99 protein-coding genes, 1 pseudogene and 1 riboswitch (1 of these 101 only partly in view) are annotated in these 115343 nt (G+C 72.9%); of the genes and pseudogenes, 65 read left to right on the top strand and 35 right to left on the bottom strand.

Features of this window, described 5'->3' with window-relative positions; all coding sequences use genetic code 11:
• The 13 genes in view from EIZ62_RS04700 to EIZ62_RS04640 are tightly spaced (at most 39 nt apart) and all read left to right on the top strand, a layout consistent with a single transcriptional unit that may run on beyond the window.
• Positions 1 to 800: the 3' portion of an MlaE family ABC transporter permease gene (locus tag EIZ62_RS04700; RefSeq protein WP_244375462.1), read on the top strand. It extends 73 nt beyond the left edge of the window; the window shows 800 of its 873 coding nt (coding positions 74–873); its start codon lies off the left edge, out of view; its stop codon occupies positions 798 to 800.
• A 2-nt stretch (positions 801 to 802) separates the two neighbouring features.
• Positions 803 to 1609, top strand: a complete 807-nt coding sequence (locus EIZ62_RS04695; protein WP_156691449.1) for an MlaE family ABC transporter permease — start codon at positions 803 to 805, stop codon at positions 1607 to 1609.
• On the top strand, positions 1606 to 2844 hold the full coding sequence (locus EIZ62_RS04690; protein WP_156691448.1) for an MCE family protein: 1239 nt from the start codon (positions 1606 to 1608) through the stop codon (positions 2842 to 2844). The genes EIZ62_RS04695 and EIZ62_RS04690 overlap by 4 nt, the downstream gene beginning before the upstream one ends.
• On the top strand, positions 2841 to 3872 hold the full coding sequence (locus tag EIZ62_RS04685; protein ID WP_156691447.1) for an MCE family protein: 1032 nt from the start codon (positions 2841 to 2843) through the stop codon (positions 3870 to 3872). The genes EIZ62_RS04690 and EIZ62_RS04685 overlap by 4 nt, the downstream gene beginning before the upstream one ends.
• Entirely contained in the window at positions 3869 to 4915 is a 1047-nt protein-coding gene (locus EIZ62_RS04680) for an MCE family protein (protein ID WP_156691446.1), read from the top strand. Before EIZ62_RS04685 ends, EIZ62_RS04680 begins: the two co-directional genes overlap by 4 nt.
• Complete coding sequence (locus EIZ62_RS04675) at positions 4912 to 6033, top strand: MCE family protein (protein WP_156691445.1); 1122 nt, start codon at positions 4912 to 4914, stop codon at positions 6031 to 6033. The genes EIZ62_RS04680 and EIZ62_RS04675 overlap by 4 nt, the downstream gene beginning before the upstream one ends.
• Positions 6030 to 7136, top strand: a complete 1107-nt coding sequence (locus EIZ62_RS04670) for an MCE family protein (RefSeq protein WP_156691444.1) — start codon at positions 6030 to 6032, stop codon at positions 7134 to 7136. The genes EIZ62_RS04675 and EIZ62_RS04670 overlap by 4 nt, the downstream gene beginning before the upstream one ends.
• Complete coding sequence (locus EIZ62_RS04665; RefSeq protein ID WP_156691443.1) at positions 7136 to 8332, top strand: MCE family protein; 1197 nt, start codon at positions 7136 to 7138, stop codon at positions 8330 to 8332. Before EIZ62_RS04670 ends, EIZ62_RS04665 begins: the two co-directional genes overlap by 1 nt.
• Positions 8329 to 8850, top strand: a complete 522-nt coding sequence (locus tag EIZ62_RS04660) for a hypothetical protein (RefSeq protein ID WP_156691442.1) — start codon at positions 8329 to 8331, stop codon at positions 8848 to 8850. The genes EIZ62_RS04665 and EIZ62_RS04660 overlap by 4 nt, the downstream gene beginning before the upstream one ends.
• A gap of 14 nt (positions 8851 to 8864) precedes the next feature.
• On the top strand, positions 8865 to 9440 hold the full coding sequence (locus EIZ62_RS04655; RefSeq protein ID WP_208827767.1) for a hypothetical protein: 576 nt from the start codon (positions 8865 to 8867) through the stop codon (positions 9438 to 9440).
• 15 nt (positions 9441 to 9455) lie between these two features.
• Positions 9456 to 10004, top strand: coding sequence for a hypothetical protein (locus EIZ62_RS04650; RefSeq protein WP_156691441.1), 549 nt, complete (start codon positions 9456 to 9458; stop codon positions 10002 to 10004).
• 39 nt (positions 10005 to 10043) lie between these two features.
• On the top strand, positions 10044 to 10754 hold the full coding sequence (locus EIZ62_RS04645; RefSeq protein WP_156691440.1) for a nuclear transport factor 2 family protein: 711 nt from the start codon (positions 10044 to 10046) through the stop codon (positions 10752 to 10754).
• The gene (locus tag EIZ62_RS04640; RefSeq protein ID WP_425281795.1) at positions 10751 to 12046 is read left to right on the top strand and encodes a lytic transglycosylase domain-containing protein; all 1296 of its coding nucleotides are present in this window, start codon (positions 10751 to 10753) and stop codon (positions 12044 to 12046) included. The genes EIZ62_RS04645 and EIZ62_RS04640 overlap by 4 nt, the downstream gene beginning before the upstream one ends.
• On the opposite strand, the gene EIZ62_RS04635 is transcribed toward EIZ62_RS04640, so the two are convergent.
• Positions 12023 to 13099 carry an ATP-dependent DNA ligase gene (locus tag EIZ62_RS04635; RefSeq protein WP_156691439.1) on the bottom strand — a complete coding sequence of 359 codons (1077 nt, stop codon included), beginning with the start codon at positions 13097 to 13099 and terminating at the stop codon, positions 12023 to 12025. The genes EIZ62_RS04640 and EIZ62_RS04635 overlap by 24 nt on opposite strands.
• A gap of 74 nt (positions 13100 to 13173) precedes the next feature.
• On the opposite strand from EIZ62_RS04635, the gene ligD reads away from it, so the two are divergent.
• Complete coding sequence (gene ligD / locus EIZ62_RS04630) at positions 13174 to 14184, top strand: non-homologous end-joining DNA ligase (RefSeq protein ID WP_208827765.1); 1011 nt, start codon at positions 13174 to 13176, stop codon at positions 14182 to 14184.
• A 220-nt stretch (positions 14185 to 14404) separates the two neighbouring features.
• Here the strand turns inward: ligD and EIZ62_RS04625 are convergent, their stop codons facing one another.
• Together EIZ62_RS04625 and EIZ62_RS04620 are read right to left on the bottom strand one after the other, a co-directional pair.
• Positions 14405 to 16612: an OmpL47-type beta-barrel domain-containing protein gene (locus EIZ62_RS04625; protein WP_156691438.1), complete on the bottom strand. Its 2208-nt coding sequence runs from the start codon at positions 16610 to 16612 to the stop codon at positions 14405 to 14407.
• A gap of 14 nt (positions 16613 to 16626) precedes the next feature.
• Positions 16627 to 19119, bottom strand: a complete 2493-nt coding sequence (locus EIZ62_RS04620; protein WP_156691437.1) for a ThuA domain-containing protein — start codon at positions 19117 to 19119, stop codon at positions 16627 to 16629.
• A gap of 195 nt (positions 19120 to 19314) precedes the next feature.
• Between EIZ62_RS04620 and EIZ62_RS04615 the strand changes: the two genes are divergently transcribed.
• Entirely contained in the window at positions 19315 to 20328 is a 1014-nt protein-coding gene (locus EIZ62_RS04615; RefSeq protein WP_156691436.1) for a multicopper oxidase domain-containing protein, read from the top strand.
• A 47-nt stretch (positions 20329 to 20375) separates the two neighbouring features.
• Here the strand turns inward: EIZ62_RS04615 and EIZ62_RS04610 are convergent, their stop codons facing one another.
• Entirely contained in the window at positions 20376 to 20786 is a 411-nt protein-coding gene (locus EIZ62_RS04610) for an Imm10 family immunity protein (protein WP_156691435.1), read from the bottom strand.
• Positions 20787 to 21012: 226 nt separating this feature from the next.
• Between EIZ62_RS04610 and EIZ62_RS04605 the strand changes: the two genes are divergently transcribed.
• The 3 genes from EIZ62_RS04605 (at position 21013) to EIZ62_RS04595 (ending at position 23650) form a co-directional block, all read left to right on the top strand.
• Positions 21013 to 21813, top strand: a complete 801-nt coding sequence (locus EIZ62_RS04605; protein WP_156691434.1) for a VOC family protein — start codon at positions 21013 to 21015, stop codon at positions 21811 to 21813.
• Positions 21814 to 21957: 144 nt separating this feature from the next.
• A complete protein-coding gene (locus tag EIZ62_RS04600; RefSeq protein WP_156691433.1) occupies positions 21958 to 22209 on the top strand; it encodes a WhiB family transcriptional regulator in 252 nt (83 codons plus the stop codon).
• Positions 22210 to 22306: 97 nt separating this feature from the next.
• Positions 22307 to 23650 carry an SDR family NAD(P)-dependent oxidoreductase gene (locus tag EIZ62_RS04595; RefSeq protein WP_156691432.1) on the top strand — a complete coding sequence of 448 codons (1344 nt, stop codon included), beginning with the start codon at positions 22307 to 22309 and terminating at the stop codon, positions 23648 to 23650.
• Here EIZ62_RS04595 and EIZ62_RS04590 read toward each other — a convergent pair.
• From EIZ62_RS04590 to ssgD, 6 genes are all read right to left on the bottom strand, one after another.
• On the bottom strand, positions 23622 to 24554 hold the full coding sequence (locus EIZ62_RS04590) for a chitosanase (protein WP_156696204.1): 933 nt from the start codon (positions 24552 to 24554) through the stop codon (positions 23622 to 23624). The two genes, EIZ62_RS04595 and EIZ62_RS04590, sit on opposite strands and share 29 nt — an antisense overlap.
• A gap of 156 nt (positions 24555 to 24710) precedes the next feature.
• A complete protein-coding gene (locus tag EIZ62_RS04585) occupies positions 24711 to 25682 on the bottom strand; it encodes an acyl-ACP desaturase (RefSeq protein ID WP_156691431.1) in 972 nt (323 codons plus the stop codon).
• A 117-nt stretch (positions 25683 to 25799) separates the two neighbouring features.
• A complete protein-coding gene (ddaH, locus tag EIZ62_RS04580; RefSeq protein ID WP_156691430.1) occupies positions 25800 to 26576 on the bottom strand; it encodes a dimethylargininase in 777 nt (258 codons plus the stop codon).
• Between the two features lie 78 nt (positions 26577 to 26654).
• On the bottom strand, positions 26655 to 28940 hold the full coding sequence (locus EIZ62_RS04575) for an ATP-binding cassette domain-containing protein (protein WP_156691429.1): 2286 nt from the start codon (positions 28938 to 28940) through the stop codon (positions 26655 to 26657).
• Positions 28941 to 29045: 105 nt separating this feature from the next.
• Positions 29046 to 30680, bottom strand: a complete 1635-nt coding sequence (locus EIZ62_RS04570) for an ABC-F family ATP-binding cassette domain-containing protein (RefSeq protein ID WP_156691428.1) — start codon at positions 30678 to 30680, stop codon at positions 29046 to 29048.
• A 228-nt stretch (positions 30681 to 30908) separates the two neighbouring features.
• Positions 30909 to 31325, bottom strand: a complete 417-nt coding sequence (gene ssgD, locus EIZ62_RS04565) for a spore wall synthesis regulator SsgD (RefSeq protein WP_156691427.1) — start codon at positions 31323 to 31325, stop codon at positions 30909 to 30911.
• Positions 31326 to 31475: 150 nt separating this feature from the next.
• On the opposite strand from ssgD, the gene EIZ62_RS04560 reads away from it, so the two are divergent.
• A complete protein-coding gene (locus tag EIZ62_RS04560; protein WP_208827763.1) occupies positions 31476 to 32711 on the top strand; it encodes a WD40/YVTN/BNR-like repeat-containing protein in 1236 nt (411 codons plus the stop codon).
• Between the two features lie 53 nt (positions 32712 to 32764).
• Here EIZ62_RS04560 and EIZ62_RS04555 read toward each other — a convergent pair whose 3' ends face one another.
• The gene (locus EIZ62_RS04555) at positions 32765 to 33073 is read right to left on the bottom strand and encodes a YciI family protein (RefSeq protein ID WP_156691426.1); all 309 of its coding nucleotides are present in this window, start codon (positions 33071 to 33073) and stop codon (positions 32765 to 32767) included.
• Between the two features lie 81 nt (positions 33074 to 33154).
• Here EIZ62_RS04555 and EIZ62_RS04550 point away from each other — a divergent pair, with 81 nt between their 5' ends.
• Positions 33155 to 33844 carry an endonuclease V gene (locus EIZ62_RS04550; RefSeq protein WP_156691425.1) on the top strand — a complete coding sequence of 230 codons (690 nt, stop codon included), beginning with the start codon at positions 33155 to 33157 and terminating at the stop codon, positions 33842 to 33844.
• Between the two features lie 45 nt (positions 33845 to 33889).
• Here the strand turns inward: EIZ62_RS04550 and EIZ62_RS04545 are convergent, their stop codons facing one another.
• Positions 33890 to 35080, bottom strand: a complete 1191-nt coding sequence (locus EIZ62_RS04545) for a saccharopine dehydrogenase family protein (protein WP_156691424.1) — start codon at positions 35078 to 35080, stop codon at positions 33890 to 33892.
• Positions 35081 to 35260: 180 nt separating this feature from the next.
• On the opposite strand from EIZ62_RS04545, the gene EIZ62_RS04540 reads away from it, so the two are divergent.
• Genes EIZ62_RS04540 through EIZ62_RS04525 form a run of 4 tightly spaced genes read left to right on the top strand, consistent with a single transcriptional unit; the run spans position 35261 to position 41037 of the window.
• On the top strand, positions 35261 to 36448 hold the full coding sequence (locus EIZ62_RS04540; RefSeq protein ID WP_208827761.1) for a CaiB/BaiF CoA transferase family protein: 1188 nt from the start codon (positions 35261 to 35263) through the stop codon (positions 36446 to 36448).
• Positions 36445 to 37587, top strand: coding sequence for an acyl-CoA dehydrogenase family protein (locus tag EIZ62_RS04535; RefSeq protein WP_156691423.1), 1143 nt, complete (start codon positions 36445 to 36447; stop codon positions 37585 to 37587). Before EIZ62_RS04540 ends, EIZ62_RS04535 begins: the two co-directional genes overlap by 4 nt.
• Before the next feature lie 22 nt (positions 37588 to 37609).
• Positions 37610 to 38824: an acetyl-CoA C-acetyltransferase gene (locus EIZ62_RS04530; protein ID WP_156691422.1), complete on the top strand. Its 1215-nt coding sequence runs from the start codon at positions 37610 to 37612 to the stop codon at positions 38822 to 38824.
• Between the two features lie 41 nt (positions 38825 to 38865).
• Positions 38866 to 41037 carry a 3-hydroxyacyl-CoA dehydrogenase NAD-binding domain-containing protein gene (locus tag EIZ62_RS04525; protein ID WP_156691421.1) on the top strand — a complete coding sequence of 724 codons (2172 nt, stop codon included), beginning with the start codon at positions 38866 to 38868 and terminating at the stop codon, positions 41035 to 41037.
• A gap of 367 nt (positions 41038 to 41404) precedes the next feature.
• On the opposite strand, the gene EIZ62_RS04520 is transcribed toward EIZ62_RS04525, so the two are convergent.
• The 3 genes from EIZ62_RS04520 to sph form a co-directional block, all read right to left on the bottom strand.
• Positions 41405 to 42157, bottom strand: coding sequence for a MerR family transcriptional regulator (locus EIZ62_RS04520; RefSeq protein ID WP_156691420.1), 753 nt, complete (start codon positions 42155 to 42157; stop codon positions 41405 to 41407).
• A 70-nt stretch (positions 42158 to 42227) separates the two neighbouring features.
• Positions 42228 to 43256, bottom strand: coding sequence for a cation diffusion facilitator family transporter (locus tag EIZ62_RS04515; protein WP_156691419.1), 1029 nt, complete (start codon positions 43254 to 43256; stop codon positions 42228 to 42230).
• 78 nt (positions 43257 to 43334) lie between these two features.
• Positions 43335 to 44312 carry a sphingomyelin phosphodiesterase gene (gene sph, locus EIZ62_RS04510; protein WP_156696201.1) on the bottom strand — a complete coding sequence of 326 codons (978 nt, stop codon included), beginning with the start codon at positions 44310 to 44312 and terminating at the stop codon, positions 43335 to 43337.
• 155 nt (positions 44313 to 44467) lie between these two features.
• Between sph and EIZ62_RS04505 the strand changes: the two genes are divergently transcribed.
• Positions 44468 to 45361, top strand: coding sequence for an oxygenase MpaB family protein (locus tag EIZ62_RS04505; protein ID WP_156691418.1), 894 nt, complete (start codon positions 44468 to 44470; stop codon positions 45359 to 45361).
• On the opposite strand, the gene EIZ62_RS04500 is transcribed toward EIZ62_RS04505, so the two are convergent.
• The 4 genes from EIZ62_RS04500 to EIZ62_RS04485 form a co-directional block, all read right to left on the bottom strand.
• Positions 45333 to 46703, bottom strand: coding sequence for a GH1 family beta-glucosidase (locus EIZ62_RS04500; protein WP_156691417.1), 1371 nt, complete (start codon positions 46701 to 46703; stop codon positions 45333 to 45335). The genes EIZ62_RS04505 and EIZ62_RS04500 overlap by 29 nt on opposite strands.
• 70 nt (positions 46704 to 46773) lie before the next feature.
• Positions 46774 to 47613, bottom strand: coding sequence for a carbohydrate ABC transporter permease (locus tag EIZ62_RS04495; RefSeq protein ID WP_156691416.1), 840 nt, complete (start codon positions 47611 to 47613; stop codon positions 46774 to 46776).
• Complete coding sequence (locus EIZ62_RS04490; RefSeq protein WP_156691415.1) at positions 47610 to 48575, bottom strand: carbohydrate ABC transporter permease; 966 nt, start codon at positions 48573 to 48575, stop codon at positions 47610 to 47612. The genes EIZ62_RS04495 and EIZ62_RS04490 overlap by 4 nt, the downstream gene beginning before the upstream one ends.
• A gap of 150 nt (positions 48576 to 48725) precedes the next feature.
• Positions 48726 to 50096 (bottom strand): ABC transporter substrate-binding protein, encoded by a 1371-nt coding sequence (locus EIZ62_RS04485; RefSeq protein ID WP_156691414.1) that lies wholly within the window; start codon positions 50094 to 50096, stop codon positions 48726 to 48728.
• Positions 50097 to 50336: 240 nt separating this feature from the next.
• Between EIZ62_RS04485 and EIZ62_RS04480 the strand changes: the two genes are divergently transcribed.
• On the top strand, positions 50337 to 53120 hold the full coding sequence (locus EIZ62_RS04480) for a glycosyl hydrolase (RefSeq protein ID WP_156691413.1): 2784 nt from the start codon (positions 50337 to 50339) through the stop codon (positions 53118 to 53120).
• 11 nt (positions 53121 to 53131) lie between these two features.
• Here the strand turns inward: EIZ62_RS04480 and EIZ62_RS04475 are convergent, their stop codons facing one another.
• Complete coding sequence (locus EIZ62_RS04475) at positions 53132 to 54199, bottom strand: LacI family DNA-binding transcriptional regulator (RefSeq protein ID WP_156691412.1); 1068 nt, start codon at positions 54197 to 54199, stop codon at positions 53132 to 53134.
• Positions 54200 to 54471: 272 nt separating this feature from the next.
• Here EIZ62_RS04475 and EIZ62_RS04470 point away from each other — a divergent pair, with 272 nt between their 5' ends.
• Positions 54472 to 54903: a DUF3995 domain-containing protein gene (locus tag EIZ62_RS04470; protein WP_156691411.1), complete on the top strand. Its 432-nt coding sequence runs from the start codon at positions 54472 to 54474 to the stop codon at positions 54901 to 54903.
• A 108-nt stretch (positions 54904 to 55011) separates the two neighbouring features.
• Here the strand turns inward: EIZ62_RS04470 and EIZ62_RS04465 are convergent, their stop codons facing one another.
• A complete protein-coding gene (locus EIZ62_RS04465) occupies positions 55012 to 56550 on the bottom strand; it encodes a M1 family metallopeptidase (RefSeq protein ID WP_156691410.1) in 1539 nt (512 codons plus the stop codon).
• A 203-nt stretch (positions 56551 to 56753) separates the two neighbouring features.
• Here EIZ62_RS04465 and EIZ62_RS04460 point away from each other — a divergent pair, with 203 nt between their 5' ends.
• The 3 genes from EIZ62_RS04460 (at position 56754) to EIZ62_RS04450 (ending at position 61928) form a co-directional block, all read left to right on the top strand.
• The gene (locus tag EIZ62_RS04460) at positions 56754 to 58736 is read left to right on the top strand and encodes a Xaa-Pro dipeptidyl-peptidase (RefSeq protein WP_156691409.1); all 1983 of its coding nucleotides are present in this window, start codon (positions 56754 to 56756) and stop codon (positions 58734 to 58736) included.
• Positions 58733 to 60070 carry a M14 family metallopeptidase gene (locus tag EIZ62_RS04455; protein WP_156691408.1) on the top strand — a complete coding sequence of 446 codons (1338 nt, stop codon included), beginning with the start codon at positions 58733 to 58735 and terminating at the stop codon, positions 60068 to 60070. Before EIZ62_RS04460 ends, EIZ62_RS04455 begins: the two co-directional genes overlap by 4 nt.
• Before the next feature lie 115 nt (positions 60071 to 60185).
• Complete coding sequence (locus EIZ62_RS04450) at positions 60186 to 61928, top strand: BCCT family transporter (protein WP_156696200.1); 1743 nt, start codon at positions 60186 to 60188, stop codon at positions 61926 to 61928.
• Positions 61929 to 61994: 66 nt separating this feature from the next.
• On the opposite strand, the gene EIZ62_RS04445 is transcribed toward EIZ62_RS04450, so the two are convergent.
• Positions 61995 to 62924 (bottom strand): FAD-dependent oxidoreductase, encoded by a 930-nt coding sequence (locus EIZ62_RS04445; protein WP_156691407.1) that lies wholly within the window; start codon positions 62922 to 62924, stop codon positions 61995 to 61997.
• A 138-nt stretch (positions 62925 to 63062) separates the two neighbouring features.
• Between EIZ62_RS04445 and EIZ62_RS04440 the strand changes: the two genes are divergently transcribed.
• The 7 genes from EIZ62_RS04440 to EIZ62_RS04410 all read left to right on the top strand — a co-directional run bounded on the left by EIZ62_RS04440 (position 63063) and on the right by EIZ62_RS04410 (position 69164).
• Positions 63063 to 63971 carry a helix-turn-helix domain-containing protein gene (locus EIZ62_RS04440; protein ID WP_156691406.1) on the top strand — a complete coding sequence of 303 codons (909 nt, stop codon included), beginning with the start codon at positions 63063 to 63065 and terminating at the stop codon, positions 63969 to 63971.
• Positions 63972 to 64040: 69 nt separating this feature from the next.
• A complete protein-coding gene (locus EIZ62_RS04435) occupies positions 64041 to 65102 on the top strand; it encodes a methyltransferase (RefSeq protein WP_156696199.1) in 1062 nt (353 codons plus the stop codon).
• A gap of 49 nt (positions 65103 to 65151) precedes the next feature.
• Complete coding sequence (locus EIZ62_RS04430; RefSeq protein WP_156691405.1) at positions 65152 to 65784, top strand: class I SAM-dependent methyltransferase; 633 nt, start codon at positions 65152 to 65154, stop codon at positions 65782 to 65784.
• A 280-nt stretch (positions 65785 to 66064) separates the two neighbouring features.
• Complete coding sequence (locus EIZ62_RS04425) at positions 66065 to 66274, top strand: hypothetical protein (protein WP_156691404.1); 210 nt, start codon at positions 66065 to 66067, stop codon at positions 66272 to 66274.
• Positions 66275 to 66282: 8 nt separating this feature from the next.
• Complete coding sequence (locus tag EIZ62_RS04420) at positions 66283 to 66978, top strand: restriction endonuclease (protein ID WP_156691403.1); 696 nt, start codon at positions 66283 to 66285, stop codon at positions 66976 to 66978.
• A 111-nt stretch (positions 66979 to 67089) separates the two neighbouring features.
• Complete coding sequence (locus EIZ62_RS04415; RefSeq protein WP_156691402.1) at positions 67090 to 68730, top strand: ABC-F family ATP-binding cassette domain-containing protein; 1641 nt, start codon at positions 67090 to 67092, stop codon at positions 68728 to 68730.
• Positions 68727 to 69164 carry a hypothetical protein gene (locus EIZ62_RS04410; protein WP_244375460.1) on the top strand — a complete coding sequence of 146 codons (438 nt, stop codon included), beginning with the start codon at positions 68727 to 68729 and terminating at the stop codon, positions 69162 to 69164. The genes EIZ62_RS04415 and EIZ62_RS04410 overlap by 4 nt, the downstream gene beginning before the upstream one ends.
• A 224-nt stretch (positions 69165 to 69388) precedes the next feature.
• Here EIZ62_RS04410 and EIZ62_RS04405 read toward each other — a convergent pair whose 3' ends face one another.
• The 3 genes from EIZ62_RS04405 to EIZ62_RS04400 all read right to left on the bottom strand — a co-directional run bounded on the left by EIZ62_RS04405 (position 69389) and on the right by EIZ62_RS04400 (position 72992).
• Positions 69389 to 71833: a Tex family protein gene (locus EIZ62_RS04405; RefSeq protein WP_156691401.1), complete on the bottom strand. Its 2445-nt coding sequence runs from the start codon at positions 71831 to 71833 to the stop codon at positions 69389 to 69391.
• Positions 71834 to 71918: 85 nt separating this feature from the next.
• On the bottom strand, positions 71919 to 72050 hold the full coding sequence (locus EIZ62_RS32720) for an LPFR motif small protein (RefSeq protein WP_280117729.1): 132 nt from the start codon (positions 72048 to 72050) through the stop codon (positions 71919 to 71921).
• An 81-nt stretch (positions 72051 to 72131) separates the two neighbouring features.
• Positions 72132 to 72992, bottom strand: a complete 861-nt coding sequence (locus EIZ62_RS04400; RefSeq protein WP_156691400.1) for an SCO6745 family protein — start codon at positions 72990 to 72992, stop codon at positions 72132 to 72134.
• A gap of 202 nt (positions 72993 to 73194) precedes the next feature.
• Here EIZ62_RS04400 and EIZ62_RS04395 point away from each other — a divergent pair, with 202 nt between their 5' ends.
• Both EIZ62_RS04395 and EIZ62_RS04390 read left to right on the top strand, forming a co-directional pair.
• A complete protein-coding gene (locus EIZ62_RS04395; protein ID WP_156691399.1) occupies positions 73195 to 74151 on the top strand; it encodes a GlxA family transcriptional regulator in 957 nt (318 codons plus the stop codon).
• A gap of 52 nt (positions 74152 to 74203) precedes the next feature.
• Positions 74204 to 74836: a DJ-1/PfpI family protein gene (locus EIZ62_RS04390; RefSeq protein ID WP_156691398.1), complete on the top strand. Its 633-nt coding sequence runs from the start codon at positions 74204 to 74206 to the stop codon at positions 74834 to 74836.
• 30 nt (positions 74837 to 74866) lie between these two features.
• Here EIZ62_RS04390 and EIZ62_RS04385 read toward each other — a convergent pair whose 3' ends face one another.
• Positions 74867 to 75613 carry an enoyl-CoA hydratase/isomerase family protein gene (locus EIZ62_RS04385; RefSeq protein ID WP_156691397.1) on the bottom strand — a complete coding sequence of 249 codons (747 nt, stop codon included), beginning with the start codon at positions 75611 to 75613 and terminating at the stop codon, positions 74867 to 74869.
• A 197-nt stretch (positions 75614 to 75810) separates the two neighbouring features.
• On the opposite strand from EIZ62_RS04385, the pseudogene EIZ62_RS04380 reads away from it, so the two are divergent.
• Positions 75811 to 76266 (top strand): annotated as a pseudogene (locus EIZ62_RS04380) (ATP-binding protein); the annotation flags it as partial.
• A 232-nt stretch (positions 76267 to 76498) separates the two neighbouring features.
• Here the strand turns inward: EIZ62_RS04380 and idi are convergent.
• The 4 genes from idi to galE form a co-directional block, all read right to left on the bottom strand.
• Entirely contained in the window at positions 76499 to 77092 is a 594-nt protein-coding gene (idi, locus tag EIZ62_RS04375) for an isopentenyl-diphosphate Delta-isomerase (protein ID WP_156691396.1), read from the bottom strand.
• Positions 77093 to 77193: 101 nt separating this feature from the next.
• Entirely contained in the window at positions 77194 to 78441 is a 1248-nt protein-coding gene (locus EIZ62_RS04370) for a bifunctional class I SAM-dependent methyltransferase/N-acetyltransferase (protein WP_156691395.1), read from the bottom strand.
• Between the two features lie 219 nt (positions 78442 to 78660).
• Positions 78661 to 79605: a cation diffusion facilitator family transporter gene (locus tag EIZ62_RS04365; RefSeq protein ID WP_156691394.1), complete on the bottom strand. Its 945-nt coding sequence runs from the start codon at positions 79603 to 79605 to the stop codon at positions 78661 to 78663.
• A 131-nt stretch (positions 79606 to 79736) separates the two neighbouring features.
• The gene (gene galE / locus EIZ62_RS04360; protein WP_156691393.1) at positions 79737 to 80756 is read right to left on the bottom strand and encodes a UDP-glucose 4-epimerase GalE; all 1020 of its coding nucleotides are present in this window, start codon (positions 80754 to 80756) and stop codon (positions 79737 to 79739) included.
• A 215-nt stretch (positions 80757 to 80971) separates the two neighbouring features.
• Between galE and EIZ62_RS04355 the strand changes: the two genes are divergently transcribed.
• From EIZ62_RS04355 to EIZ62_RS04270, 18 genes are all read left to right on the top strand, one after another.
• Positions 80972 to 82834: a DUF5941 domain-containing protein gene (locus EIZ62_RS04355; protein ID WP_156691392.1), complete on the top strand. Its 1863-nt coding sequence runs from the start codon at positions 80972 to 80974 to the stop codon at positions 82832 to 82834.
• Positions 82831 to 83580: a phosphocholine cytidylyltransferase family protein gene (locus EIZ62_RS04350; protein WP_156691391.1), complete on the top strand. Its 750-nt coding sequence runs from the start codon at positions 82831 to 82833 to the stop codon at positions 83578 to 83580. The genes EIZ62_RS04355 and EIZ62_RS04350 overlap by 4 nt, the downstream gene beginning before the upstream one ends.
• On the top strand, positions 83568 to 84629 hold the full coding sequence (locus EIZ62_RS04345) for an iron-containing alcohol dehydrogenase family protein (RefSeq protein WP_156691390.1): 1062 nt from the start codon (positions 83568 to 83570) through the stop codon (positions 84627 to 84629). Before EIZ62_RS04350 ends, EIZ62_RS04345 begins: the two co-directional genes overlap by 13 nt.
• The gene (locus EIZ62_RS04340) at positions 84607 to 85386 is read left to right on the top strand and encodes a CDP-alcohol phosphatidyltransferase family protein (protein WP_156691389.1); all 780 of its coding nucleotides are present in this window, start codon (positions 84607 to 84609) and stop codon (positions 85384 to 85386) included. The genes EIZ62_RS04345 and EIZ62_RS04340 overlap by 23 nt, the downstream gene beginning before the upstream one ends.
• Positions 85387 to 85405: 19 nt before the next feature.
• Positions 85406 to 86278 (top strand): glycosyltransferase family 2 protein, encoded by an 873-nt coding sequence (locus tag EIZ62_RS04335; protein WP_156696197.1) that lies wholly within the window; start codon positions 85406 to 85408, stop codon positions 86276 to 86278.
• A gap of 100 nt (positions 86279 to 86378) precedes the next feature.
• A complete protein-coding gene (locus EIZ62_RS04330) occupies positions 86379 to 87308 on the top strand; it encodes an ABC transporter permease (protein WP_156691388.1) in 930 nt (309 codons plus the stop codon).
• Positions 87301 to 88113, top strand: a complete 813-nt coding sequence (locus tag EIZ62_RS04325) for an ABC transporter ATP-binding protein (RefSeq protein ID WP_244375458.1) — start codon at positions 87301 to 87303, stop codon at positions 88111 to 88113. Before EIZ62_RS04330 ends, EIZ62_RS04325 begins: the two co-directional genes overlap by 8 nt.
• 418 nt (positions 88114 to 88531) lie before the next feature.
• The gene (hpnC, locus tag EIZ62_RS04320) at positions 88532 to 89437 is read left to right on the top strand and encodes a squalene synthase HpnC (protein WP_156691387.1); all 906 of its coding nucleotides are present in this window, start codon (positions 88532 to 88534) and stop codon (positions 89435 to 89437) included.
• Positions 89434 to 90384: a presqualene diphosphate synthase HpnD gene (gene hpnD / locus EIZ62_RS04315; RefSeq protein WP_167536335.1), complete on the top strand. Its 951-nt coding sequence runs from the start codon at positions 89434 to 89436 to the stop codon at positions 90382 to 90384. Before hpnC ends, hpnD begins: the two co-directional genes overlap by 4 nt.
• A 104-nt stretch (positions 90385 to 90488) precedes the next feature.
• Complete coding sequence (gene hpnE, locus EIZ62_RS04310; RefSeq protein WP_244375456.1) at positions 90489 to 91889, top strand: hydroxysqualene dehydroxylase HpnE; 1401 nt, start codon at positions 90489 to 90491, stop codon at positions 91887 to 91889.
• A gap of 38 nt (positions 91890 to 91927) precedes the next feature.
• Positions 91928 to 92986: a polyprenyl synthetase family protein gene (locus tag EIZ62_RS04305; RefSeq protein ID WP_425281869.1), complete on the top strand. Its 1059-nt coding sequence runs from the start codon at positions 91928 to 91930 to the stop codon at positions 92984 to 92986.
• A 122-nt stretch (positions 92987 to 93108) separates the two neighbouring features.
• Positions 93109 to 95103 (top strand): squalene--hopene cyclase, encoded by a 1995-nt coding sequence (gene shc, locus EIZ62_RS04300; protein WP_156691384.1) that lies wholly within the window; start codon positions 93109 to 93111, stop codon positions 95101 to 95103.
• A complete protein-coding gene (locus tag EIZ62_RS04295) occupies positions 95103 to 95798 on the top strand; it encodes a phosphorylase family protein (RefSeq protein WP_156691383.1) in 696 nt (231 codons plus the stop codon). Before shc ends, EIZ62_RS04295 begins: the two co-directional genes overlap by 1 nt.
• A gap of 5 nt (positions 95799 to 95803) precedes the next feature.
• A complete protein-coding gene (hpnH, locus tag EIZ62_RS04290; protein ID WP_208827759.1) occupies positions 95804 to 96826 on the top strand; it encodes an adenosyl-hopene transferase HpnH in 1023 nt (340 codons plus the stop codon).
• Positions 96827 to 96830: 4 nt separating this feature from the next.
• Positions 96831 to 97991 carry a flavodoxin-dependent (E)-4-hydroxy-3-methylbut-2-enyl-diphosphate synthase gene (gene ispG, locus EIZ62_RS04285; protein ID WP_156691381.1) on the top strand — a complete coding sequence of 387 codons (1161 nt, stop codon included), beginning with the start codon at positions 96831 to 96833 and terminating at the stop codon, positions 97989 to 97991.
• A gap of 23 nt (positions 97992 to 98014) precedes the next feature.
• A complete protein-coding gene (dxs, locus tag EIZ62_RS04280) occupies positions 98015 to 99898 on the top strand; it encodes a 1-deoxy-D-xylulose-5-phosphate synthase (protein WP_156691380.1) in 1884 nt (627 codons plus the stop codon).
• Positions 99895 to 101280 carry an aspartate aminotransferase family protein gene (locus EIZ62_RS04275; RefSeq protein WP_156691379.1) on the top strand — a complete coding sequence of 462 codons (1386 nt, stop codon included), beginning with the start codon at positions 99895 to 99897 and terminating at the stop codon, positions 101278 to 101280. The genes dxs and EIZ62_RS04275 overlap by 4 nt, the downstream gene beginning before the upstream one ends.
• An 87-nt stretch (positions 101281 to 101367) precedes the next feature.
• Positions 101368 to 102057, top strand: a complete 690-nt coding sequence (locus EIZ62_RS04270; protein ID WP_156691378.1) for an XRE family transcriptional regulator — start codon at positions 101368 to 101370, stop codon at positions 102055 to 102057.
• Between the two features lie 19 nt (positions 102058 to 102076).
• Here EIZ62_RS04270 and EIZ62_RS04265 read toward each other — a convergent pair whose 3' ends face one another.
• A complete protein-coding gene (locus tag EIZ62_RS04265; protein ID WP_156691377.1) occupies positions 102077 to 102889 on the bottom strand; it encodes a tyrosine-protein phosphatase in 813 nt (270 codons plus the stop codon).
• 595 nt (positions 102890 to 103484) lie between these two features.
• Positions 103485 to 103643, top strand: a riboswitch (cyclic di-AMP (ydaO/yuaA leader).
• Between the two features lie 2 nt (positions 103644 to 103645).
• Here EIZ62_RS04265 and EIZ62_RS04260 point away from each other — a divergent pair.
• Both EIZ62_RS04260 and EIZ62_RS04255 read left to right on the top strand, forming a co-directional pair.
• Complete coding sequence (locus tag EIZ62_RS04260) at positions 103646 to 104539, top strand: M23 family metallopeptidase (protein ID WP_156691376.1); 894 nt, start codon at positions 103646 to 103648, stop codon at positions 104537 to 104539.
• 152 nt (positions 104540 to 104691) lie between these two features.
• The gene (locus EIZ62_RS04255; RefSeq protein WP_156691375.1) at positions 104692 to 105486 is read left to right on the top strand and encodes an SGNH/GDSL hydrolase family protein; all 795 of its coding nucleotides are present in this window, start codon (positions 104692 to 104694) and stop codon (positions 105484 to 105486) included.
• Positions 105487 to 105615: 129 nt separating this feature from the next.
• On the opposite strand, the gene EIZ62_RS04250 is transcribed toward EIZ62_RS04255, so the two are convergent.
• Complete coding sequence (locus EIZ62_RS04250) at positions 105616 to 106236, bottom strand: TetR/AcrR family transcriptional regulator (protein WP_156691374.1); 621 nt, start codon at positions 106234 to 106236, stop codon at positions 105616 to 105618.
• Positions 106237 to 106525: 289 nt separating this feature from the next.
• Positions 106526 to 107077, bottom strand: coding sequence for a carboxymuconolactone decarboxylase family protein (locus EIZ62_RS04245; protein WP_156691373.1), 552 nt, complete (start codon positions 107075 to 107077; stop codon positions 106526 to 106528).
• A gap of 148 nt (positions 107078 to 107225) precedes the next feature.
• On the opposite strand from EIZ62_RS04245, the gene EIZ62_RS04240 reads away from it, so the two are divergent.
• On the top strand, positions 107226 to 108416 hold the full coding sequence (locus EIZ62_RS04240; RefSeq protein WP_156691372.1) for an MBL fold metallo-hydrolase: 1191 nt from the start codon (positions 107226 to 107228) through the stop codon (positions 108414 to 108416).
• Between the two features lie 120 nt (positions 108417 to 108536).
• On the opposite strand, the gene EIZ62_RS04235 is transcribed toward EIZ62_RS04240, so the two are convergent.
• Both EIZ62_RS04235 and EIZ62_RS04230 read right to left on the bottom strand, forming a co-directional pair.
• Positions 108537 to 109256, bottom strand: coding sequence for a response regulator (locus EIZ62_RS04235; protein WP_156691371.1), 720 nt, complete (start codon positions 109254 to 109256; stop codon positions 108537 to 108539).
• Positions 109253 to 110557 (bottom strand): sensor histidine kinase, encoded by a 1305-nt coding sequence (locus EIZ62_RS04230; protein WP_156696194.1) that lies wholly within the window; start codon positions 110555 to 110557, stop codon positions 109253 to 109255. Before EIZ62_RS04230 ends, EIZ62_RS04235 begins: the two co-directional genes overlap by 4 nt.
• Before the next feature lie 220 nt (positions 110558 to 110777).
• Here EIZ62_RS04230 and EIZ62_RS04225 point away from each other — a divergent pair, with 220 nt between their 5' ends.
• The 4 genes from EIZ62_RS04225 (at position 110778) to EIZ62_RS04210 (ending at position 115293) form a co-directional block, all read left to right on the top strand.
• A complete protein-coding gene (locus tag EIZ62_RS04225) occupies positions 110778 to 111485 on the top strand; it encodes an ABC transporter ATP-binding protein (RefSeq protein WP_156691370.1) in 708 nt (235 codons plus the stop codon).
• Entirely contained in the window at positions 111482 to 113833 is a 2352-nt protein-coding gene (locus tag EIZ62_RS04220) for an ABC transporter permease (protein WP_167536334.1), read from the top strand. The genes EIZ62_RS04225 and EIZ62_RS04220 overlap by 4 nt, the downstream gene beginning before the upstream one ends.
• A gap of 146 nt (positions 113834 to 113979) precedes the next feature.
• Entirely contained in the window at positions 113980 to 114912 is a 933-nt protein-coding gene (locus EIZ62_RS04215; RefSeq protein ID WP_156691369.1) for a MerR family transcriptional regulator, read from the top strand.
• Between the two features lie 24 nt (positions 114913 to 114936).
• Positions 114937 to 115293, top strand: a complete 357-nt coding sequence (locus tag EIZ62_RS04210; RefSeq protein ID WP_156691368.1) for a hypothetical protein — start codon at positions 114937 to 114939, stop codon at positions 115291 to 115293.
• Positions 115294 to 115343 lie beyond the last annotated feature (50 nt).

The following is a 115343-nucleotide window of genomic DNA, read 5'->3' as shown; positions in this document are numbered from 1 at the left end:
CCCGGAACGACACCTCCACCCGGAACGCCCCCACCCGCCTGCTCGCGCCACTGCGCGAGACCGGCCGGCTGTTCGCCCTCGCGGTCACCGTCGCCCGCGACATGTTCCGGCGCCCCTTCCAGTTCCGCGAGTTCGTCGAGCAGTTCTGGTTCGTCGCGAGCGTCACCATCCTGCCCGCCGCCCTGGTGTCGATCCCGTTCGGCGCGGTCATCGCCCTCCAGGTCGGCTCGCTCACCCAGCAACTCGGCGCCCAGTCGTTCACCGGCGGGGCGAGCGTCCTGGCCGTCATCCAGCAGGCCAGCCCGCTGATCGTCGCCCTGCTGATCTCGGGCGCGGGCGGCTCCGCCATCTGCGCCGACCTCGGCTCCCGCAAGATCCGGGAGGAACTCGACGCCATGGAGGTCATGGGCGTCTCGCCCGTCCAGCGCCTCGTCGTCCCGCGCGTCCTCGCCACCATGCTCGTCGCCGTCCTCCTCAACGGCATGGTGTCCGTCGTCGGTACGCTCGGCGGCTACTTCTTCAACGTGATCATGCAGGACGGCACCCCCGGCGCCTACCTCGCCAGCTTCTCCGCCCTCGCCCAGCTGCCCGACCTGTGGATCAGCGAGATCAAGGCGCTGATCTTCGGCTTCCTGGCCGGCATCGTCGCCGCGCACCGGGGACTCAACCCGCGCGGCGGACCGAAGGGCGTCGGCGACGCGGTCAACCAGTCCGTCGTCATCACCTTCCTGCTGCTCTTCTTCGTCAACATGGTCCTCACCGCGATCTACCTCCAGATCGTCCCCGCGAAGGGGGCCTGACGATGGCGTCCCCCCTCGCCTGGCTCGACCGCTCCGGCGACCACCTCGTCTTCTACGTCAAAGCCCTCCTCTGGATCCCGCGCACGCTGCGCCGGTACGCGCGGGAGGTGCAACGCCTGCTCGCCGAGGTCGCGTTCGGCAGCGGCGGCCTCGGCGTCATCGGCGGCACCATCGGCGTGATGATCGCCATGACGCTGTTCACCGGCACCGTCGTCGGCCTCCAGGGCCACGCCGCGCTCAACCAGATCGGCACGTCCGCCTTCACCGGGTTCATCTCCGCCTACTTCAACACCCGCGAGATCGCCCCGCTCGTCGCCGGACTCGCCCTCTCCGCCACCGTCGGCGCCGGCTTCACCGCCCAGCTCGGCGCCATGCGCATCAACGAGGAGGTCGACGCCCTCGAAGCGATGGGCGTGCGGTCCATGCCCTACCTCGTCACCACCCGCATCATCGCCGGTGTCGTCGCGATCATCCCGCTCTACGCGATCGGGCTCCTCTCCTCGTACGTGGCGTCCCGCACCGTCACCGTCCTGTTCAACGGCCAGTCGGCGGGCACGTACGACCATTACTTCAACCTCTTCCTCTCCCCGGACGACGTCCTGCTGTCCATCCTCAAGGTGCTGATCTTCAGCGTCATGGTGATCCTCGCCCACTGCTACTACGGCTTCCGCGCCGAAGGCGGCCCGGCGGGGGTCGGTGTCGCCGTCGGGCGCTCCGTACGCAACGCCATCGTGCTGATCAGCGTCACCGACTTCTTCCTCTCCCTCGCGATCTGGGGCGCGACGACGACCGTGAAGGTGGCCGGATGAACCCGCAGACGTTCCGCCGGCGCCTCGCCGGAGTCGCGTTCTTCCTCGTCCCCGTCCTCCTTGTCCGGCTGTCGGTGGCGGTGTACGACAAGGAGTTCAGCCGCGACGCCACGGTCACCGTCCTCACCGGCAGCGCCGGCAACGAGATGCACCGCGGCGCGGAGGTCAAACTGCGCGGGGTCGTCATCGGCGAGGTGCGCGACATCCGTTCCGAAGGCGCGGGCGCCCGCCTCACCCTCGCCGTCGACCCCGGCCACCTCGCCCGCGTGCCGGCCGACGTCACCGCCCGGATGCTGCCCACCACCCTGTTCGGCGAGCGGTTCGTCGCCCTCGTACCGCCCACCGTCAACCCGTCCCCGCGCACCCTCGCGGCCGGTGCCACCATCCCCCAGGACCGCTCCGCCAACGCCATCGAACTGGAACAGGTCCTCGACCGGCTGCTCCCGCTGCTCACCGCCGTCAAACCGGAGAAGCTGTCCGCCTCCCTCACCGCCGTCGCGCAGGCCCTCGAAGGGCGCGGCGAACAGCTCGGCCGCACCCTCGTCACCCTCGAAGCGCACCTGAAGCGGCTCAACCCCCACCTGCCCGCCCTCAACCGCGACATCGCCCACCTCGTCGAGGTCAGCCGGGTCTACGGCGACGCCGCCCCCGGCGTACTCGACGCCCTCACCGACTTCACCACCACCAGCGGCACCCTCGCCGCCCAACAGGCTCAGCTCGCCCGGCTGTACGGCACGACCACCACCTCCGCCCGGGACCTGACGGCGTTCCTCCGCGGCAACAGGGACACCATCATCCGGCTGTCCGCCGCCTCCCGCCCCACCCTGGAGCTCCTCGCCCGCCACTCCTCCTCGTTCCCCTGCACCCTGCGCACCCTCGCCGGCTTCGTCCCCGCCATGGACAAGGCGCTCGGCAAGGGCACCGGCGAGCCGGGCCTCCACGTCAACGTCCGCACCGTCCCCTCCCTCGGCCGTTACGTCCCCGGCAAGGACCGTCCCGTGTACGACGCGACCGGCGGCCCGCACTGCTACGCCGTCCCGTACACCGGCAGGCCCGCCCCCGCCGCCGCACAGGCGGGCGACCGCGGCCTCGGCCTGCCGAACTCTCCGCAGGAGAACCAGCTCGTCAACGAACTGATCGCCCCCGGCCTGAAGGCCGACCCCCAGTCCCTGCCCGACTGGAGCACCGTCCTGACCGGGCCCGTCTTCCGCGGAGCGGAGGTGACCCTCAAGTGAAGCGCCGCTCCCTCGCGGGACCGCTCGTCAAGTCGCTCGCGTTCATCGTGGTGACCGTCCTCGCCACCACCGTCCTGGCGTTCTCCGTCGCCAACAAGGGCGTCGGCGACACCGTCACCTACAAGGCCCGCTTCACCGACGCCACCGGCCTCGTCGAGGGCGACGGCGTCCGCATCGCCGGGGTGAAGGTCGGGCAGGTCGAGTCGATCAGGGTCGCCGACCGCCGGGTCGCCGAAGTCGCCTTCGCGGTCCGGAAGGGACGCGCCCTGCCCGCCTCGGCCACCGCGTCCATCAAGTACCTCAACATGGTCGGCCAGCGCTACATCGACCTCGACCGGGGCGCCGGCCCCGTCGGCCGGACCCTGCCCGCCGGCGCCGTCATCCCCCTGGAGCGCACCCACCCCGCGCTCGACCTCACCCAGCTCTTCAACGGCTTCCGGCCGCTCTTCCAGGGCCTGTCGCCCACCGAGGTCAACAGCCTGGCCGGGTCGATCGTGCAGGTCCTCCAGGGAGACGGCGGCACCGTCGACTCCCTCCTCCGGCACGTCGGCTCGCTCACCACGACCGTCGCCGCCAAGGACAAGGTCATCGGAGAAGTGATCAAGAACCTCACCACCGTGCTCAAAACGGTGAACGACCGCGAGGCGGGCTTCGACGACCTCGTCGTCACCCTCCAGCGGCTCGTCAGCGGCTTCGCGGCGGACCGCGAACCCCTCGGCGAGGCGATCGCCGCCATGGGCTCGCTCACCACCGTCACCGCCGGGCTGCTCCAGGACGGGCGCGCGCCGCTGAAGGACGACATCCGCCAACTCGGCCGCCTGTCCGGCCAACTGGCCGGCAGCACCGCGCAGATCGAGACCTTCCTGCGCACCACACCCGCCAAGATGGAGGCCGTCGGCCGCCTCGCCTCGTACGGATCCTGGCTCAACCTCTACCTGTGCGAGGCCAGGGTCACCGGCGTCACCACCGACGACGGCTCCCGGCCGCCGACCGGCATCGCGATCACCCAGCCGAGGTGCCGCGCATGAGACTCCCGCGCCCGCGTCTGCCGCGGCCCGTCCCCGTACGGGAACGCAACCCCGTCACCGTCGGCGTCGCCGGCCTGCTCCTCCTCGCGCTGATCGCCCTCGGCGCCTACCAGGCGGACGCCCTGGCCGGCGGGACGACCGCCTACACCGCCGACTTCACCGAGGCCGCCGGACTCGACGAGGGCGACGAGGTGCGCGTCGCCGGCGTCAAGGTCGGCGAGGTCACCGGCATCGGCCTCGACGGCGGCAAGGTCAGGGTCGGCTTCGAGGTCGACGAGGCCACCTGGATCGGCGACTCCAGCACCGCGGCCATCGCCATCAAGACCCTCCTCGGCGAGAAGTACCTGGCCGTCGACCCGCTCGGCACCCGCGCCCAGGACCCCGCCGACCGCATCCCCGCCACCCGCACCACCTCGCCCTACGACGTCACCCAGGCCCTCACCGGCCTCGGCGACACCATCGACGCCCTCGACACCCGGGCCCTCGCCAAGAGCTTCCAGGCCATCTCCGCCACCTTCGCCGACTCACCGCCCGACGTGCGCAGCGCCGCCACCGGCCTGTCCGCCCTCTCCCGCTCGGTCTCCTCGCGCGACGCGCAGCTCGCCGAACTCCTCAAGGGCAGCAGGCAGCTCACCCAGACCCTCGCGGGGAAGAAGAGCCACATCCAGACGCTCCTGGAGGACGGCGGGCTGCTCCTCGGTGAACTCCAGGCCCGCCGCGACGCCATCCACCAGCTCCTCACCGGCGCCAGGAACCTCGGCACCCAGCTCACCGGACTGGTCCAGGACAACGAGCGGCAGCTCGGCCCCACCCTGGCCGCGCTCAGCCGCGTCACCGGAGTCCTCGTGAAGAACCGCGACAGCCTCGACCGGACGCTCGCGCTCGCCGGACCGTACTACCGGCTCGTCGGCAACACCCTCGGCAACGGCCGCTGGTTCGACACCTACGTCTGCGGCCTCGTCCCCAGGAACTACCTGGCCCCCGGCACGCCCCCGGCCACCGGGTGCATGCCGCCCAAGCCCACAGGAGGCGGAGCCCGGTGAACCTCCGACGCGCCCTCGGCATCACCGCCGGGCTCGCCCTCGTGGCCATCGCCGCCACCTCCGGCGTCATGGCCCTCGACGAGTCCGGCACCACCCGCATCACCGCCCGCTTCGACCGCGCCACCGGCGTGTACGAGGGCTCCGACCTGCGGATCCTCGGAGTGAAGGTCGGCACCGTCGACACCGTGCGCCCCCGCGGCAAGGAGGTCGAGGTCACCCTCCTTGTCGACGAGGGCGTCCGCGTCCCCGCCGGTGCCCACGCCGTCATCGTCGCGCCCAGCGTCGTCGCCGACCGCTACGTCCAGCTCGCCCCCGCCTACACGGGCGGCCCCGAGATCCGGGACGGCGCCGTCCTGCCCGCCACGCGCAACGCCACACCCCTGGAGGTCGACCAGCTGTACGCCTCCATCACCGAGCTGAGCGAGGCCCTCGGCCCGGGCGGCGCCAACGCCGACGGCGCGCTCGCCGGGCTCATCGACACCGGCGCCGCCAACCTTCGAGGCAACGGCAAGGCCATCGGCGACTCCGTCGAGCAGTTCGGACAGGCCGCCAAGACCCTCGACCGCAGCAGCGGCGACCTCTTCGACACGCTCGCCCAGCTCCAGTCCTTCACCACCATGCTGAAGAACAACGACGGCGACGTCCGCACGGCCGAGCGGCGGCTCGCCACCGTCACGGGCTTCCTCGCCGAGGACAAGGAGAACCTGGGCGCCGCGCTCAAGGAGCTGGGCACCGCCCTCGCCCGGGTCAAGACCTTCATCGAGGACAACCGCGGCAGCCTGAAGAAGAACGTCGACCTCCTCGTCCCGCTGACCCGGACGCTCGTCGACCAGCGCGCCTCGCTCGCCGAACTCCTCGACACCGCGCCCCTGGCCGCCGGCAACGCCCTCAAGGCGTACGACCCGGTCCACCGCACCCTCAACGGCCGCGCCGACATCAACGAGCTGAGCCTCGGCACCGGACGCCCCGGCACCGCGATCCCTTCGGCTGCCGCGGGTGCCGGTACCCCCGGCGGCCTCGTCCCCGTCGATCCCGCCCGGCGCGCGGCCCTGCCCGCCCTGCCCCTGCCCGCCGTCGGCACCGTCTACGGAACGCCCCCGAAGGGAGGCGCCCGGTGAACCGGCCCTCCCGCACCACCACCGCCCTCGCCGCCGCCCTCGCCCTCGCCGCCGGCCTCTCGGCGACCGTCGCGAGCTGTGACGTCTCCGCGGACGGCCTGGAGCTGTCCGGGATCGAACAGCTGCCGCTGCCCGGGGGCGCCGACCTGGGCGACCACCCGTACGAGGTGACCGCCGAGTTCGCCGACGTCCTCAGCCTCGTCCCGCAGTCGGCGGTCAAGGTCAACGACGTCGCCGTCGGCCGCGTCACCCGCATCGACCTCGACCGCGACGACTGGTCCGCCACCGTCACCATGCGGGTCAACGGCGACGTCACGCTGCCCGCCAACGCCTACGCCCACCTCGAACAGTCCAGCCTGCTGGGCGAGAAGTACATCCAGCTCACCGCACCGCCCCAGGGCCACGGCACCCTCGGCGACGGCGCCCGCATCCCCCTCGGCCGCACCAACCGCAACCCCGAGGTCGAAGAGGTCTTCGGCGCCCTGTCCCTGCTCCTCAACGGCGGTGGCATCCAGCAGCTCCGCACCATCACCACCGAGCTGGGCACCGCCCTGCGCGGCAACGAGCCCGAAGTCCGGTCCCTGCTCACCCGGCTCAACACCCTCGTCACCAGCCTCGACAGCAACAAGGGCAACATCACCGCCGCTCTCGACGGCGTCAACCGCCTCTCCGCCACCCTCGCCACCCGCGAACAGGACGTGGCCAAGGTCCTCGACGGCCTCAGCCCCGGACTGAAGGTCCTGGAGAAGCAGCGGGCGTCCCTCCTCACCATGCTCCGCGCCCTCGACACCCTGTCCGGCGTCGCCGTCGACACCGTCAACCGGAGCAAGGCCGACCTGATCGCCGACCTCAAGGCCCTCGGCCCCACCCTCGAGGCGCTCGCCGACTCCGGCAAGGCCCTGCCCGACTCGCTCCAGGTGCTGCTCACCTACCCGTTCACCGACGAGGTGCTCCGCGGCGTCAAGGGCGACTACCTCAACGTCTACCTGGACGTCACCGCCGCGCCCGGCACCCGGATCGTCCCCGCGCTGACCCCGCCGGACGACACCCCGCCGCCCGCCGCCGGGCCGCCGCTGCCCCTGCCGCCCACCGGGAGGAACTGATGCTCACCCGCGCCACCCGGCTGAAGAACCTCGCCTTCCTCCTCATCGGCGTCCTCGTCCTCGGCTTCGTCGGCGTGCGGTACGCGGACCTCGGCCACCTCGCCGGCCTCCGCGACCACTACACCGTGCGCGTCCAGCTCGGCTCCACCGGCGGGCTGTTCACGCACTCCAACGTCACCTACCGCGGGGTCTCCGTCGGCCGGGTCGGGCCCATCCGGCTCACCGACGACGGCGTCGAGGCCGAACTGCGCATCGACGACTCGGCACCCGACATCCCCGCCGACCTCGAAGCCGTCGTCGCCGGCCTCTCCGCGGTCGGCGAGCAGTACATCGACCTCCGCCCCGTCTCCGACGGCGGCCCCCACCTGCGCGACGGATCCGTCGTCGCCCGGGCGGACACCCGCACCCCCGCGCCCGTCACCGACATGCTCACCGGGGTGAGTTCGCTGGCGTCCTCCGTGGACCTGGAGGCGCTGCGCACGGTCGTCGACGAACTCGGCACGGCCCTCAACGGCCGCGGTGACGACCTCCAGGCGCTCATGGACGGCGGCAACGACTTCGTCCTGGCCGCCGACAGGGCGCTGCCCGCCACCACCCGCCTGATCACCGACGGCGAGACGGTCCTGCGGACCCAGGCGGAGGAGGGCGAGGCGCTCACCTCGTTCGCCACCGGCGCCAAGGAGCTGGCGGCCCGGCTCAAGAGCTCCGACGCCGACCTGCGCGCGCTCATCGCCGCCACCCCCGACGCCGCCGGCCAGGTCAGCGCACTGCTGCGGGACCTCGACCCCGCCTTCGGCACCGTGCTGGCCAACCTGCTCACCACCTCGGAGGTGGCGGTGACCCGGCAGCGCGGCATCCAGGAGTTCCTGGTGACCATGCCCGCCCTCGTCGCCGCCGGGTCGACCGCCGTCACCGCCCAGGGCGTCAACCTCGGCATGTCGGTCACCTTCTTCGAGCCGCTGCCCTGCACGGCCGGGTACGGCGGGACGACCTACCGCAACGGCCTGGACCTCTCCGCCCCGCCCGCCCTCAACACCAAGGCCCGCTGCACCTCCCCGCCCTCCAGCGGCGTCAACGTCCGCGGCTCCGCCAACGCGCCCCGGGGCGGCCCGCTCCCGCCCCCGGCCACGGCACCCGGCGCGTCCCGGACCGCCACCGGGATGGGCGACCTGCTCGGGCTCGGGGACGACCGGTGAGCCGCCGGGCGGGACGGTGGGCCGCCGTCGCCCTGGCCGCGTTGCTGTGCGGCCTGTCCGCGTGGACGTACGCGCGGTCGGCGGGCGACGACACCCGGGCGTACGCCAGGGAGCGTGACGCGGCGCTGGACGCGGGGCGCGCCCATGTCGCCCGGCTCAGCAGCTGGGACGCCTCGCGGCCCGGCACGGTACGCGCCGGGTGGCTCGACGCCACCGCGGGCGACCTCCACGAGCGGCTGAGGAAGACCGGTCAGCGCGAGGACACGGCGACCGCGACCACCCGGGCCACCGTCACGGACGCCGCCCTCACCGCGCTGGACGACCGGGCCGGCACCGCCGGACTCATCGCGACCGTCCGGGTGGAGACCGCGCCCGGCGGCGGGAAGGCCGGCGGCGGGAAACCGGACGCCGGGCGGCCCGCGGACACGGACCGCAAGCGCCTGGAGGCCGCCCTGGTCCGCACCGGTGACGGCTGGAAGGTCACCGCCCTCACCGCCGTGCCCGTGGCGGGACCATGAAGGGAGCCCACCGGGTGAGGACCCTGATCCCCGCGCCCCGCTCGTCACCCGAGAACCACGACGCGCCCCCGCCCCCGCCCGAGGCGGGCCCACGCGCCCCCCGCCCCTGGGCGGCCCTCGTCCTCGTCCTGGCGCTGCTCGCCTGCGCGGCCGGATTCCTGGTGCGCGCACAGGTATTGACCGGCGACCCCGCCCTGCGCAACCGGGCGCTGTCCGACACCGCGGCCACCTCCCGGGTGGTGGCGGAGGTCGGCGGAGCGCTCACCCGGGTCTTCTCGTACGGCCACGGTGACACCGCCACGACCCGGCAGGCGGCCCGCGGGCTCCTCGCCGGGAAGGCGGCCAGGCAGTACGAGGCCCTGTTCGGCCAGGTCGAGCAGCGGGCGGCGGAGCAGAGGCTGACGCTCACCACCCATGTCGTGCGCGCCGGGGTGACCCGGCTCGGCGACCACGACGCACACCTCCTGGTCTTCCTCGACCAGGTCGCCCAGCGCGCCGGCAAACCGGCCACGACGGTCGCCGCCCAGCTCTCGGTGGTCGCGGAACTCCGCGACGGCCGCTGGCGGATCGTCGACATCCGATCGCGATAGGGGGCACCCGCACCGATGGCCCGCACCATGACCCGCACCCCGAGAGGCACTCCGCTCCTGCCGGCCGCCGCCGCCCTCGCCCTGCTCGCCGCCGGCGGCGCGGGCTGGGGCGGATGGTCCTGGTACGCGGCGGCGCACGACGAGTCCACCGCGTACGCCACGACCCGCGACGAGGTGCTCGCCGCCGGCGAGCAGGCCGTACAGAACATGAACACCCTCGACCACCGTGACCTGCGGCGCGGACTGGACACCTGGCAGGGTTCCGCCACCGGTGACCTGCTGGCCCAGCTGACCGAGGGGCGCCCGGAGTTCGAGCGCCGGATCCAGCAGGCGAAGACGGTGACCCACGCCAAGGTCCTGGCCGGCGCCGTGACCGAACTGGACACCAGGGCCGGGCGGGCCGGCGTGATGGTCGCGCTCCGGATCACGGTCACCCCGCCCAAGGGCACGCCCGCCGCGAAGGAGAGCCGGATGCTCGGCGAACTCACCCGCACCCCCGGGGGCTGGAAGCTCAGCGCCCTCGGCCAGGCACCGGTCGCCGGCACCGCGACCGCCGCCGACTGACCAGCCGACCGGCAGGACCCCGGAGAGGACCCGGCCCCCATGTCGACGACCCGTCACCTCATCAACCGGCAGCGCCGCCTGGCGACCGCGCAGGACTCCACGCGGACGGCGGCGCGGGCGGCCGCGCAGGCGCCCCCCGCGGCCGGCGCGGAACCGGCGCGCACCGCACGCCCCCGGCGCGCCCCGCGCAGCCCCCGCACCGAGCCGGACCCACCGCCCCGGGCCCGTCCGCGCCGCCGGCTGCCCGCCGCGCTGGGCGTCCTCACCGTCCTGCTGGGCGGTTTCGCCGCCTGGGCCGCGGGGGAGGCCGCCGCCCTGCGCGACACGCCCGCCGCCCGCAACGCCGCGCTCACCGACATCGCCCGGACCAGCGAGCTGAAGGGCCAGGTCACCAAGGCGGTGAACGAGCTGTTCTCCTACGACTACGCGACCCCGGCAGCGGCCGACAAGGCGGTGCGCGCCCACCTCACCGGCAAGGCGGTCGGGCAGCACCGAGCCCTGCTCGCACCGGTACGGGCGCAGGCGGCGCAGCAGAAGCTCGTCCTCACCACCACCGTCACCCACAGCGGGGTGGAGCTGATCGACGGCGACCGGGCACGGGTGCTGGTCTACGCCGACCAGAGCAACACCCGTACGGCGGCGAAGAAGGCCGAGACCGCGTACGGCGCCGCCATGTTCGCGGTTGAGGCGGTACGGAAGGACACCACCTGGCGCATCACCGCCATCGACACCCTGGGAGCGGGCCGATGAGGCACACCAGGCCCGTGCGGGCCCTGAGGACGATGAAATCACGGGCGGGGAGGGCGCGCCGGGGAGCGGCCGGGACGGCGGCGGCCGTCGCCGCGATGGCCGCGCTGACCGCGTCCCAGGCGCCCGGCTTCGCGAGCGGCTCCCTGCCGGCCGCCGGGACACCGACGGCGGACAGCCGGCCCGGGACCACCGCCCCGGCGCCACCCGATGACGGGGCGTACCACACGGAGCTCCCCCCGCTCCGGGTGCCGGAGCCCGCCCGGGCACCCCGGCCGGGCGGCGGCGCCCCCGCGGCCGCGCCCGCACCGGTCACGCTCCACGCGGGGATACCCGCCACCGTCCTGGCCGCCTACCGGCGCGCCGAGGCGGCCGTCGCCCGTACCGACCCGGGCTGCCGGCTGCCGTGGCAGCTGCTGGCCGCGATCGGCAGGGTCGAGTCGGGCCAGGCGCGCGGCGGCCGCGTGGACGCCCGCGGCACCACCCTGGAGCCGATCCTGGGGCCGGTGCTGGACGGCGCCGGGTTCGCCAGGATCACCGACACCGACGGCGGCGCGTACGACGGGAACACGGTTTTCGACCGGGCGGTCGGGCCCATGCAGTTCATCCCGTCGACCTGGGCCCGCTGGGGCGCGGACGGCAACGGCGACGGCCGCCGGGACCCGGGCAACGTGTACGACGCCGCCCTGGCCGCCGGGCGCTACCTGTGCGCCGGCGGGCGGACCCTCACGGTCACGGCCGACCTGCACGCGGCCGTCCTGGCGTACAACCACTCGGACGCCTATCTGCGGACCGTGCTGGCGTGGCTGGCCTTCTATCGCGACGGCGCGCATCCGGTGCCGGACACCACGGGGGTGCTCCCGGTGAGCCCCGGCGCGGGCCACCGGGAGGGCACCGGCGGCGGCAGGGGTACGAAGCCGGCCACGGCACCCGGTGCGGGCGCGGGCGCGGGTGGTGGCGGGATCGTGGTCGGCCCGCAGCCCTCCGCCGGCCCGTCCGCCGGTCCGCGTCCCACCGCGCCGCCGACCCGGCCGCCCTTCACCCCGCCCCCGTCGTCCACCCCGCCCCCGCCCACGACACCGGGCCCGTCCCCGTCGCCCTCCCCGTCCACGACCCCCTCCCCGTTGCCGTCGCCCTCCCCGTCCACCACGCCCACCCCGGGCCCGACGGAACCGTCCCCCGACCCCACCTGCCCCTCCACGCCTCCCGCCCCCACCGGTACGCCCAGCCCCAGCCCGTCCCCGGAGGCCGGCCCGGCCGGCGGCCCCTGCTCACCCCCCGCCGCCACCCCCTGACAGCACCTCACCGAGGTCGTACGAGACCGGCTCCTCCAACTGCCCGTACCCGCAGCTCTCCGGCGCACGGTCCGGCCGCCACCGGCGGAACTGGGCCGTGTGACGGAACCGGGTGCCCTCCATGTGGTCGTACCCGACCTCGCACACCAGCTCGGGCCGCAGCGCCACCCAGGACAGGTCCTTCTTGCCCGACCAGCGGCTCGGCGCGCCGGGCAGCCGGGCCGTCTCGTGCGCCGCCTCCTCCGTCCACGCGGCCCACGGGTGGCCCTCGGGCGGGTCCATGCGCAGCGGCTCCAGCTCCTCGATCAGCTCCGCGCGCCGCTTCGCGGTGAACGCGGCGCAGACGCCGACGTGCTGGAGGGCGCCGTGGTCGTCGTACAGGCCGAGCAGGAGCGAGCCCACGACCGGTCCGCTCTTGTGGAAGCGGTAGCCGGCCACGACGACGTCGGCGGTCCGCTCGTGCTTGATCTTGTACATGAGCCGTGCGTCGGGCCGGTAGAGCAGGTCCAGGGGCTTGGCGATCACCCCGTCGAGCCCGGCGCCCTCGTACTGGTCGAACCAGCCCCGCGCCACGTCGATGTCGGTGGTCGACGGGGCCAGGTGCACGGGGGCGTCGGCACCGTGCAGCGCCTCCTCCAGTGCCGCCCTGCGCGCGGTGAGCGGCGTGTCCATCAGCGACTCGTCGCCGAGCGCGAGCAGGTCGAAGGCGATGAACCGGGCGGGCGTGCGTTCGGAGAGCATCGTCACCCGGGAGGCGGCCGGGTGGATGCGCTCGGTGAGCCGGTCGAAGTCCAGCCGCCCCTCGTGGGCGATCACGATCTCGCCGTCGACGACACAGCGCTCCGGCAGCCGCGGCGGCAGCCCGCCGACCAGCTCGGGGAAGTACCGGGTGAGGGGTTTGCCGGTGCGGCTGCCGATCACCAGCTCGGGTCCGTCCCGGTGGACGATGGCCCGGAAGCCGTCCCACTTGGCCTCGTACTGCATACCGGGCGGGATGTTCTTCACGGACTTGGCCAGCATGGGCTTCACGGGGGGCATCACCGGCAGGTCCATGGCTCGATTCTGCCCGACCCGCAGGCGGTATGCCCGATATGCGAGGCCTGTCTGTGCGCCCTACTGTGGCGCCCATGGGAAACGCGGTGGAGCTGGAGGCCGGCGGGCGGACCGTACGCCTGTCCAACCCGGACAAGGTGTACTTCCCGGAGCGCGGCTTCACGAAGCTGGACGTGGCACGCTACTTCCTCGCCGTCGGCGAGGGCATCACCCGCGCCCTGCGCGACCGCCCGACGACCCTCGAACGGTTCGTCGACGGCGTCGAGGGCGAGTCCTTCTTCCAGAAACGCGCGCCCAAGAACCTCCCCGACTGGATTCCCACCGCCCACATCACCTTCCCCAGCGGCCGCTTCGCCGACGAGATCCGCCCCACCGAGATCGCCGCCGTCCTGTGGGCCGCCAACCTCGGCACCCTCACCTTCCACCCCTGGCCCGTACGGGGCGACCGCACCGACCACCCCGACGAACTGCGCATCGACCTGGACCCGCAGCCCGGCACCGCGTTCGCCGAAGCCGTCGCCGCCGCCCACGAACTGCACGCCCTGCTCGACGAGCACGGCCTGCGCGGCTGGCCCAAGACCTCCGGCGGACGCGGCGTCCACGTCTACGTACCGATCGAACCGCGCTGGGACTTCACCCGTGTCCGCCGCGCGGCCATCGCCGTCGGCCGCGAACTCGAACGCCGGATGCCCGGCCGGGTCACCACCGCCTGGTGGAAGGAGGAGCGCGGCGAGCGGATCTTCGTCGACTACAACCAGACCGCCCGCGACCGGACCATCGCCTCCGCCTACTCGATCCGCCCCAAGCCGCACGCCCCCGTCTCCGCCCCGCTGCACTGGGACGAACTGGACGACGTCGACCCCCGCGACTTCGACCTGGCGACCATGCCCGTGCGGTTCGCCGACCACGGCGACATCCACGCGGACATGGACGACCACGCCTTCTCGCTGGACAGCCTGCTGGAGCTGGCGGCCAGGGACGAGCGCGACCACGGCCTGGAGGACCTGCCGTACCCGCCGGACTACCCGAAGATGCCGGGGGAGCCCAAGCGGGTCCAGCCGAGCCGCGCCAAGAAGGCCGACTGACCTACCCGCAGTCGCGTACTGCGGCGAGACGGGCTGGTCCACCGACAGCCGCGGCCCGGCGTTCAACGTCTCCACGCCCAAGGGAGGACGACGACGCGGCGTGCGTCGTGAAGTTCAGACTGACGTACGGGTCCGTTCAGCCCGCCTGCCGCGAAACGGCCCTGCCCGCCCGCGGAGCGCCCTCCGCGGGCGGGCAGGTGCCGGGATGCCGTGAGACCGGTCAGAGCTCCTTGATCCGGATGTCGCGGTAGGAGATGACATCCGTCGTGCCGTGGACCTGGAGGCCGATGTAGCCGGTCGCGTACCGCCGGCCGTCCGTGCCCGGGTCGCCGGCGCGCGGCGGGGAGAAGTCCTGGCCGCCCGTGTTGTCGAACTCGTTGATCAGGACCCCGTTGCGGAAGACCGAGTAGTGCTGGCCCTCCACCCGGATCTCGTAGTCGTTCCAGGTGCCCTTCGGGGTGACGCCCGCGCCGCCCAGGCCCAAGCGGTCGAACCCGTAGACGGAACCCGTCTTGTACATGTCGCCGTCCGGCCGGTCCAGGACCTGCACCTCGTGCCCGTAGTTGATGGCGACCCACTCCGGCCGGGACTCCTCCGGGTGGTCGTGGACACCGGGGAAGCGGACGAAGACACCGGAGTTCGCGTTGCCCGTGCCCGGCGCGTCGTCACGCCACCGGAGCTTCAGCGAGAAGTCCCCGTACCGCCGCTGCGGGAACCACAGCATGCCCATGCCCGGGACCGTGGTGCCGCTGGTCATCGAGCCGTCCCCGTTGAGGCCGAACGAGCCGCCCCCCACGTGCTGCCACCTGGCGAAGGAGGCCGCCGAGCCGTCGAACAGCGGGCGGTAGCCGGTGTTCTGGCCCGGCTTGCCGATGCCGGACTGTCTGGCCGCCCGGTACACCGTCCGGTGCTCCCGGGCGTCGATCACCCCTTCCGCGAGCAGCCTGTCCAGCACGGTGTCCACGTGCTTGAGGAACAGCGCGTGCGACGACCAGTCCTTCTCGTCCTCGATCAGCTCGCCCACGGTGCACCGGCCGCGGGTCATCCGGTTCGGTACGCCGCTGTCGACGGTGCCGACGATGACCGTGAGCCGCTCGTCGTACTCGGGGCAGCCGGGTGCCGGGACCCCGCCGCCCTGGGCGACGTCGAAGCTCACCCGTCCGGCCGCCGAGGTGTTGCCCGCCTTGTCGGTGGCCCGGTGCAGCACCGTGTGGTGGCCCACCCGGTCCACGACGACCGGTGACCCGTACGCCAGGTAGGGCCCGCCGTCCAGGGAGTACTCGACCTTGTCCACGCCCGAGCCACCGGTGTCGGCCGCCGCGATCGTCACGGTGGCGCTGGTGACGAAGGCGCCGTCCGAGTTCTTGGCGCCCGTGACCGTGGCCGTGGTCTCCGGCGGGGTGGTGTCCTCGGCGGGCGGGACGACGACGGTGAACGTCACCGACTTCTCCGCCGCCGCGTTCCCCGCCCGGTCGGTGGCCCGGTAGCGGACCGTGTGGCTGCCCGCCCGGTGCACCATCACCGGGGCGGTGTAGGGCTGCCATGCGCCGGTCCCGAGCGCGTACTCGATGGTGTTGACGCCCGAGCCGGTGTCGGACGCGGTGACGGTGACCGTCGCCATGTCGATGTACTCACCCTGCTCGTTCTTCTCGCCGCTGACCGTGGCCGACGTCTCCGGCGGGGCCTTGTCGTCCGTCGGCGGGGCGACGACGGCGAAGTCCACGGCCTTCTCGGCGGAGGTGTTGCCCGCCTTGTCCGTGGCGCGGTGGCGGACCGTGTGGGTGCCCACCTGGTGGACCATCACCGGGCCGGTGTACGGCTGCCAGGCGCCGTCCGCCCCGAGTGCGTACTCGATCCGGTCCACACCGGAGCCACCCGTGTCGGTCGCCGACACCGTGACGTTGGCGTGGCCGATGTACGCGCCGTCCGCGTCACGCTCGCCCTCGACCTTCGCGGCGGTCTCGGGCGCCGTGGTGTCCTCGCCGCCGCCCCCTTCCGTGACCGTGAGGATGCCCTGCATCGCGCCGTGACCGGGGATGGTGCAGTGGAAGCGGTAGCGCCCGGGCGTCAGCGTCACCTGCGCGGTGTGCCTGCCGCCCTGGTCGTCGCCCGGATTGGCGAGGATGTTCAGCGGTACGTCGTTGTTGTACTCCGGGTCCGACACGTCGAACGTCAGCGTGTGCGGCATCCCGGTGGTGTTGCCGGTGGCCGCGCTGTTCTCGAAGACGATCGTCGTCGGGCCCGCCACCGCGGTCGCGGGGAAGGTGAGATAGCGGTCGATGGGGTCACCGGCGGTCCAGGTCAGCACCTGCTCCGCCGCGCCCTCGGGGCCGTTGTCGGGCCGGCCGTGGGCGGCGGTCGACGTCAGCCCGAGGACCATCAGCACGGACGCGAGCACGGCCGTCCACAGCCGGAAGCGGCGGCTCATCACGGTACGGTCCCTCACTGTCCGGCCGCCTTCCTCGCGAGAGCGCCGGCGGCCGGCGTCGGCTCACCGCCCTGGTAGGTCACGCGCCAGAGCGCGGACGCGGAGTCGGACGTGAAGAACCCGCGCCCGTAGTCCAGGACGTACAGCGAACCGTCCGGCGCGAACTTCCAGTCCATCAGGTTGCGGATGCCCTTCGCCCCCACCGGAATGATCTTCTTCAGGGACTCGGCGTGCACCGGCAGACCGCCCTTGCCGACCGTCCTCGGGTCGGTCAGCACCGCGTGCCGCGGCTGGTCCCCGTCGTAGAAGTCGCCGACGAACCACTTGCCGTCCCAGTACGCCGGCCACTTGACCGTGCTGTCCGACGCCGCGTCGAAGCGGTACACCGGCCCGTTCATGGTGGCCTGGCCGCCGCCCTTCAGCCACGGCAGCAGCAGCTTCTGCTCCGCCGGCCGGTAGCTGGGCACGCCGTTCGCGTCACGCGGGTAGTCCACCCCGCCGCCCTGCGGCGAGTACCAGATGGTGTTCGGCGTGACCGGAGGCAGGTTGACCAGACCGTCGTTGTTCGGCGACTCGTTCCTCGGGTGGGCGCAGTCGTACCAGCCCAGCGGCTTGCCCGGATCGGGCAGGTTCCGGTCGCGGTACGGCTGGTTGTTGCCCATGCAGTACGGCCAGCCGTGGTTGCCCGCCTTCGTGATCGCGGCGAACGTGTCGTACTTGGCCGGGCCCCACGTCGTGGACGGCTCGCCCGCGTCGGGGCCGACCCACCCCGCGTACAGGACGTCGGTCTGCTGGTCGACGAAGATCCGCGCCGGGTTGCGCACCCCCATCACATAGATCTCGCCCCGCGTCTTGCCGCCCCCCTCGTCCGGCTCCCGGCCGGTGAACAGATTGCCCTCGGGGATCGTGTACGTCCCGTCGTCCTCCGGGTGGATGCGGAGGATCTTGCCGTTGAGGTTGTTGGTGTTGCCCGAGGTGCGGCGGGCGTCGGCGAACGAGACGCCCTTGAAGTCGGGCTCCGGGTTGTTTCCCGAGTAGCCCGAGCTGAAGCCGCTGGAGTTGTTGTCACCGGTGGCGATGTACAGGTTCTCCTCGGAGTCCCAGGCCATGCCGCCGCCCGCGTGGCAGCAACTGTGGATCTGCACCGGCCACTTGAGCAGCACCTTCTCGCTCGCCATGTCCAGCCTGCCGGTGGCCGCGTCGAGGGTGAACCGGGACACGTACCGCTCGGCCGTGCGGGTGTCGCGGTTGATCCGCGCATGCGGGGTGTAGTGCAGGTACACCCAGCCGTTGGTCAGGAAACCGGGGTCGAGCTCGATGCCGAGGAGCCCCTCCTCGTTCTTCGTCAGCTCGTCCCCGCCGCCCTTGTTGCCGAAGACCGTGAGCGCGCCCGCGAGCCGCACCTGTTTCGTCCTCGGGTCGTACACGTGGACCTCGCCCCGGCCCTTGCCGACGTCCGGGTCGTTCCAGTCGGTCACCACCGGGCGGGAGGAGTCGGCGCCGCCGCGCCCGATGTAGAGGACGCGGCCGTCCGGGGCGGCCACCAGGCCGTGCGGCTCGCCGATCTGGTCGTTCTGGCCCGGCTGGTTGGGCCTGGTGACCCGTTCCGCCGTGTAGTTGGTGTCGATGGTGGCCTTGCAGTCCGCCCGGGAGAGCCGCGTCGTCCACAGCAGGGCGCCCCGCAGGTGGTCGCGGAAGTCGGTCTCGGCGAACGAGTCGGCCGTACCGCCCATGCCGGTGTAGAAGGAGCGGCCCCCGTCGTAGTCACGGCACCACGAGACCGGGTGGTCCCAGCCGTTGGCGCCGGGGCCCGGCTTGTAGGTGCTCTCCCTGACCCGGGCGACCGTGTGCACGGTGCCCGACGGGTTGACCGCCCAGTTGAGCCACCGGTCGGGGCGCTTCCAGGTGAGCGGGAGCTTCTCCGTGGCCGGATGCCGCCGGTCGCCGACCTCGACGGTGGCGCGCTGGACGGCGGGGGCCGCGCCCGGGGCCGGCCGGGCGCCGACGAGGCCGGTGAACCAGTCCGAATAGGGCTCGGTGCGGGCCGCGTCGTGGACGCCGAGGAACCCGCCGCCGGCCTCCATGTACGCCTCCAGGCCCGCCTCCTGCTCGGGGTCGAGCACGTCGCCGGCGCCGGTCAGGAAGACCACGGCGTTGTACCGGCCGAGCCTGCGGGCCTCTGTGAAGACGGCGGCGTCGTCCGTGGCCTCGGTGCGGAACCGCTGGGCGTCCGGGCCGGACCGGCCGATCGCCTCGATCGCGGCGATACCGGCGTCGACGGTCGGCGACTCGGGCGCCGCCGAGGCGTGGAAGACCAGCACCCGCACATCGGCACCACCCGGCGGTGAAGGGATCGACAACGTTGTCCGACTGCCGGGGCCCGGCTCGCCGGGGTTGGGTTCCGCGGTGGCCGCGGTGCCGCCGAGCAGGGAGGCCGCCAGGGCTCCGACGGCGAGCGCCGCCGCTCCGCGGCGGGATTTCGACCGGTGATGTGGTGCACGGTGCATGTGTTCACCCACCCCTCTGTGGTCACAGCAAACGACGACGAAGCTAGACCTCTTTCCGCAGCACGCCAATAGCCTGGCACCAATCCCGCGAACTTTGTCCAGGCTGTGGATAAACCGTCGGCCGCCCCGCTACGGTGTGGCCGTCCCCGGGGCGCCCTCGCCCCTCAGCATCCGTACCGCACAGGGGAGTTCGGCATGGACCGACGGAGCTTCAACCGGCGCCTGCTGGCCGGGGGAGCGGTTGCCGCGACCGGTGTGACATCGTTGTCGCTCGCCTCCGCGACCGACGCGGCATCGGCCGAGACGCCGCCGCCGACCGCTCCGGCCGGCGGACAGGTGCGCCATCTCAGGCTGTACGCGGAGAAGTTGCCGGACGGGCAGATGGGCTACGGCCTGGAGAAGGGGAAGGCCACCGTCCCCGGCCCGCTGATCGAACTCAACGAAGGGGACACCCTGCACATCGAGTTCGAGAACACCATGGACGTCCCGGCCAGCCTGCACGTCCACGGTGTCGACTACGACGTGGCCAGCGACGGCACGAGGGCGAACCGGAGCCACGTGGAGCCCGGCGCCACCCGCACCTACACCTGGCGCACCCACGCCCCGGGCCGCCGCAAGGACGGCACCTGGCGCGCCGGCAGCGCCGGTTACTGGCACTACCACGACCACGTCGTGGGCACCGACCACGGCACGGGCGGCATCCGCAAGGGGCTGTACGGGCCGGTCGTCGTGCGGCGCAAGGGGGACGTCCTGCCGGACAAACAGTTCACGATCGTCTTCAACGACATGACGATCAACAACCGGCCCGGACACCGGAGTCCCGACTTCCGGGCCACGGTGGGCGACCGGGTCGAGATCATCATGATCACGCACGGCGAGTACTACCACACTTTCCATATGCACGGACACCGGTGGGCCGACAACCGCACCGGCATACTCACCGGCCCCGACGACCCCAGCCAGGTCATCGACAACAAGATCACCGGCCCGGCCGACTCCTTCGGCTTCCAGATCATCGCCGGAGAGGGCGTGGGCGCCGGGGCCTGGATGTACCACTGCCACGTCCAGAGCCACTCCGACATGGGCATGGCCGGCCTCTTCCTGGTCGCCAAACCGGACGGCACGATCCCCGGCCACGACCCGCACCACACCGCGCCCCCACCGGGAGACCCGGCGGCACCACCCGGCGCCGGACACACGGCGCACTGAGCGCGGGCGCCGGCTCGTACCGCTGGCGCAGGTGCCCGGTGGGCAGGTCAGAGGCCCGAACGTGTGGGCACCGCGTCGGCGCGCCCGTATCCGAGCACCTGGGCGAGGACTTCACGGAACCGGCTCACGTCCGCGGCCGGCGCTTCGATGACGGCCTCGATCTCGTGCTCCGTCAGCCGCAGATCCTCCAGGGCCGCGGGGTCGAGCGAGACGCGGAGAACGTCGCCCTCCATGGCGGCTTCCCGCACACAGCCGTACGCGGTGCCCTGCCCGGGCGTGACCAGGCAGTGTGTGTCCATCCCCAGGGCGACCTCCTGATCATCGGGCTCCTCTTCCCCGGCCATGAACATCAAGTTGAAACCGCTTCCGTCCTCCCCTTCGGCGAGTGCGGCCTCGGTGAAGTACCCGTCGGGGTCGATCTCGGTGGTGGCGACGCGCGCGGTGAATCGGTAGGTCATGCCGGTGTTCTAGCAGGAGGACGCTCACGAGCCGGGGGCCGGGCGCGGCCGGGCACCGGGCTGAGGAGGCCGCGCGCGGGTTCTTGGCTCCCGAGCGTCGGCCAGCCGAGGGCCGGCCGGGCGTCCTGGCGTCGCTCGGCCGAAGACCGGTCGTCCCGGCGCGCCGGTCATTCGTGCGGGCGCCCTCTGGATGCGGGGGTGCGGCGGTCCCCGCAGACTCGGGCCTATGCTGACCACCCGTTACCTCACCGGCTCGCCGAACTGGCTCGACCTCGGCGTGCCGGACCTCCAGGAGGCCGAGTCGTTCTACGGCGCCCTGTTCGGCTGGCGGTTCCGGCCGGCCGGTGCCGAGGCGGGTGGGCACGGGGTGTTCCAGCTCGACGGGAGGACCGTCGCGGGCGGCACGGCCACCCCGCCGGGGGAGGGCCCGCCCGCCTGGACGGTGCACTTCCAGTCGCCCGACGCCGACGCGACCGCCACGGCCGTGCGCGACGGTGGCGGGACCGTGCTCGCGGGGCCGACGGACGTGGCGGGCCTCGGCCGTACGGCCGTCTTCGCCGACCCGGCGGGCGCCGGATTCGCCGTCCGGCAGCCCGGCGACGCCACGCGCGGACTGGACGTGGTCAACGACCCCAACTCGCTGTGCTGGCTGGAGCTGTACACGCGGGACACGGCCGCCGCGATGGCCTTCTACGGAGCGGTGCTCGGCATCGAGTCGTCGTCCGTCCCCTGGCCCGACGGCGTCGACTCGTACATCCTGCTCGCCCCGGCGGGCGGCGACGACGACGCCGCGTTCGGCGGGGTGGTCCCCCTCGGCACCGGTTCGGCCGGCTCGCCGGAGGGTGCGTACTGGACGCCCTGCTTCGAGGTGCTCGACACCGACGGGACGGCCGCGAAGGCGGAACGCCTGGGCGGCAGCGTCCGCCAGGCCCCGACCGAGATGGGCGGCGTGGGCCGGTTCGCCGCCCTCACCGACCCCCACGGCGCCCGCTTCGCGCTCATCACCAGCACGCCGCAGCAGCCATGACGCCCGGGACACCCCGCCGGAACTCCTTGCCGGGCACGTCCCCGGGGGCCCATGCTTGCGGAGCGACGGCGTACGGGGACGGGCCGGCCCGGCGTTGATCAGTCGTTGACGTCGCGTTTATCGGAACCGGGCAGCGTGTCCGTCATGCCGATCAACCGCACCGCTCCCACCGACGAAGAACTGGCCTGGCAGGAAACCGCCCTGTGCGCCCAGACGGGTCCCGATTTCTTCTTCCCGGATCCCGGGGCCTCCACCCGCGAGGCCAAGCGCCTGTGCGCCGCCTGCGAGGGCCGCGAGGCCTGCCTCGAGTACGCCCTCACCCACGACGAACGCTTCGGTGTCTGGGGCGGCCTGTCGGAGAAGGAGCGGTACGCGCTCCGGCGCCAGGAACGCTGACCGGCCCGGCCCATCCCGGCCCCTGGGCCCCGGCCCCGCCCGCCCGGGACTTAACCGGATGCCGGGACGATCCGCACTCGCCTAAGATCACATGCGCATGGAGCAGCAGCACAGCGCGGTGACGGACGACGAGTTGGCCGTGTTCGGCCGTACGGTGGGGCGGCTGCGCGCCCTGCCGCTGGACGACCCCCTGCGGATGCGCGGCGAGGAGCTCGCCGCCGGGTTCGCCCGCGAGAGCCGCAACAAGCGTCGCAAGGCCCGGCAGCAGGCGCGGTCCGCGGCCGACGCCCGGCTCAGCGCCGCCACCGCCACCGGAGCCCTCGACCGGCCCGAGGACGCGCCGCTGGCCACCCGCCGGGGCGAGGTGGGGGAGTTCCTCGCACCACGCCACTGCTATGTCTGCAAGGCGCTCTATCGACAGGCCGACGCCTTCTACCACCGCCTCTGCCCCGCCTGCGCCGAGGACAACGCCACGCGCCGCGCCCTGTCCACCGACCTGACCGGCCGCCGGGTGCTGCTCACCGGCGGGCGCGTGAAGATAGGGTTCCAGCTCGCGCTGATGATGCTCCGCGACGGCGCCGAACTCCTCGTCACCAGCCGTTTCCCGCAGGACACCCTGCGCCGCTTCCGCGCCGCCGAGGGCAGTGCGCGGTGGCTGGAGCGGCTCACCGTCGTCGCGATCGACCTGCGGGACCCCCGCCAGGTCCTGGGCCTGTGCGAGCGGCTCCTCGCCGACGGCCGCCCCCTCGACATCCTGGTCAACAACGCCGCCCAGACGATCCGGCGCCCGCCCGAGTCGTACGCCGCGCTCCACGCGGGCGAGCCGGGCGAGCCGCCCGCCGGGGTCATCGCGGCGCCCGGCTACGCCACCGCCCCGCCCGCGCCCGGCAGCGGCGCCCTCGCCCTCGTACTCGACGGTGTGGCGGACGAGGCGACCGGGCTGCTGCCCGACCCCGCGCCCCGCAACTCCTGGTCCGTGCGCCTCGGTGAGCTGGACCCCGCCGAGGTGCTGGAGACGCAGCTGGTCAACGCCCTGGCGCCCGCGCTGCTGTGCGACCGCCTGCTGCCGCTGCTGCTGGCGTCCCCGCACCCGCGCCGCTACGTGGTCAACGTCAGCGCGGTCGAGGGCCGGTTCGCGGTGCGCAACAAGACGGCCGGCCACCCGCACACCAACATGGCCAAGGCGGCGCTCAACATGCTCACCCGCACCAGTGCCGAGCACCTCGCCACGCAGGGCGTCCACATGTGCAGCGTCGACACCGGCTGGATCACCGACGAGAACCCCGCGCCCCGCAAGGCCCGCATAGCCGCGGCGGGCGTCCGGACCCCGCTGGACGTCGTGGACGGCGCCGCCCGCGTCTACGATCCGATCGTGCGCGGCGAGGCGGGGGCGCCGGTCTCCGGGGTCTTCCTCAAGGACTACCGGCAGGCTGCGTGGTGACCCGGTACGTCTCGCCGTACGTCTGCCACGTCAGCGGCACCTTCAGGTCCATGTTCCCGGCCTTGACGAACACGCGCTGGGCGGTGTCGATCCGGGACGTGTCCCGCTCCCGCTCGGTCTTCTGGGCCTGGATCACGGCGCGGCTCGCGTCCAGGAAGGCGTTGAGGTACGCCTTCTCGTCGCCGCCCTCCGCCGCGGTCTCGGCCTTCTTCATGGCCGCGGCGCGGATGCCGTAGAACGCCTCGGGCCCCACGCCGGGGCCGTGCAGCACCATCGCGTCGTAGTAGACGAACTGGCCGAGCGTCGACAGCCCGTCCATCTTCGCCAGCCGCACGGCCGGGTCGAAGTAGATGCGGTCCCGCATCTCGTCCTGCGCCTCGCGGAAGGCGGGGTCCTCGGCCGCCTTCTTCCAGGCGGCGGTGAAGCCGGGGTCGAGGCCCTCGTGCGAGTCCGTGCCGTCGACCGCGCGCAGCGCCGGGAGGTACTCGGCGAGCGGGTTGCCGGGGTGCTGGTCGGTGTAGTACTCGACGAGCTGGAGCATGTCGTTCGTGCCGGAGCAGAAGCCGATCACGCCGGCGGTGTAGCCGTTGCCGTCACCGATGTCCTCGATGTCGTCGTACTCGCCGCGCCAGTCGAGGGTCGAGTTGTCGGCGCTGGCCACCAGCTGCGCGGCCAGCTCCTTCTTGCCCGGCTCGGCCAGCCCGGGCGGCATCTTGGCGATGCGTGCCTCCAGCGCCTTCCGCTCGTCCTCGGTGCCCGCCTTGAACGGGTCCCCCGAGGGGGACGACTGCGGGACGGTGCTCTCGTCGGCAGCATCGGCAGGGCGCACGGAACCGTCGCCTCCGCCGAACACGACGGCGGCGGCGACGGCTATCGGGGCGCCGATCAGGAAAAAGCGGGTCACAGGCTTCACGCGCCACAGCGTACGACGCGCCGGCGCGCTCCCTGTGAGCGCCCTGTGCGCCGGGGCCCGCCGCCACAAACGGAACCCCCGCGTCTCCCCGCCCCGGCGTCTCCCCGCCCCGGCGGGCAGCGGCGCCCGCCGGGTCAGCGGCCTGAGTCAGCGGCCGCGCGCCGCCATGCGGGCCTTGCGGGCGGCGAGCTTCTCGTCGAACTTGCTCGCCTCCGAGTCCAGGCCGCCCATGTACAGGCCCAGCTCCTCCTGCGCCTTCAGGCCCTCCGGGCCCAGCCCGTCGATCTCCAGGACCTTCAGGAAGCGCAGCACCGGCTGGAGCACGTCGTCGTGGTGGATGCGCAGATTGTAGATCTCGCCGATCGCCATCTGCGCCGCGGCCCGCTCGAAGCCCGGCATGCCGTGCCCCGGCATGCGGAAGTTCACGACCACGTCCCGCACCGCCTGCATGGTGAGGTCCGGGGCCAGCTCGAAGGCCGCGCCCAGCAGGTTCCGGTAGAAGACCATGTGCAGGTTCTCGTCGGTCGCGATGCGCGCCAGCATCCGGTCGCAGACCGGGTCGCCGGACTGGTGCCCGGTGTTCCGGTGCGAGATGCGGGTCGCGAGCTCCTGGAAGGCGACGTACGCGACCGAGTGGAGCATCGAGTGGCGGTTGTCCGACTCGAAGCCCTCACTCATGTGGGACATCCGGAACTGCTCCAGCTTGTCCGGGTCCACGGCGCGCGAGGCGAGCAGGTAGTCGCGCATCACGATGCCGTGCCGGCCCTCCTCGGCGGTCCAGCGGTGCACCCAGGTGCCCCACGCGCCGTCCCGTCCGAAGAGGGTGGCGATCTCGTGGTGGTAGCTGGGCAGGTTGTCCTCGGTCAGCAGGTTCACGACGAGCGCGATCTTGCCGATGTCGGTGACCTTCGACTGCTGCGGCTCCCAGGCTTCGCCGTCCTCGAACAAGCCGGGGAAGTTGCGGCCGTCCGACCACGGGACGTACTCGTGGGGCATCCAGTCCTTGACGACCTTGAGATGGCGGTTGAGCTCCTTCTCGACCACCTCCTCCAGGGCGTACAGCAGCCGGGCGTCGGTCCACGCTTCCGAACTGCCGAGGTGGGGAGAGGTGAGGGTCATGCGGTTGCTCCTGGGGACGGGAGAATTACCTACGGGCTCGTAGGTTACGAAACCGTAGGTTAAGGGCGCCGTAAGGCTCCGCCAAGCCCGGGTCCGCTGATGGAGGCTTACGTTCCGTTATGCGTGGAGGTCGCGGAGGCGCACGGAGAGGCAGGTCACACAGCCCTCGAGCTTCTCGAACTCACCGATGTCGACCACCACCGGCTCGTACCCGAGGTCCGCGAACAGCTCCGCCGTCCTCGGGGCGCTCGCCGCCATGAGCAGCTTCGCGCCGCCCAGCAGCACCACGTGCGCGCCCGACTCCTCCGGCACCGGCAGGAAACGCGGGAAGAGCGAGGGCGTCTCCACCAGCGGCTCGTACCCGATCACCGTGCCGTCCGGCAGCGCCGTCACCGCCGACTTCAGGTGCAGCACCTTGCTCACCGGTACGGTGACGACCCGGGCCCCCAGCGGCTCGAACGCCGCCCGCAACCGCGCCACGCCCGCCGCGTCGGTCCTGCCTCCCCGGCCCACGTACAGCGTGTCGCCGATCTTGAGGACGTCACCCCCGTCGAGCGTGCCCGGCTCCCGCACCCGGTTCACCGAGCAGCCCAGCCGCGTCAGGGCCTCCTCGACCGCCGCCGTCTCCGGGCGCCGCGACGGGGCGCCCGGGCGGGTGATCAGGGCCACGTTGCGGAACATCACCACCGTGTCCTCGACGAACACCGCGTCCGGGCAGCCGTCGGCCGGTGCGACTTCCACGGTCTCCCACCCGTGCGCGCGCAGGGCGGCCACGTACCCCTCCCACTGGACGAGGGCCGGGCCCGGGTCGACGGGGGTGCGCTCGACATGGGTGACCAGGCCCTCGGCGAGGCGCGGGCCCGGGCGGCGGACCAGGGCTTTTCTGCTCGGCACGGCGACCTCCGTCAGTGGGTGACCGCCGACCCCTACCCCGCTCCGCGGCCGGCTACGCGGCGTGCGCCGCACCGACGCTCACTCCACGCCCAGGTCGCGGCGCAGGTACGCGGCCGTGAACGAATCGTCGTGCTCCAGCAAACGCGCGGGTGTGCCCTCGAAGACCACCTCCCCACCGTGCTTGCCGCCCTCCGGGCCGAGGTCGATCACCCAGTCCGCACGCTTGACCACGTCCATGTTGTGCTCCACGCACACCACCGTGTTGCCCGCGTCGACCAGCCGGTCCAGCAGCGCCACGAGCGTCCCCACGTCCGCCATGTGCAGCCCCGTCGTCGGCTCGTCCAGCACGTACACGCTGCCCGTGCGGTGCAGCTGCGTCGCCAGCTTGATCCGCTGGCGCTCCCCGCCCGACAGCGTGCTGAGCGGCTGGCCCAGCGTGAGGTACGTCAGCCCCACCTCGTTGAGCGTCCGCAGCCTGCGCACCAGCGCCGGATCGCCGCGGGAGTCGTCGAAGAAGGCGATCGCGTCCGCCGCCGTCATCCCGAGCACGTCCACGACCGACCTGCCCCGCACCCGGTGCTCCAGGACGTCGTCGTGGAACCGGCGCCCCTCGCACGCCTCGCACGTCGTGGTGACCGGGTCCATGAAGGCCAGGTCCGTGCAGATCACCCCGCGCCCCGAGCAGACCCCGCACGCGCCCGCCGAGTTGAAACTGAACAGCGAGGCGGGGACGCCGTTCTCCTTCGCGAACACCTTCCGTACGGTGTCCATGATCCCGAGGTACGACGCCGGGGTCGACCGCGACGACGCGGTGATCGCGCCCTGGTCGATGACCACCGCCTCCGGGTAGGCGGCCGTGAACACCTCCGACACCAGCGTCGACTTGCCCGAACCGGCCACCCCCGTCACCACCGTCAGCACACCGGTCGGGAAGCGGACGTCGACGTCCTTCAGGTTGTGCAGGCCCGCCCCGGTCACCGGCAACGCCCCGGTCGGCGTGCGGAACGTCTCCTTCAGGGGCGTACGCCCGCGCAGGCACCGCCCCGTGAGCGTGTCCGCCGCGCGCAGCCCGGCGTACGGCCCCGCGTACACCACCGCCCCGCCGTCCGTGCCGGCGCGCGGCCCCATGTCGACGACGTGGTCCGCGATCGCCATCACGTCGGGGTCGTGCTCCACCACCAGCACCGTGTTGCCCTTGTCCCGCAGCCGCACCAGCAGGTCGTTGAGCCGCCCCACGTCACGCGGGTGCAGCCCGACGCTCGGCTCGTCGAAGATGAACGTGAGCCCGGTCAGCGAACTGCCCAGGTGCCGCACCATCTTCAGGCGCTGCCCCTCGCCCCCGGAGAGCGTGGTGGTCTCGCGGTCCAGGCTCAGATAGCCCAGCCCGATCCCCACCAGCCTCTCCAGCCGCTCCCGCGCGGCCGCCGCGATCGGCGTGGCCACCGGGTCGTCGATCCCCGCCAGGACCTCCACCAGGTCGGCGACCTCCATCCGCGCGTAGTCGGCGATCGACAGCCCGTCGATCCGGGTGGCGAGCGCCGCCGCGTTCAGCCGCGCCCCGCCGCACGCCGGGCACACGCCCTGGGTGGTGACGTTCCGCACGGTCTCCTTGTACGTGTCGGACAGCCCCGCCGTGTCCCGCTTCAGGTACAGCCGGTCGAACCGGTCGACCAGGCCCTCGAACCGCACGTCCGCGGCCCCGGACGCCATCACCAGCCGCACCTTCAGGCCGTGGCCGCCGCCCGTGCCGTACAGCAGCGCCGCGCGTTCCTCCTCCGAGTAGTCGGCGAGCGGCTTGTCCGGGTCGAAGAGACCGGAGTCGGCGTACAGCTTCCACTGCCAGCTGCCGACGGACGTGCCCGGCAGCCGCAGCGCCCCACCGTTGAGCGACTTCGACCAGTCGACCGCCCTGTCGAGGTCGAGCCGGACCGTGCGGCCCACCCCGTCGCACTCGGGGCACATCCCCGACGGGTCGTTGAACGAGTACGCGGTCGCCGGCCCGGCGCTGGGGGTGCCGTGGCGGGAGAACAGCACCCGGAGCACCGAGAAGATGTCGGTCGTCGTCCCCACCGTCGAGCGGACGTTGCCGCCGATCGGCTTCTGGTCGACGACGATCGCCACGGACAGGTCGTCGATCGCGTCGACGTGCGGCCGCTCGTACTTCGGCAGCCGGTTGCGGATGAACCAGGTGAACGTCTCGTTCAGCTGGCGCTGCGACTCGACGGCGATCGTGTCGAAGACGACCGACGACTTGCCGGATCCGGACACGCCGGTGAAGACGGTGATGCGGTTCTTGGGGAGGGAGAGGGAGACGTCCCGGAGGTTGTTCTCGCGGGCGCCCGAGATCGCGATGTCGGAAGCCATACCGCCGAAGCTAGGCCGTATACCCGACACCTCCTGTCGGGTATACGGCCCGGGGTGCCGTCCCGCTTCCCGAGGGTCCCGCTACCTCCTCGCGGCGCCGCCCCGCTACGGGCCGGCCAGCACCTCTTCCGCCGTCGTGGCCCGCAGCTCGCCGCCCTCCAGCAGCAGCCAGCGCGTGATCCCGATCGACTCCAGGAACGGCACGTCGTGGCTCGCCACGATCAGCGCCCCCTCGTACGCGTCCAGCGCCGCCGTCAGCTTGGCGACGCTGGCCATGTCGAGGTTGTTCGTCGGCTCGTCCAGCATCAGCAGCTGCGGCGCCGGCTCGGCCAGCAGCAGCGCGGCGAGCGCCGCCCGGAACCGCTCGCCGCCCGACAGCGTCCCGGCCGGCTGATCGGCCTTGGCGCCCCGGAACAGGAAGCGCGCGAGGCGCGCCCGGATCCGGTTGTTGGTCGCCTCCGGCGCGAACCGGGCGACGTTGTCCACCACGCTCAGGTCGTCGTCGAGGACGTCCAGCCGCTGGGGCAGGAAGCGCAGCGGGACCTGCGCCACCACCTCGCCCGCCACCGGGTCCAGCTCCCCGGCGACGGTGCGCAGCAGCGTCGTCTTGCCGGCACCGTTGCGCCCGACGAGCGCGATCCGCTCGGGGCCGCGCAGCTCCCACTCCCCGCCGACCCGCGCCCCGTACCGCAGCTCCAGGTCGCGCAGCAACAGCACGTCCCGGCCCGGCGGCACCGCGGTGAACGGCAGCTCGATACGGATCTCGTCGTCGTCGCGCACCGCCTCCACCGCCTCGTCGAGCCGCTCCTTGGCCTCGGCGAGCTTCTGGGTGTGCATGGTGCGGTGCTTGCCGGCGGACTCCTGCGCCGCCCGCTTACGCGCGTTCATCACGATCTTCGGTTCGCGCTTGCTGTCGAACATCTTCTGCCCGTACCGCTTGCGGCGCGCCAGCTTCACGTGCGCGTCGGCGAGTTCGCGCTTCTGCCGCTGCACATCGGCCTCGGCCACCCGCACCATGCGCTCGGCCGCCTCCTGTTCGGCGGCGAGCGCCTCCTCGTAGGCGGAGTAGGCGCCGCCGTACCAGGTCACCTCGCCGTCCCGGAGGTCGGCGATCTGGTCGACCAGCTCCAGCAGTTCACGGTCGTGACTCACCACGACCAGGACGCCGGACCAGGAGGACACCGCCGCGTACAGACGGCGGCGCGCCGACAGGTCGAGGTTGTTGGTGGGTTCGTCGAGCAGCAGCACATCGGGCCGGGCCAGCAGCAGCGCGGCCAGCCGCAGCAGGACGCACTCGCCGCCCGACACCTCGCCGATGGTGCGGTCCAGCCCGATGTGGCCGAGGCCCAGCTGGTCGAGCGTGGCGCGGGCCCGCTCCTCCACGTCCCAGTCGTCGCCGATCGCCGTGAAGTGCTCCTCGCTCGCGTCACCGCCCTCGATGGCGTGCAGCGCGGCGCGGGTGGCGGCGATCCCGAGGGCCTGGTCGACCCGGAGGGCGGTGTCGAGCGTGGCGTTCTGCGGCAGGTAGCCGATCTCGCCCGCCGTGCGGATCGTGCCGTCGGTGGGCGCCAGTTCGCCCGCGATCAGCTTCAGCAGGGTCGACTTGCCCGAGCCGTTGAGACCGATCAGGCCGGTCCTGCCGGGCCCGACCGCGAGCTGGAAGTCCTCCAGGACGGGCGTGCCGTCCGGCCACGCGAAGGACAGGTCGGTGCAGGTGATGGAGGTGGGGAAGGTAGACATACGGGTCTCCCGGTTGCGTCGTGGAAATAAGGGGCAACGGGCGAGACACCGGGACGGCTCATGGGCCGAGGTCGCACACAACAGCGCGCACAGCGCCGAACACGGCTGTGCGACACGGTGTCTCATGACCTCAGACGAGCAACGTCCTGCTCCGATCGACGACAACAAGGGCCGGGAACGAAACTACGCCCACGGAGCGCGGGCGGCAACGGAATTAAAACGGCGCGCTCAGCAGGCGTCGCGCATCAGCTGGGCCAGGTCCTGGTCGAGGTCCAGGAACTCGTGCTCGCGCCCCTCGGGCACCAGGTGCCGGGCGCGCTCGAGGAAGCGGCGCACCTCGGAGGTGCGGATGTGGACCATCGCGACGCCCTCCGGGGCGTGGAACTCCACCACGGTCCGGTCGTAGCCGAAGGGCCGTACGCGGACGTCGCCGAGCCCGGCCGGTTCGTCGACCCCCGCGGCGAGCAGCTCGCGCGAGAACTCCCAGGACACGTCGATGCCCTCGAGGGTGGCCGGCGCGGGGAAGGCCATCTGCACGGCGAAGGGGTTGCGGCGGTCGTAGCGCAGGGTCGCGGCGACGGTCTCCCGCTGCGGCGAGGAGGCGACCAGGCGGGCCTGTAGGGCCTGCTCGATGACGGTGGACAAGGCCTGCTCCCTCACACGCGGCTGCGGCGGTACGACTCTTACGCACAGGAGGACGACGAATTCCGTCGGCGCGTGCATCGGCGTGGTGTGTGACCTGTGTCACCGGGGCGCCCTGGACGGGTCGGCGGGGGTGGGCTACGTTCCCGCGCCATGACGTCCAAGGGGAAGACGAGACGAGCGGTGTCGGTGGGGCGGCGAGCGGTGTCGGTGGGGCTGAGCGGGGCGGCGCTCGCCGCCGCGCTGACCGCCGCCCCGGCCCAGGCGGCCCCCACCCCGACGAGTTCCAGCACGACGAGCTCCAGCACGACGGCCTCCAGCACGACGGGATCCGTGCCGGCGGGCTCCACCACGACAGCTCCCGGCAGAGCGGCACCCCGCGCCACGGGGCCGTCCTGGCGGCTGAAGGAGACCGGGGCGCAGGCGCGCTTCCGGGGCCTGGCGGCCGTCAGCCGGTCCACCGCCTGGGTGGCGGGCTCCGGGGGCACGGTGCTGCGCACCGGGGACGGCGGGCGCAGCTGGCGGAACGTCTCGCCGGCGGGCGCGACCGGGCTGGAGTTCCGGGACATCGAGGCGTTCGACGGGCGCCGCGCGGTCGTGCTCGCGATCGGGGAGGGCGAGGCGTCCCGGATCCTCCGCACCGACGACGGCGGCGCCAGCTGGACCGAATCGTTCCGCAACCCCGACCCCAGGGCCTTCTACGACTGCGTCACCTTCTTCGACAGCCGCCACGGCCTCGCCATGAGCGATCCGGTCGACGGCAGGTACCGGATCCTGTCCACCGGCGACGGCGGCCGCAGCTGGACGGTGCTGCCGACCGCCGGCATGCCCGAAGCGCTGCCGGGGGAGGCCGGGTTCGCCGCGAGCGGCCAGTGCCTGGTCAGCTCCGGGCCCCGGGACGTGTGGCTGGCGACCGGGGGCGGCGCCACCGCGCGCGTGCTGCACTCCTCGGACCGCGGCCGGAACTGGACGGTCGCCGAGTCGACGATCCCGGCGGGCGACCCGGTGCGGGGGGTGTTCGCCCTGGCCTTCCGCGACCGCACGCACGGCATCGCGGTCGGCGGCGACTACCGGACGGGGCAGCCCTCGCCCCGCGCGGGCGCCGTCAGCCGGGACGGCGGGCGCACCTGGCGGCAGGCCCACACCCCGCCGCCCGCCTACCGCTCGGGCGTGGCCTGGCTCCCGCACAGCCGGTCCGCCGCGCTCGCCGTCGGCCCCACCGGAACGGACCTGACGACGGACGGCGGCCGCACCTGGCGGACCGTCGACACCGGTTCGTACGACACGGTCGACTGCGCCGCCGGCCCCGCATACGGCCCACCGTCCAGTCGGGCGTCCGGCTGCTGGGCCGCCGGCGAGAAGGGCCGGGTCGCCCGCCTGGAGCGGTGACCACGGAGCACCCCGGCGCCCGGCCGGGCACGGAAGCGCGGATCAGTGCTCGGTCAGTGCGGCGCGGCCGGAAGCGGGCGGCGGTACCGGGCGAGCTCCGGTGCCGTTCTGGTGGCTATGAACTCGGTGACGCGGTACGCGCACACGCCGGCGGTGACGAACGGGTCGGTCGCCGTGACCTCCTCGATCCGGGCACGGTCCTCCCCGTCCGCCAGAATGATCCCGCCGTCACGCGGCTCCTTGCGGCCGGAGGCGAGGAACAGCCCCGACGCGTAGTGCCCGTCCAGCCAGGCGACGTGGTCCGCGAGGAGTTTGTCCACCCGCTCCAGCGGTCCGGTGTAGGTCAGTTCCAGTACGAACATGCCCGCGAGGCTATCGGGTGCCACCGACAGTCCCGGCGCCCGAGTACGGCCGCCTCTGGCGGGGTTAGGGTGACCGTCACCATGACGATCATCGAAATCCCCGCCGACTGGCCGGCCGACGAGGCGGAGGCCCTCGCCGTCCAGGACGAACTGCGCGGCCGCGTGGTCCTGGACGAACCGGGCCCCGCGCCCGGCACCGGCCTGGTCACCGGCGTCGACGTGGCCTACGACGACGAGCGCGACCTCGTCGCCGCCGCGGCCGTCGTCCTGGACGCCCGCACCCTCACCGTCGTCGAGGAGGCCACCGCGGTCGGCAGGGTCTCCTTCCCGTACGTCCCCGGGCTGCTCGCCTTCCGTGAGGTGCCGACCGTGCTGGCCGCCCTCGCCGCGCTCCGCGGCGGCCCCGGGCTCGTGGTGTGCGACGGGTACGGCCGGGCGCACCCGCGCCGCTTCGGCCTCGCCAGCCACCTCGGCGTCCTCACCGGGCTGCCCGTGATCGGCGTCGCCAAGAACCCGTTCACCTTCACCTACGAGCAGCCCGCGCGGGAGCGCGGCGCGGCCGCCCCGCTCGTCGCGGACGGCGAGGAGGTCGGCCGTGCGCTGCGCACCCGGGAGGGCGTGAAGCCGGTCTTCGTCTCGGCCGGCCACCGGGTCACGCTCGACAACGCCTGCGCCCACACCCTGCACCTGACGCCCCGTTACCGCATCCCCGAGACCACCCGCCACGCGGACGCCCTGTGCCGGCGCGCCCTGAAGGCGATCACGGCGTAGGCGCGCCCGAGCGGCGGGACCCGTCCGGGCCTGCCCGGCCCGGCTTCAGCGGGAGTCGGCCACCCGGAAGCGGATTCCGGCCCGGGTCAGCCGCTCCAGCAGCGCGTCGCCCATCGCGACGGCGGTGGTCAGCTGGCCGGCCGTCTTCGGCAGGTCGTCGAAGGCGAGGCTCAGGGCCGACTCGGCGAGCATCTTCGCGGTCTCGTCGTAGCCCGGGTCGCCGCCCGACACCTCGGTGAACACCCGCCGGCCGCCGCCCTCGCCGACGAACCGCACGGTGAACCAGCTGCGCGCGCGGCGCTCCTCGTCCGGCCCCTGACCCGCCTCGTAACGGTCCATCAGCCACCGCCGGGCGGGCGGCACCTGGGCCAGCGCGAACAGCCCGCCCATGGCCGCCGTTCCGCCGAGCGCCATGGGGAGCGTCCTGACGGCCGCGTAGTGCCGGTAGCGGAAGTCGGGCCCGTACTGGGGGAGGGCCGCCGCCGACCGGGCCACGACACTCGCGTCCAGGGTCGGCAGGGGGAGCGCCCAGGCGCCGGTCTCCCGGCTGAAGCGGGGCGCCGCGAGCGGGGCCCGCGCCCGCCGCCCGACCAGCCGCGGCTCGTGCAGGCGCCGTTCCCGGGCGGCCCGCGCCATGTGCCGGCCGCGGGCCATGGCGGTGAGCGCCGAGGCGAACGTACCGCCCGAGAAGAAGGCGTTGGAGCGGACGAAACCGTCCACGGCCAGCGGCACGTCCCCGGGCAGCTGCGCCACGGTGAAGTACACGCCCAGGTCGTGGGGGACCGAGTCGAAGCCGCAGGCGTGCACGATCCGCGCCCCCGTCTCACGGGCCCGCGCGTCGTGGCGTACGTACATCAGGTCCACGAACTCCGGCTCGCCGGTGAGGTCCACGTAGTCCGTACCCGCTTCGGCGCAGGCGGCCACCAGCGGTTCGCCGTACCAGACGTACGGCCCGACGGTCGTCGCCACCACCCGCGCCGACTTGGCGAGCGTGCGCATCGAGTCCCGGTCCGCCGCGTCCGCCGTCACCAGGGGCAGGTCCGCGCACCGCGGGTGCTCGGCGGCCAGCCGGTCGCGCAGCCGTTCCAGCTTGTCCAGGCTGCGCCCGGCGAGCGCCCAGCGGCAGGTGGCGGGCGCGTGCGTGGCGAGGTAGCGGGCGGTCAGTTCCCCGACGAACCCGGTCGCCCCGAAGAGCACCACGTCGTACGTCCGCTCCGTGCCGTCCCGTGTCTCCATGCAGCCCTCCGCCGTCCACGCCGTTGTCGGAGCCAGAGGCTAGCGTGCGGGGTGAGGAACGATCACCCGGGTGCCCGGCGCCTTTCTGAGCGCTTGCTCGTCCACAGGGCTTGTGCGGAGTGGAACACGTTCTTAGCATCATTACTGTTACAGCAGTTGTGTCACAGTGCTGGGGGTCAGATGGCAGCGACAGGCAGCGGCCCGCTCGCGGGGGTGCGCGTGGTCGAGCTGGCCGGCATCGGGCCCGGCCCGTTCGCCGCCATGCTCCTGGGCGACCTGGGCGCGGACGTCGTCCGCGTCGACCGGCCGGGCGGCGCGGGGCTGGCGATCGACCCGGCGTACGACCTCACCAACCGCAACAAGCGCTCGGTCCTCGTCGACCTCAAGGCGGACGGCGGACCGGACCGGGTCCTGGACCTCGTCGAGCGCGCCGACGTCCTCATCGAGGGATACCGGCCCGGCGTGGCGGAGCGGCTCGGCGTCGGGCCCGAGGAGTGCCTGGCCCGCAACCCGAAGCTGGTCTACGGCCGCATGACCGGCTGGGGCCAGGACGGTCCGCTCGCCCAGCGGGCCGGGCACGACATCGCGTACATCGCGGTCACCGGCACCCTCTCCATGATCGGCAGGGCCGACGAGCCGCCGACCGTGCCCGCCAACCTCGTCGGCGACTACGCGGGCGGTTCGCTCTACCTCGTCGTCGGCGTCCTCGCCGCCCTGCACCACGCGCGCGAGGAGGGCGGCGGCGGACAGGTCGTCGACGCCGCCATCACCGACGGAGCGGCCCACCTCGCCACGATGATCCACGGCATGATGGCCGCAGGCGGCTGGCAGGACCGGCGCGGCGCCAACCTGCTGGACGGCGGCTGCCCCTTCTACGGCACCTATGAGACAGCCGACGGCCAGTACATGGCGGTGGGCGCGCTGGAGCAGCGGTTCTACGACGAGTTCGTCCGCCTGCTCGGCATCGAGGACACCGCGCCCGCCCGCAAGGACTTCGACCGCTGGGACGATCTGCGCGCCGCTGTGGCCGCGCGCTTCAAGGACCGGACGCGCGCCGAGTGGACGGCCGTCTTCGAGGGGTCCGACGCCTGCGTCGCCCCCGTCCTGTCGCTGCGGGAGGCGCCCGCCCACCCGCACCTCGCGGCCCGCGCCACCTTCACCGACCACGGGGGCATCACCCAGCCGGCCCCCGCGCCCCGCTTCTCCGCCACCCCCGGCTCCGTCACCCGGCCCCCCGCCCGGCCGGGCGCCGGCACCGACGAGGTCGCCCGCGACTGGGACGTCCCCAGCCTCCGCACCGACGACGCCCGTTCCCAAGACGCCCGTACCGAAGACGCCCGTTCCGACAACGACAGGGGGACCGGGTGAAGCGCCGGATCTTCGAAGCCGAGCACGACGCCTTCCGCGAGACCGTCCGCACCTTCCTCGCCAAGGAGGTCCTGCCGCACTACGAGCAGTGGGAGAAGGACGGCATCGTCTCCCGCGAAGCCTGGCTCGCGGCGGGCCGCCAGGGCCTGCTGGGCATCGCCGTCCCCGAGGAGTACGGCGGCGGTGGCAACACCGACTTCCGCTACAGCGCCGTCCTCGCCGAGGAGTTCACCCGCGCCGGCGCGCCCGGGCTCGCCATCGGGCTCCACAACGACATCATCGGCCCCTACCTCACCTCGCTCGGCACCGACGAGCAGAAGCGGCGCTGGCTCCCCGGCTTCTGCACCGGCGAGATCATCACCGCCATCGCCATGACCGAACCCGGCGCCGGCTCCGACCTCCAGGGCATCCGCACCACCGCCGAGGACCGGGGCGACCACTGGCTGCTCAACGGCTCCAAGACCTTCATCTCCAACGGCATCCTCGCCGACCTGGTGGTCGTCGTCGCGAAGACCACCCCGGAGGGCGGCGCGCACGGCCTGTCCCTCCTCGTCGTCGAGCGCGGCGCGGACGGCTTCGAACGGGGCCGCAACCTCGACAAGATCGGCCAGAAGTCCCAGGACACCGCCGAGCTGTTCTTCCACGACGTCCGCGTCCCCAAGGAGAACCTGCTCGGGGAGCTGAACGGCGCGTTCGTCCACCTGATGACCAACCTCGCCCAGGAGCGGCTGAACATAGCCGTCGCCGGCATCGCCGCCGCCGAGCACCTCCTGGAGATCACCACGGCGTACGTCAAGGAGCGCGAGGCGTTCGGGCGGCCCCTCGCCAGGCTCCAGCACATCCGCTTCGAGATCGCGGAGATGGCCACCGAGTGCGCCGTCACCCGCGCGTTCCTCGACCGCTGCGTCGTCGACCACGCGAACGGGGAGCTGGACGCCGTCCACGCCTCCATGGCCAAGTGGTGGGCCACCGAACTCCAGAAACGGGTCGCCGACCGTTGCCTCCAGCTCCACGGCGGCTACGGCTACATGGCGGAGTACCCGGTCGCCAAGGCCTTCACCGATGGCCGGATCCAAACCATTTACGGCGGTACGACCGAGATCATGAAGGAAATCATCGGCCGTTCCCTGCTCGGCTGACCCCTCCCCGAAAGGCTTGACAGTGAGCACCGAAGCGTATGTCTACGACGCGATCCGCACCCCGCGCGGGCGCGGGAAGGCGAATGGCGCCCTGCACGGCACCAAGCCGATCGACCTGGTGGTCGGCCTCATCCACGAACTGCGCGGCCGGTTCCCCGGCCTCGACCCCGCCGCCATCGACGACATCGTCCTCGGTGTCGTCGAACCCGTCGGTGACCAGGGCTCCGACATCGCGCGCATCGCGGCCATCGCCGCCGGGCTGCCCGACACCGTCGCCGGCGTCCAGGAGAACCGCTTCTGTGCCTCCGGCCTCGAAGCCGTCAACATGGCGGCGATGAAGGTCCGCTCCGGCTGGGAGGACCTGGTCCTCGCCGGCGGCGTCGAGTCGATGTCCCGCGTCCCGATGGCCTCCGACGGCGGCGCCTGGTTCGCCGACCCGATGACCAACTGGGACACCAACTTCGTACCGCAGGGCATCGGCGCCGACCTGATCGCCACCCTCGGCGGCTACACCCGGCGCGACGTCGACGAGTACGCCGCGCTCTCCCAGGAGCGCGCCGCCGCCGCCTGGAAGGACGGCCGCTTCGACCGGTCCGTCGTGCCCGTCAAGGACCGCGCGGGGCTCGTCGTCCTCGACCACGACGAGCACATGCGGCCCGGCACCACTGCCGACTCGCTCGCCTCCCTCAAGCCCTCCTTCGCGGCCGTCGGCGAGATGGGCGGCTTCGACGCCGTGGCGTTGCAGAAGTACCACTGGGTCGAGAAGATCGACCACGTCCACCACGCCGGCAACTCCTCCGGCATCGTCGACGGCGCCGCCCTCGTCGCCATCGGCAACAAGGAGGTCGGCGAGCGGTACGGCATCACACCCCGCGCCAGGGTCGTGTCCGTGGCCGTGTCGGGCTCGGAGCCGACCATCATGCTCACCGGCCCCGCCCCCGCCTCCCGCAAGGCCCTCGCCAAGGCCGGCCTGACCGCCGACGACATCGACCTGGTCGAGATCAACGAGGCGTTCGCGGCGGTCGTCCTGCGCTTCGCCGCCGACATGGGCCTGCCCCTCGACAAGGTCAACGTCAACGGCGGGGCCATCGCCATGGGACACCCCCTCGGCGCGACCGGCGCGATGATCCTCGGCACCCTCGTCGACGAACTGGAGCGCCAGGACAAGCGGTACGGCCTCGCCACGCTGTGCGTGGGCGGAGGCATGGGCATCGCCACCGTCGTCGAGCGCGTCTGACCCCGTCCTTTCCCGTACGGCCTTACGGAGCAGCCACCACCATGAGCCAGTCCACCACCATCCGCTGGGAACAGGACGAGACCGGTGTCGTCACCCTCGTGCTCGACGACCCCGACCAGTCCGCCAACACCATGAACCAGGCCTTCCGGACCTCCATCGCGGCCGTCGCCGACCGCGCCGAGGCCGAGAAGGACTCCATCCGCGGCTTCGTCTACACCTCCGCCAAGAAGACCTTCTTCGCCGGCGGGGACCTCAAGGACATGATGAAGGCCGGGCCCGCCGACGCCCGGCAGATCTTCGAGGCCGGCATGGAGATGAAGCGCGCCCTGCGCCGCATCGAGACCCTCGGCAAGCCCGTGGTCGCCTGTCTCAACGGCGCCGCCCTCGGCGGCGGTTACGAGATCGCCCTCGCCTCCCACCACCGGATCGCCCTCGACGCCCCCGGCTCCAAGATCGGCCTGCCCGAGGTCACCCTCGGCCTCCTGCCCGGAGGCGGCGGCGTGACCCGCACCGTACGCCTCATGGGCATCGCCGACGCCCTGCTCAAGGTCCTCCTCCAGGGCACCCAGTACTCGCCGCGGCGCGCCCTGGAGAACGGGCTGGTCCACGAAGTGGCCACCACCCCCGAGGAGATGGCCGCCAAGGCGCGGGCGTTCATCGACGCCCACCCCGAGTCGCAGCAGCCCTGGGACGCCCCCGGCTACCGGATCCCCGGCGGCACCCCGGCGCACCCCAAGTTCGCCGCGAACCTGCCCGCCTTCCCCGCCAACCTGAAGAAGCAGATCAACGGCGCGCCCTACCCGGCGCCCCGCAACATCCTCGCGGCCGCCGTCGAGGGCTCCCAGGTCGACTTCGAGACCGCGCTGACGATCGAGTCGCGGTACTTCACCGAGCTGGTCACCGGCCAGACCGCCAAGAACATGATCCAGGCGTTCTTCTTCGACCTCCAGGCGGTCAACTCCGGCGCGAGCCGGCCCCGGGGCGTCGAACCGCGCAAGGTCCGCAGGGTCGCGGTCCTCGGCGCCGGCATGATGGGCGCCGGCATCGCCTACTCCTGCGCCCGGGCGGGCATCGAGGTCGTCCTGAAGGACGTCTCGGCCGAGGCGGCCGAGAAGGGCAAGGCGTACTCGGCGAAGCTCCTCGACAAGGCGCTGTCCCGGGGCCGCACCACCGAGGCACAGCGCGACGAGCTGCTGGCCCGCATCACCCCGACCGCCGACCCGGCCGACCTCGCGGGCTGCGACGCCGTCATCGAGGCGGTCTTCGAGGACACAGCCCTCAAGCACAAGGTCTTCCAGGAGATCCAGGAGATCGTCGAGCCCGACGCGCTGCTGTGCTCCAACACCTCCACCCTGCCGATCACCCTCCTCTCGGAGGGCGTCGACCGACCGGCCGACTTCATCGGCCTGCACTTCTTCTCACCGGTCGACAAGATGCCGCTCGTCGAGATCATCCGGGGCGAGCGGTCCGGTGACGAGGCCCTCGCGCGCGCCTTCGACCTCGTGCGCCAGATCAACAAGACGCCGATCGTCGTCAACGACTCGCGCGGCTTCTTCACCTCGCGCGTGATCGGCCAGTTCATCAACGAGGGCGTGGCGATGGTGGGGGAGGGCGTGGACCCCGCGTCCGTCGAGCAGGCGGCGGCGCAGGCCGGCTACCCGGCGAAGGTCCTGTCCCTGATGGACGAGCTGACGCTCACCCTCCCGCGCAAGATCCGCAACGAGTCCCGGCGCGCGATCGAGGAGGCGGGCGGCACCTGGACCGAGCACCCGGCGGAGGCCGTGATCGACCGCATGGTCGACGAGTTCGGCCGCCCCGGCCGCAGCGGCGGAGCGGGCTTCTACGACTACGACGAGACCGGCGGCCGCACCGGCCTGTGGCCCGGGCTGCGCGAGCACTTCGCCGGGGAGGGCGCCACCGTCCCCTTCGAGGACATGAAGGAGCGGATGCTCTTCTCCGAGGCGCTGGACACGGTCCGCTGCCTGGAGGAGGGGGTGCTGACCTCCGTCGCCGACGCCAACATCGGTTCCATCATGGGCATCGGCTTCCCCGCGTGGACCGGCGGCGTGCTCCAGTACGTCAACGGTTACGAGGGCGGCCTGCCGGGCTTCGTCGCCCGGGCGCGCGAGCTGGCCGAGCGGTACGGCGAGCGCTTCCAGCCGCCGGCGCTGCTGGTGGAGAAGGCCGAGCGCGGGGAGCGGTTCGGCGACTGACCCCGCGGCCCCGTCACCGGGACGGCCGTCGCCGACACGACGCGACGGCCGTCCCGGTGACGCCCCGGCGCCCCGCCGCTCCGGCCGACCTGTACGGCGGCATCCTGACGACGCCGGACGGCGTGGGCCACCGGGCGAGCATTCACGGAGGCGACCGCGACGCGTTCGCGGCGCACCGCGACACCGCGCGGGTGGGACCCGGCCGCCGGGTCCGCGCACCGGCTCGACCGGACCCGTCTCCCCGGCGCCCGGCACCGCGCCGGCCGTGGCGCCCACCCGGCCGCAGGGTCCGCGTACCGGCTCGACCGGACCGCCTCCCCGCCGCCCCGCCGCTCCGGCCGCGGCGGCGCGCGGCCCGCCGGGCGGCTCACTCGGCGCGGAACGCGGCCCGCAGCTCCTCCTTCAGCGACCGCTGAAAGGCCGTCACCAGGGCCTGCACCACCAGCGGCTGCATATGGGCGGACAGCGACTTCATCGCCGCCACGTGCTCGGGGTCCGACTCGCGCTCGCGGTACGGGCCCCACACCTCGTCGCGGAACAGCCGCGTCAGTTCCTGCGCCGCCGACCGGGTGTGCTCCACCAGCACCGTGCGGGACGCCAGGATCGTCTCGTGCGCGATCGGCACGTCCAACAGCCGCAGCCCCAGCCGCAGCAGGCCCGGGTCCACCCGGAACGTGTCGCCGGCCCCCGTGCGGGCCACCACGTCCATCGCGGCCAGCCGGTCCACGTCCTCGTCGCCCAGCGCGCGGCCGGCGCGCCGCTCCAGCTCCGCCCGGCTCATCTCCTCCGGCGCGTCCGGCGCCCAGGTCGCCACCAGCGCCCGGTGGATGGCCAGGTCGTGGGCGCTCAGGTCGGGCGGCAACTGCTCCACGTACCGCTCGATGGCCGCGAGCGTCATGCCCTGGTGCTGGAGCTCCTCGATGAGCGCGAGCCGGGAGAGGTGCTCCGGCCCGTAGTGCCCCACCCGCCTCGGACCGATCACCGGCGGCGGCAGCAGCCCCCGCGTGCCGTAGAACCGGATGGTGCGCACCGTGACCCCCGCGCGGGCCGCCAGCTCGTCGACGGTCAGCGTCGGCTGCCGCTCCTCGGACTCGGCCGGCTCGGTCGCCTCGGTCCCCATGAGGGCCTCACTTCTGACGGGTGCGGTGGTTATGTAGAACAGTATTGCTGTCTCACCAACGCTGTGAAAGTCACGGGCGACCGTCGATGCGGGAGGAGTGGTGGGCGAGGGCGGCGTGCGGGTCGGCGTCCGCCGGGTGGGCGTGGTCGATGTGGACGGTGGCCCCCGCCAGCCGGGGCACCTGGTGCAGCAGGGCGTGTTCCGCCGCGACCGCGACCGCGTGCGCCTGGACCACCGTCAGCGACGGGTCGACCACCACGGACGTCTCGGCCCGCAGCGCGTGGCCCAGCCACCGCATCCGCACGGTCCCCACGCCCCGTACGCCCTCCACGTGCGACAGCACGTGTTCCGCCCGGTCCACCAGCGCCGGGTCGACGGCGTCCATCAGCCGGTGCCAGACCTCGCGCGCCGCGCCCCGCAGCACCACCAGGATCGCTGCCGTGATGACCAGCCCCACCAGCGGGTCCGCCCACCACCAGCCGAGCGCGGCGCCCCCCGCGCCCAGCAGCACCGCCAGCGAGGTGAAGCCGTCCGTGCGGGCGTGCAGCCCGTCGGCGACCAGCGCCGCGGAGCCGATCGCGCGGCCCGTGCGGATCCGCGCCCTGGCCACCCACTCGTTGCCCGCGAAGCCCACCAGGCCCGCCGCCGCGACCGCCGGCAGGTGGTCCACGTCCCGCGGGTCCAGCAGCCGCCCCACCGCCTCGTACCCGGCGAAGGCCGCCGACGCGGCGATCACCATCACCACGAACACCCCGGCCAAGTCCTCGGCCCGGCCGAAGCCGTACGTGTACCGGCGGGTCGCGGCCCGCCGGCCCAGCACGAAGGCCAGGGCCAGCGGCAGTGCCGTCAGGGCGTCCGTGGCGTTGTGGACCGTGTCACCGAGCAGCGCGACCGAGCCCGACAGCGCCGCCACGACCGCCTGGACGCCCGTCGTCGCGGCGAGCACGGCGAACGAGAACCACAACGTGCGCAGTCCCGCCGCCGACCCCTCCAGGGCGGCGTCGATCCGCTCGCCGTGGTGATGGTGATGCTTATGGGGGTGGTGGTGGCCGTGATGACGCCCTCGGTGCTCCCCATGGTGGTGTCCCTGACCGGTCATGGACACCACCATGGCAGCGCGGCCGCCCTGCGGCCACTGTCGAAGAACGGCCCCCGACCAGCTGCGCATCCCTTGCGACTACTGGGCCGACGCGACGACCGGGTAGTGGTCGGACAGGTTGGTGTACGTGTACCGCTTGCCCCAGCTGGAGACCGTCCAGGGCGCGCTCTGCTCCTTGACGACCCGGTTGGTCCAGCCGGCCGGCCTCGCGTGACCGGCGCGGTGGAGGACGTGGTCGAGGTCCTCACGCGGATCGTCCGGGTAGCGCTCCGCGGCGATCGAGTTGTCCTGGGTGTCGAAGGAGTAGGGGTGCCCGGTGCGCGCGTCCGCGTCCACCAGGCCCGCGTCGGAGAGCATCGAGGCGTACTCGCCGCTGTGCGAGTCCACGTTGAAGTCGCCCGCCACCAGCACCTGCTCCGACGCGGGGATGTTCTTGGCGTCCAGGAAGGCGTCCATCGCCCGGAACTGGCGGCTGCGCACCGCGGCGGCCTCCCCGCCGTCACAGCCGGGATCGGTCGACTGGGCGTGCGTGCCCACCATGTGGACACGGGCGCCGTCGACGTTCAGCACGGCGTACACGAACCCCTTGTTGGAGTACCAGTCGGCACCGCACGCGTCCTTGTAGACGTACTGCTCCTTGCGGACGATCGGCCACTTGCTGAGCACCGTGACACCGCCGTCCTCCGGCGTGGTCGCCGAGTACGCGCCGCTCGTGGCGTCCCAGCCGCTCTTGCTCCGGCCCATCACCGGGGTCTGGTACGGATACCGCGCGGCGGCGTTGCGCATCAGCGCGTCGGAGGACGCGTTGTCGAACGCCTCCTGGAGCACCACCACGTCCTGGCCGCCGAAGAACGACGCCTCCGGTATCGCCCCGGCCCGGTGGTCCTGGCCCCAGTTCGGGTAGAGGGTCTTGCTGAACAGGAACGCGTTGTACGACAGCACCTTCAGCGCCGGCGTCCCGGCCCCCGTCCCCGCCGAGGCGGCCGGGCCGGCGGCGGCCACCGCGACGACGGTGAGTGCGGCGGACAGGGTGGCGGAAAGCGCGGCTCGCTGCATGGATCGCGGCACGGAAACTCCAGTCGGCAGTGGGGGTTTCGGCATGGCGCGGCACATCAAATCAGCCACGGTTACTTTCCGGTAGCCATCGGGGGCGGGGAACATTGCGGAACCCCGACCATCACGACAACATCCCCGCGGCGGATACTGGGATCATGAGCACTGCCCCCGCCCCGCACGACCCCCCGCCGCCCCCGCCGGGCGGAGTGCTCTGGAGCCTCGCCGGCGACCTCCGCGGCCTGCTGATGCTGCCCGCCGCCTTCACCCTCCAGGTCGCCCACCCCGCCGTCGGCGCCGGCGTCGACGAGCACTCCGTCTTCCGCACCGACCCGTGGGGCCGCGGAGAGCGCTCCCTGCGCTCGCTCCAGCTCTGGGTGTACGGGGGCGAGGCCGCCGCCGAGGAAGGCCGCCGGCTGCGCGCCCTGCACGCCGGCATCCGGGGAACCGACACCCGGGGCCGCCGCTACCACGCCCTCACCCCCGCCAACTACGCCTGGGTCCACGCCACCGGCTTCCCCGTCTACCACCACGCCGCGCGCTACCTGATCCGGCCCCTGACAGCCGCCCAGGAACGGCAGCTGTACGCCGAGTGGCTCCAGGTCGGCCGCGTCCTCGGCATCCACGACCGGGACATGCCCCAGACGATCGAGGAGTTCTGGCCCTACCACCGCAAGGTCCTCGCCGAGGAGATCGAGGCCACCGCCGTCGCACGGGAACTCGTCGCCGCCGACACCCCGCTGCCCCCGTTCGACCGGGGCCCGCTGCCGATGCGCCTGATCGTGCGGGCCCTGTGGCCGCTGCTGCTCCCCGCGTTCGCCCGCTTCCGCCGCTTCCTCACCGTAGGGCTCATGCCGCCCGACGCGCGGGCGGCGATGGGCCTGGAGTGGACCGACGAGCAGGAGCGCAGGCTGCGCCGGTTCGGCCGGCTCGTACGCGCCGTCGTGCCGGTCCTCCCCGAGCGGCTGCGCTACCTCCCGCTCGCCCGGCGGGCCCGGGCGCGGCACCGGGAGGAGCAGCGCCTCACCCGCGCAGACCGCCCCGGGCGATGACGTCCGCGTACCAGCGCGCGCTGTCCTTCGGCGTACGGCGCTGCGACGCGAAGTCCACGTGCACGATGCCGAACCGCTTCCCATAGCCGTACGCCCACTCGAAGTTGTCGAGCAGCGACCACAGGAAGTAGCCACGCACGTCCACCCCGTCCGCCAGCGCCCGGTGTACCCCCGCCAGGTGCGCGCGCAGGTAGGCGACCCGCTCCGGGTCGTGGACCTCGCCCGACGGGTCGGCGTAGTCGTCGTACGCCGCGCCGTTCTCCGTCACCATCAGCGGCGTCCCGGGCAGCTCGTCCCGCAGCCGCGCCAACAGCTCGTACAGCCCGTCCGCGTCGACCGGCCAGTCCATCGCGGTCCGCGGACCCGGCGCCGGCACGAACCGGACGTGCGGCTCGGTGCCCGGCCACGGCGACGGCGCCTCGGACGTACCGGCACCGACGACCGCGGGGGAGTAGTAGTTGACCCCCAGCGAGTCGACCGGCGTCGCCGTCACCTCCAGGTCGCCGTCCCGGACGAACGACCAGTCCGTCAGCGCCGCCGTGTCCGCCACCAGGTCCTCCGGGAGACGGCCGTGGAAGACCGGGTCCAGGAAGATCCTGTTGCCCACCGCGTCGACGCGGCGCAGCGCGTCGCGGTCCGCCTCGCTCCCGGACAGGGCACGCAGCGCGTGGACGTTGAGCGTCAGCGACACCTCCGCGGTGCGCGGGAGGGCGGCGCGCAACGCCTGGACCGCCCGCCCGTGCGCCAGGTTCAGGTGGTGCGCCGCGCGCAGCGACGCGGCCGCCTCGGTGCGCCCCGGGGCGTGGACCCCCGACGCGTACCCGAGGAACGCCACGCACCACGGCTCGTTCAGCGTCGTCCACGTGGCGACCCGGTCGCCCAGCGCGGCGGCCACGTGCCCGGCGTACTCGGCGAACCGCTCGGCCGTGTCCCGGTGCGGCCAGCCGCCCGCGTCCTCCAGCTCCTGCGGCAGGTCCCAGTGGTAGAGCGTGGCGACCGGCCGGATGTCGGCGGCCCGCAGCTCGTCGACGAGCCGCCGGTAGAAGTCCAGACCCTTCTGCACCGCGGGCCCCCGGCCGGTCGGCTGCACCCGCGGCCAGGCGACGGAGAACCGGTAGTCCGTCACGCCCAGGTCCTTCATCAGGGCGACGTCCTCGGCCATCCGGTGGTAGTGGTCGGCCGCGATGTCACCGGTGTCGCCGTTGCGGACCCTGCCCGGCGTACGGCTGAAGGTGTCCCAGATGGACGGCGTCCGGCCGTCCTCGTCGGCGGCACCCTCGATCTGGTACGCGGCCGTCGCCGTGCCCCAGCGGAAACCGGCCGGGAAAGTGAGCTCATCCATGACGTCCATGAGCGGAAGACTCCCAAGGGGAAGGGGGAAAACGGGGAAAAGGGGCAAGGACGAGCGTGTCTCAGCCCTTGACGGCGCCCTGCATGATGCCGCCGACGATCTGCCGGCCCAGCAGGCCGAAGACCAGCAGGACGGGAAGCGTGCCCAGCAGCGTGCCCGCCATGATCACGGACTGGTCGTGGACGTAACCGCCGCCCAGCTGGCGCAGCGCCACCTGAACCGTCGGGTTCTGCGAGGACAGGGCCACGATCGGCCAGAAGAAGTCGTTCCAGGCCGCCATGAAGGTCAGCAGACCCAGCACGGCCATACCGGGCCGGGCGATCGGCACGACGATGGACCAGAAGATCCGCGCGGAGGAGGCGCCGTCCACCCGCGCCGCCTCGATCAGCTCGTCCGGCAGCGCCTGCACCAGGAACTGCCGCATGAAGAAGACCCCGAAGGCCGACACCAGACCGGGCAGGATCACCGACTGGAGCTGGTTCACCCAGCCCAGCTCCGCGATCAGCATGAACAACGGGATCACGCCCAGCTGCGGCGGGATCATCATGGTGCCCACGGTGATCGCGAGCAGCGCGCCCCGGCCGCGGAACCGCAGCTTGGCGAAGGCGAAGCCGGCCAGCGTGCAGCACAGCACCGTGCCCACCGTGATGGAGCCCGAGACGATCAGGGAGTTGAGCAGGGCCTTGCCGATGTCCGCCTCCTCCATCACCGCCTCGACGTTGCGGATCAGGTTCGGGCCGGGGAGGAGGGACGGGGGCACCTTCGCCAGGTCGGCGTTGGAGCGGCTGGCGGCGACGATCGTCCAGTAGAACGGGAACGCCGACACCAGCACGGCGAGGACGAGGATCGCGTACGCCACCCTGCCGCCGTGCAGGGTGCGCCCGGCGCGGCGCGCGCTCACCGGCCCGCCTCCTTCCGGGAACGGCGGCGCATGACCAGGGCGTTGACCCCGACCAGCACCAGGATCAGCAGGAACATCACCCAGGCGATCGCGGCGGCCCGCCCCAGGTGGAAGAAGCCCCAGCCCTGCTCGTACATGTACAGCCCGAGCGTCTGGTACTGGTGCGAGATGCCGCCCGACACCGACCCCTCGAACAGCAGCGGCTCACCGAAGAGCTGGGTGGCGCCGATCGTCGAGACCACGGCCGTGAACACGATCGTCGGCCGCAGCCCCGGCAGCGTGACGTGGAAGAACTGGCGCCACCGCGACGCCCCGTCCATCTCCGCCGCCTCGTACAGCTCGCTGGGGATCGACTGCATGCCCGCGAGGTAGATCAGCGCGTTGTAGCCGGTCCAGCGCCAGATGACGATCGTCGACACGGCGATCTGCGAGGCGACCGTGTTCGTCTGCCAGTCGACCGGGCCGATGCCCACGACCCCCAGCACGTAGTTGACCAGACCGAAGTCACGGCCGAAGAGCTGGGCGAAGACCAGGGTCGCGGCGGCGACGGACGTGGCGTACGGGAGCAGCATCGCCGTGCGGAAGAACGTCCGCCCGCGCAGCCGGTAGTTGAGCAGGTGGGCCAGGCCCAGGGCCATCACCAGCTGCGGCACGGTGGAGATGACCCCGATCGTGAAGGTGTTGCGCAGCGAGATCCAGAAGAACTCGTCGGTGAAGAGGGCCGCGTAGTTGCCGAGGCCGCGCCACTCCATGTCGCCGGGGGTCTGGAGCTCGACGCGGTAGAGGGAGACGAACGCCGTGTACAGCAGCGGGAAGAGGCCGAACGCGGCGAAGAGCGTGAAGAACGGGGTGAGGTACGCGTACGGCGAGACGGTCCGCCACGCGCGGCGCGCGGCCGACGGGCGCCGCCGGGCGGCTGCCGATCCTGCCGGAGCGGTGAGGGTCACGGTGCGGCCCTTCATGGTCGGTACGGAGGTGGTGGACGGGAGGCGGGGACGGGAGGCGGGGCGCGACCCGGTGGCGACGGTGGCCCGAGTGGCGCCGGTGGCCCGAGCGGCCCGAGTGGCGCCCGCCCCCGGAAGGCGGTGGGGGCGGGCGCCGGGGGCCCGGCGTCAGCCCGTGACGTTCTCGACGCCCTTCTTCGCGTTCGACCACGCCTTGTCCGGTGACGTCCCCTTCCGCTCGACCTCGCTCAGCGCGTTGGTGATCTGGTCGGCGACGTTCTTGTCGTGGACGCCCAGCACCTGCACCGGGGCCGCCTTCGCCGCGTCACCGAAGATCTGGCCGATCGGGGCGCCGGAGAAGTACGGGTCCTTGGCGTCGGCGACCTTGGCGATCGCGCCCGTGGAGGAGGGGAAGTTGCCCTGCTTCTCGAAGAGCCTGGCCTGCTGCTCGGGGGCGGTCAGCCACTGGATCAGCTCGTACGCCTCCTTCTTGTGCTTCGCGGCCCGGGGAACGCTCAGGTACGAGCCGCCCCAGTTCCCGGCGCCGCCCGGCAGCTTGGCGATGTCCCACTTGCCCTTGCCCGCCTCGCCGGCCTGGCCCTTGATGTAGCCGAGCATCCACGCGGGGCAGGGGATGGTGGCGAACGAGCCTGCGGCGAAGGCCTGGTTCCACTGCGGCGACCACTGGTCCAGCTTGGCGCTGAGCCCTTCGTCGGCGGCCTCGGTGGCGGTGTCCCAGGCGGTCTTGACGGCCGGGTTCGACTCGTAGATCAGCTTGCCGGAGGCGTCGTAGTACCGCTCCTCCTCCTGCCCGATCATGATGGTGAAGAGGCTGCCCACGCTGTCCAGCCAGGCGCTCTTGGCCGGAGCCTTGGCCTGGTACTGCTTGCCGAGCTCCAGGTAGCCGTCCCAGGTGGCCCACCTGCGGGCCAGTTCGGCGCGGTCCGTCGGCAGCCCGGCCTGCTTGAACAGGTCGGTGCGGTAGCACATCGCCTCGGGTCCGACGTCCGTGCCGAGTCCCAGCACCCGGCCGTCCTCGGTCGTCGCCGCCGACCACTTGGCCTCGGCGAACTCGCCCTTCAGCTTGTCGGCGCCGTACCGGGTCAGGTCCTCGAACTTGTCCGGCTGCGCTTGCGTCACCGAGGCGATCCGCCCCACCTCGATGGCCTGGACGTCGGCCAGACCGCCACCGCCGGCGAGCCGGGTCTGGAGGGACTTCCAGTAGTCCTGCTCGTCCTCGGTGTCCGTCTGCTTGATCTTGATCCCGGGGTGCAGCTTCTCGTACTCGGCGTAGAGCCCGGCCTCCTTGTAGCCGAAGGAGCCGAAGAGGTCCACGGTGAGCGTGACCGTGCCGTCGGACGCCCCACCGGAGGCACCGGACCCGCAGGCGGCGAGCAGCACCCCGGCGAGCACGGCCGCCCCGGCACGGACCACGGCCCGGGTACGGACGGCCGCGCCGGTACGGACAGCCGTACCGGCGTGAACTGCGGCCTGTGCGGCCGGTGTTCTCGGGGTGCCGGTGGCTCGGGCGTTGGGCATGGGAAGCCTCCCTTGGCTTCGCGGCGGAGAGAAGCGTTTGAGAGCGCTCTCAGGAGATGCGTCTGGAGCGTGCCCGAGCCGCCCGCGTCCGTCAAGACTCGAAGCCATAACGACTGCCGCTTCCGGGCAACTCGCCTCTCTGTCCGCTGTATTGACAGCTTCGTTTCAAGAGTTTTACGTTCCAGTCCACCTGAGAGCGCTCTCGAAACGTTCTCCCGCCACCCCTCTCGAGGTGCCGACATGCCATCCCCACGCACCCGGCCGGCCGCATTGCTCCTCGCCACCACCCTGGCCGCCCTCGGCCTCACCGCGACCACCGCCACCCCCGCAGCAGCCGCCACCGTCCCCGTCGGAGCGGGCGGTTACTCCGACACCCGGCCCCCCGGAACATCCGGCCCCACCACCAACACCGGCACCCCCGTCACCCCCAAACTGACGCCCGCCGCCCAGGGCAAGCCGGTGCCCACCAACGACTGGTGGTCCTCCCTCGCCTTCCAGCGCTACGGCGACAACCCCTGGTCCACGCCCATGTACGGCCACCCGCTCACCTACCAGGCCACCGCCGCAGGCCTGGACGTCGGGTACCCCACCACGCCCGCGATCGTCGGCGACGGACGCCAGTACGAGTACGCCCACAAGCGCGACCTCACCCTCGGGCTCACCGGCCTGAACTCCCCGGACACCAAGGCCGACGCCTGGTCCGACTGGACCGTCACCCCCTACTGGTCGGACGGCACCCGCACGCTGCGCACCACCATCGGCCACGGCTCGCCGTTCGTGTACGCCAAGGGCACCGGCGGCGACGCGCGGATCACCACCGCCACCGCCCCCACCGTCTTCGCCGACCAGGGCAACGTCCTCGGCATCACCGTCTCCGGCCACCACTACGCGCTGTTCGCCCCCACCGGCGCCGACTGGACGGTCTCCGGCTCCACCCTGACGGCCGGGCTCGGCGGCAGGGACTACTTCTCGGTGGCCGTCATGCCCTCACCGGACGCGCTGGCCACCTACCGCACGTACGCCTACAGCTTCGTCACCGGCTCCAAGGCCGAGTGGAGCTACACCGGCGGTACGGTCCGGGCCACCTACACGCTGACCACCCAGCCGCAGGAGGGCACCCAGACCGGCACCCTCCAGGCCCTCTACCGGCACCAGTGGCTCCACACCACCGACGCCCTCACGCCGTACACGTACGTCTCCCCGCGCGGCACCATGAAGGTCAGGGCTTCCACCAGCTTCACCACCAGCCAGCGGGCCGCCGCCGTCCTGCCCGCCCTGCCGAAGTCGTCCGGCGTCGACGCCGCCCGGCTGCGCGGCTACCTCACCGAGGCCGCGAACGCCGCCGACCCGTTCCAGGGCGCCACCGACACCTACTGGACCGGCAAGGCGCTCGGCAGGCTCGCCCAGCTCGTCCCGCTGGCCGAGCAGGCCGGCGAGACGGCCACCCGCGACAAGCTGCTCGGCCTGATCAAGGGGCGGCTCCAGGACTGGTTCACGGCCGGCGGGGCGAACGAGTTCTCGTACGACCGGACGTGGAGGACCCTCACCGGCTACCCCGCCTCGTACGGCAGCGACACCGAGCTGAACGACCACCACTTCCACTACTCGTACTACGTCTACGCGGCCGCGATCGTCGCCCAGTACGACCCGGCCTGGGCCACCGGCTCCGCGTGGGGCGGCATGGTGAAGACCCTCGTGCGCGACGCCGCCAACCCCAGCCGCACCGACAGCGCCTTCCCCTTCCTCCGGGGCTTCGACGTGTACGCCGGCCACAGCTGGGCCTCCGGCCACCAGGGCTTCGCCGCCGGCAACAACCAGGAGTCCTCGTCCGAGTCCACCAACCTCAGCGCGGGGCTGGTCCTGTGGGGCTCGGCCACCGGTGACACCGCCCTGCGCGACCTGGGCGTCTACCTGCTGACCACCGAGGCCGAGGCGATCGCCCAGTACTGGTTCGACGCCGACCAGCAGGTCTTCCCGGCGTCCTTCGGGCACGAGACCGCCGGCATGGTGTGGGGGAGCGGCGCCGCCTACGCCACCTGGTGGACCGCCAACCCCGAGGAGATCCACGGCATCAACGTCCTGCCCGTGACCGGCGGTTCGCTCCACCTCGGCGGCGAGAAGGCCGCCGTGCGCCGCAACGTCGCCGAGATGGAGCGCGAGAACGGCGGCCCGGCCGTCGAATGGCGCGACATCCTCTGGGAGTTCCAGTCCTTCGCCGACCCCGCCGCCGCCAGGGCGAAGTGGGACGTTGGCCACGCCTCCTACACCCCCGAGGCGGGCGAGTCCAAGGCGCACACCTACCACTGGCTCACCACCCTGGACGCCCTCGGCGCACCCGACGCGACCGTCAGCGGCGACATCCCCACCTCGGCCGCCTTCACCAAGGGCACGGTACGGACCTACGCGGCCCACAACCACGGCTCCACCGCCCGGACGGTGACCTTCTCCGACGGCGCGAAGCTCACCGTCCCGGCGCGTTCGACGGCCACCGGTACGGGCACCGGCGGCCCCGGTCCCGACCCGGACCCCGACCCGGGGCCCGGCACCGGGGACACCTTCCAGCTCCGCACCGGCGGCACCCTGACCACGGCGACCGGCGCGACGGCCGGGTCCGACACCATCGCCTCGGCGGGCGGCGCCAACCACGACGGCACCCCCCACCAGCCGTTGGTCTACGAGGCGAAGGGCGTCAACGGCACCCTGAAGCCGGGCGGCGCCACCGCGTTCCGCCTCCAGGTCGACGCGGGCACCACGGTCGGCCTCGGCCAGCAGGCCCGGGTCAGCTACGACCTGACCGGCGACGGGACCTTCGACCGGACGGAGACGTACCACTACTTCGCGACCGACCCGGTGCCCGGCTGGGAGGAGTACGGCCAGGCGCGCGGGCTCAGATCGGCGACCGGAACGCTGGGCGACCTCAAGGGCGGCACGGTACGCCTGGAGGTGTGGCACGCCATCGGCTCCGGCACGGCCCGGCTCCAGACCGGCACCGACCGGTCCGTCCTGGTCATTCCGTACGCCTGATCAGCCGGACCCTAGGCGGACGCCCGCCGCACGAGTTCCGTCGGTGTGATCACCGAGCCCGGGGCGCTGCCCGTCCCGGGCTCGGTCTCCTGACCGTTCAGCACGCGCATCAGCAGCCGGACCATCAGCCGGCCCATGCCCTCGACGTCCTGGCGGACCGTCGTCAGCGGGGGATCGGTGGCCTCCGAGATGGACGTCATGTCGTCGAAGCCGACCAGCGCCACGTCCTCGGGCACCCGCAGCCCGCGCTCGCGCAGGACGCGCAGCGCGCCGGAGGCCATCAGGTCGCTGGCCGCGAACACGGCGTCCAGGTCCGGCCGCCGCGCGAGCAGCTCCGCCATCGCCCGGGCCCCGCTCTCCTCCGTGAAGTCGCCCTGCGCGATCAGCCCCGGATCCGCGTCCAGGAGGACGTCGCGGTAGCCGTCGACGCGGTCCATGGCGGAAGTCAGGTCGCGCGGGCCGGCGATGTGCGCGACGCGCTCGCGCCCCAGCGACAGCAGGTGGCGCACCGCCTCCCGGGCCCCGCCCCGGTTGTCGGCGTCCACATAGGGCACCGCCGGACCACCCGGCGTCCCGGACGCACCCGGCCAGCCGGGCCGCCCGCCGAACACCGCCGGCACCTGGGCCCGCCCGATGATGGAGGGCAGTCCGTCGTCGTTGTGCACCGAGAAGGCGAGCGCGCCGTCGACATGGCCGCCCCCCAGGTACCGGCCGATCCGGTCGTAGTCCCCCGGCCCCTCCACCCACAGCAGCACCAGCTGCGAGTCATGGGCGGTCAGTTCGCGGCTGATGCCCCGCACCTGCTGCTCGAAGAACGGGTCGGAGAAGATCCGGAACTCCGGCTCGGCGATGATGACCGCGACCGCGCCGTTGCGCCGGGTCACCAGGGTGCGGGCCGCGTGATTGGGCACGTACCCGAGCTCCTCGACCGCCCGGCGCACCTTGTCCACCAGCGGCGGCCGTACGCCCGCGCCGCCGTTCACGACGCGGGACGCCGTCGCGCGCGACACCCCGGCGCGGGCGGCGACGGCTTCCAGGGTGGGGCGGGAGCCGGGTGCCGGATCGGGCTTGCGGGACACGGGGGCTCCTCGGCGGCGCGGCGACACGGTGTACAGGAGCAGGGTAGCCGGTCCCGATGCCGCCTGAGAGCGCTCTCTGTGCCGTGGAGGTGGACGCCTCCGAGGAGGCCCGGCTTCCCGGGCCCCACACGATCCCGCACCCCGGTCCGGGGCCTTGCGCACCCCGCTCGTACGATGAGCCGGACGCGTCGTATACGCCACCGTATACAGCGGGCCGTCCCGGCGTGTCGGTCCAGCAGGGGCCACGTCCCTGCGGAGCGAAAGGTGGACGAGTGATACGCACCCTGGCCCCCGGCCTGCTCAGCTTCGTCGTCATCGCCATCGGCCTGCTGCACCTCGTGTGGGCCTTCTCCCCGTGGCCGTGGAACGACCGGGAGACCTTCGTCAGGACCGTCGGTGGCACGGACGACGGCCGCATGCCGCGCGCGGTGGAATCCATGCTGGTCGGTGTGGCCCTGATCGGTGCCGGCGCGCTGACGCTCATGGTCGGCGGGGCCGTCCCCGGGGTCGGACCCCAGTGGCTCCAGCTCACCGGCATGTTCGGATTCGCCCTCGTCATGTTCGTCCGGGGGGCGGGCGGCTACCTCATGAACTCCCGTGCCACGCCGGAGTTCCGGCGCTGGAACTCGGTGCTCTACTCCCCGCTGTGCCTCCTGCTCTGTCTGCTCGCGCTGATCGTGGCGGTGGCGGCCGTCCGGCGGTGAAGGCGGCTCCGCGACGGGGCGCGGCCCCCACCCGGCCGCACTCCCTGCCCGCGGCGGTGGGCCGCGGGCAGGGAGGGGGCGGTGGCGGCCCGGACCGGCCGGCGACCGTCAGTGACCGTGACCGTGACCGTGACCGTGGTCGTGGATCGTGTTCGTCGCGGCGATCTTCTTCCATGACTTCGGCTGGGCCGGCTTCGCCGCCGGTGCCGTGGGTGCCGCCGCCTGCGAGCGGGGGGTCCGCGCCTTCGCCGCCGCCGGGGCGGCCGGCCTGGACGGGTCGTACAGCCAGGTGTCGAACAGCCCCGCGAGCGGCTTGCCCGAGACCCGCTCGGCGTACTTCACGAAGTCGGCCACCCGGGCGTTGCCGTAGGCGTGCTCGGCGGGCCAGCCCTTCAGGACGGCGAAGAAGTCCTCGTCACCGATCTCGTTCCGCAGCGCCTGGAGGGCCAGCGCGCCACGGTCGTACACCGCGAGGTCGAACTGCTTGTCCGGGCCGGGGTCGCCCGGCTTGACGGTCCAGAACGGGTCGTCGGCCGGGTGCTGGGCGTAGACATAGTCGGCCAGCTCCTGTGCCGTGCCCTCGCCCTCCTTCTCCGACCACAGCCACTGGCTGTAGCGGGCGAAGCCCTCGTTGATCCAGATGTCCTTCCAGCCGTCGACCGACACGCTGTCGCCGTACCACTGGTGCGCCAGCTCGTGCACGACCACGGACACGTTCGCCCCGTTGGCGAACTGGCGGGGGCTGTAGAACGGCCGCGTCTGCGTCTCCAGCGCGTAACCGCTGGTCACGTTGGGGACGTACCCGCCGAGCGCGTTGAAGGGGTACGGCCCGAAGACCTCCTCCAGCCACTCGGCGACCTCCGCCGTGCGCTCGATGCTGGCCCGCGCCGCGCCCGCGTTGCCGCCGAGGTCCTTGCTGTAGGCGTTGAGGACGGGCAGGCCCTTGTCGGTCTTGTCGGTGGTGATGTCGAACGTGCCGACGGCGAGCGTGGCGAGGTAGGTGGCCTGCGGCTTGTCGGAGCGCCAGTTGAAGCGCGTCCAGCCGAGCCGCGACGACTGGGACGTCAGGACGCCGTTGCTGATGGCCTGCGTACCGTCCGGCACGGACACGGAGACGTCGAAGGTCGCCTTGTCCAGCGGGTGGTCGTTGGAGGGGAACCACCACACGGCCGAGTCCGGCTCCTGTGCCGCGACACCGCCGTCGGGCGTGCGGTGCCAGGCGGTCCAGCCGCCGATCTTCAGCTCGGACGGCTTGCCCGCGTACCGTACGACCACCGATATCGCCCGGTTCTTCGCCAGCGGCGCGGCCGGGGTGACCTCCAGCTCGTGGTCACCGGTGGCGGTGAACCGGGCCTTCTTGCCGTTCACCCGCACCTCGCTGGCCCTGAGGCCGAGGTCGAGGTTGAACCGGGACAGGTTCTGCGTGGTGGTGGCGATGATCGTCGCCGTGCCCTCCAGCAGGTCCGTCGCCGGCTGGTACTTCAGGCGCAGGTCGTAGTGCGACACGTCGTAGCCGCCGTTGCCGCTGGCCGGGTAGTAGGGGTCGCCGATGCCCGGGGCGCCCGGGGAGTAGTCGGCGGCGGATGCCGGGATCGCCAGCAGCAGCGAGGCCGCGAGAGCACTCGGGACGATCAGTCTGCGGTGCACGTCAAGCTCTCCAAGTCGTGTGGACGGAAGATCTCTCGCAGGCTATTCAGCCCCTCCCGCCCCAGTCATGTCCATGGCCCCTGCCGTCATGTGATCGCCATCCGGCCGACATGAACGACCACCACCCCGGCCGTCCCCTGTGCCACATTCGTCCCCGTACTGCCCTCTGTCATGCGGCAGTTGCCCCGTGTACCTTCCCGCCCATGCCGATACGCGCGCGGAGAACCCCCACCCCGAGCAGGGTCCTGGCGATCGCGGCAGCCGCCGCCCTGATGCCGGCACTGTTCCCGTCACCCGGCGCGCAGGCCGCGCCGACCGCCCGGGAGTCCACACCCGTCTACTCCTACGCCGACGCCGTCCGGGAGTCCGTCTGGGTCGACACCGGCCTCGACGGGGACCGGGACGGCCGCACCGACCGGGTCGCCGTCGACATCGTCCGGCCCCGCGAGGCCGCGCAGCGGGGCCGCAAGGTCCCCGTCATCATGGACGCCAGCCCCTACTACTCCTGCTGCGGGCGGGGCAACGAGAGCCAGAAGAAGACGTACGACGCCAACGGCGACCCCGTCGGGTTCCCGCTCTACTACGACAACTACTTCGTACCGCGCGGCTACGCCTACGCCGCCGTCGACCTGGCCGGAACCAATCGCTCGGACGGCTGCGACGACGTCGGCGGACGCTCCGACGTCCAGTCCGCCAAGGCCGTCGTCGACTGGCTGAACGGCCGGGCACGCGGCTACACCACCCGCACCGGCACCGAACGCGCCCGCGCCACCGGCTGGTCCACCGGCGACACCGGCATGATCGGCAAGAGCTGGGACGGCACCGTCGCCAACGGCGTCGCCGCCACCGGCGTCGAGGGCCTGAAGACCGTCGTCCCGATCGGCGCCATCTCCTCCTGGTACGACTACTACTTCGCCCGCGGCGCCCCGCTGTACGACTCCGGCCCCGACCGGCTCGCCGACCTCGTCAACAGCCCCGACGCCCGCGCCCGTTGCGGCCACGTCCAGCGGCGGCTCGCCGACGGGGCGCCGCGCACCGGCGACTGGACGCCGCTGTGGGAGGAGCGGAACCACGTGAAGGACGCGCACAAGGTGAAGGCCAGCGTCTTCGTCGTCCACGGACAGCAGGACCTCAACGTCCGCGCCAAGCACTTCGGCCAGTGGTGGGACGCGCTCGCCCGGCACGGCGTGGAGCGCAGGATCTGGCTCTCCCAGACCGGGCACGTCGACCCCTTCGACTTCCGCCGCGCCGAGTGGGTACGCACGCTCCACCGCTGGTTCGACCACTACCTCCTCGGCCACGACAACGGCGTCGACCGTGAGCCGATGGCCGCCGTCGAGCGCGCCCCCGACCGGTGGACCACCGACCGCGCCTGGCCGCCCCGCGCCACGGCGACCACCACGCTCCGCCCCGGCACGGGCACCGCGCCCGGCGTCGGCACCCTCGGCGTCGCCCCCGCCCGGCCCGGCGCGACGGAGACGTTCACCGACGACCCGGGCCTCGGCGAGCTGGACTGGGCCGCGGAGGTGGACACTTCCACCCCGGCCAAGGCGGGCTTCGTCACCCGGCCCCTGAGCCGCGACCTCCGGCTGGCCGGCTCCTCCACGGTCACCGTCACCGCCACGCCGACCACCACCAGCGCCCACCTGACCGCCGTCCTGGTCGACCTCGGCCCCGACACCATCCGCGACTACGGGGCGCCCGGCGAAGGCATCACCACCCTCACCGAACGCACCTGCTGGGGCGCGAGCACCACCGGCGACAGCGCCTGCTACAAGGAGACGGCGGCCAGGACCACCGACGTCGCCTTCACCGTCCTCAGCCGGGGCTGGGCCGACCTCGGCACCTGGGCCGACGAACGCCGGGGACGCTCGCTCACCCCCGGCAGGGCCCACACCATCCGGGTGGACCTCGCCGCCACCGACCACGTCGTCCCGGCCGGGCACCGACTCGCCCTCATCATCGGCGGCACCGACCGGTACCTGATCGACCCCCCGGCCACACGGCCCACCCTCACCCTCGACCTGACCCGCACCTCCGCCCGGCTGCCCCTGGTCGGCGGCACCCCCGCCTTCCTCCGCGCCACCTCCGGCACGGCCCACCCCGCCGCCCCGCGCAGCGCCCCGCCGGCCGGCGTCACCGCCCCGCGTCCCGCCGCGACGATCCCAGGAGGCAGCACCCGATGACCCCACCCGCCCCCCGCGCCCCCCGCCCCGCCGGGCGCCGTGCCGGCCTGCGCCCCGGCCGCCTCCGCGCGCTCGCCGTGACCGTCACCGCCGCCGCCCTCGGCCTCCCGCTGATCACCGCCCCCGCCCAGGCGTCACCCGCCCCACCACCCCGCACCGGGTTCGAGACCAGCGACGGCGCCCGCTGGACCTCCCAGGCGGAGGAACAGCGCTTCCTCGCCGCTGTCGACCGGGGGAGCGACCGCGTGTCCCTCACGCGCGTCGGCACCACCGGCCAGGGCCGGCCCCTCCGGCTCGTCCGGATCGCCACCGCCCCCAGCACCAGCACCATGCTCCTCATCTGCAGCCAGCACGGTGACGAACCGTCCGGCCGAGAGGCCTGCCTGTCCACCGTCCGCGACCTCGCGTACGCCGAGGACCGCGAAACCCGCCGCTTCCTCTCCCGTACGACCGTCCTCGTCGTCCCCACGGCCAACCCCGACGGCCGCGCCGCCGACACCCGGGGCAACGCCGACGGCGTCGACGTCAACCGCGACCACATCACCCTCGCGACCGCCGAGGGCCGCGCCCTGGCCGCCGTGATCCGCGACCACCGCCCCGACGTCGTGTACGACCTGCACGAATACGGTGCCACCCCGCCGTACTACGACAAGGACCTGCTCGCCCTCTGGCCGCGCAACCCCAACACCGGCGCCCGTGTCCACGACGAGGCGCACACCCTCTCCGAGTCCTACGTCCGGCCCTCCGCCGAGCGCGCCGGGTTCGACAGCGGCGTCTACGGCATCTGGACCGATCCGGTCACCGGAGAGCCCGTCAAACAGGTGGCGGGCGACGGCCAGGAGCGCATCCTGCGCAACACGGCCGGCATCAAGCACTCCGTCGGCCTGCTCGTCGAGACCCGCGTCGACCCCCTGACCGACGAGGAGAAGGACGACCCGGCTCTCAACAACAGGCGCCGTGTGGACAGCCAGCTCGCCGCCCTGGACGGCCTCCTCCGATACGTCGGCGACCGGCGCGGCACCATCGAGGCGGCCACCACCACGGCCCGGCTCGCGGGGCTGCGCGACCGTGGCCCGGTCCATCTGGGCGGCGCCGACAACGATCCGCCCGAGCCCGCCGAGACGCTCCAGGACCCTCCCTGCGGCTACCGCCTGAGCCCGGCCCAGTACGCCGCCGTCAAGGACGAACTCGCACTGCACGGGGTGGTCGCCCGGACCGGCCGCGACGGCGCCTTCGTACCACTGCGCCAGTCGCAGCGCGCCCTGGTTCCGCTCCTCCTCGACACCCGCGCGGCCTATCACCTGACAGAAGGGAAGCCTGTTGACGCCTGTTGATGCCGGAACAGGTGTGAACACCGTGGTAGGGGGTATCAGGAGCGAAATCAGGCCATGATCGCGAAAGGTGCCGCCTGTGTCTCAGGAGCAACGTAAACCGGGGCAAGGGCTGCGGCTGCCCGTGAAGGCGGCTCTGCCCGGCCGCCACCCGCACGAGGACAAACCCCCCGTGACGGACCGGGTGGTCTTCGGTGTGACGGCCGTGCTCACCCTGGGTTTCGTGGTCTGGGGCGCCACGGCCACCAGCTCGCTGGAGAGCCTCTCCGACACGATGCTGAACGGCCTGATGCACAACGGCGGCTGGGCGTTCGTCCTGGCCGCCTCGGGCTTCGTCGTCTTCGCCCTCTGGCTCGCCGTCAGCCGGTACGGCCGGATCGAGCTGGGCCAGGAGCACGAGAAGCCGGAGTTCAGCACCGTCTCCTGGGTCGCCATGATGTTCAGCGCCGGCATGGGCATCGGCCTGATGTTCTACGGCGTCAGCGAACCCCTCGCGCACTACACCACCCCGCCGCCGGGCACCGACCCCGCCGACTCGGCGGACCGGATGCAGACCGCGCTCGCCACCACGCTCTTCCACTGGACGCTGCACCCGTGGGCCATCTACGCCGTGGTCGGCCTGGCGATCGCCTACAGCACCTTCCGGCGCCGCAGGCGGCAGACCATCAGCGCCGTCTTCGTACCGCTGCTCGGCAAGGAGCGCGCCGAAGGCACTCCCGGCCGCGTCATCGACATCCTCGCCATCTTCGCCACGCTGTTCGGCTCCGCCACCTCCCTGGGGCTCGGCGCGCTCCAGATCGGCAGCGGCATGCAGGAGGTCGGCTGGCTGGGCAAGGCCGGCACCGGCCTGCTCGTCGCCATCATCGCCGTCCTGACGGTCTGCTTCGTCTTCTCCGCCGTGTCCGGTGTGGAGAAGGGCATCCAGTGGCTGTCCAACACCAACATGGTGCTGGCCGTCGTCCTCGCGATCTTCGTGTTCGTCGCCGGCCCCACCATCCTGGTCCTCGACCTCGTCCCCACCTCGCTCGCCGCGTACTTCGACGAGCTGCCCCAGCTGATCGGCCGCACCGAGGCGTCCACCGGCGGCGGTGACGTCGCCGAGTGGCTGAGCAGCTGGACGGTCTTCTACTGGGCCTGGTGGATCTCCTGGACGCCGTTCGTCGGCATGTTCATCGCCCGCATCAGCCGGGGCCGCACGATCCGTCAGTTCGTCGGCGGCGTCATCCTGGTTCCCAGCACGGTAAGCCTCATCTGGTTCGCCATCTTCGGCGGCACGGCCATGCGCCTGAAGGAGCAGGGCAACCTCGGCGACGCGACCACGCCCGAGGCGCAGCTCTTCGGGGTACTCCAGGAGTTCCCCATCGCCGGCGTGATGAGCCTGCTCGTGATGATCCTGGTCGGCATCTTCTTCGTCTCCGGTGCCGACGCCGCGTCGATCGTGATGGGCACCCTCTCCCAGAAGGGCACCTTCGAACCCGCCCGGTTCGTCGTCGTCTTCTGGGGCGTGGTGACCGGCGGCGTCGCGGCCGTCATGCTGCTCGTCGGCGAGGGCAAGGGCGACGCCCTGGCGGGCCTGCAACACCTGACGATCCTCGTCGCCGCCCCGTTCGTCCTGGTGATGATCGGCATGTGCTGGGCCCTCATGCGGGACCTCCGCCGCGACCCGCTGATCGTGCGCGGCGAGATCGCCGAGGAGGCGGTCGAGGAGGCGGTGATCGCCGGCCACGAGAAGTACGCGGGCGACTTCGAGATCCGCATCGGCCCGGCGCAGGACGAGACGCCCAAGGCGGCGCCGGACACCCGCGAACGGGATCGCGACCGTGACGGCAAGGACCCGGGGGACCCGCCTCCCGCGTCCTGACCAAGGGTACGGCCCCGGACCTCCGGGGCCGTACCCGTGTCCGGCGCACCCCGCCGCCCGCGCGGGTCAGACGGCGGTGACCAGCCGGGCCACCTCCCGCGCGCAGCCCCACGCGACCGTCACGCCCGCGCCGCCGTGGCCGTAGTTGTGGACCAGGAGGCCCCCGCCCGCCGAGGGTCCGGCCTCCAGCCGTACGCCGCCCGTCCGCACGGGGCGCAGGCCCACCCGGTGCCCCAGCACCCGGGCGCGGCCGATCTCGGGGCGGACCCGGGCGCACCGGGCGACGATCGCGGCGGCCGTGCCCGCGTCCGGTGCCGTGCGCCAGTCGTCCTCCTCCGCCGTACCGCCCAGAACCAGCCGCCCGGGCTGCGGGAAGAAGTACGTCGCCGAACCGGTCGAGGCGTCGGGCGCGACGAACCACTCCTCCACGCCCGGGTTCTCCACCAGCACCAACTGGCCGCGCACCGGCCGCAGCGCCGGGTCCGGTACGAGGTCCCGCGAGCCCAGGCCGGTGCAGTTGACCACCACCGGGGCGGACGCCTCCGCGAGCGACGACACCGTCCGCACCTCCACACGACCGCCCGCCGCCACCAGCCGGGCCTCCAGCCAGGCCAGGTGCACCGGCATGTCGACCAGCGGCAGCACGGCCGCCAGGTCGCCCGACGGCAACTGCCGCAGCGCCGCCACCTCACGCGCCCACGGCCCGAGCGCGCCCAGCTCGGTGGCCGCCTGGACACCCGCCACCATCCGCACGCCCGTCGCCCCCGGCCCGGCGGCGAGCCGCTCGTACACCTCCAGCGACGCCAGCGCCCACGCGCCCACCCGCTCCACCGGTTCGATGCGGTACGGCCACCACAGCGCGCCCGCCACCGAGGAGGTGGTGGCGCCCGGCGCGTCCCGGGTCCACACCCGTACCCGCAGCCCCCGCTCGGCCAGCGTGACCGCCGTCGTCAACCCGACGACCCCGCCGCCCACCACGATCACGTCACCGCCCATGCCCGGACGGTAGCCCAGGCACCCCACGCGGGCACAGCCCCGGCATGGTGTACACGTTCGCCGTGACCTGGTAGAGCGCGACTGCCGGGCGGAACATTTGTCCAAGACGGGGCGGTCCCGGTCCGTCAGGGTGGGGGCATGCGCAGCGACGAAGTGACTGCCGGGGCGGAGACCGGAGCCGGAGCCGGAGCCGGAGCCGGAGCCGTGGACGGGGACGGGGACTTGGACGGGGGCCATGGTTCCGACGGCGACCGTGCAGACGGCAGCCGGTGGGAAGTGGCGAGGCCCTGCGGCGTACCGGCCGTCACCGGTGTCCGCATGGCCGGCTTCCGGGATCGCGCGGGACGGGCACTGGACCTGCGGGTGCTGCCGCAGCCTGCCCTGGTCGTGGTCATCGGTCTGGGGAACGACCCGTTCACGGTCGAAGGCGGCGCCTTGGAACGATCCAAGACGAGCCCGCACCCCCATCCCAGCCTCGTCGCGTCGCTGTCGCCCGGTCCCGCGCGGATCCGCGGCCGGGACGTCGAGTGCGTCGAGATGTGCCTGTCGCCCGGCGCCGCTTACCCACTGCTGGGCGTGTCGCCGCACGAACTGGAGGGGGCGGTCGTCGGCCTGGAGGACCTGTGGGGGCAGCAGGGACGGCAGCTCCGGGAACGGGTGGCCGCCGCCACCGCCTGGCAGGAACGCTTCACGCTGGTCAGCGAGTTCCTCGCCCGCCGGGCGGCCCGGGGCCCGGCGATGACACCCGAGGTCGCCGGTGTGTGGGACACGATCGTGGCGCACGGCGGTCGGGTACGGGTCGACGACCTCGCCGCGTCCTGCGGGTGGAGCCGCAAGCGGCTGTGGTCCCGGTTCCGTGCCCAGATCGGCCTCACCCCCAAGCGCGCCGCCATGCTCGTCCGCTTCGACCGGGCCGCCCGGGCCCTGCACGCGGGCGGCAACGCCGCGGACATCGCCCTGGCGCACGGATACGCCGACCAGTCCCACCTCCACCGCGACGTCCTCGCCTTCGCCGGGTGCACGCCCGCCGCCCTGGCCGGCCTCTGACCCGGCCCGCACCCCCGGACACAGCACAGCCACCCATCCTGACGTGGAAGGAAACCATCCATGAGCACCATGGAGACAGCCACTGCCCGAGCGGCCATGGCCGACCGAGGTCTGATCGTCCACCTCGCCTTCGGCAGCATGGCCGCACAGACCCTGCGCGCCGCGGTGCGGCTCGGAGTCTTCGACCTGATCGGCGACGGCCGGCGGCCGGCCGCCGAGGTGGCCGCCGACGCGGGAGCCGAACACCAGCCCATGACACGGCTGTTGCGCGCCCTCGCCGGTCTCGGCCTGATGGAGGAGCACGAACCCGACGCGTTCTCCGTGACTCCCGCCGGCGCCCTTCTCGTGTCCGGCCGCCCCGACTCGCTCACCTCGTTCGTCCGGATGTTCACCGACCCGGCGATCGTGCGGGCCTGGGACGGCCTGGAGAGCAGCGTCCGCACCGGCGAGATCGCGTTCGACGCCGTCTTCGGCACCGACTTCTTCAGCCACCTCGGCCGGCACCCCGAACTGTCCGCCGACTTCAACGCGGCGATGAGCCAGGCCTCCGAGGAGACGGCCGCCGTGCTGCCGCACGCCTACGACTTCGGCCGCTTCACCTCGGTCACCGACGTCGGCGGCGGCGACGGAAGCGTCCTGGCCGGCATACTCGCCGCGCACCCGCCGCTCACCGGCGTCGTCCACGACACCCAGGACGGCCTGGCCCAGGCACCCAAGACGCTCGACCGGAGCGGAGTGGCGGACCGCTGCTCCCTGGCCCCGGGCGACTTCTTCCGCTCGGTACCCGGCGGCTCGGACCTGTACCTGATCAAGAGCGTTCTGCACGACTGGTCGGACGATCAGGCGGCCACGATCCTCGGCCACTGCCGCGCGGTACTGCCGCCCGGCGGCCGCGTCCTGATCGTGGAGCCGGTGCTCCCCGAAGTCGTCGGCACCGGCGCCTCCGCGCACGCCGCGGACGGCGGGATCACCTACCTCAGCGACCTCAACATGCTGGTCAACCTGGGCGGGAGGGAACGTACCCGCAAGGACTTCGAAGAGGTGTGCCACCGCGCGGGACTGTCCCTCCTGACGGCCACCCCGCTGCCGGAAGCGGCCCCCTTCTCCCTGATCGAGTGCGCGGCCCGCTGACCACGAGCAAGGCGAGGCCGAGTGCGTGCGCTGTGGCAGGGTCCGGGCCATGCCTTTTGATCACAACGACCACTATCACCGTCTGCTGTTGCGCCAGGTGCCGCGGAACTGCGAAGCGGCACTGGACGTGGGATGCGGAACCGGCCGGTTCGCGCGTCGGCTCGCTGACCTGGGCATGGAGGTCGATGCGATCGATCCGTCGGAGGAGGCCATCGCGGAGGCCCGCGCGCTGTCCGCCCGGATGACCGGTGGCCGGAGTCCGCGCTTCCAGCACGCGGACGTGACGGGCGTCGAACTTCCCAAGGCGCATTACGGCTTCATCTCGTGCCTCGCGAGCATCCACCACATGCCGTTCGACACCGTCACCGCACTGCGTGAGGCGCTTGCGCCCGGCGGGGTCCTCGTGATCTTGGGGTGTTATCCGGAGAGAACCCGGCTCGACTGGGCTTGGAGTCTGTCAGCCGTTCCCGTCAACGCCGTCGCCCGACTGGCTGTCGCCGTGGGGGAAAGGCTCCGCTCTGTCCCTGCTGCGACCAGTCGGGAAGGAGTGAAGGCGCCGGTGAGACAGCCGGCCATGCCTCTGGCGGAGATTCGCCAGGAAGCCGCGGCGCTGCTGCCCGGATGCACCACCCGCAGGCTCCTCTTCTGGCGCTACCTGCTCGTTTTCCACCACCGCGGCTGACGGGACGTCGTGGTGGATCCCCTCTGCCCCGGCCCGCAACAGCGGGGTTTGCGTGCTCCCTGGACGAGCTGGAGATACGGCAAGACCGCCCCGATCTACCGCGCGCCCCGAGCCGGTGGGCGCGTCGTGGCCGACCTCGATTCGGCCAGGTCCGACAGCTTTGTGCCATTCGTCGGTAACCCGCCCCCAACATCACCAAGGCGCCGCTACACAAGAGGGTGGGCGGCGACGTACAGCCGTCCGTGGTGTGAAGGACAGTCGTTGGGGGAGGCCGGGGCGGTTGGTGACCATCAACGTGGCGGTGCTGCTCGTCGTCGTCGTCATCTGGCGGCTGCGGCGGCGTACGCAGGCCCGCAGCCGCTTCGACGAGAGGCTGACCGTCGTCATCGTCCTGGCGCTGGGAGTACTGATCGCTCCCACCCCCGCCGGTCAGGGGATCGCGAACGTCCTGGGGGAGCTCGCGAGCGGTGTGACCCAGGCCAGCCGGTGAGGGGAGTGATGGCGGTCCGTCGACCACGGCGCCGGCGCTTGAAGAAGCAGACCCGCGGGAAGCTGCGGTTGTGGGGTGCGGTGGCGGCGGTCGCCGTAGTGGTGTGGGTCGCCCGGAACTGGTCGATGGTGTGGCCCGTCCTGGTGGCCGTACTCGCCGTGGCCGTGCTGGGCGGGGGCGGGTGGGCGCTGCTGCGGGCGCACCGTCTGGCGGTCGGCCAGGACCGGGCGTGGCGGGCGCAGGAGGAGGCCCGGGCGCGTGAGTTGTCCATGGCCGAGGTCGACGGCCTGTCGTGGCAGGAGTTCGAGACGTACGTCGCGGAGCTGTGCCGGCGGGACGGCTGCACGGAGGTGGTCGTCAGCGGCAGGAGCGGCGACCTGGGCGCGGACGTGGTCGGCTTCCTGGCCGACGGCCGCAAGCTGGTCGTCCAGTGCAAGAAGTACGCGGCGTCCAGGAGCGTGTCGTCGCAGGACGTGCAGAAGTTCGTCGGCACCGCCCGTCCCGAGCACGGCGCGGACGTCGCCCTCTTCGTCACCACCTGCCGCGCGTTCACGAGGGACGCGCTGGGCCTGGCGCTGCGCCAGGACATCGTGGCCATGCACCGCGATCTGCTGGGTGCCTGGGTCAGGGGCGCGCACCTGGAGACGCTGATCCCGCTGAACGGCAGCGGCGGCGGCACCGGGCGGCGGCGCCCTTCCACCTGACCGGCGGCACGAGCACGGTGTGCCCCCCACCGCAGTCGCTCCGGCTCCCTTCGGCGCCCACCGAGCCGGCCTGATCCCGCTCCGGCGAGAGGCCCTAAAATCGATCCCCTGATGACTGCAACCCTCGTCGCGAAGGACCTCGCCGCCGGCCACGGCGAACGCTCCCTGTTCTCCGGCCTCGACCTCGTCGTCGCACCCGGCGACGTGATCGGCCTCGTCGGCGTCAACGGCGCCGGCAAGTCGACCCTGCTCCGGCTCCTCGCCGGGCTCGACACGCCCGAGCACGGGGAGCTGCGCCTGTCGCCTCCCACCGCCACCGTCGGCCACCTGCCGCAGGAGCCGGAGCGCCGCGAGGGCGAGACCGTGCGCGGCTTCCTCGCGCGGCGCACCGGCGTCGCCGCCGCCCAGGCCGCGATGGACGACGCCACCCAGGGCCTCGTCGACGGCACCCCCGGCGCCGACGACGCGTACGCCACCGCCCTGGACCGCTGGCTGAACCTCGGCGGCGCCGACCTCGACGAGCGGGCCGAGGAGGTCGCCGACTCGCTCGGCCTGACCATCGGGCTCGACCGGCCGATGACGTCCCTCTCCGGCGGCCAGGCCGCGCGCGCGGGCCTCGCCTCGCTCCTCCTCTCCCGGTACGACGTGTTCCTGCTCGACGAGCCGACCAACGACCTCGACCTGGACGGCCTCGAACGGCTGGAACGCTTCGTCCAGGGCCTGCGCGCCGGGACGGTCGTCATCAGCCACGACCGCGAGTTCCTCGCCCGCACCGTCACCAAGGTCCTGGAACTGGACCTGGCCCAGCAGCAGATCCGGCTCTACGGCGGCGGCTACGAGGCGTACCTGGAGGAGCGGGAGACCGCCCGCCGGCACGCCCGCGAGGAGTTCGAGGAGTACGCCGACAAGAAGGCCGCCCTCGAGGGCCGCGCCCAGATGCAGCGCTCCTGGATGGACAAGGGCGTCAAGAACGCCCGGCGCAAGGCGGGCGGAGACAACGACAAGATCGGCCGGAAGTTCCGCAGCGAGGCGAGCGAGAAGCAGGCGGCGAAGGCCCGCCAGACCCAGCGCATGATCGAGCGGCTCGACGTCGTCGACGAGCCCCGCAAGGAGTGGGAGCTGCGGATGGAGATCGCCGCCGCGCCCCGCTCGGGAGCGGTGGTGGCGACGCTGCGCGACGCCGAGGCGGCCCGCGGCGACTTCCGCTTCGGCCCCGCCTCCCTCCAGATCGACTGGGCCGACCGGGTCGCCATCACCGGCGCCAACGGGGCCGGCAAGTCGACCCTGCTCGCCGCCCTCCTCGGCCGCCTCCCGCTGGACGCCGGGTACGCCTCGCTCGGCTCGGGCGTCGTCGTCGGCGAGGTCGACCAGGCGCGCAAACTGTTCCACGGGCAGGAATCCCTGCTGGACGCGTTCTGCGCGGCGGTGCCCGACACCGAGCCGGCGGACGTGCGCACCCTGCTCGCCAAGTTCGGCCTCAAGGCCCACCACGTGACGCGGTCGGCCACGTCCCTCTCGCCGGGCGAGCGTACCCGTGCCGCCCTCGCCCTGCTCCAGGGCCGTGGCGTCAACCTGCTGGTCCTCGACGAGCCGACCAACCACCTGGACCTGCCGGCCATCGAACAGCTCGAGCAGGCCCTCGACTCGTACCAGGGCACCCTGCTCCTGGTCACCCACGACCGGCGCATGCTCGACGCGGTCCGCACCACCCGCCGCGTCGAGGTCGCCGACGGCAAGGTGACCGAGCAGTGACCGGCCCCGCCGTCGACCGGCTGATCGCGCTGCTGGACGATCCGGACGCCGACGTCGACGAGACGATCGACCTGGCCGACGAGATCGCCGCGTCCGGCGACCGTACGGTGCTGCCCCGCCTCGAAGCCGAGCTGGACCGCTTCGTCGGCGAACGCAACGCCTACGCCCGAGAACTCCTCGGCGGTGTCATCGGTGCGCTCGCGGGCGCCGCGGCGCTCCCCGTGCTCCTGCGCGCCTCGGCCCAGGACCTGGGGGACGACCAGGAGGCCCAGGAGGACCACGACGCGCTGGCTGCGGAGATCGTCGACGCGGCGCACACCGACCCCGCGGCGGCCCGTGCGCTCCTGCTCCCCCTCCTGGAGGACCCCGACCCCGCCGTCGCCGCCCGCGCCGAGTGGACCCTCCGCTTCCTCCCCGCCCCGCCGGACGCCTGACGCCCGCCGGGCGCCCGACCCCGACCGGGCGCCCGAAAACCGCCCGGCGCCGGACCACCGCCGGACACCTGACCTCCGCCGGCCACCCACCCGCCACCGCGCCGGACACCTGACCCCCGCCGGGCGCCAGACCACCGCCGACCACCCCCTCACCACCGCGCCGGCCGGCCCCGGAATCCCGGGGCCGGCCGGCGCGGTCGTGGATCAGTCCAGGCAGTGACGGCTCACCGGCCGCCCCGCCCGGGCCTGCCGCTTCCGCCACCGCTGCCGCCGCCCAGCAGACCCGCCTTGCGCAGGGCGTCCGCCATCGCGCTGTTCGCGGGCGCGGGCGTGGAGGTCCGGGGCTGGGACTGGCGGGCCGCGCCGCCCGCGCCACCACCACCGCGCCGGTCACCGCGGTCACCGCGGTCACCACGGCCACCACCACCGCCCTGCCGCTGCTGGGGCGGCCGCCCGCCCCGCTCCCGCTTCGGCGCGCCGGAGCCCGCCGCGGCGGCGCCCGCCTCGTCGTCCAGCCGCAGCGTCAGCGAGATCCGCTTGCGCGGGATGTCGACGTCCAGCACCTTCACCTTCACCACGTCACCCGGCTTCACCACCTCGCGCGGGTCCTTGACGAAGGTGCGGGACATCGCGGAGACGTGGACGAGCCCGTCCTGGTGCACACCGACGTCCACGAAGGCACCGAACGCGGCCACGTTGGTGACGACGCCCTCCAGGACCATGCCCGGCGACAGGTCGCCGATCTTCTCGACGCCCTCCTTGAAGGTGGCGGTCTTGAACGCGGGCCGCGGGTCGCGCCCCGGCTTCTCCAGCTCGCGCAGAATGTCGGTGACCGTGGGAAGGCCGAACGTCTCGTCGACGAAGTCGTCCGCGCGCATCGACCGCAGCACCGACGTGTTGCCGATCAGCGACGCGACCTCACCACCCGTCGTCTTCACCATGCGCCGCACCACCGGGTACGCCTCGGGGTGCACGCTGGAGGCGTCCAGCGGGTCGTCGCCGCCCCGGATCCGCAGGAAGCCCGCGCACTGCTCGTACGCCTTCGGGCCGAGCCGCGCCACGTCCTTCAGCGCCTTCCGCGACCGGAAGGGGCCGTTGGCGTCGCGGTGGGCCACGATGTTCTCGGCGAGGCCGGCGCCGATGCCGGACACCCGCGAAAGCAGTGGCGCGGACGCGGTGTTGACGTCGACGCCCACACCGTTCACACAGTCCTCGACCACGGCGTCCAGCGACCGGGACAGTTTCACCTCGGACAGGTCGTGCTGGTACTGGCCGACACCGATCGACTTCGGGTCGATCTTCACCAGCTCGGCGAGCGGGTCCTGGAGCCGGCGCGCGATCGAGACGGCACCGCGCAGCGACACGTCGAGCTCGGGCAGCTCCTGCGAGGCGAACGCGGAGGCCGAGTACACCGAAGCGCCCGCCTCCGACACCATGACCTTGGTGAGGCCCAGCTCCGGGTGCCTGGCGATCAGGTCGGCGGCCAGCTTGTCGGTCTCGCGCGACGCGGTGCCGTTGCCGATGGCGACCAGCTCGACCGCGTGCTCCTTCGCCAGCCGGGCCAGCGTCGCGAGCGCCTGGTCCCACTTGTTGGCGGGCACGTGCGGGTAGATCGTGTCGGTGGCGACGACCTTGCCGGTCGCGTCCACGACCGCGACCTTCACGCCGGTACGGAAACCGGGGTCGAGCCCGAGCGTCGCCCGGGTCCCGGCGGGCGCCGCGAGCAGCAGGTCACGCAGGTTCGCGGCGAAGACGCGCACCGCCTCGTCCTCCGCCGCCGTGCGCAGCCGCAGCCGCAGGTCGATGCCGAGGTGGACCAGGAGCCGGGTGCGCCACGCCCAGCGGACGGTCTCGCCGAGCCACTTGTCGCCCGGCCGCCCCTGCTGGGAGATGCCGAACCGGGAGGCGACGATGCCCTCGTACGACGACGGGCCCTCCACCGGCTCCTCCGGCTCCAGGACCAGGTCGAGGACCTCCTCCTTCTCGCCGCGCAGCATCGCGAGCACCCGGTGCGAGGGCAGCTCGGTGAAGGGCTCCGCGAAGTCGAAGTAGTCGGCGAACTTCGCGCCCGCCTCCTCCTTGCCCTCGCGCACCTTCGCCGCCAGCCGCCCGCGCGTCCACATCCGCTCGCGCAGCTCGCCGATCAGGTCGGCGTCCTCGGAGAATCGCTCGGTGAGGATGGCGCGGGCGCCGTCCAGCGCGGCGGCCGCATCCGCGACGCCCTTGCCGGCGTCGACGAACGCGGCGGCCGCGGCGAGCGGCTCCACCGACGGGTCGCCCAGCAGCCCGTCCGCGAGCGGCTCCAGGCCGGCCTCGCGGGCGATCTGCGCCTTGGTGCGGCGCTTGGGCTTGAACGGCAGGTAGATGTCCTCGAGCCGCGCCTTGGTGTCCGCGGCGAGGATGCTCGCCCGCAGCTCCTCGGTGAGCTTGCCCTGCTCCCGTACGGAGTCGAGGACGGCGGCGCGCCGGTCCTCCAGCTCCCGCAGGTAGCGCAGCCGCTCCTCGAGCGTCCGCAGCTGCGCGTCGTCGAGCATCTCGGTCGCTTCCTTGCGGTAGCGCGCGATGAACGGGACGGTCGACCCGCCGTCGAGCAGCTCGACGGCCGCCTTCACCTGCCGCTCCCGTACGCCGAGCTCCTCGGCGATCCTGCCTTCGATGGACGTCGTCACGGTGTCCCGACTCGCCTTCTCGTGCCTGCCAGCTTGAGGTTGCATTCTGCCGGGTCACCGTGCGACGTGTCCGCCTGCCCCGTCGTCAGGCGCGGCGCGCCCGCCCGCCGCCCCGCGAAGCACCGCTGAAGAGCCGTGCCACGAGCCGGAACGGCAGGGTGACGACGGTCGCGACGGCCGAACCGATCATGCGGAAGAAGTCTGCGATCGTACGCAAGGGGCACCTCCATGTGCATCAGGGTTGCCCTGTGCGGGTTGCCGCCGCCTCCGCGCCGAAACGTCCCCCCACCCGTCGGGCTCAGCCCTTGCCGACCACGTCCTGCGGGAAGGCGCCGGCCGCGACGGCCGCGCCCAGGAAGCCGCGGGCCAGCTCGGTGAGCCGTTCGACGCCCGCCGCGCCCAGGTGCTCGTAGGGGGCGGCGTCCAGGCGGTCGGTGTGGTCCTCCAGCCCGGCGCGCAGGGCCGAGCCCGCCTCCGTCAGCTCGCCCCGCTCGTCCAGCAGTCCGCGCCCGCGCAGCCGCCCGGCCGCCGCGTCCCAGTCGGCGCGCCGCCAGCCGCGCGTGGCGAGGATCCAGCGGGGCGCCATGCCCTTGCCGGTCGCCGTGTGGCTGACGAGGGCCTCCAGCGGGTCGAGCCCGGCGGACAGCAGGGCCACCAGGTGGGCGTCGCCCCGGTGCTCGCGCAGCAGCGTCGCCGCGTGCCAGTAGGCCAGGTGCGGTGCCTCGGGCACCGGGAGGTCGGCGTGCGCGGCGTACAGCGGGCGGGCGTGGCGGGTGCACGCCTCGGCGGCCCGCAGGGCGAGCCGGGCGGCCTCCCGCATCTCGTCCGACTCGACCGCGTCCCCGAGCAGCCGCCGCAGCGTGGCGTCGGCCGCCCGCAGCCGGGCCGCGAGCACGGCCGCGGGGGTGGCGGTCTCCCAGACGGCCGGGAGGTGGCGGGCCACCAGCTCGTGGTTGAAGTTGTAGAAGGACGCCGTGACGACGCCCGGCCCGACCGCGCCCATCGCGGCGGCGCGTCCGGCGAAGTACGCGGCCCCGGAGTCGGTGACCCCGAGGGCGGCCATCTCCTCGGTGAAGTCGGGCGAGAAGTACACCGTCGAGTGGAGCGGGTTCACGGCGTTGTGGCAGCGGCGTCCGGCGCGTGGTGGAAGAGTCGTCATACCGGCAGGCTACCGACTGGTTGGTACGTTGCCGAGTGCCGGGTGCCGAACAGGGGCACGTGGCCGAGTGCCGGGTGCCGAACAGGAGCACGTGGCCGAGTGCCGGGTGCCGAACAGGAGCCGAGCGCCGGACCGCCGGATGGCAGGAAAGGTGGGTTCCCCGTCATTGCGGCCGTCCGGCGCCCTCCCGAAGGATGAGGGCATGACGCAGCGACCCGTACTCGTCGTCCTCTTCGACGGCGTGCAGAGCCTGGACGTCACCGGACCCGTGGAGGTGTTCGCGGGCGCCTCCCACTTCGCCGCCGACGCCTACCCGATCCGCACCGCCTCGCTCGACGGAGCGCCCGTCCGCACCCAGAGCGGCCTGCGCCTGGCCGCCGACACCTCGCTCGCCGACGCCGCGCCCCCGCACACCCTCCTGGTGCCGGGCGGCGAGGGCAGCCTGGAGCCCGACCCGCGCCTGGTCGACTGGCTGCGCGAGCACGCCCCGCGCGCCCGCCGCCTGGTCTCGGTCTGCACCGGCGCCCTGCTCCTCGCCGAGGCCGGTCTGCTGGACGGCCGCCGCGCCACCACGCACTGGGCGTTCTGCGACCAGCTGGCCCGCCGCCACCCGGGGGTGGAGGTGGACCCCGACCCGATCTTCGTCCGTGACGGCCACCTCGCCACCTCCGCCGGGGTCACCGCGGGCATCGACCTGGCCCTCGCCCTGGTCGAGGAGGACCTCGGCCGTGACGCGGCGCTCACCATCGCCCGCCACCTGGTGGTCTTCCTCCGCCGCCCCGGCAACCAGGCGCAGTTCAGCGCCCAGCTGGCCGCCCAGACCGCGCGCCGGGAGCCGCTGCGCGAGGTCCAGCGGTTCATCAGCGAGCACCCGTCCGCCGACCTGTCCGTCGAGACCCTGGCCGCCCGCGCCACCCTGTCACCGCGCCACTTCGCCCGCGCCTTCCAGGCGGAGACGGGCACGACACCCGGCCGGTACGTCGAGCGCGTCCGGCTGGAGCACGCCCGCCGCCTCCTGGAGGACACCGGCGGCGGCGTCCACGAAGTCGCCCGCGCGTCCGGCTACGGCACGTCCGAAGCGATGCGCCGCGCCTTCGTCAAGACCCTGGGGACCCCGCCCGCCGAGTACCGGCGCCGGTTCCACGCCCCACCCCACTGACACCACCCCACTGACACCACCCATCAACCCACACACGAAGGAAACGACACCCATGCAGATCGCCGTCCTGCTCTACCCCGGCTTCACCGCCCTCGACGCCGTCGGCCCCTTCGAGATCATCAGCCGCCTGCCCGACGCCGAGACCGTGTTCGTCGCCAAGGAGGCCGGACCCGTCCGCAATGACATGGGCAACCTCGCCCTGGTCGCCGACCGCACCTTCGCCGAGGTGCCCCGCCCCGACATCGTCGTGGTCCCCGGCACCGGCGACTGGGATCCGGTCACCCGCGACGAGGAGACCCTCGACTGGCTCCGCACGGCCGACGCCACCAGCACGTGGACCACCTCGGTGTGCACCGGCTCGCTGATCCTGGGCGCCGCCGGGCTCCTCCGGGGCCGCCGCGCCACCAGCCACTGGCTCGCCCTGGACCTGCTCAAGACGTACGGCGCCGAGGCGACGGGGGAGCGGGTCGTCTTCGACGGCAAGTACGTCACCGCGGCCGGCGTCTCCTCCGGCATCGACATGGGGCTGCACCTCGTCGGCCGGATCGCGGGCGACCGGCACGCCCAGACCGTCCAGCTGCTGACCGAGTACGACCCCCAGCCGCCGTACGACGCGGGTTCCCCGGAGAAGGCCCCGGCCGAGGTCGTCGCGTTCTGGCGCGCCGAGATGGGGCAGGCCTCCTGACCCGTGGCGGGGTGGCGGGCGGACGTCCCGTCAGGCGCCGTAGGTGAAGCGCGGCGCCCGCCGTTCCAGGAAGGCGGCGATGCCCTCGGCGGTGTCGCCGCTGCCGCGCGCCTGCTCCGCCCAGTACGCGTCCCGGTCGGTGCGCCCCGTCGCGAACTCCTTGGCGGCCGCCTGCGTGAGCTGTGACCGCGAGGTGAGGACCGAGGTGAACTCCCTGACCCGCCCGTCCAGTCCGCCCGCCGGCAGCACCTCGTCCACCAAGCCGGTGCGCAGCGCCCGTTCCGTGTCGACGAGTTCGCCCGAGAACAACAGGTACTTGGCCGCCGAGGGGCCCACGAGCGACACCAGCCGACGGGTGGAGGAGGCGGGGTAGACGATGCCGAGCTTCGCCGGCGTGATGCCGAAACGCGCGCCCTCCTCGGCGAACCGCAGGTCGCAGGCGGCCGCGAGCTGGCTGCCGCCGCCCACGCAGTAACCCCGCACGGCGGCGAGGGTCGGCTTGGGGAAGGCAGCCAGCGCCTCCTCGGCGCGCACGGCGAGGGACTGCTGCTCGTCGCCCGGCTCGCGCAGCGACGAGATGTCGGCCCCGGCGCAGAACGTGGCGCCGGCGCCGGTCAGCACCAGCGCCCGGACGCTCCGGTCGGCGGCCAGCGTGGCGAGCAGCCCTGGCAGCGCGCGCCACATGCCCGCCGTCATAGCGTTGCGCTTGGCGGGATTGCTGATGACGACGGTGGCGACCCCGTCCGTGACGGACTGCTCCAGCTGAGGCTGATCCATGCGCCGGATGCTATCCGGCCGGGCTCCGCGTCCGATCAGGAAGGGGCGGGAACGGTCGACCTCGCGACATCGTTGAGCGTTCACGGTCAAAACTCATCGAATAGCTGTTGACTTCTGGTCAGTAGCCGTGGCCGGTCCGCGCGGTACCAACACTCGATGGCGTGGCGAGAATCGAGCACGAGGGTGGAAACCGGACGGTGGAGAGCCGCGGGAGTGCCCCGGACCGGCCCCCCTCGTACGAAGGGGTCTGGCGCTTCACCGCTCCCGCCGTCGACGTCTCCGTACCGCAGGCCAGGCGTGCCGTACGGGACCTGCTGAAACGTCAAGGCGTGCCCGTGGACGAGGACGTGGCCCACGCCGTGCTGCTGATCGTCTCCGAACTGGTGACCAACGCCGTACGGCACGCGGCCCTGTTGTCGCCCGAGCTGGCGGTGGAGATCGCGATCGGGGCGGAGTGGATCCGGGTGTCGGTGGAGGACAACCACCCGTACCGGCCCAAGGCCCTGGAGGCCGACTACGGCCGGACGGGCGGCCGCGGCCTGCTGCTCGTGCGGGAGGTCACGCTGGAGGCGGGCGGTGAGTGCGACGTCGAGCACACCGCGAGCGGCGGCAAGATCATCTGGGCCGCGCTGCCCCTGAGACCCGCGGTGCCTCCACCACCCGCGCCGTTCCCCACCACCGTGCCGCTCCCGCCGGTCGCCCCGACCGCCCCCACGGTGTCATCGACGGCGACGACCCGGACGGCACCGCCCCCGGCAACCGTCTCCGCCCCGCCCGCGCCGCACGCCCCCGCCCCACACGCCCCCGCCCCACACGCCCCCGCGCCGCCGGTGCCGGCCGGGCCCCCGGGAGCCGAGGGGCCGGCCGGACCGGACGGGCCGACCGTCACCAGCCCCCGGTCTCCCCTGTCAGCTCCTTGATCGCCGGGCGAGCCGAGTCCAGCACCGTCATGAACCAGGCGGAGAACGGATCCGCGGCGTGCCGGTCGGTCAGCTCACGCGCCGTCACGAACGCCGTCTCCTCCACCTCCTCCGGGTCCGGCCGCAGCGGAGCTTGGACCATCCCCACGAACAGGTGGTTGAACTCCTGCTCCACCAGGCCCGACGCCGGGTCCGGATGGTTGTAGCGGACCGTGCCCGCCTCGGCGAGCAGCGACGGGGACACCCCGAGCTCCTCGTGGACGCGCCGGGCGGCCGCGGTGAAGGGCGCCTCGCCCGGGTACGGATGCCCGCAGCACGTGTTCGACCAGACGCCGGGGGAGTGGTACTTCCCCAGTGCCCGGCGCTGCAGCAGCAGCCGCCCCTCCTCGTCGAAGAGGAACACCGAGAACGCCCGGTGCAGTTGCCCGGGCGCCTGGTGGGCGGCCAGCTTCTCCGCGGTGCCGATGGTGGTGCCGTTCTCGTCGACCAGTTCGAGCATGATCGACGGCGCGGTCCCGTTCGACGAGCTGTTCGCCGCGGTGGCTGGTGTGGTCGGCATAACCATCCTTCGCTTCGGTTCTCGGCCCTGTGGGGCAAGCCTCAGTCTGCCGTACAAAAGCCGCTTGTCGGCACACGACGGCCCGCACCCGTTATGTCGGATCAGGCGCCGAACGCCGGTGGATAGTGGATCGTGCCCATCGGTACCCGCCCGGAACCCTCCAGGTCGAGCGCCATCATGGCCTCGTCCGGCACGTCGAACGGCGCCCCGATCCCGTACCGCGAGGCCGGCCCGAAACCGAACCTCGGGTAGTACTCCGGATGCCCGAGGACCAGGACCAGCCGCTCCCCGCCCAGCCGGGCCGCGTCCAGCACCGCGCGGACCACCGCCTGCCCGGCGCCCTGCCGCTGGTACGCGGGCGCCACCGCGACCGGCGCCAGCGCGGCGGCCGGGGCGTCCCCGACACGGCACCGGGTGATCAGCGCGTACGCGGCGACCGTGCCGTCCGGGGCCTCGGCGACGTACGACAGGCCCGGCAGCCAGGCCGCCGTGTCCTCGCGGAGCCGGTCGACCAGATCGGCCTCCGCCGCCGTCTCGAACGCGGCCAGGTTGACCGCCCGTACGGCGGCGGCGTCCGCGTCCGCCTCCGGTCGCGTACGCCAGCGGGGGTCGGCGGGGCGCAGCACGAAGCCGGTGTAGCCGTACTCGGTGCCGTGGTCGCGGCGCATGGCGATCTCCGCGCGGGTCGCGGCGAGCGCCTCCGCCATGCCGGGCGCGGCGGGGTCGGCCGCGTCGGCGCGCTCGCCGAGCGGACCGTAGTACTCGGCCCAGTCGCTCTCGGGCTGGGCGTACGTCCCGAGTACGTGGTAGCCCGCGCCGACGGCCGCCGCGGTGTTCTCCCGGTGCGTCCGCAGCGGGTAGTGCTGCTCCCAGAAGGCGCGGGCCTCCGGGCTCGGCTCGTCGGCCGTCCACTCGCACTCGGTGAGCACGAGCGTCCCGCCGGGTGCGAGGAGCCGCTTCCAGGAGCGCAGCGCCTCGTCGAAGCCGATCGAGTACGCCGAGCTCTCCGCCCAGACGAGGTCGAACGACCCGTCGGGGTGGGGGAGCCGGCCCATGTCGGCCCGGAGGGTACGGATGGTGTCGCCGAGCCCGCGGGCGTCGGCTGCCCGGCGCAGCTCGGCCAGGAACGGCTGGTGCAGGTCGACGGCCGTCACCTCGGCGCCGGCCTCCGCGGCCAGCAGCAGCGCGGACCGGCCGGGGCCGCAGCCCAGGTCCAGCGCGCGCGGCCGGTCGGGAAGCGGGCCGGCCAGGGAGAGGAGGCGGCGGGTGGTCGCGTCGGAACCGGGGCCCTGCCGCGGCAGACCGTGGTGCAGGGCGAAGAAGGCGTCGAACAGTGCGTTGTCGGACAACGTGGGAAACCCTTTGATGTGAGCGGGCCCCGGCCGACGCGTACGTACCAGAAGAAACAGAGGATGGAGACGTACGGGATCGCGTGGATCAGGTCAGCCGAGAACCCGGAAGCCGAAGTCGATGCTGAACCGGGCGCTGCGCGGGGCAGCCGTCACCGCGACGGTCATCAACCTCAGCTCCTCTCACACCTGTGACGTCTACCTGCACCCTAGCAGCGGTCAGTGACAGAGCTTCTCGTGCGCGGCATGGCCGCTGGGCTCCAGCTGGAACGTGCAGTGCTCGACGTCGAAGTGGTCGCCCAGGCATCCCTGGAGCTCGTGCAGCAGCTTCTCGTGCCCGACCGAGTCGAGCGCCTCCTGGTGCACCACCACGTGCGCCGACAGCACCGGCATCCCGGACGTGATGGTCCACGCGTGCAGGTCGTGGACGTCCTGCACGCCCGGCAGGGCCAGTATGTGGGCCCGCACCTCCGCCATGTCCACGCCCTTGGGTGCCGCCTCCAGCAGGACGTCCAGCGTCTCCCGCAGCAGTTTCAGCGTGCGGGGCACGATCATGAGCCCGATCAGCAGGGACGCGATCGGGTCGGCCGCCTGCCAGCCGGTGGCCAGGATGATCGCGGCCGAGATCAGCACGGTCACCGAACCCAGTGCGTCCGCCAGCACCTCCAGGTACGCGCCCCGGACGTTCAGGCTCTCCTTCTGCCCCCGTACGAGGAGGGAGAGCGACGCCATGTTGGCGACCAGGCCGAACAGGGCGAACGCGATCGCCACCCCGCCCCTGGTCTCGGCCGGGGTGATGAACCGCTGCACCGCCTCGAACAGCAGGTAGCCGCCCACGCCGAGCAGCAGCACGCAGTTGGCCAGCGCCGCCAGGATCTCGGCCCGCGCGAAGCCGAACGTGCGCCGCTGGTCGGCGGGGCGGCTCGCGAAGTGGATGGCCAGCAGCGCCATCGCGAGACCGACGGCGTCGGTCGCCATGTGCGCGGCGTCGGCGATCAGTGCCAGGGAGTCGGCGAGGACGCCGCCCACGATCTCCGCCACCATGACCGCCAGGGTGATCGTGAGCGCGATGCGCAGCCGGCCCCTGTACGCGGCCGCGGCGGTCCCCGTCGGGGGTGGACCGCCGTGTCCGTGTCCGTGACCGTGATCGTGCCCTGCCCCCATGGGACGCCTCCCGCTGATCGACGACAACGGCCAGTGAACTACGGGTGGGGGGTATCCGCAAGCCGGTACTGAACACCGTTGTCATATGCTCTGACCTGCGGTTATGGCCGCAGGCCAGGCCGTTCGCGGGATCAGCGGGCGGGCGCGCCGGAGTGGGCGCCCGGGTGTGCCGCGGCGCGGGCCCCGGGGTGGTGGTGGCACCAGCCCTCCCACGCCGACTCGACCATCTCGCGCACTCCGAGCGAAGCACTCCAGCCCAGCTCCCCGGTGATCCGCGCCACCGACGCCACCGCCCTCGGCGCGTCCCCGGCCCGCCGCGGCTCCACCACCGGCTCCCGGCCGTGACCGGTGACCTCCGCCACGAGGTCGGCGAGCCGCCGTACGGACACGCCCTCGCCGCGGCCGACGTTCAGCGTCAGGTCCCCGTGGCCGTCCCCGGTGGCCAGGCGGCGTGCCACGGCGAGGTGGGCGTCGGCGACGTCCGCGACGTGGATGTAGTCCCGGACGCACGTGCCGTCCGGGGTCGGGTAGTCGTCGCCGAAGATCCGGGGTGCCTCGCCGCGCGTGATCCGGTCGAAGAACATCGGGATGATGTTGAACACCCCGGTGTCCGCCAGCCCGGGCCGGACCGCCCCGGCGACGTTGAAGTAGCGCAGGCACGCCGTCGCCATCCCGTGCGCCCGGCCGGTGGCCCGCACCAGCCACTCGCCGGTGAGCTTCGTCTCGCCGTACGGGTTGATCGGCACCGCCGGGGTGTCCTCGTCGATCAGCTCCACGTCCGGCACCCCGTACACCGCGGCCGACGAGGAGAAGAGGAACCGCTCGACCCCCGCGGCGACCGCGGCCTCCAGCAGCACGGTCAGCCCGTGCACGTTCTCCCGGTAGTAGCGCAGCGGCTGCTCGACGGACTCACCCACCTGCTTCTTCGCCGCGAGATGCACCACACCGGTCACTCCGTGCGCGGCCATCGTCCGGTCCACCAGCTCCCGGTCGCCCAGCGAGCCCCGCACCAGCGGGATCCCGGCCGGCAGCCGCTCCGGCACCCCCGTCGAGACGTCGTCCAGGACGACGACCCGCTCCCCGGCCTCCGCCATGGCCAGGCTCACATGAGCGCCGATATATCCCGTACCGCCTGTGATCAACCACGTCATGACGGCCAGCCTAGGCCCGCCGCCGACCGCGGTTTGTGGGGTGAGGCGCCCATCGACGATGATGATCGCGTCCTGGCGGACGGCCGCCGGATGCCGGGAAACCTCAATGAACTTCCGCTTCCGTTCATCCGATAGCCTCTGCCGACGTGCCGCCGCCCGAGACCGGGCCGAGCCGCCGTGCACCAGCCCTGTTCAGGTCCAAGGAGTGAGTTCGTCTGTCGACCGCCATCCTCACCGGTCCTCCGGTACCCGGATCGCCGCTCGAGGGTGATCTGCGGTCGCTGGGCTTCGACGTCCGGGTCGCCGCCGACGAGCGGGAGACCGCCGCGCTGCTCGCCGCCGTCCCGGCGGCCCAGCGCGTCGCGGTCGTCGACCCCCGCTTCGTGGGCCACGTCCACGCGCTGCGCCTCGCCCTGACGGACCCCCGCTTCCCCGCCGCCTCGGCCCCCGGTGCCGTCACGGCCCAGCCCGAGGCCCGCGCCGCGCTCACCCGGGCGCTGGCCCCGGCGGCCGTGCCCGGTGCGGCCACCCCCGGCACCACCGTGACCGCCCCGGCACCCACGGCCACCGAAGCCCCGGCGGCCCCGGCCGCCACCGGCTCGTCCGCCCCCCTGCCCGACCGCCTCGCCGAGGCGCTGGGCGCGGCGGGCGTCGCCGTGCACCGGCCCGAGCTGGGGTCGCTGGTCGCCGCCGTGCCCACCGACCCGCAGGGCCGCAAGGAGACGCGGGACGCCGTCGAGGCGGTCGACGACGAAGCCGTACGCCTGCGCTCCGCCGTGAAGGCCCGGGACGGCTTCTTCACCACCTTCTTCGTCAGCCCCTACTCGCGCTACCTCGCCCGCTGGTGCGCCCGCCGGGGCCTCACGCCCAACCAGGTCACCACCGCCTCCCTCGTCACCGCGCTGGTGGCGGCCGGATGCGCGGCGACCGGGACGCGCGGCGGCTATGTCGCGGCCGGGCTCCTGCTCCTCTTCTCCTTCGTGCTGGACTGCACCGACGGGCAGCTCGCCCGCTACTCGCTCCAGTACTCGACGATGGGCGCCTGGCTCGACGCGACCTTCGACCGGGCCAAGGAGTACGCCTACTACGCCGGCCTCGCGCTCGGCGCCGCCCGCGGCGGGGACGACGTGTGGGCGCTGGCCCTGGCCGCGATGGTCCTCCAGACCTGCCGCCACGTCGTGGACTTCTCCTTCAACGAGGCCAACCACGACGCCGCCGGCAACACCAGCCCCACCGCCGCGCTCTCCGACAAGCTCGACGCCAAGGGCTGGACGGTGTGGGCGCGCCGGATGATAGTCCTGCCCATCGGCGAACGCTGGGCCATGATCGCCGTCCTCACGGCGGTCACCACCCCCCGCGTCGTCTTCTGGGCCCTGCTGATCGGCTGCGCCTTCGCCGCCTGCTACACCACCGCCGGCCGCCTCCTGCGGTCGCTCACCCGCAAGGCCCGCCGCACCGACCGGGCCGCCCGGGCCCTGGCCGACCTCGCCGACTCCGGGCCGCTCGCCCAGGGCTTCGCCGGGGCGTTCCGGAAGGTGCCCGGCACCCTGGCGCCCGTCACCGCCCTCGTGGGCGCCGCCGCGGTCGTCGCCGCGGCGGCCCTCGCCCCGCTCGACGGCCCCTGGCCCGCGGTCGCCGCCCTCGCCTACGCCGTGACCTCCGGCCTCGCCGTCGCCCGCCCCCTCAAGGGCGCCCTCGACTGGCTCGTCCCGCCCGTCTTCCGGGCCGCGGAGTACGTCACGATCCTGCTGCTCGCCGCCCGCTCGGACGCCCCGCAGGCGCTTCCCGCCGCATTCGGCCTGGTGGCGGCCGTCGCCTACCATCACTACGACACGGTCTACCGCATCCGCGGCGGCACCGGCGCGCCGCCCGCGTGGCTGGTGCGGACGATCGGCGGCCACGAGGGCCGCACGCTGGTGGTGGCGGTCCTCGCCGCGGTCCTGGCGACCGGGAACGGCTTCAGCATCGCGCTCACCGCCCTCGCGGTGGCCGTCGCACTGGTCGTGCTCGTGGAGTCCATCCGCTTCTGGGTGTCCTCCGGAGCACCCGCAGTACACGACGAAGGAGAACCCGCATGATCGGCCTCGTACTGGCAGCCGGTGCCGGACGGCGTCTGCGCCCCTACACCGACACGCTTCCGAAGGCCCTCGTGCCGGTCGACCCCGCCGGTACCGGCGAGAAGACGGTCCTCGACCTCACCCTCGCCAACTTCGCCGCCGTCGGCCTCACCGAGGCCGCCGTCGTCGTCGGCTACCGCAAGGAGGCGGTCTACGCGCGCCAGGCCGAGCTGGAGGCCACCTACGGCCTGAAGCTCACCCTGATCGACAACGACAAGGCCGAGGAGTGGAACAACGCCTACTCCCTGTGGTGCGCCCGTGAGGTCCTGAAGCAAGGCGTCATCCTCGCCAACGGCGACACCGTGCACCCGGTCTCGGTCGAGGAGACCCTCCTCGCCGCCCGCGGCGAGGGCCGCCGGATCATCCTCGCCCTCGACACGGTGAAGGACCTCGCCGACGAGGAGATGAAGGTCATCACCGCCGACGGCCAGGGGGTGCGCCGCATCACCAAGCTGATGGACCCGGCCACCGCCACCGGCGAGTACATCGGCGTCACCCTCATCGAGCCCGAGGCCGCCGAGGCCCTCGCGGACGCGCTGAAGGCCACCTTCGAGCGCGACCCGGACCTCTACTACGAGGACGGCTACCAGGAGCTGGTGAACCGGGGCTTCCAGATCGACGTGGCACCCATCGGCGACGTCAAGTGGGTCGAGATCGACAACCACGACGACCTCGCGAAGGGCCGTGAGATCGCGTGCCTGTACTGACCCGGCTCATCCCCTCGCCGGTCGTCGTCGACATCAGCCGCGGGGCGATGGACGACCTGGCCGGCCTCCTCGCCGACCAGCGGATCTCCGCCTCCGGCAAGCTGGCCGTGGCGATCAGCAACGGCTCCGGCCAGGCCCTGCGCGAGAAGCTCGCCCCGGTCCTTCCCGACGCCGACTGGTACAGCGTCCAGGACGGCAGCATCGACTCCGCCGTCACGCTCGCCGACGCCATCAAGGGCAAGCGGTACGACGCCGTGGTGGGCCTGGGCGGCGGCAAGATCATCGACGTGGCGAAGTACGCCGCCGCGCGCGTCGGCGTGCCGATGGTCTCCGTGGCGACGAACCTCTCGCACGACGGCATCTGCTCGCCGGTCTCCACCCTCGACAACGACAACGGCCGCGGCTCGTACGGGGTGCCCTCGCCGATCGCCATGGTCATCGACCTGGACGTGATCCGGGACGCGCCCGCGCGGTTCGTCCGCTCCGGCATCGGGGACGCGATCTCCAACATCTCGTCGATCGCCGACTGGGAGCTGTCGCACCGGCACACCGGCGAGCAGGTCGACGGCCTGGCCGCCGCCATGGCCCGTACGGCCGGGGAGTCGGTGCTGCGCCACCCGGGCACCGTCGCGGACGACGAGTTCCTCATCGTGCTGGCCGAGGCCCTCGTCCTGACCGGCATCGCCATGTCGATCAGCGGCGACACCCGGCCCGCGTCGGGCGCCTGCCACGAGATCTCCCACGCCTTCGACCTGCTCCACCCGGCGCGCTCCGCGCTCCACGGCGAGCAGGTCGGGCTCGGCGCCGCCTTCGCGATGCACCTGCGCGGCGCCCACGAGCAGTCCGGGCTCTTCGCGGAGGTGCTCCGCCGGCACGGCCTGCCCGTGCTGCCCGAGGAGATCGGGTTCTCCCCGGACGAGTTCGTCGCGGCCGTGGAGTTCGCACCGCAGACCCGCCCGGGGCGCTTCACCGTCCTGGAGCACCTCGACCTGTCCACCGACCAGATCAGGGACGCGTACGCCGACTATGCCAAGACCATCCGTAGCTGAACTCCGCCCGGTCGTGCACCCGGCCGGAGTGAAGGACCGTCGCAGCGGCGAGCACTGGGGCGGCCGCCTCTACATGCGCGAGATCTCCCTGCGCATCACCCGGTACCTGGTCACCACGCGCGTCACCCCCAACCAGCTGACGTACGTGATGACCCTCGCGGGTGTCCTCGCCGCGCCCGCGCTGCTGATCCCGGGCATCCCCGGCGCCCTGCTCGGGGCGCTCATGGTCCAGCTCTACCTGCTGCTCGACTGCGTCGACGGCGAGGTGGCCCGCTGGAAGAAGCAGTTCTCCCTCGGCGGGGTGTACCTCGACCGCGTGGGCGCCTACCTGTGCGACGCGGCGGTGCTGGTCGGCTTCGGCCTGCGCGCCGCGGACCTGTGGGGCAGCGGGCGGATCGACTGGCTGTGGGCGTTCCTCGGCACGCTCGCCGCGCTCGGCGCCATCCTGATCAAGGCCGAGACCGACCTGGTCGGCGTGGCCCGGCACCAGGGCGGCCTGCCGCCGGTCAAGGAGTCGGCCGCCGAGCCGCGCTCCTCGGGCATGGCGCTGGCCCGCAGGGCCGCGGCCGCGCTGAAGTTCCACCGGCTCGTCCTCGGCATCGAGGCCTCGCTGCTCATCGTGGTGCTGGCGGTCCTCGACACGGCCCGCGGCGACCTGTTCTTCTCGCGCCTCGGCGTCGCGGTCCTGGCGGGCATCGCCCTGCTGCAGACCGTGCTGCACCTGGTGTCGATTCTCGCCTCCAGCAGGCTGAAGTGAGGTCCGCGTGAGTACGCCGATGAAGCTGGGCGCCGTCATCATCACCATGGGCAACCGCCCGGACGACCTGCGCGCGCTGATCGAGTCCGTCCGCAAGCAGGACGGCGACCCGGTCGAGGTCGTCGTCGTCGGCAACGGCGCCCCCGTCACGGGCGTCCCCGACGGCGTACGCACGATCGACCTGCCGGAGAACCTGGGCATCCCCGGCGGCCGCAACGCCGGTATCGAGGCGTTCGGGCCCGGCGGCACCGACGTGGACGCCCTGCTCTTCCTGGACGACGACGGGCTGCTGGCGAACACCGACACCGCCGAGCTGGTCCGCCAGGCGTTCACGGCCGACCCGCGGCTGGGCATCATCAGCTTCCGGATCGCCGACCCGGACACCGGCGTCACCCAGCGCCGGCACGTGCCCCGGCTGCGCGCCTCCGACCCGATGCGCTCCTCGCGGGTGACGACCTTCCTCGGCGGCGCCAACGCCGTCCGGACGAAGGTGCTGGCCGAGGTCGGAGGGCTGCCGGCCGAGTTCTTCTACGCGCACGAGGAGACCGACCTCGCCTGGCGGGCGCTCGACGCCGGCTGGATGATCGACTACCGCGCGGACATGGTCCTGTTCCACCCGACGACCGCGCCCTCCCGGCACGCCGTCTACCACCGCATGATCGCCCGCAACCGCGTCTGGCTGGCCCGCCGGAACCTGCCCGCCCCCCTGGTGCCGGTGTACCTCGGCGTGTGGCTGCTGCTCACGCTGGCCCGGCGCCCGTCCGTACCGGCGCTGAAGGCCTGGTTCGGCGGGTTCAGGGAGGGGTGGGCGTCTCCGTGCGGGCCGCGCAGGCCCATGAAGTGGCGTACGGTGTGGCGCCTGACGAGACTGGGCCGCCCGCCCGTCATCTGACAAGCTCGGAAACACCTGACACGGGGCACCGGGGCCCGGCCGCCACCTGACCCGCCCGCCCCCCATCTGCCGCGCATCTTGGACACGAAAGTTTCAACTTGTGAGTGAGACAACCCATGACGGAGCGATCGCCGTGACCGCCCCGCCATCTCCGGACGCGGGCCTGTCCCCGGCGGAACTGGCCGCCAAGTACGGCCTGTCGGTCAGCGGTGCCCGGCCGGGTCTGGCCGAGTACGTCCGGCAGCTGTGGGGGCGCCGCCACTTCATCCTGGCCTTCTCCCAGGCGAAGCTCACGGCCCAGTACAGCCAGGCCAAGCTCGGGCAGCTGTGGCAGGTGGCGACGCCGCTGCTGAACGCGGCGGTCTACTTCCTCATCTTCGGCCTGATCCTGAACGCGGGCCGCGGCATGGAGAAGGACGTCTACATCCCGTTCCTGGTGACGGGCGTGTTCGTGTTCATGTTCACGCAGACCTCCGTCATGTCCGGTGTGCGGGCGATCTCGGGCAACCTCGGGCTGGTGCGGGCGCTGCACTTCCCGCGTGCCTCCCTGCCCGTCTCCTTCGCGCTCCAGCAGCTCCAGCAGCTGATGTTCTCGATGATCGTGCTGTTCGTGATCGCGGCGGCGTTCGGCAGCTATCCCTCACTGAGCTGGCTGCTGATCCTCCCGGCGCTGGCGTTGCAGTTCGTGTTCAACGTCGGCCTGTCGCTGATCATGGCCCGGCTCGGCAGCAAGACGCCCGACCTCGCCCAGCTGATGCCCTTCGTGATGCGGACCTGGATGTACGGGTCCGGCGTGATGTTCTCCATCCCGATCATGCTCCAGGACAAGCCGGCCTGGATCGCCGACGTGCTGATGTACAACCCGGCGGCCATCTACATGGACCTCATCCGGTTCGCGCTGATCGACGGCTACGGCTCGCAGAACCTGCCCTCGCACGTCTGGCTCGCCGGCCTGCTGTGGGCGGTCCTGGTCGGCGTGGCCGGGTTCGTGTACTTCTGGAAGGCAGAGGAGCGGTACGGCCGTGGCTGAGCACAACGACGACGTGACCGCGGCCGCCGTCGCCGACGGCGCCCGGATCCCCACCGTGATCGCCGACGACGTGCACATCGTGTACCGGGTCAACGGCGGGGGCGGGGGCAAGGGCAGCGCCACCGCCGCGCTCAGCCGGATCATGCGCCGCGACAAGGGCGAGTCCCGGGGCGTGCGCAAGGTGCACGCCGTGCGCGGGGTGTCGTTCACCGCGTACCGGGGCGAGGCCGTCGGCCTCATCGGCACCAACGGCTCCGGCAAGTCCACCCTGCTGCGCGCCATCGCCGGGCTGCTGCCCACGGAGAAGGGCAAGGTCTACACCGACGGCCAGCCCTCGCTGCTGGGTGTGAACGCGGCCCTGATGGGCGACCTGACCGGTGAGCGCAACGTCATCCTCGGCGGTCTGGCCATGGGCATGTCGCGCGAGGAGATCCGGGAGCGCTACCAGGGCATCGTCGACTTCTCCGGGATCAACGAGAAGGGCGACTTCATCACGCTGCCGATGCGGACATATTCGTCCGGCATGGGCGCCCGGCTCCGGTTCGCCATCGCCGCGGCGAAGAACCACGACGTGCTGATGATCGACGAGGCCCTGGCCACCGGTGACCGCAAGTTCCAGATCCGCTCCGAGGAACGGATCCGTGAGCTGCGCAAGGAGGCCGGCACGGTCTTCCTGGTCAGTCACAGCAACAAGTCGATCAGGGACACCTGCGACCGCGTCCTGTGGCTGGAGAAGGGCGAGCTGCTGATGGACGGCCCCACGGACGAGGTCCTGCGGGCGTACGAGAAGGAGACCGGCCGGTAGCTCCGGCCGGCCGCGAGCACGGGGGCGGGCCCCTGCCGGACGACCTGGCGGGGGCCCTTCCGGTGGGCGGGCGCGCGCGTGTCGCACCGGCCGAACGGGGCGCCGCGCTGCGGTCAAGTCGCCCTTGGCGCCGGGTGGTTGGGGTTGGCGGCGGGACCGCACCCGGGCGGGCGACACCCCGGAACGCTTCCGGACGTTGTACAACGTAAGCTGTACCGGTGCTGATTCGTGGCAAGTGGGGCGATATACCCCGGGCCCCCACCGGGCCGGGGCGGTGTCTCACTCGCAGGACCGGCGGCGTGTCCGAAATGGGATGTATTGGGTCGGCAGTGTAGAACGGGAGAGTGACGGCAATGACGGTGAATCCCCAGCCCCGCCTCCACAAGGGTCCAGCCGTCCCCGCGCCGGGCAGTCCACAGTGACAGGCACCCGGCAGCTGCGCCCCGACGCCTCCTCGCGCACCACGCTCGACAAGGCCGCGCACGAGAACTTCCCCGTGGCCCCGTTCTTCCTGCCCCGCGCCTGGCGCGACGACCTGATGGCCGTCTACGGCTACGCCCGGCTCGTCGACGACATCGGGGACGGCGACCTCGCCCCCGGCGGTGCCGACGCCCGCCACCTGGGCGCCGAGGGCGAAACGGACCGGCTCGCCCTCCTCGACGCCTTCGAGGCCGACCTCCGCCGCGTCTTCGACGGCACCCCGTCGCACCCGCTGCTGCGCGCCCTCCGGCCCACCGTCCGGCGCCACGGCCTCACCCCCGAGCCGTTCCTCGGCCTGATCGGGGCCAACCGCCAGGACCAGCTGGTGCGGCGCTACGAGACGTACGACGAGCTCGCCGCCTACTGCGAGCTCTCCGCCAACCCCGTCGGCCGCCTCGTCCTCGGCATCACCGGCACCACCAGCCCCGAACGCCTGCGCCGCTCCGACGCCGTCTGCACCGCGCTCCAGATCGTCGAGCACCTCCAGGATGTCGCCGAGGACCTCGCCCGCGACCGGATCTACCTTCCGGCCGAGGACCTGAAACGGTTCCGCGTCACCGAGGCCGACCTCGCCCGCCCCACCGGCGACGCCTCGGTGCGCGCCCTCGTCGCGTACGAGGCCGAACGCGCCCGCCGGCTCCTGGACGAGGGCACGCCCCTGGTGGGCAGCGTCCACGGCAGGCTCCGGCTCCTCCTCGCCGGGTTCGTCGCGGGCGGGCACGCCGCCCTCGACGCCATCACCGCCGCCGGGCACGACGTACTGCCAGGACCGCCCAGGGCCACCCGACCGAACCTGGTGCGCCAGGTGGGAACCGTGTTGCGCAGAGCGCGTAGAGAGGGGTGAGCGGGACCGTGGAAGGACAGATCGAGATGTCCGCGCCGGTGGCGGCCGCCTACAGCTACTGCGAAGCCGTCACCGGACAGCAGGCCCGTAACTTCGCCTACGGCATCCGGCTCCTGCCGACCGAGAAGCGGCAGGCCATGTCGGCGCTGTACGCGTTCTCGCGGCGGGTCGACGACATCGGTGACGGCAGCCTCGCCCCCGAGGCCAAGGCGGACCGGCTGGACACCACCCGTGACCTGCTCGACCGGATCCGCAAGGGCGCCGTCGCCGAGGACGACACGGACCCGGTCGCCGTCGCGCTCGCCGACAGCGCACGGCGTTTCCCGCTGCCGCTCGACGGCCTCGACGAACTCATCGACGGCGTCCTGATGGACGTCCGCGGCGAGACCTACGAGACCTGGGACGACCTCAAGGTCTACTGCCGCTGCGTGGCCGGCGCCATCGGCAGGCTCTCGCTCGCCATCTTCGGCACCACACCCGGCGCACGCGGCGCCGAACGCGCCCCCGAGTACGCCGACACGCTCGGCCTCGCCCTCCAACTCACCAACATCCTCAGGGACGTTCGCGAGGACGCCGGCACCGGACGCACCTACCTGCCCGCCGACGACCTCGCCAAGTTCGGGTGCTCCGACGGGTTCCGCACCGCGACACCGCCCCCCGGCGCCGACTTCACCGGACTCGTCCACTACGAAGTCCGGCGCGCCCGCGCCCTGTTCGCCGAGGGGTACCGGCTGCTGCCCCTGCTCGACCGGCGCAGCGGCGCCTGCGTCGCCGCCATGGCCGGCATCTACCGCCGCCTCCTCGACCGCATCGAACGCGACCCGCAGGCCGTCCTGCGCGGCCGCGTCTCCCTGCCCGGCCGGGAGAAGGCGTACGTCGCCGTACGCGGCCTGTCCGGGCTCGACGCCCGCACCGTCTCGCGGCAGCAGGCCGGGAGGCGCGCCTAGATGGCCACCCTGCCAGCCACCGGACCGGCGAACCGGCACAATCGGCGCGCAACCCTCGATCAGCGCCTCGCGTCCCTGACTGCGACGACCCGACAGGAGACCGCATGAGCGACGACGACCCGATGCCGGGCCACGCCGCACCGGGCCACGCCGTGGTCGTCGGCGGCGGCCTCGCGGGCATCACCGCCGCCCTGCGCCTGGCCGACGCCGGCATGCGCGTCACCCTCCTCGAAGGGCGGCCCCGGCTCGGCGGCCTCGCCTTCTCCTTCCGGCGCGGCGACCTCACCGTCGACAACGGCCAGCACGTCTACCTCCGCTGCTGCACCGCCTACCGCTGGTTCCTCGACCGCGTCGACGGCGCCCACCTCGCGCCCCTCCAGGCCCGCCTCGACGTGCCCGTCCTCGACGTCGGCCACCCGCGCGGCCCCCGGCTCGGCAGGCTGCGCCGCACCGCCCTGCCCGTGCCGCTCCACCTCGCCGCGAGCCTCGCCCGCTACCCCCACCTCTCCCTCGCCGAACGCGCGGGCGTGGGGCGCGCCGCCCTCGCCCTGAAGAAGCTCGACCCCGCCGACCCAGCCCTCGACGGCATCGACTTCGCCACCTGGCTCGCGCGCCAGGGCCAGTCCGAGCGCACCGTCGAAGCCCTCTGGGACCTGATCGGCGTCGCCACCCTCAACGCCGTCGCGCCCCACTCCTCCATGGGCCTGGCCGCGATGGTGTTCAAGACCGCGCTCCTGACCGACCCCGGCGCCGCCGACATCGGCTGGGCGCACGTCCCGCTCGGCGACCTGCACGACACCCTCGCCCGCAAGGCCCTCGACTCCGCCGGCGTCCGCACCGAACTGCGCGCCAAGGTCAGCGCCGTCCTGCCGAGCGGACACGGCCGCTGGGCCGTCGACGTGCCCGGCGAGCGGCTGGAGGCCGACACCGTCGTCCTCGCCGTACCGCAGCGCGAGGCCCACGACCTGCTGCCGCACGGCGCGCTGGACGACCCCGGCAGACTGCTCGACATCGGCACCGCCCCCATCCTCAACGTGCACGTGCTGTACGACCGCAAGGTGCTGCGCCGCCCGTTCTTCGCCGCGCTCGGCTCGCCCGTCCAGTGGGTCTTCGACCGCACCGACGCCTCCGGATACACCGGCGGCCAGTACCTGGCCCTGTCCCAGTCCGCCGCCCAGGCCGAGATCGACGAGCCGGTCTCCGTACTCCGCGAGCGGTACCTCCCCGAACTCGAGCGGCTGCTGCCCGCGACACGCGGCGCGAAGGTCCGGGACTTCTTCGTCACCCGGGAGCGGACGGCGACGTTCGCCCCCACCCCCGGCGTCGGACGGCTGCGGCCCCACGCCCGCACCAACGCGCCGGGCCTCCACCTGGCCGGCGCGTGGACCGCCACCGGCTGGCCCGCGACCATGGAGGGCGCGGTCCGCAGCGGCTTCACCGCCGCGGGCGCGGCCCTCTCGGCCCTCGGCCGCCCCCATGTACATCCGCTCGAGGAGGCGGCATGAGCCTGAGTACTGGAACCAGAGGAGAGACCGTGCCGACTGTGCCCCCGGTGAACCCGGCCGTCGACACCGCGGACGTCACCGCACTGCTGGAGCGGGGCCGGACCCTGTCCACCCCGGTGATGCGGGCGGCCGTGCAGCGGCTCGCGCCGCCCATGGACACCGTGGCCGCCTACCACTTCGGCTGGATCGACGCCCACGGCCGGCCCGCCGACGGCGACAGCGGCAAGGCCGTGCGCCCCGCCCTCGCGCTGCTGTCCGCCGAGGCGGCCGGCGCGGCGCCCGAGACCGGCATCCCCGGCGCCGTCGCCGTGGAGCTCGTGCACAACTTCTCCCTGCTGCACGACGACCTCATGGACGGCGACGAGCAGCGGCGCCACCGCGACACCGTGTGGAAGGTGCACGGCCCGGCGCAGGCCATCCTCGTCGGCGACGCCCTCTTCGCGCTCGCCAACGAACTGCTGCTGGAGCTCGGCACCGTCGACGCGGGCCGCGCCACCCGCCGCCTGACCACCGCCAGCCGCAAGCTCATCGACGGCCAGGCCCAGGACATCTCCTACGAGCACCGCGAGCGGGTCACCGTCGAGGAGTGCCTGGTGATGGAGGGCAACAAGACCGGCGCCCTGCTCGCCTGCGCCTCCTCCATCGGCGCCGTCCTCGGCGGCGCCGACGACCGCACCGCCGACACGCTGGAGGCGTACGGCCACCACCTCGGCCTCGCCTTCCAGGCCGTCGACGACCTGCTCGGCATCTGGGGCGACCCGGAGTCCACGGGCAAGCAGACCTGGAGCGACCTGCGCCAGCGCAAGAAGTCCCTGCCCGTCGTCGCCGCGCTCGCCGCCGGCGGACCGGCCTCCGAGCAGCTCGGGGAGCTGCTCACCGCCGACGCCAAGAACCCCGACCTCGACAGCTTCTCCGAGGAGGAGTTCGCCATGCGGGCCGCGCTCATCGAGGAGGCGGGCGGCCGTGAGTGGACCTCCGAGGAGGCCCGCCGGCAGCACGCCGTCGCGATCGACGCGCTGCACCGCGTAGACATGCCGGAACAGGTCCGCGCCCAGCTCACCGCGCTCGCGGACTTCGTCGTCGTACGAAAGAGATGACCACCATCGGGACCGTCACCCGCACCCTCACCATATGAATCGCTAGTCGCCGGCCGGTGCCCCGGGCACCGGCCGACGGCCCACCCGCAGCCGCAGAACGCCCACTGCACGAAGGGGAAGCCATGACAGCGACGACCGACGGAAGCACCGGGGCCCTGGAGCCCCACGCCCCCTCGGCCACCCGAACGACCACCACGACCACCGCCGCGAGCGACGTGGAGGACCTCGCCGCGCGCGCCGCCCAGCGCTCCATCGACCACCTCCTCGCCCGGCAGGACGCCGAGGGCTGGTGGAAGGGCGACCTGGAGACCAACGTCACCATGGACGCCGAGGACCTCCTGCTGCGGCAGTTCCTCGGCATCCTGGACGAGGCGACCGCCCGCGCCGCCGCCCTCCACATCCGCGGCGAACAGCGCGAGGACGGCACCTGGGCCACCTTCTACGGCGGGCCCGGCGTGCTCTCCGCCACCGTCGAGGCGTACGTCGCGCTGCGCCTCGCGGGCGACGCGCCCGACGAGCCGCACATGGCGCGCGCCGCCGCCCGGATCCGCGAGCAGGGCGGCATCGCCTCCGCCCGCGTCTTCACCCGCATCTGGCTGGCCCTGTTCGGCTGGTGGAAGTGGGACGACCTCCCGGAGCTGCCGCCCGAGCTGGTCTTCCTGCCCAGCTGGTTCCCGCTCAACATCTACGACTTCGGCTGCTGGGCGCGGCAGACCATCGTGCCGCTCACCGTCGTCTCCGCCAAGCGCCCCGTACGCCCCGCGCCCTTCCGGCTCGACGAGCTGCACACCGACCCCGCCGTCCCCAACCCGCCGAGGCCCCTGGCGCCGGCGGGGAGCTGGGAGGGCGCCTTCCAGCGGCTGGACAAGGCGCTGCACGCCTACCACCGGGTCGCCCCGCGGTGGCTGCGCAGGGCCGCCATGAACACCGCCGCCCGCTGGATCGTCGAACGGCAGGAGAACGACGGCTGCTGGGGCGGCATCCAGCCGCCCGCCGTGTACTCCCTCATCGCCCTCCACCTGCTGGGCTACGACCTCGAGCATCCGGTGATGCGCGCGGGCCTGGAGTCCCTCGACCGGTTCGCCGTGTGGCGCGACGACGGCGCCCGGATGGTCGAGGCCTGCCAGTCACCCGTCTGGGACACCTGCCTGGCCGTCATCGCCCTCGCTGACGCCGGGGTACGCCCCGACCACCCGGCGCTCGTCAAGGCCGCCGACTGGATGCTGGGCGAGGAGATCGTCCGCCCCGGCGACTGGGCGGTGCGCCGGCCCGGACTCGCCCCGGGCGGCTGGGCGTTCGAGTTCCACAACGACAACTACCCCGACATCGACGACACCGCCGAGGTCATCCTCGCGCTGCGCCGGGTCAGGCACCCGCACCCGGAGCAGGTCGAGGCGGCCGTCCGGCGCGGCGCCAACTGGACCGCGGGCATGCAGTCGCGCGACGGCGCCTGGGGCGCCTTCGACGCCGACAACACCAGCCCCTTCCCCAACCTGCTGCCGTTCTGCGACTTCGGCGAGGTCATCGACCCGCCGTCGGCCGACGTCACCGCGCACGTGGTGGAGATGCTGGCGCACGAGGGCAAGGCCCACCACCCGCGCACCCGCCGGGGGATCGCCTGGCTGCTGGCCGAACAAGAGGCGAACGGCGCCTGGTTCGGCCGGTGGGGCGTCAACCACATCTACGGCACCGGCTCCGTGGTGCCCGCCCTCACCGCGGCCGGGCTGCCCACCTCGCACCCCGCGATCCGGCGTGCGGTCGGCTGGCTGGAGTCGGTCCAGAACGGCGACGGCGGCTGGGGCGAGGACCTGCGCTCCTACCGGGAGCAGGAGTGGATCGGCCACGGCGCCTCCACCGCCTCGCAGACGGCCTGGGCGCTGCTGGCCCTGCTGGCGGCCGGCGAGCGGGACTCCAAGGCCGTGGAGCGGGGCGTCCGGTGGCTCGCCGACACGCAGGCCGAGGACGGCTCCTGGGACGAGCCGTACTTCACCGGCACCGGCTTCCCCTGGGACTTCTCCATCAACTACCACCTGTACCGGCAGGTCTTCCCGCTGACCGCGCTCGGCCGGTACGTCAACGGCGAACCGGTGGTCGGCCGGCTCGGCAAGGGGGCCTGATGGCGGCAGGACCGGGGCCCTCCGGTTCCGCGCACCCGCCCGGGCCGGCTCCCGCCGCGCCACCGCTGCTGATCGCCTGCGCGCTCGGCATCGAACAGCTCGCCCTGCGCAGCGGACGCCGCCGCCACGCCGGCGTGGCATCCGGCCCGGTGACGGTGCTGCGTACGGGCATGGGGCCGGAGAACGCCCAGCGGGCCGTCGCCCGGGCGCTGGAGGGCGGCGAGCTGCGCGGCGCCGCGGTCGTGGCGTCCGGCTTCTGCGCCGGCCTGGAGCCGGGTATGCACCCGGGCGACCTGGTGGTGGCCGACGAGACCCGGGGCCCCGGTGGCTCCACCCCCTGCACGGACACGGAACTGCTGGTCAAGGCGCTGGAGCGGGCCGTTCCCGGGCGCACGGTGCACACCGGCCCGCTGGTGGGCTCCGACCACGTCGTACGGGGCCAGGAGCGGTCCCAGCTGCGCGGCACGGGTGCCGTCGCGGTCGACATGGAGTCCGCGGCCACCCTGCGCAGCGCGCTGAGCACCGGCGTCCGGTCGCGTCCGGTTGCGGCCGTCCGGGTGGTCGTGGACGCTCCAGAGCATGAGCTGGTCCGGATTGGAACGGTACGCGGGGGAATATCAGCCTTCCGTGTTCTTCGTTCTGTATTGCCAGCTTTCTTTGAATGGCACCGTTCTTTGCTGCTCCCCAGGAGGTGAGCCAGATGGCCATGCCGCTTCGCCAGACCATCCGGGTAGGGACGTATCTCTTCCAACAGAAGATGCGCAAGCGTGAGAAGTTCCCGCTCATCGTCGAACTGGAGCCGCTCTACGCCTGCAACCTCGCGTGCGAGGGCTGCGGCAAGATCCAGCACCCGGCGGGCGTGCTGAAGCAGCGCATGCCGGTCGCCCAGGCGGTCGGAGCGGTCCTCGAGTCCGGCGCGCCGATGGTATCCATCGCGGGCGGCGAGCCCCTGATGCACCCCCAGATCGACGAGATCGTGCGCCAGCTCGTGTCCCACAGGAAATACGTCTTCCTGTGCACCAACGCCCTGCTGCTGCGCAAGAAGATCGAGAAGTTCACCCCGTCGCCCTTCTTCGCCTTCGCCGTGCACATCGACGGCCTGCGCGAGCGGCACGACGAGTCGGTCGCCAAGGAGGGCGTGTTCGACGAGGCGGTGGAGGCCATCAAGGAGGCCAAGCGGCGCGGCTTCCGGGTCACCACCAACTCCACCTTCTTCAACACCGACACCCCGCAGACCGTCATCGAGGTGCTCAACTACCTCAACGACGACCTCAAGGTCGACGAGATGATGATCTCGCCCGCCTACGCCTACGAGAAGGCGCCGGACCAGGAGCACTTCCTGGGCGTCGAGCAGACCCGTGAACTGTTCCGGAAGTCCTTCGCGGGCGGCAACCGGCGGCGCTGGCGCCTCAACCACTCCCCGCTCTTCCTCGACTTCCTGGAGGGCAAGGCCGACTTCCCCTGCACCGCCTGGGCGATCCCCAACTACTCGCTCTTCGGCTGGCAGCGGCCCTGCTACCTGATGTCCGACGGGTACGTCCCGACGTACCGGGAGCTCGTCGAGGAGACCGACTGGGACAAGTACGGCCGGGGCAAGGACCCGCGCTGCGCCAACTGCATGGCGCACTGCGGCTACGAGCCGACCGCCGTCCTCGCCACCATGGGCTCGCTCAAGGAGTCCCTGCGCGCCGCCCGCGAAACGGTCTCCGGAAGCCGGGGGTGAGGTGATGCCGGAGCCCGTGGGCCTCGGGCTGCCCACGCCGCCGCCCCGGCCACTCGCCGAGCGCCGCGCCGCACGGCGGATCCGGGTCGGCTCGGTGGCCGTGGGCGGCGACGCGCCCGTGTCGGTGCAGTCGATGACGACGACGCGCACCTCCGACATCGGTGCCACGCTCCAGCAGATCGCCGAGCTGACCGCGTCCGGCTGCCAGATCGTCCGCGTCGCCTGCCCAGCGCAGGACGACGCGGACGCGCTGCCGGTCATCGCCCGCAAGTCGCGGATCCCGGTCATCGCCGACATCCACTTCCAGCCGAAGTACGTCTTCGCCGCCATCGACGCGGGCTGCGCTGCCGTCCGGGTCAACCCGGGCAACATCAAGCAGTTCGACGACAAGGTCAAGGAGATCGCCAAGGCGGCGCGGGACGCGGGCACCCCGATCCGCATCGGCGTCAACGCGGGCTCCCTGGACCGCCGCCTGCTGGAGAAGTACGGCAGGGCCACCCCGGAGGCGCTCGTCGAGTCGGCCCTCTGGGAGGCGTCCCTGTTCGAGGAGCACGGCTTCCGCGACATCAAGATCTCGGTCAAGCACAACGACCCGGTGGTGATGATCGAGGCCTACCGCCGGCTGGCGGCGGCGTGTGACTATCCGCTGCACCTCGGCGTCACTGAGGCCGGCCCGGCGTTCCAGGGCACCATCAAGTCGGCCGTCGCCTTCGGCGCCCTGCTGTCCGAGGGCATCGGCGACACCATCCGCGTCTCCCTGTCGGCCCCGCCGGCCGAGGAGGTCAAGGTCGGCATCCAGATCCTCGAATCCCTCAACCTCCGCCGGCGCCGACTGGAGATCGTGTCCTGCCCGTCGTGCGGGCGTGCCCAGGTCGACGTCTACAAGCTGGCCGACCAGGTCAGCGCGGGCCTGGAGGGCATGGAGGTCCCGCTGCGCGTCGCGGTCATGGGCTGCGTCGTCAACGGCCCGGGCGAGGCCCGTGAGGCCGACCTCGGTGTCGCCTCGGGCAACGGCAAGGGGCAGATCTTCGTGAAGGGCGAGGTCATCAAGACCGTCCCCGAGTCCAAGATCGTCGAGACGCTGATCGAAGAGGCGCTGAAGATCGCCGAGCAGATGGAGAAGGACGGCGTGACCTCCGGCGAACCCGCCGTCACCGTCAGCTGACCGCAGCAGAGAGGGGCCCGAGCGTGACGATCCTCGAAAGCATTCGGGAGCCGCGCGACCTCAAGGCGCTGGACGGCGCCAAGCTCGACGAACTGGCCGACGAGATCAGGGAGTTCCTCGTACGGGCCGTCGCCCGCACCGGCGGCCACCTCGGCCCCAACCTGGGCGTCGTCGAACTGACCATCGCCCTGCACCGGGTGTTCGACTCGCCCGTCGACCGCCTCCTGTGGGACACCGGCCACCAGGCCTACGTCCACAAACTGCTCACCGGCCGCCAGGACTTCTCCAAGCTGCGAGGCAAGGGAGGCCTGTCCGGCTACCCCTCGCGCGAGGAGTCCGAGCACGACGTCATCGAGAACTCCCACGCCTCCACCGCCCTCGGCTGGGCCGACGGCCTCGCCAAGGCGCGCGACCTGCGCGGCGGCGACGAGCACGTCGTCGCCGTCATCGGAGACGGCGCCCTCACCGGCGGCATGGCCTGGGAGGCCCTCAACAACATCGCCGCCGCCAAGGACCGCCCCCTCATCGTCGTCGTCAACGACAACGAGCGATCCTACGCGCCCACCATCGGCGGCCTCGCCGGGCACCTCTCCACCCTGCGCACCACCGACGGCTACGAGCGGTTCCTCGAGTGGGGCAAGGACGTCCTGCGCCACACGCCCGTCATCGGACCGCCGCTGTACGGGTCGCTGCACGGCGCCAAGAAGGGCTTCAAGGACTTCATCGCCCCCCAGGGCATGTTCGAGGACCTGGGACTGAAGTACGTCGGCCCGGTCGACGGGCACGACATCGCCGCCGTCGAGGCCGCCCTGCGCAGCGCCAAGCGCTTCCACGGCCCCGTCCTCGTCCACTGCCTGACCCAGAAGGGCCACGGCTACGGGCCGGCCCTGGAGGACGAGGCCGACCACTTCCACGCTGTCGGCGCCATGGACCCGCTCACCTGCGAGCCGCTCACACCCGCCGCCGGCCCGTCCTGGACGTCCGTGTTCGGCGAGGCCATCGCCGAGATCGGGGCCGAGCGGCCGGACGTCGTCGCCCTCACCGCCGCGATGCTGCACCCCGTCGGGCTGACCCGGTTCGCCGAGCGGTTCCCCGACCGGGTGTGGGACGTCGGCATCGCCGAGCAGCACGCGGCCGTCTGCGCGGCCGGACTCGCCACCGGAGGGCTGCACCCGGTCGTCGCCGTCTACGCCACCTTCCTCAACCGGGCCTTCGACCAGCTCCTGATGGACGTGGCCCTCCACCGGTGCGGCGTCACCTTCGTCCTGGACCGCGCCGGTGTCACCGGCACGGACGGCCCCTCGCACAACGGCATGTGGGACCTGTCCGTCCTCCAGGCCGTCCCCGGGCTGCGGATCGCCGCCCCGCGCGACCCCGCCCAGTTGCGCTCCCAGCTGCGCGAGGCGGTCGACGTACGCGACGCGCCGACCCTGGTCCGGTTCCCCAAGGAGCAGGCGGGACCCGCCGTGCCCGCCGTCGGCCGCGTCGGCGGCATGGACGTGCTGCGCCGCCCGGACGGGCGTCCCGAGGTGCTGCTGGTCGCCGTCGGTGTCATGGCGGCCGTCTGCCTCGGGGCCGCCGAACTGCTCGCGGAACGCGGCATCGGCTGCACCGTCGTCGACCCGCGGTGGGTCAAGCCCGTCGACGAGCGGCTCGCCCCGCTCGCCGCCACGCACCGGCTGGTCGCCGTCGTCGAGGACAACGTCCGCAGCGGCGGCGTCGGCTGGGCGGTCGGCCAGGCGCTGCGGGACGCCGGCACCGACGTACCCCTGCGCACCTTCGGCATCCCGGAACAGTTCCTCGCCCACGCCAAGCGCGGCGAAGTGCTGGCCGACATCGGACTCACCCCGGTGGAGATCGCGGGGCGGATCAGCGCAGCCCTGGCAGGCAAGGAGAACGACGCATGAGCAAGAAGTTCGATCTGGCCGCACTGCTCGCCGAGCGCGGCACCGAGGGCTACGAGCTGCACGCCCGCCACCTCAATCCGCAGCTGCCGCGGATGCTCCAGACGATCGGCTTCGACAACACCTACGAACGCGCCGAAGGCGCCTACTTCTGGGACACCGAGGACAACGACTACCTCGACATGCTCGCCGGCTTCGGCGTCATGGGCCTCGGCCGCCACCACCCCGTCGTACGCAAGGCCCTCCACGACGTCCTCGACGCGGAGCTCGCCGACCTCACCCGCTTCGACTGCCCGCCCCTGCCCGGACTGCTCGCCGAGCGGCTCCTCGCCCGCTCGCCGCACCTGGACCGGGCCTTCTTCTCCAACAGCGGCACGGAGGCGGTGGAGACCGCGCTGAAGTTCGCCCGGTGCGCCACCGGCAGGCCCCGCGTCCTGTACTGCTCGCACGCCTTCCACGGACTGACCACCGGCTCCCTCTCGGTCAACGGTGAGAGCTGCTTCCGCGACGGCTTCGACCCGCTGCTGCCCGACACCGCCATCGAGCTGGGCGACCTGGACGCGCTGGAGCGGGAGCTGAAGCGCGGCGACGTGGCCGCGTTCATCGTCGAGCCCATCCAGGGCAAGGGCGTGCACGAGACCCCTCCCGGGTTCCTGCGCGCCGCGCAGGACCTGCTCCACCGGCACAAGGCGCTGCTCATCGCCGACGAGGTCCAGACCGGCCTCGGCCGGACCGGCGCCTTCTACGGCTACCAGCACGAGGACGGTGTGGAGCCGGACCTGGTGTGCGTCGCCAAGGCCCTGTCGGGCGGCTACGTGCCGGTCGGCGCCACGCTGGGCAAGGACTGGATCTTCAGACGCGTCTACTCGTCGCTCGACCGGACGCTCATCCACTCGGCCAGCTTCGGCTCCAACGCCCAGGCCATGGCGGCGGGGCTCGCGGTCCTGTCCGTGATGGACGACGAGGAGATCGTGGCCAACGCCCGGCGGACCGGTGAGCAGCTGAAGTCCCGGCTCGCCGCGCTGGTCGACCGCTACGAGATGCTGCACGAGGTGCGGGGCCGAGGCCTGATGATCGGCATCGAGTTCGGCCGCCCGTCCTCGCTCGGCCTGCGCGGCCGGTGGACCATGCTCCAGGCGGCCCGCAAGGGGCTCTTCGCCCAGATGGTCGTGGTCCCGCTGCTGCAACGGCACCGCATCCTCACCCAGGTCTCGGGCGACCGCCTGGAGGTCATCAAGCTGATCCCGCCGCTGATCATCGGCGAGCGGGAGGTGGACCGTTTCGTGGCGGCGTTCACCACCGTCATGGACGAGGCGCACAGCGGCGGCGGCCTGATGTGGGACTTCGGCAAGACGCTGGTCAAGCAGGCGGTCGCCAACCGCTGAGCCCCTGTCTCCTGCCCGCCGCCCTCTGCCTCCTGCCTCAGGGGCAACCGGCTTGCCTCTGAGGCAGAAGCCTGGCGCAATGGAGCCATGAACACCTCTCCCGCACCCTCGCCGGACTCCGGGTCGCCGGACCCCGGGTCGCCGTACCCCGGGTCGCCGGACGCCTCATCGCCGGCGGAGGAGAACGAAGGCGGCGGCGCGCTGCCGGACGTCGCGCCGCAGCTGCGGGCGTTGCGCAGGCGCCGGGGGCTGACCCTGGAGGCCGCCGCGCGGCGCGCCGGGCTCTCCCCGGCCCACCTGTCCCGCCTGGAGACCGGCCGCCGCCAGCCCTCGCTGCCGATGCTGCTCGGGCTGGCCCGTACCTACGGCGCGACCGTGTCCGAGCTGCTCGGCGAGGTGCCGCCCGAGCGCGACCCCATCGTCCGGGGCGGCCGGGCCGAGCCCGCCGAGGCGGACGGCTGGATCTACCACCAGGCCGGCGGCCCCGGGCGGGCGATGCAGGCGCTGCGCGTCCGCGTGCCGTATGCGGCGCCGGGCGACCTCGTGCGCGTACACCCGGGGGAGGAGTGGCTGTACGTCCTCGACGGCCGGGTGCGGCTGGCCCTCGGTGAGGCGGTGCACGTGCTCGACCCCGGGGACAGTGCCCACTTCGACTCGCTGACCCCGCACCGGATCGCCGCGGCGACCCGGGCCGGGGCCGAGCTGCTGTTCGTCCACACCCTTATGCAGAGCGCCGCGGCGGACCTGTGCCTCGGCACGGACGCCCACCGCCGCTGACCGGCGGCGGGCGTGGGGCTCAGCCCTGGTCGAGGAGCCGCTCGCGGAGCCGCTCGCGCGTCTCGGGGCTGATTTTCAGGCCCTCGGTCAGGTACCGCTCGGTCGAGCCCCAGGTCTCCTCGATCGTGGTGAAGGCCGCCGTCAGGTAGTCGATGCGGGCCTCGAAGAGCGGGCTGAGCAGCTCCATGACCTGGGGGGACATCGCGGCGGGGGAGGTGTCGCTGCGGCGCACCTTGTAGCGGCGGTGCGGGTCGTTGGACTTGAGGTAGTCCTCCTCGATCGCGTCGCGCTCGACGCCGACCGCGAGCAGGGACACCGCTATGGAGAGCCCGGCCCGGTCCTTGCCCGCCGCGCAGTGCATCAGGGCGGGGACGCTGTCCTCGGCGAGCGCGTGGAGGACCCGGCTGTGCTCGGCGGTGCGCTCCTTGATGATCATGCGGTACGAGGCCGTCATCCGGGCCGCGCCCTTGCCGTCCGCCAGGATGGAGCGCAGCTGGTCGAGGTCGCCGTCCCGGACCATGGTCCAGAATTCCGCGCCGTCGGCCGGGTCGGAGAGCGGGATGTTCACGTTCCGTACGCCCGGGAGCTCGACGTCCGGACCTTCCAGCTTCTGGTCGGCGGCGTTGCGGAAGTCGAAGATCGTGTGCAGACCGAGACCAGCGAGGAAGGCGGCGTCCGTGCCCGTGGCGTGCGCGAGGTGGCCGCTGCGGTACAGGATCCCGTGGCGCACCCGCCGGCCGTCCACCGTCGGAAGCCCGCCGACGTCACGGAAGTTGCGCACCCCGGTCAGCTCGGGCTCTGTCGACGGGACCTGCGGCAGCTCCTGCGTCACGGGGGCTCCTCCGTGTCTGCGGTCGGCGTCCGCCGCCGACGATGTTCGCGATCCGACGATACGACATCGGTGCGTCGGGCAATCAATCTCCGTGCGCGTCGCACATCCGTTGCCCTTCCCATGGTCGCGGGGGGTGGACGAGCCCGCAGCCGGGCCGTCGCGGCCCATGGACCGGAGACGGTAGATGCGCTTCTGTCCCACTTCGTAGGTCTTCGATGGTGTTCGTGAACCCGGCGCTGCGCGGACCGGGGCTGCCGCATCCAGCCGCCTACGCGGTGGGATTGGCAAGACTCGTCAGCTAATGGCTGTTCTGTCCGTATTGGGTGATTGGGTATAACGTGCCCTGGTCGCCCGGGAGATGGCCGGAGCCACGTGAGCAGCGTCATAACTGTGACCGTCCGTGGCGGGACACCCTCCACAAATTCCGTGCCCACAGCGGGAATTCATGATCCCTTGTCCACGGAGGGTGACCGGAATTCCCGGGCTTCACCACCGCCCGGAATGCGGTGGGGAAATCAGCGGCTTGTTCACGCCGACCCCACTCGCTTACGGTCTCGGCAATCCGGCCGGACCGCCGAATCCTGCCACCGGTCGGAATTCGCACCCACCCACGCGTGGCAGGAGCGGGGGACCCAGGTAGTACGCCGACCCGGATTTCCGGGACCGGCTCGGGGTGAAGTCGCGTCCATGACGCGGCCGGACAACTCCAGTCCGAACCCGACAGCTCACCTCGCAGGCGCCGGAGAGGAAATCGCCATGCCCGCGAAGGGTAAGCACCGCCGTCCCAAGTCCAGCACCATCACGCGTGGTTTCGTCGCCGCCGGTACGGGTGGCGCGGCCTTCGCGCTCCCGCTCTTCGGGGCCACCGGCGCGCACGCCGCCGAGCAGGCCGCCCCCGCCGCCGCGCCGCAGGCCGTGACCGCCGAAGCCGCCCAGGCCGCCCCGCAGAAGGCCGCGCCGCGCACCTACACGGTCGTCTCCGGCGACCACCTCTCCAAGATCGCCCACAACAAGAACGTCAAGGGCGGCTGGAAGAAGCTGTACCAGGACAACCGCCAGGTCATCGGCGAGGACCCGTCCCTGATCATCCCGGGCATGGAGCTCACCCTCGGCGCCAAGTCGAAGGCCGCCCCCGCGAAGGCCGCCCCGGCCAAGCCCAAGGCGGACGACCGCGACGAGAGCCGCGCCTCGCGCTCCGCCGCCAAGTCCGAGGCCCCGGCCCAGTCCGCCCCGAAGACCAGCGGCTCCGGCTTCACCGCCCCGGTCGACGCCGGCGTCAGCACCTCCTACCGCGCCTCCGGCTCCAGCTGGTCCTCCGGCTACCACACCGGTGTCGACTTCTCGGCCTCCTCCGGCACGACCGTCAAGGCCGTCGGCGCGGGCACCGTCGTCTCGGCCGGCTGGAGCGGCGCCTACGGCAACGAGGTCGTCATCAAGCACGCCGACGGCAACTACTCGCAGTACGCCCACCTCTCCTCGCTGTCCGTCTCCTCCGGCCAGTCGGTGAGCGGCGGCCAGCAGATCGGCCTGTCCGGTTCCACCGGCAACTCCACCGGCCCGCACCTGCACTTCGAGATCCGGACCAGCCCCAACTACGGCTCGGACATCGACCCGCTTGCGTACCTGCGCCAGCACGGCGTCTCGCTCTGACGCGAACGTTCCTCCGCCCGGCACCGCGTCCCGGTGCCGGGCGGAGTCGTATTCCGCGCTTGGGACAATCTTGACCGGTGGCAAACATCACCCCCCGTCAACCCCTCCTTACGGTCGCGTAGGTCACATCTCCCGGTGAAGGATGTGCTCCCGTGGCAGACGATTCGACATTCAGAGACCGTGACGTATTCGGGTCGTACGCGGCGATCGGTGACAGCTTCACCGAAGGCGTCGGAGACCCCGGCCCCGACGGAACGTTCGTCGGCTGGGCGGACCGTCTCGCGGTGCTGCTCGCGGACCGGCTGCCGGAGACCGAGGGATTCCGGTACGCCAATCTCGCCGTACGCGGACGCCTCCTCGACCAGATCGTGGCCGAACAGGTGCCGCGGGCCCGGCAACTCGCCCCGGACCTGGTGACCTTCTGCGCCGGCGGCAACGACATCATCCGCCCCGGCAGCGACCCCGACGAGGTCGCCGAACGCTTCGAGCGCGCCGTCGCCGACCTGACGTCCGTGGTCGGCACCGTCCTGGTCACGACCGGGTTCGACACCAGGACCGTGCCGGTGCTGCGCCGGCTCCGCGGCAAGATCGCCACGTACAACGGGCACGTGCGCGCGATCGCGGACCGGTACGGGTGCCCGGTGCTGGACCTGTGGTCCCTCAAGACCGTCCAGGACCGGCGCGCCTGGGACGACGACCGGCTGCACCTGTCTCCCGAGGGCCACACCCGGGTCGCGCTCCGGGCCGGCCAGGTCCTGGGCGTGGACGTCCCCGCCGACCCCGACCAGCCCTGGCCACCGCTGCCGCCGCGCGGCCCCCTCGAACTGCGCCGCGACGACATCAACTGGGCACGCGAGTACCTGGTCCCCTGGATCGGCCGCAGGCTGCGCGGCGAGTCGTCCGGCGACCACGTCTCCGCCAAGCGACCGGACCTGCTGCCCCTGTAACGGCGCCGGCCCTGCGGGGCGGTGCGGAGGACACCGGTCCTGACAGGTACGTGGCGCGACGTGAGGGTCACGCGGCGCGCCGGGCCGGGCCGGTGGCGCGCCCCGGGCTCCGGGCCTGCGCGGGCGTCGTCATCGGCGGGGCGCGTCCGGTGGGGCCGCGGGGCGGCCGATCTCGCGGGCGAGGGCCTCGTCGGCCCAGGCCAGCATCGCGGCGCGGGTGAAGGGCGCCGCGTAGGCGGTCATCTGGACGGCGAGGCCGTCGAGGAACGCGGTCAGCCGCCAGGCCGCGGCCGAGGGATCCTCGCACCGGAACTCGCCGGCCGCCGCCCCCTGCGCGATCACCTCGGTCAGCGCCGCCTTCCACTGCCGGTCCAGGTCCTGGGCGACCACCCGCAGCGCCGGTTCGCGCAGGGCCGCCGCCCAGCCCTCTATCCACAGCCGCCACCCCTTGGCCCGGCCCGTCGGGGCGTACCAGTGCACGGCCGCGCGCAGCCGGCGGGTGGCCGTGGTCCGGCGCCCCAGCAGCCGGCGCAGGTGCGCGAGGTCGCCCTCGGCGGCGTACGCGAAGGCGGCCGCGACGAGCTTCTCCTTGGTGGAGAAGTGGTACAGCACCAGCGCGTTGCTCACGCCCAGCGCGGAAGCCACGTCGGCGATCCGCACGGCTGCCACACCCCGTGCCTCGATCTGCTCGACGGCGGCTCGCAGCAGCTCCTCGCGCCGCTCGGCCACGCTCAACCGCACTCTGCCCACGCCGCCACCCTAGGTCGTGTCCGTCAAGTCTCGCCTGGCCCGTGACGCCCTGCACGCACTGTCGCCGCGTTGTCGTCGGTCGCCATGGCTCCGCCATGTCTCCCTCCTCCGCCTTGCGACAGCACGCACCGGACGCCACGGCCCCCGCCCTCCGGGCGGACGCCGATACTTTCCGGACACTCCCCAGGTCGTGTCCGTGGAGCACCGTCGGGCTTCGCTCGCCCCGGACCCCGCGCACGCCAGGCCACTCCCCACCGGGGCCCGGGGCAGGCGCGGGGCAGGCGGCGGGTCAGCGGTGCCGCAGCTCGCACCGGTCCTTGAAGCCCTGGCTGGTCAGGCCCAGTGCGGCATTGGTCCGGGAGCGCATGTTCTCCAGCGCCACCATCGCCGTCAGCTCCACGAACGCCGCCTCGCCGAGCTCCTTGCGCAGCCGCTCGGCCAGGTCGTCCTCGACGGCCGGAGGGGTGGCCGTCATCGCCTCGGAGTACTCCAGCACGTCACGCTCCCGCGCCGTGTACGCGTCGCTGTCCCGCCACACCGGCAGGTCACGCAGCTTGCGCGGGTCGACGCCGTGCCGGGTGCTCTCCCAGTACCCGAAGTCCATGCACCAGCTGCACCCGATCTCGGCGGCCGACGCCATCACGGCCAGCGCCTTGAGGGTCGGGTCCAGGGCGTTCCACCGGCCGACGGCCAGCTCGAACCGCAGGGTCGTGCGCAGGACGCGCCCGTTGTGCCCGGCCGCGCGGACCGGGTCGAGGCCCATTCCGTAGGTGCGCTTCGCGTACCACTCGACTGCGCGGAAGAGCAGGGTGCGGGGCGGGGTGAGCGAGATGCGGGCCATGAGGGCCTCCTGGGGTACGGGTGGACAACCTTTCACCGGTACGACGGACGGGGCGGTCACCGATGTGACATCGCACCCGCCGGGCCCGCCCCCGGGTTGTCGTACCCCCCGCCCATAATGGAAGGACGCTCACCCCCCTGGAGGTACCGTGACCGGCTCCGGCGTCCCGCCCCAGCTCCGCCACCGACTGCGCGCACTGCGGCCGGCCGCCTTCGGCGCGGACGCCACCGGAGAGCGGATGGAGCGCATCCGCCGGTCGCCGAACTTCGCGGACGGCACCTTCCAGAACCCGGTCGGGACCAGGCACAGACCGTCCGGCTCCACCCTGGAATTCGCGAAGGTCTACTTCGAGAAGGAGTCCCGGGCCCGCCGGGCGCCCACCGGTGGCGTCCCCGTGCACCCCACCACCGTCGCCGACCTGGCCCGCCCCGCGGCCACCGGACTGCGGATCACCTGGATGGGACACTCCAGCGTGCTCGCCGAGACCGACGGCCACCGGATCCTCTTCGACCCGGTGTGGGGCGCACGCTGCTCGCCCTTCTCCTTCGCAGGACCCAAGCGGCTGCATCCCGTCCCGCTGTCGCTCGCCGCGCTGGGGCCCGTCGACGCGGTGGTGATCTCCCACGACCACTACGACCACCTCGACCTCCCGTCGATACGCGCCCTCGCGGCCTCGGACACCCTCTTCGTCGTCCCGCTCGGCGTCGGCGCGCACCTGGAGCACTGGGGCGTGCCCGCCTCCCGCGTGCGGGAGCTGGACTGGAACGAGTCGACGGAGGTCGGCGACCTGCGGCTGACCGCCACCCCGGCCCGCCACTTCTGCGGCCGCGGCCTGCGCAACCAGCAGCACACCCTGTGGGCTTCCTGGGTGGTCACCGGGCCGGAGCACCGGCTCTTCCACAGCGGCGACACCGGGTACTTCGAGGGCTTCCGGGACATCGGCGCCGAGCACGGGCCGTTCGACGTCACCATGATCCAGCTCGGTGCGTACAGCGAGTACTGGCCGGACATCCACATGACCCCGCAGGAGGCCCTCCGGGCCCACCTCGACCTGCAGTCGGGCGCGCCCCACGGTGTGCTCCTGCCGATCCACTGGGGGACGTTCAACCTCGCCCCTCACCCCTGGGCGGAGCCGGCGGAGTGGACGAAGGACGCCGCCGAGGCGGCGGGCCAGGCGGTGGCGTTCCCCCACCCCGGCGAGCCCTTCGAGCCGGCCGCGAGGCTGCCGGTGGAGCCGTGGTGGCGGGCGATATCACGCCCGATCGCCCGCCCGTGGCGCGCCGCCGAGGTCCCCGCCGAGCCGCGCAGCGGCGACCTCGACCTCGCGGGTGAGCGGTGACGGCGAGCGTGGACGACCCGGCGGGGCGGCCCGCCCCGCGCTCGTAGGAAAGCGCCGGTGAGGGCGGGCGCATGCTTCGGCTCCCGGCCCCCGCCCCCGGCCGCCTTCCACGTCCGCGTTCTACGTCTCGGTGGACTGCCCAACGGCCTCGTGCGCGCCCGCGCTGACCAGACCCGTCTCGTAGGCGACGATCACGGCCTGGACGCGGTCCCGGAGTCCGAGCTTGGCCAGGATCCGGGCGACATGCGTCTTGACGGTCGCCTCGGCCAGGTGGAGGCGGGTGGCGAGTTCGGCGTTGCTCAGCCCGCGGGCAAGCAGGCCCAGGACCTCCAGTTCGCGCGGTGTGAGCGAGGCGAGGTCGCGGTGGAGGGCGGTCGTGTCATCGCCGTGCCGGGCACTGTATCGATGGTCGCCTCCGGCGAAACGCTGGACGAGGCGGCGGGTGATGGCGGGCGCGAGGAGGGCGTCGCCGGTACGGACCGTGCGGACGGCCGCGGTCAGCTGCTCGGGGGTGACGTCCTTGAGGAGGAAGCCGCTGGCGCCGGCGGACAGGGCCGCGTAGACGTACCGGTCGAGGTCGAAGGTGGTCAGGATGAGGACGCGGGGTTCGCCGGGGGCGCCGGTGAGGATGCGGCGGGTGGCCTCCAGACCGTCCATTTCGGGCATCCGGATGTCCATCAGGACCACGTCGGGACGGGTGCGGCGGACCGCCTCGACCGCTTCGGCCCCGTTGGTCGCCTCGGCGACGACGTCGATGCCGTCGGCGCCGAGGATCATCCGGAATCCGGTGCGGACCAGGGTCTGGTCGTCGGCGAGGAGCACGCGCAGCGGCTCGGTCACGGTGCCTCCAGGGGGATCAGGGCCTCCACACGGTAGCCGCCGGTCAGACGGCGGCCGGTGGTCAGGGTTCCGCCGTAGACGGCGAGGCGCTCGCGCAGGCCGATCAGGCCCCGCCCGCTGCCGGTCGCCGCTCCCGCACCCACGTCTCCCCCGGTGTCGGTGACCTCCACCCGCAGCCGTTCCGGCCCGTACTCGACGGTCACGGCGGCGGTGGCGCCGGAGGCGTGCTTCACGGTGTTGGTCAGGGCCTCCTGGACCACGCGGTAGGCGGCGAGCTCCAGACCGGGCGGGAGGGAACGGGCCGGCCCGGTCACGGCCAGGTCGACCGGCAGCCCCGTGTCCCGAACCCGTCCGACGAGCGCCCCCAGCCGGTCCAGGCCCGGTTGCGGGGCCAGTTCCGCCGCCGCACCGGCCATGTCCGTACCGCCGTCGGTCCGTTCGCCGTCGTCGGCCATGGTGAGCAGCCCCATGACGTGGCGCAACTCGGTCATGGCCGCCCGGCCGCCCGCCTCGACGGCGAGCAGCGCCTCGCCGGCCTGCTCGGGGGAGGTGTGCATGATCTTGCGGGCGGCGCCGGCCTGGATGATCATCACGCTGACGTTGTGCGTGACGACGTCGTGCAGTTCGCGGGCGATCCTGGCCCGCTCGTGCTCGACGGCCCGGCGCAGCGCCTCGGCCTGTTCGCGTTCGAGGGCGGAGAGCCGGGTGCGGCCCTCGGCGGTTCGGAGCTTCCAGGTGCGCAGGCCGACGGCGGCCACGGCCATCGGGGCCAGGATGAGCAGGGCGATGTACTCGTTGGGGACGATCGGCGTCCGCGCGTTCCCCGAGGTGCCGACCAGGACGACCGACACCGGCAGCGCCGCCAAGGTGGCCACCCGGTACGGGCTGTACACGGCGGCGCTGTAGACGGCGATGACGAACGCGTAGAAGGTCAGCCGCATCACGCTGTGCGGTGTGGCCAGCGTCGCGGCCGTCACGACGCACAGCACGGCGAGCGGGTGGCGGCGGCGTAGCGCCAGGGCGCCCGAGGCGACGACCGCGAGGACCACCATGAAGGCCAGGCCGCCCGGGCCGGACGGGCGCGGCATGACGTGCCGCACGCCGGGTGCGATCTCCCGCACGACCACGACACCGGCGTTGTCGATCCCGTAATAGACGGTGGTGACCCCGAGCACCAGCGCCAGCAGCACGTCGAACCGCCGGGCGCGCCCGGTCGGTCGGGGCGGCGGACCGCTCGGGGTCCTGGCGTCGCGGAGCGTCCGGCGGGCGGCTTCCCGCAGCCGCGCCGGCCCCGTACTCATGTCCGTCACCGGTTCATTGTTGCCGCCGCGCGGACCCGCGGGATCCGTCCGGGAGGCCATTCCCACCGCACCCGGTACATCACCCGCCTACATCGCGAGGATGACGTGCCCGGGGCTGATCCCAGCGCGGTACCGCAAGGGGTCCGGGCGGGCGATGCGCACGCGCCGGACCCGCTCCTAGCGTTCACGCAGCCAACCACCCGTACCCGAGGAGCCCTTCATGACCCTGCCGGTGATCGAACTGCGCGAGGTGAGCCGCCGGTACGACGACGGCCCGCCCGCCCTGCACGAGGCATCGCTGACCGTGCGGCCCGGCGAGGCCGTCGCCGTCCTCGGCCCTTCCGGCAGCGGCAAGTCCACCCTGCTCAACCTGATCGCGGGCCTGGACCGGCCCGACACGGGAACCGTCACCGTCGACGGTGTGCGGGTGGACGCGCTGGGCGAAGCCGCGGCGGCCCTGCACCGGCGGTCGAGGATCGGCATGGTCTTCCAGTTCTTCAACCTGCTCGACGACCTGACCGTCACCGACAACGTCGTCCTGCCCGCGCGCCTCGCGGGCATGGCACGTGGTGCGGCGGACCGGCGGGCGGCGGAGCTCCTGGAGAACCTCGGCGTCGACCGGCACGCCCGCGCCTACCCGGGGCGGCTGTCCGGCGGTGAGCGGCAGCGCGTCGCGGTGGCCCGGGCGTTGATGAACCGGCCGGCGCTGCTCCTGGCCGACGAGCCGACCGGGGCCCTGGACACCGCCGCCGGACAGGACGTCAGCCGGCTGCTCGCCGGACTCCACGCCGAGGGCCAGACCATCGTCGTGGTCACCCACGACCTGGCCCTGGCCCGGTCCTGCACGAACCGTACGATCCGCATCGCCGACGGCCGGATCACCGAGGACGTCCGGCCGCCGGCCGTCACCCCGGGGGCCGTCCGATGAGCGCGCTCGGCACAGTGGTGCGCTCGGGGGTGGCGCGACGCCGAGTGCAGACGCTGGTGATCGGGCTCGCCACACTGATGGCGGTGGCCGCCTCCGTCCTCGGCGGCACGCTGCTCGTGGTGTCCGGCGCGCCCTTCGACGACGCCTTCGCCCAGCAGCGCGGCGCGCACCTGTCCGTTGCGTTCGACGCGGCCAGGGTGAGTGCCGGGCAGTTGTCGGAGACCGGGGACGCCGAGGGGGTGAGCGGTACGGCCGGGCCGTTCCGTACGGCGACGGTCACCCCGAGCGCGGACGGGGTGGGCGGCCCCGGGTGGCCGATGACGGTGGTCGGCCGGGGCGATCCCGGCCGGGACGTGGACGAGGTGGTACTGCTCGACGGGCGGTGGCCCACGCGCTCCGGCGAGACCGTGCTGTCCGTCAACTCCTCGCTCCTGCCGCACCTGGGCATGAGGATCGCCTTCCCTCATCTGCCCGGCGATCCGGAACTGACGGTCGTCGGTGTGGCCCGCTCGGTCACGCAGACCGCGGACGCCTGGGTGGTTCCGGCCCAGATGCCGGCGCTCACCGCGCCCGGCAGCGGCGGCTACCAGATGCTCTACCGCTTCAGCGACGCAGAGACCGCCGCGCAACTCACCGCGGGCGGCAAGTCCGTGAGACGGTCCCTGCCGCCGGGAGCGGCCGTCGGCGAACGGTCATGGCTGACCGTCAGGAAGGCCGCGGAGGAGGACAGCGCGCTCTACGTCCCGTTCCTGATCGCGTTCGGCGCCCTGGGCCTGGTCATGTCGGTCCTCGTCGTCGGCAACGTCGTCGCGTCCGCCGTCGGCTCGGGCACCCGCCGCATCGGCATCCTGAAGGCGATCGGCTTCACCCCGGCCCAGGTCGTACGGGCCTACGTCGGCCAGGCGCTGGTCCCGGCCGCGATCGGCACGGCACTCGGGGTCCTCGCCGGCCACCTGCTCGCCGTGCCCGTGCTGGCCGAAGCCGAGGAGATCTACGGCTCCTCCTCCCTGACCATCGCCCCCTGGGTCGACGCGGCGGTGATCGCCGGGGTGCTCGGCCTGGTCGCGGCGACCGCGTGGGCCGGCGCCTGGCGGGCCGGCCGGCTGCGTACCGTCGACGCGCTCGCCGTCGGGCGCGGCACGTCGACGGGGCGCGGGCGGCGGGCGGCCCGCGTGGCCGGACGGCTCCCGTTGCCGCAGCCGGTCGCGCTCGGCCTGGCCCGGCCCTTCGCACGGCCCGCCCGCGCGCTGGCCATGGGCGCGGCGGTCCTGTTCGGCACCATCGCCGTGACGTTCACCGTGGGGATGGCGGCCTCGCTCGGCGAGGTGATGAAGGCCAAGGCCCACGACGTCGCCGACGTCACCGTGCCCGCGCCCGTACCGGACTTCGGCCCCCACGGCCCCGCCTCAAAGAAGAAGCCCCGCGCCGACCCCGCCGCGATCGCTGCGGCCATCGACGCCGTCGGCGGAACCGCGAAGCACTACAGCGCCACGACGGTACGGGCGACCGTGGCCGGCGTGACCGGCACCGTCGACGTGGTCGCCTTCACCGGCGACGCCGCGTGGGGTGGCTACACCATGGTCTCGGGCCGCTGGACCGACGCGCCCGGCGAGGCCGTGGTCCCCACCCCCTTCCTGACCGCCACCGGCACGCGCGTCGGCGACACCGTCACGGTGAACGGCCTGGCCCGGCCGGTGACGGTCCGGATCGTCGGCGAGGTCCTCGACCCCGCCAACGACGGCATGCAGGTCTTCACCGACGTCACGACCCTCGCGGCCGCGCACCCCGACCTGACGGACACGAGCCACCACATCGCGGTCACCCCGGGCACCGACGTCACGCGTTACGTCGACGCGCTGAACGAGGACCTGGCGACGCTGGGAGCCACCGCCCGGGCCGGCGGGCTCGGCAACGGCAGCGACATGGTCGTCACGCTCAACTCGCTGTCCGCGTTCCTCACGCTGATGCTCGTCTCCGTCGCCGCGCTCGGCGTGCTCAACGGCGTCCTGCTCGACACCCGCGAACGCGTCCGTGAGATCGGTGTCCACAAGGCGCTCGGCATGACCCCACGGCAGACCGTCGCGATGGTCGTCACCTCGGTCGTCGTCACCGGCCTGGTCGCGGGCGCGCTGGGCGTGCCGCTCGGCGTGGCGCTGCACGGCTGGGTCCTGCCCGCGATGGGCGACAGCGTGGGGCTCCGCCTCCCCGGTTCCGTCATCGCCGTCTACTCCACGGCCGAACTGCTCCCACTCGCCCTCGGCGGCCTGCTCATCGCCATCCTGGGCGCACTCCTCCCCGCCGGCTGGGCCGCCGGAGCCCGAACCGCTACGGCTTTGCGCACCGAATAGGAGCCCGGATCCGGAGCCCGCGTCCCCGGTCTTCCGCTGGACGAGCGTGCGCCGGGGTGGCGCCGGATGACGGACCCCGCTGACAAGCCGTAGGAAGTCCTGGCCCCGGTTGAGTCTCCCGTGGGGGGAGACAGCAAGCTGGGGGCATGGACCGCGACACGCTCTATTCCATCGGAGAGTTGTCCCGCAGGACCGGCCTGACGGTGAAGACCATCCGGTTCTACTCCGACAAGGGCATCGTCCCGCCAACTGACCGGAGCCCCGCGGGCTACCGGCTGTACGGCCTCGACGCACTCGCACGCCTCGACCTGGCCCGTACCCTGCGCGATCTCGGGCTGGACCTGGCGACCGTGCGCAGGGTGCTGGACCGTGAGGCATCCTTGTCGGACGTCGCGGAAGTCCACGCCAACGCTCTGGACGTACAGATCCAGACTCTCCGCCTGCGCCGGGCGGTACTGCGAGCAGTGGCCAGGCGCGGCCCCACCACCCTGGAGATGGACCTCATGCACCGACTCGCCACGCTCTGCCGGGCCGAACGGCACCAGCTGGTGTCCGACTTCATCGACGACGCGTTGGGGGACCTCGACGACAACCCCGAATTCGTGGCCCTGATGCGGTCCCTCATTCCCGAACTCCCCGACGATCCCGCACCCGGACAAGCCGAGGCATGGGTGGAACTCGCCGAGCTCTGCCAGAACCCGGACTTCCGTGTGGCGCTGCGCCGCACAGCTGCGGAGCAGGCGCGAGAACCCTCCCAGCAGGACGTCATAGCCGTGCAGGACGCTCTCCACCACGCCATGGGTGAACGATTCGACGAAGCCGTATCCGCCGGCATCCTCCCAGCCTTTGCCGAAGACGCACCCCGTGCCGACTCACTGGCCGACCTCTACGGCTTCGCGTTCGAGCGTGCTGACGGCGGCGATCTGCGCCGCTGGCTCCTCGCCCGCCTGCAGACAACCGCCGACCCACACACCGAGCGCTACTGGCAACTCGTGGCGACGATCAACGGATGGCCCGCGTCACCGGCACTCGCTCCCGTACATCCCTGGTTCGCCACCGCCTTCCGTCATGGGCGATGACGACGATCACGAAGGCCTGATGCCATGAGAACGCGCGTCCTGACGTTCGGTTTGTACGCGGACGAGGAGGGGCTGGCATGGGTCAGCGAACTCGTCGGGGAGGCCGTGGGATCCCGGAGCGCCCGGATCGTCGACGCGACCATCGTCCGCACGTGGCCCGGCAGTGAGCTGTCGCCCGCTGACGTGTACGACCACCTGGCGGAACAGTGGGCCGTGGAACACCCTGCGCAGAGCAGCGGCGCACGGGAAGGCGTAGAGCTGCGCGTCCACCTGGTGTGCTCGCTGCGGACGTGGCGGGCGATCCGCAAGACAGTGATCAAGTCCCTGTGCCCAGAGGGCATGGCGCCGCACATCTGCCGCGTTCCATGGGCGGCTGCGTAAGGGGCTCGCAGGCCACGACCGGCGGCGTCGACTTTCCATGCCACGCTGAC

The sequence above is a fragment of the Streptomyces ficellus genome, assembly GCF_009739905.1.
GTDB lineage: Bacteria > Actinomycetota > Actinomycetes > Streptomycetales > Streptomycetaceae > Streptomyces > Streptomyces ficellus_A.
Note: the sequence above shows the minus strand (reverse complement) of the source record. Positions and strands in the feature narration are given on the sequence as shown.

Coding starts and splice junctions, on each gene's coding strand:
- EIZ62_RS04520 (WP_156691420.1), bottom strand. CDS start 42,157: ATGGGGACCGAGGCGACCGAGCCGGCCGAGTCCGAGGAGCGGCAGCCG.
- EIZ62_RS04230 (WP_156696194.1), bottom strand. CDS start 110,557: ATGAGTACGGGGCCGGCGCGGCTGCGGGAAGCCGCCCGCCGGACGCTC.
- EIZ62_RS04585 (WP_156691431.1), bottom strand. CDS start 25,682: ATGACCCTCACCTCTCCCCACCTCGGCAGTTCGGAAGCGTGGACCGAC.
- EIZ62_RS04540 (WP_208827761.1), top strand. CDS start 35,261: ATGGCAGCGACAGGCAGCGGCCCGCTCGCGGGGGTGCGCGTGGTCGAG.
- EIZ62_RS04435 (WP_156696199.1), top strand. CDS start 64,041: ATGGAGACAGCCACTGCCCGAGCGGCCATGGCCGACCGAGGTCTGATC.
- EIZ62_RS04500 (WP_156691417.1), bottom strand. CDS start 46,703: ATGGATGAGCTCACTTTCCCGGCCGGTTTCCGCTGGGGCACGGCGACG.
- EIZ62_RS04485 (WP_156691414.1), bottom strand. CDS start 50,096: ATGCCCAACGCCCGAGCCACCGGCACCCCGAGAACACCGGCCGCACAG.
- EIZ62_RS04430 (WP_156691405.1), top strand. CDS start 65,152: ATGCCTTTTGATCACAACGACCACTATCACCGTCTGCTGTTGCGCCAG.
- EIZ62_RS04260 (WP_156691376.1), top strand. CDS start 103,646: ATGCCCGCGAAGGGTAAGCACCGCCGTCCCAAGTCCAGCACCATCACG.
- EIZ62_RS04365 (WP_156691394.1), bottom strand. CDS start 79,605: ATGGGGGCAGGGCACGATCACGGTCACGGACACGGACACGGCGGTCCA.
- EIZ62_RS04420 (WP_156691403.1), top strand. CDS start 66,283: ATGGCGGTCCGTCGACCACGGCGCCGGCGCTTGAAGAAGCAGACCCGC.
- EIZ62_RS04555 (WP_156691426.1), bottom strand. CDS start 33,073: ATGTTCGTACTGGAACTGACCTACACCGGACCGCTGGAGCGGGTGGAC.
- EIZ62_RS04645 (WP_156691440.1), top strand. CDS start 10,044: ATGTCGACGACCCGTCACCTCATCAACCGGCAGCGCCGCCTGGCGACC.
- EIZ62_RS04505 (WP_156691418.1), top strand. CDS start 44,468: ATGAGCACTGCCCCCGCCCCGCACGACCCCCCGCCGCCCCCGCCGGGC.
- EIZ62_RS04695 (WP_156691449.1), top strand. CDS start 803: ATGGCGTCCCCCCTCGCCTGGCTCGACCGCTCCGGCGACCACCTCGTC.
- EIZ62_RS04415 (WP_156691402.1), top strand. CDS start 67,090: ATGACTGCAACCCTCGTCGCGAAGGACCTCGCCGCCGGCCACGGCGAA.
- EIZ62_RS04270 (WP_156691378.1), top strand. CDS start 101,368: ATGAACACCTCTCCCGCACCCTCGCCGGACTCCGGGTCGCCGGACCCC.
- galE (WP_156691393.1), bottom strand. CDS start 80,756: ATGACGTGGTTGATCACAGGCGGTACGGGATATATCGGCGCTCATGTG.
- EIZ62_RS04480 (WP_156691413.1), top strand. CDS start 50,337: ATGCCATCCCCACGCACCCGGCCGGCCGCATTGCTCCTCGCCACCACC.
- EIZ62_RS04575 (WP_156691429.1), bottom strand. CDS start 28,940: ATGGCTTCCGACATCGCGATCTCGGGCGCCCGCGAGAACAACCTCCGG.
- EIZ62_RS04635 (WP_156691439.1), bottom strand. CDS start 13,099: ATGGACCTGCCGGTGATGCCCCCCGTGAAGCCCATGCTGGCCAAGTCC.
- EIZ62_RS04390 (WP_156691398.1), top strand. CDS start 74,204: ATGCAGATCGCCGTCCTGCTCTACCCCGGCTTCACCGCCCTCGACGCC.
- EIZ62_RS04550 (WP_156691425.1), top strand. CDS start 33,155: ATGACGATCATCGAAATCCCCGCCGACTGGCCGGCCGACGAGGCGGAG.
- EIZ62_RS04650 (WP_156691441.1), top strand. CDS start 9,456: ATGGCCCGCACCATGACCCGCACCCCGAGAGGCACTCCGCTCCTGCCG.
- EIZ62_RS04525 (WP_156691421.1), top strand. CDS start 38,866: ATGAGCCAGTCCACCACCATCCGCTGGGAACAGGACGAGACCGGTGTC.
- EIZ62_RS04600 (WP_156691433.1), top strand. CDS start 21,958: ATGCCGATCAACCGCACCGCTCCCACCGACGAAGAACTGGCCTGGCAG.
- shc (WP_156691384.1), top strand. CDS start 93,109: ATGACAGCGACGACCGACGGAAGCACCGGGGCCCTGGAGCCCCACGCC.
- EIZ62_RS04445 (WP_156691407.1), bottom strand. CDS start 62,924: ATGGGCGGTGACGTGATCGTGGTGGGCGGCGGGGTCGTCGGGTTGACG.
- EIZ62_RS04665 (WP_156691443.1), top strand. CDS start 7,136: ATGCTCACCCGCGCCACCCGGCTGAAGAACCTCGCCTTCCTCCTCATC.
- EIZ62_RS04615 (WP_156691436.1), top strand. CDS start 19,315: ATGGACCGACGGAGCTTCAACCGGCGCCTGCTGGCCGGGGGAGCGGTT.
- EIZ62_RS04560 (WP_208827763.1), top strand. CDS start 31,476: ATGACGTCCAAGGGGAAGACGAGACGAGCGGTGTCGGTGGGGCGGCGA.
- EIZ62_RS04400 (WP_156691400.1), bottom strand. CDS start 72,992: ATGACGACTCTTCCACCACGCGCCGGACGCCGCTGCCACAACGCCGTG.
- EIZ62_RS04620 (WP_156691437.1), bottom strand. CDS start 19,119: ATGCACCGTGCACCACATCACCGGTCGAAATCCCGCCGCGGAGCGGCG.
- sph (WP_156696201.1), bottom strand. CDS start 44,312: ATGCAGCGAGCCGCGCTTTCCGCCACCCTGTCCGCCGCACTCACCGTC.
- EIZ62_RS04225 (WP_156691370.1), top strand. CDS start 110,778: ATGACCCTGCCGGTGATCGAACTGCGCGAGGTGAGCCGCCGGTACGAC.
- EIZ62_RS04570 (WP_156691428.1), bottom strand. CDS start 30,680: ATGTCTACCTTCCCCACCTCCATCACCTGCACCGACCTGTCCTTCGCG.
- EIZ62_RS04595 (WP_156691432.1), top strand. CDS start 22,307: ATGGAGCAGCAGCACAGCGCGGTGACGGACGACGAGTTGGCCGTGTTC.
- EIZ62_RS04490 (WP_156691415.1), bottom strand. CDS start 48,575: ATGAAGGGCCGCACCGTGACCCTCACCGCTCCGGCAGGATCGGCAGCC.
- EIZ62_RS04350 (WP_156691391.1), top strand. CDS start 82,831: ATGATCGGCCTCGTACTGGCAGCCGGTGCCGGACGGCGTCTGCGCCCC.
- EIZ62_RS04215 (WP_156691369.1), top strand. CDS start 113,980: ATGGACCGCGACACGCTCTATTCCATCGGAGAGTTGTCCCGCAGGACC.
- EIZ62_RS04385 (WP_156691397.1), bottom strand. CDS start 75,613: ATGGATCAGCCTCAGCTGGAGCAGTCCGTCACGGACGGGGTCGCCACC.
- EIZ62_RS04545 (WP_156691424.1), bottom strand. CDS start 35,080: ATGGAGACACGGGACGGCACGGAGCGGACGTACGACGTGGTGCTCTTC.
- EIZ62_RS04340 (WP_156691389.1), top strand. CDS start 84,607: ATGCCAAGACCATCCGTAGCTGAACTCCGCCCGGTCGTGCACCCGGCC.
- ispG (WP_156691381.1), top strand. CDS start 96,831: ATGCCGGAGCCCGTGGGCCTCGGGCTGCCCACGCCGCCGCCCCGGCCA.
- EIZ62_RS04455 (WP_156691408.1), top strand. CDS start 58,733: ATGACCCCACCCGCCCCCCGCGCCCCCCGCCCCGCCGGGCGCCGTGCC.
- EIZ62_RS04515 (WP_156691419.1), bottom strand. CDS start 43,256: ATGACCGGTCAGGGACACCACCATGGGGAGCACCGAGGGCGTCATCAC.
- hpnE (WP_244375456.1), top strand. CDS start 90,489: ATGAGCGACGACGACCCGATGCCGGGCCACGCCGCACCGGGCCACGCC.
- EIZ62_RS04610 (WP_156691435.1), bottom strand. CDS start 20,786: ATGACCTACCGATTCACCGCGCGCGTCGCCACCACCGAGATCGACCCC.
- EIZ62_RS04625 (WP_156691438.1), bottom strand. CDS start 16,612: ATGAGCCGCCGCTTCCGGCTGTGGACGGCCGTGCTCGCGTCCGTGCTG.
- EIZ62_RS04335 (WP_156696197.1), top strand. CDS start 85,406: ATGAAGCTGGGCGCCGTCATCATCACCATGGGCAACCGCCCGGACGAC.
- EIZ62_RS04640 (WP_425281795.1), top strand. CDS start 10,751: ATGAGGCACACCAGGCCCGTGCGGGCCCTGAGGACGATGAAATCACGG.
- EIZ62_RS04440 (WP_156691406.1), top strand. CDS start 63,063: ATGCGCAGCGACGAAGTGACTGCCGGGGCGGAGACCGGAGCCGGAGCC.
- EIZ62_RS04220 (WP_167536334.1), top strand. CDS start 111,482: ATGAGCGCGCTCGGCACAGTGGTGCGCTCGGGGGTGGCGCGACGCCGA.
- hpnH (WP_208827759.1), top strand. CDS start 95,804: ATGGCCATGCCGCTTCGCCAGACCATCCGGGTAGGGACGTATCTCTTC.
- idi (WP_156691396.1), bottom strand. CDS start 77,092: ATGCCGACCACACCAGCCACCGCGGCGAACAGCTCGTCGAACGGGACC.
- EIZ62_RS04395 (WP_156691399.1), top strand. CDS start 73,195: ATGACGCAGCGACCCGTACTCGTCGTCCTCTTCGACGGCGTGCAGAGC.
- EIZ62_RS04605 (WP_156691434.1), top strand. CDS start 21,013: ATGCTGACCACCCGTTACCTCACCGGCTCGCCGAACTGGCTCGACCTC.
- EIZ62_RS04690 (WP_156691448.1), top strand. CDS start 1,606: ATGAACCCGCAGACGTTCCGCCGGCGCCTCGCCGGAGTCGCGTTCTTC.
- EIZ62_RS04295 (WP_156691383.1), top strand. CDS start 95,103: ATGGCGGCAGGACCGGGGCCCTCCGGTTCCGCGCACCCGCCCGGGCCG.
- EIZ62_RS04210 (WP_156691368.1), top strand. CDS start 114,937: ATGAGAACGCGCGTCCTGACGTTCGGTTTGTACGCGGACGAGGAGGGG.
- ligD (WP_208827765.1), top strand. CDS start 13,174: ATGGGAAACGCGGTGGAGCTGGAGGCCGGCGGGCGGACCGTACGCCTG.
- EIZ62_RS04460 (WP_156691409.1), top strand. CDS start 56,754: ATGCCGATACGCGCGCGGAGAACCCCCACCCCGAGCAGGGTCCTGGCG.
- EIZ62_RS04680 (WP_156691446.1), top strand. CDS start 3,869: ATGAGACTCCCGCGCCCGCGTCTGCCGCGGCCCGTCCCCGTACGGGAA.
- EIZ62_RS04245 (WP_156691373.1), bottom strand. CDS start 107,077: ATGGCCCGCATCTCGCTCACCCCGCCCCGCACCCTGCTCTTCCGCGCA.
- EIZ62_RS04275 (WP_156691379.1), top strand. CDS start 99,895: ATGAGCAAGAAGTTCGATCTGGCCGCACTGCTCGCCGAGCGCGGCACC.